92 protein-coding genes and 2 tRNA genes (2 of these 94 only partly in view) are annotated in these 115,343 nt (G+C 62.7%); 53 read left to right on the plus strand and 41 right to left on the minus strand.

What is annotated here, in order from left to right; all coding sequences use genetic code 11:
• The 4 genes in view from gspK to E1748_RS23730 are tightly spaced (at most 28 nt apart) and all read left to right on the plus strand, a layout consistent with a single transcriptional unit that may run on beyond the window.
• Positions 1-7, plus strand: the 3' portion of a protein-coding gene (gspK, locus tag E1748_RS23715) for a type II secretion system minor pseudopilin GspK (RefSeq protein ID WP_133649720.1). It extends 1,169 nt beyond the left edge of the window; the window shows 7 of its 1,176 coding nt (coding positions 1,170-1,176); its start codon lies beyond the left edge, outside the window; the stop codon is at positions 5-7.
• A gap of 28 nt (positions 8-35) precedes the next feature.
• The gene (gene gspL, locus E1748_RS23720; protein ID WP_133649721.1) at positions 36-1,403 is read left to right on the plus strand and encodes a type II secretion system protein GspL; all 1,368 of its coding nucleotides are present in this window, start codon (positions 36-38) and stop codon (positions 1,401-1,403) included.
• The gene (gspM, locus tag E1748_RS23725; protein WP_133649722.1) at positions 1,400-1,903 is read left to right on the plus strand and encodes a type II secretion system protein GspM; all 504 of its coding nucleotides are present in this window, start codon (positions 1,400-1,402) and stop codon (positions 1,901-1,903) included. Before gspL ends, gspM begins: the two co-directional genes overlap by 4 nt.
• A 23-nt stretch (positions 1,904-1,926) precedes the next feature.
• The gene (locus E1748_RS23730; RefSeq protein WP_133649723.1) at positions 1,927-2,706 is read left to right on the plus strand and encodes a type II secretion system protein N; all 780 of its coding nucleotides are present in this window, start codon (positions 1,927-1,929) and stop codon (positions 2,704-2,706) included.
• Positions 2,707-2,737: 31 nt separating this feature from the next.
• Here the strand turns inward: E1748_RS23730 and E1748_RS23735 are convergent, their stop codons facing one another.
• On the minus strand, positions 2,738-4,312 hold the full coding sequence (locus tag E1748_RS23735) for an efflux transporter outer membrane subunit (RefSeq protein ID WP_133649724.1): 1,575 nt from the start codon (positions 4,310-4,312) through the stop codon (positions 2,738-2,740).
• A gap of 343 nt (positions 4,313-4,655) precedes the next feature.
• On the minus strand, positions 4,656-5,036 hold the full coding sequence (locus tag E1748_RS23740) for a hypothetical protein (RefSeq protein ID WP_133649725.1): 381 nt from the start codon (positions 5,034-5,036) through the stop codon (positions 4,656-4,658).
• Positions 5,037-5,298: 262 nt separating this feature from the next.
• On the opposite strand from E1748_RS23740, the gene E1748_RS23745 reads away from it, so the two are divergent.
• Together E1748_RS23745 and E1748_RS23750 are read left to right on the plus strand one after the other, a co-directional pair.
• Positions 5,299-5,835 carry a MarR family winged helix-turn-helix transcriptional regulator gene (locus E1748_RS23745; protein WP_133649726.1) on the plus strand — a complete coding sequence of 179 codons (537 nt, stop codon included), beginning with the start codon at positions 5,299-5,301 and terminating at the stop codon, positions 5,833-5,835.
• Between the two features lie 138 nt (positions 5,836-5,973).
• Positions 5,974-7,536 (plus strand): DHA2 family efflux MFS transporter permease subunit, encoded by a 1,563-nt coding sequence (locus E1748_RS23750; RefSeq protein ID WP_133649727.1) that lies wholly within the window; start codon positions 5,974-5,976, stop codon positions 7,534-7,536.
• A 10-nt stretch (positions 7,537-7,546) separates the two neighbouring features.
• Here E1748_RS23750 and E1748_RS23755 read toward each other — a convergent pair whose 3' ends face one another.
• The 4 genes from E1748_RS23755 to ada form a co-directional block, all read right to left on the minus strand.
• Positions 7,547-8,050 carry a hypothetical protein gene (locus E1748_RS23755; protein ID WP_240766830.1) on the minus strand — a complete coding sequence of 168 codons (504 nt, stop codon included), beginning with the start codon at positions 8,048-8,050 and terminating at the stop codon, positions 7,547-7,549.
• Between the two features lie 278 nt (positions 8,051-8,328).
• Positions 8,329-9,942, minus strand: a complete 1,614-nt coding sequence (gene gshA / locus E1748_RS23760; RefSeq protein ID WP_133649728.1) for a glutamate--cysteine ligase — start codon at positions 9,940-9,942, stop codon at positions 8,329-8,331.
• A gap of 235 nt (positions 9,943-10,177) precedes the next feature.
• A complete protein-coding gene (locus E1748_RS23765) occupies positions 10,178-11,197 on the minus strand; it encodes a DNA-3-methyladenine glycosylase family protein (RefSeq protein WP_205965291.1) in 1,020 nt (339 codons plus the stop codon).
• Positions 11,095-12,195 (minus strand): bifunctional DNA-binding transcriptional regulator/O6-methylguanine-DNA methyltransferase Ada, encoded by a 1,101-nt coding sequence (gene ada, locus E1748_RS23770; RefSeq protein WP_133649730.1) that lies wholly within the window; start codon positions 12,193-12,195, stop codon positions 11,095-11,097. Before ada ends, E1748_RS23765 begins: the two co-directional genes overlap by 103 nt.
• A 370-nt stretch (positions 12,196-12,565) precedes the next feature.
• On the opposite strand from ada, the gene E1748_RS23775 reads away from it, so the two are divergent.
• A complete protein-coding gene (locus E1748_RS23775; RefSeq protein ID WP_133649731.1) occupies positions 12,566-12,973 on the plus strand; it encodes a VOC family protein in 408 nt (135 codons plus the stop codon).
• A 25-nt stretch (positions 12,974-12,998) separates the two neighbouring features.
• Here the strand turns inward: E1748_RS23775 and E1748_RS23780 are convergent, their stop codons facing one another.
• Together E1748_RS23780 and sap1 are read right to left on the minus strand one after the other, a co-directional pair.
• A complete protein-coding gene (locus tag E1748_RS23780) occupies positions 12,999-13,553 on the minus strand; it encodes a YaeQ family protein (RefSeq protein WP_133649732.1) in 555 nt (184 codons plus the stop codon).
• Between the two features lie 309 nt (positions 13,554-13,862).
• Positions 13,863-14,204, minus strand: coding sequence for a surface attachment protein Sap1 (gene sap1, locus E1748_RS23785; protein ID WP_133649733.1), 342 nt, complete (start codon positions 14,202-14,204; stop codon positions 13,863-13,865).
• A 475-nt stretch (positions 14,205-14,679) separates the two neighbouring features.
• Between sap1 and E1748_RS23790 the strand changes: the two genes are divergently transcribed.
• The gene (locus tag E1748_RS23790) at positions 14,680-15,306 is read left to right on the plus strand and encodes a LysE family translocator (RefSeq protein ID WP_133649734.1); all 627 of its coding nucleotides are present in this window, start codon (positions 14,680-14,682) and stop codon (positions 15,304-15,306) included.
• A 28-nt stretch (positions 15,307-15,334) separates the two neighbouring features.
• On the opposite strand, the gene speG is transcribed toward E1748_RS23790, so the two are convergent.
• The gene (gene speG, locus E1748_RS23795) at positions 15,335-15,874 is read right to left on the minus strand and encodes a spermidine N1-acetyltransferase (RefSeq protein ID WP_133649735.1); all 540 of its coding nucleotides are present in this window, start codon (positions 15,872-15,874) and stop codon (positions 15,335-15,337) included.
• 203 nt (positions 15,875-16,077) lie between these two features.
• Between speG and E1748_RS23800 the strand changes: the two genes are divergently transcribed.
• The 3 genes from E1748_RS23800 (at position 16,078) to E1748_RS23810 (ending at position 18,611) form a co-directional block, all read left to right on the plus strand.
• Positions 16,078-16,314: a hypothetical protein gene (locus tag E1748_RS23800; protein ID WP_133649736.1), complete on the plus strand. Its 237-nt coding sequence runs from the start codon at positions 16,078-16,080 to the stop codon at positions 16,312-16,314.
• A gap of 390 nt (positions 16,315-16,704) precedes the next feature.
• Positions 16,705-17,511 (plus strand): DUF1295 domain-containing protein, encoded by an 807-nt coding sequence (locus E1748_RS23805; protein WP_133649737.1) that lies wholly within the window; start codon positions 16,705-16,707, stop codon positions 17,509-17,511.
• A complete protein-coding gene (locus E1748_RS23810) occupies positions 17,508-18,611 on the plus strand; it encodes an SAM-dependent methyltransferase (RefSeq protein ID WP_133649738.1) in 1,104 nt (367 codons plus the stop codon). Before E1748_RS23805 ends, E1748_RS23810 begins: the two co-directional genes overlap by 4 nt.
• A gap of 10 nt (positions 18,612-18,621) precedes the next feature.
• On the opposite strand, the gene E1748_RS23815 is transcribed toward E1748_RS23810, so the two are convergent.
• The 7 genes from E1748_RS23815 to mnmE form a co-directional block, all read right to left on the minus strand.
• Positions 18,622-19,164, minus strand: coding sequence for a chalcone isomerase family protein (locus tag E1748_RS23815; protein WP_133649739.1), 543 nt, complete (start codon positions 19,162-19,164; stop codon positions 18,622-18,624).
• 1 nt (position 19,165) lies between these two features.
• Positions 19,166-20,377 carry an SAM-dependent methyltransferase gene (locus E1748_RS23820; protein ID WP_133649740.1) on the minus strand — a complete coding sequence of 404 codons (1,212 nt, stop codon included), beginning with the start codon at positions 20,375-20,377 and terminating at the stop codon, positions 19,166-19,168.
• Complete coding sequence (locus E1748_RS23825; protein ID WP_240766773.1) at positions 20,374-21,174, minus strand: DUF1365 domain-containing protein; 801 nt, start codon at positions 21,172-21,174, stop codon at positions 20,374-20,376. The genes E1748_RS23820 and E1748_RS23825 overlap by 4 nt, the downstream gene beginning before the upstream one ends.
• Positions 21,159-22,463 carry an NAD(P)/FAD-dependent oxidoreductase gene (locus E1748_RS23830; protein WP_240766774.1) on the minus strand — a complete coding sequence of 435 codons (1,305 nt, stop codon included), beginning with the start codon at positions 22,461-22,463 and terminating at the stop codon, positions 21,159-21,161. The genes E1748_RS23825 and E1748_RS23830 overlap by 16 nt, the downstream gene beginning before the upstream one ends.
• 143 nt (positions 22,464-22,606) lie before the next feature.
• Positions 22,607-23,350, minus strand: coding sequence for an anti-sigma factor (locus tag E1748_RS23835; protein WP_133649741.1), 744 nt, complete (start codon positions 23,348-23,350; stop codon positions 22,607-22,609).
• Entirely contained in the window at positions 23,350-23,919 is a 570-nt protein-coding gene (locus E1748_RS23840; protein ID WP_133649742.1) for an RNA polymerase sigma factor, read from the minus strand. The genes E1748_RS23835 and E1748_RS23840 overlap by 1 nt, the downstream gene beginning before the upstream one ends.
• A 19-nt stretch (positions 23,920-23,938) precedes the next feature.
• A complete protein-coding gene (mnmE, locus tag E1748_RS23845) occupies positions 23,939-25,336 on the minus strand; it encodes a tRNA uridine-5-carboxymethylaminomethyl(34) synthesis GTPase MnmE (protein WP_133649743.1) in 1,398 nt (465 codons plus the stop codon).
• A gap of 300 nt (positions 25,337-25,636) precedes the next feature.
• On the opposite strand from mnmE, the gene E1748_RS23850 reads away from it, so the two are divergent.
• Entirely contained in the window at positions 25,637-26,059 is a 423-nt protein-coding gene (locus E1748_RS23850; RefSeq protein ID WP_133649744.1) for a transcriptional regulator, read from the plus strand.
• Between the two features lie 80 nt (positions 26,060-26,139).
• Here E1748_RS23850 and yidC read toward each other — a convergent pair whose 3' ends face one another.
• The 4 genes from yidC to rpmH form a co-directional block, all read right to left on the minus strand.
• On the minus strand, positions 26,140-27,816 hold the full coding sequence (gene yidC / locus E1748_RS23855; protein WP_133649745.1) for a membrane protein insertase YidC: 1,677 nt from the start codon (positions 27,814-27,816) through the stop codon (positions 26,140-26,142).
• Between the two features lie 30 nt (positions 27,817-27,846).
• Entirely contained in the window at positions 27,847-28,077 is a 231-nt protein-coding gene (gene yidD / locus E1748_RS23860; RefSeq protein ID WP_133649746.1) for a membrane protein insertion efficiency factor YidD, read from the minus strand.
• 80 nt (positions 28,078-28,157) lie between these two features.
• Positions 28,158-28,637, minus strand: coding sequence for a ribonuclease P protein component (gene rnpA, locus E1748_RS23865; protein WP_133649747.1), 480 nt, complete (start codon positions 28,635-28,637; stop codon positions 28,158-28,160).
• Positions 28,638-28,662: 25 nt separating this feature from the next.
• Positions 28,663-28,797, minus strand: coding sequence for a 50S ribosomal protein L34 (gene rpmH, locus E1748_RS23870; protein ID WP_133649748.1), 135 nt, complete (start codon positions 28,795-28,797; stop codon positions 28,663-28,665).
• A gap of 374 nt (positions 28,798-29,171) precedes the next feature.
• Between rpmH and dnaA the strand changes: the two genes are divergently transcribed.
• The 3 genes from dnaA to gyrB all read left to right on the plus strand — a co-directional run bounded on the left by dnaA (position 29,172) and on the right by gyrB (position 34,738).
• Positions 29,172-30,740: a chromosomal replication initiator protein DnaA gene (gene dnaA / locus E1748_RS23875; RefSeq protein ID WP_240766775.1), complete on the plus strand. Its 1,569-nt coding sequence runs from the start codon at positions 29,172-29,174 to the stop codon at positions 30,738-30,740.
• Positions 30,741-31,049: 309 nt separating this feature from the next.
• Positions 31,050-32,153 (plus strand): DNA polymerase III subunit beta, encoded by a 1,104-nt coding sequence (gene dnaN, locus E1748_RS23880; protein ID WP_133649750.1) that lies wholly within the window; start codon positions 31,050-31,052, stop codon positions 32,151-32,153.
• Positions 32,154-32,266: 113 nt separating this feature from the next.
• Positions 32,267-34,738: a DNA topoisomerase (ATP-hydrolyzing) subunit B gene (gyrB, locus tag E1748_RS23890; protein ID WP_133649751.1), complete on the plus strand. Its 2,472-nt coding sequence runs from the start codon at positions 32,267-32,269 to the stop codon at positions 34,736-34,738.
• A gap of 2,491 nt (positions 34,739-37,229) precedes the next feature.
• On the opposite strand, the gene E1748_RS23910 is transcribed toward gyrB, so the two are convergent.
• The 3 genes from E1748_RS23910 to E1748_RS23920 form a co-directional block, all read right to left on the minus strand.
• Positions 37,230-41,906, minus strand: a complete 4,677-nt coding sequence (locus E1748_RS23910; RefSeq protein ID WP_133649752.1) for an RHS repeat-associated core domain-containing protein — start codon at positions 41,904-41,906, stop codon at positions 37,230-37,232.
• A gap of 51 nt (positions 41,907-41,957) precedes the next feature.
• Positions 41,958-42,398: a DUF1795 domain-containing protein gene (locus tag E1748_RS23915; RefSeq protein ID WP_133649753.1), complete on the minus strand. Its 441-nt coding sequence runs from the start codon at positions 42,396-42,398 to the stop codon at positions 41,958-41,960.
• A 95-nt stretch (positions 42,399-42,493) separates the two neighbouring features.
• Positions 42,494-44,401 (minus strand): type VI secretion system Vgr family protein, encoded by a 1,908-nt coding sequence (locus tag E1748_RS23920; RefSeq protein ID WP_133649754.1) that lies wholly within the window; start codon positions 44,399-44,401, stop codon positions 42,494-42,496.
• A 350-nt stretch (positions 44,402-44,751) separates the two neighbouring features.
• On the opposite strand from E1748_RS23920, the gene E1748_RS23925 reads away from it, so the two are divergent.
• The 3 genes from E1748_RS23925 (at position 44,752) to tssF (ending at position 48,344) form a co-directional block, all read left to right on the plus strand.
• Entirely contained in the window at positions 44,752-45,891 is a 1,140-nt protein-coding gene (locus E1748_RS23925) for a hypothetical protein (protein WP_133650503.1), read from the plus strand.
• Between the two features lie 119 nt (positions 45,892-46,010).
• The gene (locus E1748_RS31835) at positions 46,011-46,502 is read left to right on the plus strand and encodes a hypothetical protein (protein ID WP_240766776.1); all 492 of its coding nucleotides are present in this window, start codon (positions 46,011-46,013) and stop codon (positions 46,500-46,502) included.
• Between the two features lie 12 nt (positions 46,503-46,514).
• Entirely contained in the window at positions 46,515-48,344 is a 1,830-nt protein-coding gene (gene tssF / locus E1748_RS23935) for a type VI secretion system baseplate subunit TssF (protein WP_133649755.1), read from the plus strand.
• A 165-nt stretch (positions 48,345-48,509) separates the two neighbouring features.
• Here tssF and E1748_RS23940 read toward each other — a convergent pair whose 3' ends face one another.
• A complete protein-coding gene (locus tag E1748_RS23940) occupies positions 48,510-49,796 on the minus strand; it encodes a hypothetical protein (protein WP_133649756.1) in 1,287 nt (428 codons plus the stop codon).
• 295 nt (positions 49,797-50,091) lie between these two features.
• Here E1748_RS23940 and E1748_RS23945 point away from each other — a divergent pair, with 295 nt between their 5' ends.
• A complete protein-coding gene (locus E1748_RS23945) occupies positions 50,092-50,748 on the plus strand; it encodes an MFS transporter (RefSeq protein WP_240766777.1) in 657 nt (218 codons plus the stop codon).
• 159 nt (positions 50,749-50,907) lie between these two features.
• On the opposite strand, the gene E1748_RS23950 is transcribed toward E1748_RS23945, so the two are convergent.
• On the minus strand, positions 50,908-51,102 hold the full coding sequence (locus E1748_RS23950; protein WP_133649757.1) for a hypothetical protein: 195 nt from the start codon (positions 51,100-51,102) through the stop codon (positions 50,908-50,910).
• Between the two features lie 262 nt (positions 51,103-51,364).
• Between E1748_RS23950 and eat the strand changes: the two genes are divergently transcribed.
• Genes eat through eutC form a run of 3 tightly spaced genes read left to right on the plus strand, consistent with a single transcriptional unit; the run spans position 51,365 to position 55,005 of the window.
• Positions 51,365-52,768 carry an ethanolamine permease gene (gene eat / locus E1748_RS23955; protein WP_133649758.1) on the plus strand — a complete coding sequence of 468 codons (1,404 nt, stop codon included), beginning with the start codon at positions 51,365-51,367 and terminating at the stop codon, positions 52,766-52,768.
• 48 nt (positions 52,769-52,816) lie between these two features.
• Positions 52,817-54,214: an ethanolamine ammonia-lyase subunit EutB gene (locus E1748_RS23960; RefSeq protein ID WP_133649759.1), complete on the plus strand. Its 1,398-nt coding sequence runs from the start codon at positions 52,817-52,819 to the stop codon at positions 54,212-54,214.
• Positions 54,211-55,005 (plus strand): ethanolamine ammonia-lyase subunit EutC, encoded by a 795-nt coding sequence (gene eutC / locus E1748_RS23965; RefSeq protein ID WP_133649760.1) that lies wholly within the window; start codon positions 54,211-54,213, stop codon positions 55,003-55,005. Before E1748_RS23960 ends, eutC begins: the two co-directional genes overlap by 4 nt.
• A gap of 7 nt (positions 55,006-55,012) precedes the next feature.
• Here eutC and E1748_RS23970 read toward each other — a convergent pair whose 3' ends face one another.
• Both E1748_RS23970 and adh read right to left on the minus strand, forming a co-directional pair.
• Positions 55,013-55,405 (minus strand): DUF779 domain-containing protein, encoded by a 393-nt coding sequence (locus tag E1748_RS23970; RefSeq protein WP_133649761.1) that lies wholly within the window; start codon positions 55,403-55,405, stop codon positions 55,013-55,015.
• Positions 55,406-55,499: 94 nt separating this feature from the next.
• Complete coding sequence (adh, locus tag E1748_RS23975; RefSeq protein WP_133649762.1) at positions 55,500-57,020, minus strand: aldehyde dehydrogenase; 1,521 nt, start codon at positions 57,018-57,020, stop codon at positions 55,500-55,502.
• 356 nt (positions 57,021-57,376) lie between these two features.
• On the opposite strand from adh, the gene E1748_RS23980 reads away from it, so the two are divergent.
• Positions 57,377-58,450, plus strand: a complete 1,074-nt coding sequence (locus E1748_RS23980; protein WP_133649763.1) for a helix-turn-helix domain-containing protein — start codon at positions 57,377-57,379, stop codon at positions 58,448-58,450.
• Positions 58,451-58,490: 40 nt separating this feature from the next.
• On the opposite strand, the gene E1748_RS23985 is transcribed toward E1748_RS23980, so the two are convergent.
• Together E1748_RS23985 and E1748_RS23990 are read right to left on the minus strand one after the other, a co-directional pair.
• Positions 58,491-58,808 carry a double zinc ribbon domain-containing protein gene (locus E1748_RS23985; protein WP_133649764.1) on the minus strand — a complete coding sequence of 106 codons (318 nt, stop codon included), beginning with the start codon at positions 58,806-58,808 and terminating at the stop codon, positions 58,491-58,493.
• A gap of 39 nt (positions 58,809-58,847) precedes the next feature.
• Positions 58,848-61,178: a heavy metal translocating P-type ATPase gene (locus tag E1748_RS23990; protein ID WP_133649765.1), complete on the minus strand. Its 2,331-nt coding sequence runs from the start codon at positions 61,176-61,178 to the stop codon at positions 58,848-58,850.
• 80 nt (positions 61,179-61,258) lie between these two features.
• Here E1748_RS23990 and cadR point away from each other — a divergent pair, with 80 nt between their 5' ends.
• The 5 genes from cadR (at position 61,259) to E1748_RS24015 (ending at position 65,525) form a co-directional block, all read left to right on the plus strand.
• Positions 61,259-61,690, plus strand: a complete 432-nt coding sequence (cadR, locus tag E1748_RS23995; RefSeq protein WP_133649766.1) for a Cd(II)/Pb(II)-responsive transcriptional regulator — start codon at positions 61,259-61,261, stop codon at positions 61,688-61,690.
• A gap of 95 nt (positions 61,691-61,785) precedes the next feature.
• Positions 61,786-61,971 (plus strand): SIR2 family NAD-dependent protein deacylase, encoded by a 186-nt coding sequence (locus tag E1748_RS24000; RefSeq protein ID WP_133649767.1) that lies wholly within the window; start codon positions 61,786-61,788, stop codon positions 61,969-61,971.
• Positions 61,972-61,988: 17 nt separating this feature from the next.
• Positions 61,989-63,383, plus strand: a complete 1,395-nt coding sequence (dbpA, locus tag E1748_RS24005) for an ATP-dependent RNA helicase DbpA (protein WP_133649768.1) — start codon at positions 61,989-61,991, stop codon at positions 63,381-63,383.
• Between the two features lie 155 nt (positions 63,384-63,538).
• A complete protein-coding gene (locus E1748_RS24010; protein ID WP_133649769.1) occupies positions 63,539-64,693 on the plus strand; it encodes a pyridoxal phosphate-dependent aminotransferase in 1,155 nt (384 codons plus the stop codon).
• Between the two features lie 34 nt (positions 64,694-64,727).
• Entirely contained in the window at positions 64,728-65,525 is a 798-nt protein-coding gene (locus E1748_RS24015) for an ABC transporter substrate-binding protein (protein WP_133649770.1), read from the plus strand.
• Positions 65,526-65,540: 15 nt separating this feature from the next.
• Here E1748_RS24015 and E1748_RS24020 read toward each other — a convergent pair whose 3' ends face one another.
• From E1748_RS24020 to E1748_RS24040, 5 genes are all read right to left on the minus strand, one after another.
• A complete protein-coding gene (locus E1748_RS24020) occupies positions 65,541-67,106 on the minus strand; it encodes a methyl-accepting chemotaxis protein (protein WP_133649771.1) in 1,566 nt (521 codons plus the stop codon).
• Positions 67,107-67,304: 198 nt separating this feature from the next.
• The gene (locus tag E1748_RS24025) at positions 67,305-68,234 is read right to left on the minus strand and encodes an anti-sigma factor family protein (RefSeq protein ID WP_133649772.1); all 930 of its coding nucleotides are present in this window, start codon (positions 68,232-68,234) and stop codon (positions 67,305-67,307) included.
• Between the two features lie 150 nt (positions 68,235-68,384).
• A complete protein-coding gene (locus tag E1748_RS24030) occupies positions 68,385-69,332 on the minus strand; it encodes an anti-sigma factor family protein (RefSeq protein WP_133649773.1) in 948 nt (315 codons plus the stop codon).
• Positions 69,329-69,871, minus strand: coding sequence for an RNA polymerase sigma factor (locus E1748_RS24035; RefSeq protein WP_133649774.1), 543 nt, complete (start codon positions 69,869-69,871; stop codon positions 69,329-69,331). Before E1748_RS24035 ends, E1748_RS24030 begins: the two co-directional genes overlap by 4 nt.
• 370 nt (positions 69,872-70,241) lie before the next feature.
• Positions 70,242-71,342, minus strand: a complete 1,101-nt coding sequence (locus E1748_RS24040) for a TIGR03118 family protein (protein ID WP_133649775.1) — start codon at positions 71,340-71,342, stop codon at positions 70,242-70,244.
• A gap of 296 nt (positions 71,343-71,638) precedes the next feature.
• Here E1748_RS24040 and E1748_RS24045 point away from each other — a divergent pair, with 296 nt between their 5' ends.
• The 7 genes from E1748_RS24045 (at position 71,639) to E1748_RS32105 (ending at position 88,470) form a co-directional block, all read left to right on the plus strand.
• Complete coding sequence (locus E1748_RS24045) at positions 71,639-72,163, plus strand: DUF3455 domain-containing protein (protein ID WP_133649776.1); 525 nt, start codon at positions 71,639-71,641, stop codon at positions 72,161-72,163.
• Between the two features lie 495 nt (positions 72,164-72,658).
• Positions 72,659-74,449, plus strand: coding sequence for a ShlB/FhaC/HecB family hemolysin secretion/activation protein (locus E1748_RS24050; RefSeq protein WP_133649777.1), 1,791 nt, complete (start codon positions 72,659-72,661; stop codon positions 74,447-74,449).
• Entirely contained in the window at positions 74,446-86,181 is an 11,736-nt protein-coding gene (locus E1748_RS24055) for a hemagglutinin repeat-containing protein (RefSeq protein ID WP_133649778.1), read from the plus strand. Before E1748_RS24050 ends, E1748_RS24055 begins: the two co-directional genes overlap by 4 nt.
• A gap of 9 nt (positions 86,182-86,190) precedes the next feature.
• A complete protein-coding gene (locus E1748_RS24060) occupies positions 86,191-87,000 on the plus strand; it encodes an Imm49 family immunity protein (protein WP_133649779.1) in 810 nt (269 codons plus the stop codon).
• A gap of 56 nt (positions 87,001-87,056) precedes the next feature.
• Entirely contained in the window at positions 87,057-87,638 is a 582-nt protein-coding gene (locus tag E1748_RS24065) for a hypothetical protein (protein WP_133649780.1), read from the plus strand.
• Complete coding sequence (locus tag E1748_RS24070) at positions 87,635-87,877, plus strand: hypothetical protein (protein ID WP_133649781.1); 243 nt, start codon at positions 87,635-87,637, stop codon at positions 87,875-87,877. Before E1748_RS24065 ends, E1748_RS24070 begins: the two co-directional genes overlap by 4 nt.
• Positions 87,878-88,068: 191 nt before the next feature.
• On the plus strand, positions 88,069-88,470 hold the full coding sequence (locus tag E1748_RS32105) for a DUF6911 family protein (protein WP_420819350.1): 402 nt from the start codon (positions 88,069-88,071) through the stop codon (positions 88,468-88,470).
• 412 nt (positions 88,471-88,882) lie between these two features.
• Here E1748_RS32105 and E1748_RS24075 read toward each other — a convergent pair.
• A tRNA-Lys gene (locus tag E1748_RS24075) sits at positions 88,883-88,958 on the minus strand.
• A 200-nt stretch (positions 88,959-89,158) separates the two neighbouring features.
• On the opposite strand from E1748_RS24075, the gene E1748_RS24080 reads away from it, so the two are divergent.
• Positions 89,159-89,563, plus strand: coding sequence for a PaaI family thioesterase (locus E1748_RS24080; protein ID WP_133649782.1), 405 nt, complete (start codon positions 89,159-89,161; stop codon positions 89,561-89,563).
• A gap of 55 nt (positions 89,564-89,618) precedes the next feature.
• Positions 89,619-90,485: a patatin-like phospholipase family protein gene (locus E1748_RS24085; RefSeq protein WP_133649783.1), complete on the plus strand. Its 867-nt coding sequence runs from the start codon at positions 89,619-89,621 to the stop codon at positions 90,483-90,485.
• A gap of 13 nt (positions 90,486-90,498) precedes the next feature.
• Here E1748_RS24085 and E1748_RS24090 read toward each other — a convergent pair whose 3' ends face one another.
• The gene (locus E1748_RS24090; protein ID WP_133649784.1) at positions 90,499-91,512 is read right to left on the minus strand and encodes a D-2-hydroxyacid dehydrogenase family protein; all 1,014 of its coding nucleotides are present in this window, start codon (positions 91,510-91,512) and stop codon (positions 90,499-90,501) included.
• A 366-nt stretch (positions 91,513-91,878) separates the two neighbouring features.
• On the opposite strand from E1748_RS24090, the gene E1748_RS24095 reads away from it, so the two are divergent.
• Together E1748_RS24095 and E1748_RS24100 are read left to right on the plus strand one after the other, a co-directional pair.
• On the plus strand, positions 91,879-93,735 hold the full coding sequence (locus E1748_RS24095; protein ID WP_133649785.1) for a phosphoenolpyruvate carboxykinase (GTP): 1,857 nt from the start codon (positions 91,879-91,881) through the stop codon (positions 93,733-93,735).
• Positions 93,736-94,066: 331 nt separating this feature from the next.
• Positions 94,067-95,158: a LysR family transcriptional regulator gene (locus tag E1748_RS24100; protein WP_133649786.1), complete on the plus strand. Its 1,092-nt coding sequence runs from the start codon at positions 94,067-94,069 to the stop codon at positions 95,156-95,158.
• Between the two features lie 149 nt (positions 95,159-95,307).
• On the opposite strand, the gene E1748_RS24105 is transcribed toward E1748_RS24100, so the two are convergent.
• The 3 genes from E1748_RS24105 to dprA form a co-directional block, all read right to left on the minus strand.
• A complete protein-coding gene (locus E1748_RS24105) occupies positions 95,308-97,962 on the minus strand; it encodes a DNA topoisomerase III (RefSeq protein ID WP_133649787.1) in 2,655 nt (884 codons plus the stop codon).
• Positions 97,963-98,216: 254 nt separating this feature from the next.
• On the minus strand, positions 98,217-98,594 hold the full coding sequence (locus tag E1748_RS24110; protein ID WP_133649788.1) for a thioredoxin family protein: 378 nt from the start codon (positions 98,592-98,594) through the stop codon (positions 98,217-98,219).
• A gap of 56 nt (positions 98,595-98,650) precedes the next feature.
• Positions 98,651-99,817 (minus strand): DNA-processing protein DprA, encoded by a 1,167-nt coding sequence (gene dprA / locus E1748_RS24115; protein ID WP_476703868.1) that lies wholly within the window; start codon positions 99,815-99,817, stop codon positions 98,651-98,653.
• Between the two features lie 222 nt (positions 99,818-100,039).
• On the opposite strand from dprA, the gene def reads away from it, so the two are divergent.
• From def to E1748_RS24185, 14 genes are all read left to right on the plus strand, one after another.
• Positions 100,040-100,543, plus strand: a complete 504-nt coding sequence (gene def, locus E1748_RS24120) for a peptide deformylase (protein ID WP_240766778.1) — start codon at positions 100,040-100,042, stop codon at positions 100,541-100,543.
• A gap of 49 nt (positions 100,544-100,592) precedes the next feature.
• The gene (gene fmt / locus E1748_RS24125; RefSeq protein WP_133649791.1) at positions 100,593-101,588 is read left to right on the plus strand and encodes a methionyl-tRNA formyltransferase; all 996 of its coding nucleotides are present in this window, start codon (positions 100,593-100,595) and stop codon (positions 101,586-101,588) included.
• A 100-nt stretch (positions 101,589-101,688) separates the two neighbouring features.
• The gene (locus tag E1748_RS24130; RefSeq protein ID WP_133649792.1) at positions 101,689-102,330 is read left to right on the plus strand and encodes a LysE family translocator; all 642 of its coding nucleotides are present in this window, start codon (positions 101,689-101,691) and stop codon (positions 102,328-102,330) included.
• 104 nt (positions 102,331-102,434) lie between these two features.
• Positions 102,435-103,292 carry a zinc metalloprotease HtpX gene (gene htpX / locus E1748_RS24135; RefSeq protein WP_133649793.1) on the plus strand — a complete coding sequence of 286 codons (858 nt, stop codon included), beginning with the start codon at positions 102,435-102,437 and terminating at the stop codon, positions 103,290-103,292.
• Between the two features lie 192 nt (positions 103,293-103,484).
• Entirely contained in the window at positions 103,485-104,918 is a 1,434-nt protein-coding gene (rsmB, locus tag E1748_RS24140; RefSeq protein WP_133649794.1) for a 16S rRNA (cytosine(967)-C(5))-methyltransferase RsmB, read from the plus strand.
• A complete protein-coding gene (locus E1748_RS24145) occupies positions 104,915-105,505 on the plus strand; it encodes a DUF4390 domain-containing protein (RefSeq protein WP_133649795.1) in 591 nt (196 codons plus the stop codon). The genes rsmB and E1748_RS24145 overlap by 4 nt, the downstream gene beginning before the upstream one ends.
• Positions 105,495-107,909: a sensor histidine kinase gene (locus E1748_RS24150; protein ID WP_133649796.1), complete on the plus strand. Its 2,415-nt coding sequence runs from the start codon at positions 105,495-105,497 to the stop codon at positions 107,907-107,909. Before E1748_RS24145 ends, E1748_RS24150 begins: the two co-directional genes overlap by 11 nt.
• Complete coding sequence (gene esaR / locus E1748_RS24155) at positions 107,910-108,599, plus strand: response regulator transcription factor EsaR (RefSeq protein WP_133649797.1); 690 nt, start codon at positions 107,910-107,912, stop codon at positions 108,597-108,599.
• Between the two features lie 84 nt (positions 108,600-108,683).
• Positions 108,684-108,759, plus strand: a tRNA-Phe gene (locus tag E1748_RS24160).
• Between the two features lie 408 nt (positions 108,760-109,167).
• Positions 109,168-109,899, plus strand: a complete 732-nt coding sequence (gene queC, locus E1748_RS24165) for a 7-cyano-7-deazaguanine synthase QueC (RefSeq protein ID WP_133649798.1) — start codon at positions 109,168-109,170, stop codon at positions 109,897-109,899.
• A gap of 60 nt (positions 109,900-109,959) precedes the next feature.
• On the plus strand, positions 109,960-110,592 hold the full coding sequence (queE, locus tag E1748_RS24170) for a 7-carboxy-7-deazaguanine synthase (RefSeq protein ID WP_133649799.1): 633 nt from the start codon (positions 109,960-109,962) through the stop codon (positions 110,590-110,592).
• Between the two features lie 9 nt (positions 110,593-110,601).
• On the plus strand, positions 110,602-111,045 hold the full coding sequence (gene queD / locus E1748_RS24175) for a 6-carboxytetrahydropterin synthase QueD (RefSeq protein ID WP_133650505.1): 444 nt from the start codon (positions 110,602-110,604) through the stop codon (positions 111,043-111,045).
• Positions 111,046-111,222: 177 nt separating this feature from the next.
• Complete coding sequence (locus tag E1748_RS24180; protein ID WP_133649800.1) at positions 111,223-112,005, plus strand: HpcH/HpaI aldolase family protein; 783 nt, start codon at positions 111,223-111,225, stop codon at positions 112,003-112,005.
• Positions 112,002-112,697: a tetratricopeptide repeat protein gene (locus E1748_RS24185; RefSeq protein ID WP_133649801.1), complete on the plus strand. Its 696-nt coding sequence runs from the start codon at positions 112,002-112,004 to the stop codon at positions 112,695-112,697. Before E1748_RS24180 ends, E1748_RS24185 begins: the two co-directional genes overlap by 4 nt.
• Positions 112,698-112,768: 71 nt before the next feature.
• Here E1748_RS24185 and rodA read toward each other — a convergent pair whose 3' ends face one another.
• Positions 112,769-113,917, minus strand: a complete 1,149-nt coding sequence (gene rodA, locus E1748_RS24190) for a rod shape-determining protein RodA (RefSeq protein ID WP_133649802.1) — start codon at positions 113,915-113,917, stop codon at positions 112,769-112,771.
• Between the two features lie 10 nt (positions 113,918-113,927).
• On the minus strand, positions 113,928-115,343 hold the 3' portion of the coding sequence (gene mrdA, locus E1748_RS24195) for a penicillin-binding protein 2 (protein WP_133649803.1). It continues 876 nt past the right edge of the window; the window shows 1,416 of its 2,292 coding nt (coding positions 877-2,292); its start codon lies beyond the right edge, outside the window; the stop codon is at positions 113,928-113,930.

Here is a 115,343-nt window from a genome sequence, read left to right on the forward strand (position 1 = left end):
ACTATGACCTACGTCCTTTCCGAAGAGAGCGGCCTTTGAGCACACTGATCGTCCTATTGCCGCCGCGCGATCCGGCGGTGCCGTCGCAGGAATGGCAACTGCCGGATCTGCCGTTCCTGCTGCTCGACAAGTCGGGCCGCACGCAGCGCGCGGGCCGTTCGTCGCTGGCGTTACTGCCGCGCGCGTCGTCGACGGTGCTGATCGTTGCCGCACGCGACCTGCTGATGCTCGCCTCTCCCGTGCCGCCGTTGAAGGGCCCGCGACTGCGCCAAGCGTTGCCGAACGTCGTCGAGGATCAACTGATCCAGGATCCGCAGACCTGCCACATCGCGGTCGACCCGAAGCCTTTCGACGGCAAGCAGCACGTGCTGGCGATCGTCGATCGCGGCTGGTTCCGCTTCCTCGTCGAGGCGTTCACGGCGGCGGGGCATCGTGCGGTACGCGCGGTGCCGGTTACGCGCTGTCTGCCGGTGCCGCTGGTGGCTGCCGCCGCGCAAACCGACATCGATGCCGCAGTGGCCGTGGCCGAAGCCGAGCAGACCGCCGATGCGGCGATCGTACCGCCGACTATTGTCGCCGCTGTGCTCGGCACGGTTGTATCCACTGCGCCGATGCTGCTCGGCGAAACGGCGCCGCTCGAAACCGCCGCGCCGCGTCTCGAACTCGCGGTCGCGCGCGGGTCGCTCGGCGAAGGGCTCGCGGTGCCGGCCGGCGCGATCGCGGGCACGCTGACGGCGCTTGCCGGCACCGCGCCGGTCGTGCTGCATGTACTCACTGATCTGCCGGGCAACGAACCGCGCCTTGGCTCGAACGCGCAGACCGAACTGGCCGCGCAGGTCGGCGGCGCTCAGTCGTTGCCGTTCGAAACGCTCGCGCGTCGTGCGCTCGAATGCCGCTTCGATCTGTGCCAGTTCGAGTTTGCCTCGCAGCCCTGGCGACTCGACCGCGCGACGCTGCGTCGGCTGCGTCTGCCGCTGATGCTCGCGGTGGCGTCGCTCGTGATCGCGGTCATCGGCGCGAACGTGCAGTGGATGATGCTCGCGCGGCAACGCGACGCAGTGAACGCGCAGATGACCGAACTGCTGCTGAACGCGTTCCCGAAAACGACCGTCGTGCTCGATGCGCCTGACCAGATGTCGCGTCAGCTGCAGCAGTTGCGCGTCGCGGCAGGCGAACTGTCGCCGGACGATTTCCTCACGCTCGCCGACGGCCTCGCCCGTTCGCTCGGACCGGTGCCGGTCAACGCCATCGCCGGGCTCGACTATCACGACCGACGGCTCGACGTCACGTTCAAGCCGGAAACCCGCGTCGATCCGGATCTCGGCAAGCGGCTCGCGAGCAACGGCCTCACGGGTGAGATCGACAGCAACACCGGCAAGTGGACGATCAGGGGCGGACAATGAAAGCGCAGTTACTCGAAGTCTGGAGCACCTTCTGGGAAGCGCGCAACGCGCGCGAAAAGGCGCTGCTCACGTGGGGCGGTGCGGTGCTCGCCGTGGTGATCGGCTGGTCGGTGTTGTGGGCGCCGGCGCAGGAAGGCCGCACGCGTCTGCGTGACGATTTACCGGCGATGCAGCGCCGTCTCGCGCAGATGACCGCGCAGGCCAACGAGGCGCGCACGCTGTCGGGTGCAACGCAAGGCGTCGCGCCTACCGGCGGCGCGTTGAAGGACGCACTGTCGACGTCGCTGACCGATCACGGCCTCGCGGCGACTCAGGTGCAGGTGATCGGCAACGTCGTCCAGGTGCAGTTGAAGAATGCGTCGTTTCCGGCGTGGACCGCCTGGCTCGATGACGTGCGCCGGCAGTTGAAGGTGCAGGTCGCGGAGGCACACGTCTCGGCGCTGAAAACCGACGGGCAGGTCGATCTGACGGCATCGCTGCAGCCGTCGACGGCGAAATGACCGCCTACGCTTGAAGGGTTCGCATGATTTTCTGGATGCGGCGCCTGCGCGTCGCGCTACCGTGGGTGCTGGTCGGCGCGCTGTCGTGCGCCATCGTGCTGGTCGTATTGCTGCCTGCCGCGTGGATCACCCCGCAGTTCGCGAAGTCGACGAACGGGCACATCAATCTCGTCGATCCGGCGGGCTCGTTGTGGAACGGCTCGGCGTCGCTGGTGCTCGCTGCGGGTTCCGATACCACCGCCGCTACGCTGCTGCCTGGACGGATCGAATGGCATACGGCGTTCTGGCCGCTGTTCACCGGACGTGTGCGGATGCAGATGCGTCAGAGCGAAGCGATGCCTGATCCCGTGACCGTCGATGCGACCGCGCGCGGCGCAACGATGACGGCCGGTGCGATTGCCGTGCCGGCCGCGCTGCTGACCGGGCTCGGCGCGCCGTTCAACACACTCGATCTGCAAGGGGATGTGCGGCTGTCGTGGACCGAGTGGCGCACGTTTCGCAGCGACGCGTTTGGTCAGTTGATCGTGACGCTGAACGACATGAGTTCGCGCGTATCGCGCGTGAAGCCGCTGGGTTCGTATCGCGTGGTGTTTCAGGCGGAAGGCGCGACGTCCACGCTTAATCTGTCGACGCTGAAGGGCTCGTTGCTGTTGAACGGCCAGGGGACCATCGGCGGTCCCGGTGCGTCGTTTCAGGGTACGGCGAGCGCGACGCCCGAGGCGCGCGACAACCTCGCCGGGCTGCTGAACCTGCTTGGTCGTCCGGTCTCGCCGGGGACGGTTGCGTTGACGTTCATGCGTTGATTGCCTGCTTCGGCGGTGTGACGCCGGGCGCTCAGTTGCTGCGAGCTTGTTGAGTGTCGGCGACCGGAGTTTGCGCGGTCGATGCGCTTGATGCCGCCGCCGGCGCCGCCGCATCACCCGTTTCGCGATTCATCTGCGCGACATCCCAGCCGCCGCCGAGCGCCTTCACCAGTCCCACCGACGACACCATCCGCTGACCCGCAATACTCGCGAGCTTCTGCTCCGCGAGGAACGCGGTGGTCTGCGCATTCAGCACGCTCAGGTAATCGACGGTGCCGGACTTGTACTGGTTCGTGACGATGTCGAGCGCCTGCTGTGCCGAATCGACCGCCTGCTGCTGGACGCCGATTTCCTGCGCGAGGATGCGCTGCGATGCGAGGTTGTCCTCGACGTCCTGGAACGCGGTGAGCACCGTTTGTCGATAGGTCGCCACCTGCTGGTCGTAGGCAGCGCGCGCGGCGTCGGTCTGCGCACTGCGCAGTCCGGCATCGAACAGCGTCGCCGCGAGTTGCGGACCGACGGTCCAGAAGCGCGACGGTGCGGTCAGCAGATTCGAAAATACCGAGTTCTCGAAGCCGCCGCTCGCGGACAACGTCAGCGACGGGAAGAACGCCGCGATCGCGATGCCGATCTGCTCGTTGGCCGCGGCCGCCTTGCGTTCCGCCGATGCGATATCGGGTCGGCGTTCGAGCAGCGCCGACGGCATCTGCGACGGCACGTCGGGCGGCGTGGCATCGAGCGGCACGCGCGGCAGCGAGAATGTCGATGCCGGTTCGCCGACGAGCACGGCGATCGCGTGTTCGTCCTGCGCGCGCGCGACGCCGTTGTCGATCGCGGCCGCCTGCGCCGATTGCAGCTGCGTGCGCGCCTGGATCACGTCGGAGCGCGCGGCGATGCCCTGCGCGTAGCGATTCTGCGTGAGCTGCAGCGAGCGGTTGTAGGCGGCGACGGTGTCGTCGAGCAGCTTTTGCTGCGCGTCGAGTGAGCGAATCGAGTAATAGGTTTGCGCGAGCGTGGCTTGTGCGGACAGGCGGGCGTTCGCGAGATCGGCGGCGGCGCCCTGCTGCCCCGCTTCCTGCGCGTTCACCGAGCGGCTGACCTTGCCCCACAGGTCGGGCTCCCATGTTGCGTCGAGCGACAGGTTGAAGCTGTTGTTGATCGAGCTCGCATTCCCGAACGACGACGACGTACCGCCGCCGCCCGAGTTGCGCGGCGTGCGTGCACGCTGGCCCGATCCCGCGAGGCTCACGACCGGAAAGTAAGCTGCACGCGCTTCGCCGACCAGCGCACGCGCCTGCCGGTAGGCGGCCGCGAACTGCGCGACGGTCTGGTTCGATGCGTTGAGCTTGTCTTCGAGCGCGTTCAGCTGCAGGTCGTTGTAGACGGTCCACCACGCGCCGCGGTCGTGCTGGTCGGCCGGCTGCGCGGTTTTCCAGCCGTCGGCGGCTTCCTTGTACGCAGCAGGAACAGACACCTCCGGCCGATGGTAGTCGGGACCTACCGCGCAACCGGCCAGCAGGCTCGCGATCGCAGCCGCCACCATCATGGCGAGCGTCGAAGTGCGTGGTGCGAACGCTACCGGGCGCGAGATACGGTCAGACTGCATGCGATGGATTCCTGTCGATTCGGTCGGCGGCCGGTCGGATAACCGGGCGACATGTCATGGGCGAACAAAGCGTAACGATGCGTTGCGGCGGCACTGGAATGGTAGCTTACGCGACGCCTCCAGCGGGAGATGGCAACGGTCATCGGACGGGCAGCAAGCGCGATGGGACCGGAGCGCGAACGCCGGCCTGCACGGCTGGCTACCGTCGACACAGGAGAGTAATGCGGCGAGTGTGGCGGGTGTGTTACGGAGGGTTCCGGCTGGTTACGCGGCGTTACCGGACCTGGCCGGACGACAGATCCTGATGACGCGTGGAGCGTTGCGCAGGCCCGGCGGCCGAGCGTCAAACGCGTTCGGTCGGACCTTGCCTTGCGACCTTGCCGGCGGCCGCTCGGCAGACCGGCGCATTGCCGCGCGCCTGGCAGATCGTGGAGCCTGGCACGAGCGAGCCGGCAGACGTCGCATCCTTGCCGGCCGCCGATGCCGATGCCGGCAGCAACGGCAGTTGCCGCATACCGGCGCCGTGCCCGGACTGAGCGTCGCGGCGCCCGCGTCGATGATCGATCCACGCGAAAAACAGCACCCCAAGCGATCCCCCGGGCAGCACGAACATCACTGCGTACAGCGCCAGTCTCCACCAACGGTGCGGACCCCGGAAGGTGTGCAGCGCGGTATCGGTCAGGGAGCGGCCCCAGCCGCCAAGGGTGTTTTTCAGGTACAGCATCGCGGACATCCTATCGTGGCGCAGGGTTGCGGCACGCGGCAAATCGGTCAGAACATGGTCTCGGGTAGCGCCGGAGCGCGTAACTCGTTGCCTGTCATAATATTGACTATGCAATGAAATCTCAAGATACTTCGTTGCATGCCGCCTCCGTCTGTTGTTTTCCAGTGGTACGAAGGCAGCAGTGTGAAATCTGCCGTTCTGGCGATTGACTTCGCTGTCCAGGCAGATAAAATCCGGATCAATCCGCTGCCCCACCATTGCGATGACCGACGGTCCCTATCACGCCAGCGAGATCTCGCTCGAATCGAGTCTCGGCTACTACCTGTCGAAAGCGCGCAACGTGCTCGCGGAACGGATGGACCGTGCGGTAAAGCCGCTCGGACTGACGGCGCAGCAGATCGGCATCATGCTGCTGCTGTCGCACGGACGCGCGACGACGCCGTTCGAGCTGTCGCGCGCAATGTCCTACGACAGCGGCTCGATGACGCGGATGCTCGACCGGCTCGAGAAGAAGGGCTTTATCGTACGCACGCGTAGCGCGGTCGATCGGCGGATGGTCAAGCTGGAATTGACGCCGACTGGTCAGGAGGCCGCGAAGCAGTTGCCGGCGCTCTGTACCGCTGTGCTCGATGAGCAGCTGCGTGGATTTTCGCCGGACGAAGTGGGCACGCTGGTGAGTCTGCTGAGTCGCTTCATCGCCAACGGCGGTATGTCGGGCGACGACATTTGCGCCGTGCACGCGGCGCCGGCCGGGCAGCGCGAGAAGGTGCAAGGGTCGCCGGAAGAAGGCGACGAATAAATCAGGTGGCGTCTGCGGACGCCTTTATTTTCGGCGATTATCTGTCTGGGCAGAGGGTGTCAGGGCATGAAATATCTGCTTAATAGTTCACGCAGATCGGTGTCGCGACAACTGTCCGTCCGATAAGGAGAAACGACTATGGCTGCTACGGCTCCCGCTACCGCGCCGGTGCCCGCGGAACCCGTACCGTTCAGCGGCGGCAAGCTCGCGCTGCTGACCGTTGGTCTGGCGCTCGGCACGTTCATGGAAGTGCTCGACACGTCGATCGCGAACGTCGCCGTGCCGACCATTTCCGGTAGCCTCGGCGTATCGACCAGCGAAGGCACGTGGGTGATCTCGTCGTACTCGGTTGCATCGGCGATCGCCGTGCCGCTGACCGGCTGGCTCGCGCGCCGGGTCGGCGAGGTGCGGCTCTTCACGATATCGGTCGTGCTGTTCACGATCGCATCCGCGATGTGCGGCTTCGCGCACAACTTCGAATCGCTGATCGCATTCCGACTTCTGCAGGGTCTCGTCTCCGGACCAATGGTGCCGCTATCGCAGACCATCCTGATGCGCTCGTATCCACCGGAGAAGCGCGGCCTCGCGCTCGGTCTATGGGCGATGACGGTGATCGTCGCGCCGATCTTCGGCCCTGTGATGGGCGGCTGGATCACCGACAACTACACGTGGCCGTGGATCTTCTACATCAACCTGCCGATCGGTCTCTTCTCCGGCGCGTGCGCGTACCTGCTGCTGCGCGGCCGCGAGACGAAGACGACGAAGCAGCGCATCGACGCGATCGGGCTCGCGCTGCTCGTGATCGGCGTGTCGTGTCTGCAGATGGTGCTCGACCTCGGCAAGGATCGCGACTGGTTCAACTCGCATTTCATCGTCGCGCTTGCGATCATCGCGGTCATTTCGCTCGCGTTCATGCTGGTGTGGGAGGCGACCGAGAAAGAACCGGTGGTCGACCTCACGCTGTTCAAGGACCGCAACTTCGCACTCGGCGCGTTGATTATCTCGGGCGGCTTCATGGCGTTCTTCGGCTCGGTCGTGATTTTCCCGCTGTGGCTGCAGACCGTGATGGGCTACACGGCCGGACTCGCGGGACTTGCGACCGCGCCGGTCGGCCTGCTCGCACTCATCCTGTCGCCGCTGATCGGTCGCAATATGCACCGGCTCGATCTGCGGATGGTCGCGAGTTTCGCGTTCGTCGTGTTCGCGTTCGTGTCGTTCTGGAACTCGACGTTCACGCTCGACGTGCCGTTCAATCACGTGATCTGGCCACGGCTCGTGCAGGGCATCGGCGTCGCGTGCTTCTTCGTACCGATGACGACGATCACGCTGTCGAGTATCTCCGACGACCGTCTCGCGAGCGCGTCGGGGCTGTCGAATTTTCTGCGCACGCTATCGGGTGCGATCGGGACCGCCGTCAGCACGACGTACTGGGAAAACGACGCGATCTATCACCACGCGGTGCTGTCCGAATCGGTGAACGTGTATTCGCAGAACACCACAGCGTATAGCGATGCGTTGTCGTCGCTTGGCATCGCAGGTCAGAGTCTTACCGCGCAGTTGAATGCACTCGTCACGCAGCAGGGCTTCATGATGGCGACCAATGATTTCTTCCGCATCTCGTGCGTGGGCTTCGTCGTGCTCGCTGGGCTGGTGTGGATCACGAAGCCGAAGAAAGGCGTCGGCGCGGCGATGGGGCACTGATGCGACGCGCTCATTGCGACGGCGGCTCTCCCGTCTCCGATCGCACCGACTGCGCGGGCATCGCGTGAACTTCGGACGCATCCTGCGGCGTCGCTGCGCTATCCGATGTGTTGTCCGGCGCAGTCGCGGTGCCGTTTCTCACGAACTGCTTGAAGTCCGCGCCTGCTCGCCACGGATCGGGCTTGCAGCCGAGCGCGCTGTCGCAATGCGCGGCGAAGCCGATCGTCGACGTGCCGTCGTTGTTCGGCGCCTTCGTGATCTGATAGGCGAGCGCGCGTTTGCCGCCGTCGGGTCCGGTGGTCTGGATCAGTGAGTCGCTGGCCGTTTGCAGCGGATAGCGCGAGTGATCGGTGACCCAGGTTTTCGCGCGTTGCCACCACAGGGTGCACTGCGTGTCGCTCGTGCACGTAAGCGGCGCGGTGGCGATCTGCATGACGTCGGGTTCGACCTGACCGCGCGTCGTACAACCGGCAGCGAGCGTCCCGAGAATGACTATCGACAGGCATTGCTTGATCACGACGAACCTCCGTTGGCGAAGCGATATGTGTCGAGCCGATCGTGCAGCGAGCAGCTACCGACATGACGATATATGGGTTGGACCCTCGTAACGCAGGTGTGTTTCAACGGATCGACGGTTCCGGGAAAACTTGCCGTCGTCGCTGTATGTGGCGATCGAAGCCGTAGCGCTTACCGGTTCGTCGGTGCGTGCTGATGGAGAAACAAAAAAAGGCAGCCGTGCAGGCTGCCTTTCTCATGCGAATCTTCTTTTGAATCGCGCTTGCCGCGCGGCGCCTATACGCTGAAACGGTTCAACGTATAGGCACGATACGCAGCGACGAACGCATCGAACGACCCGATTTCTTCACGCTCCAGCTTCGCCTGCTCGCCGAGCGACTGCTCTGCGAGCGCCATGAATTCCTGCGTCTTTGCCGCATCGAGCGGACGACTGCGGAACAGCGCCGCATGCGCTTCGCTCTGTTCGAGTGCGAACGCGAGAAAGCTCTGCTGTTTGTCGCGCATCGTTTGCAGCACGCGTGCCGACGGCGTCAACGAAGAATCGGCGAGCTTCGCGCGTTGCACGGCGACCGCGCGCGCGTGGCTGTCGTTACCGTGCAGCGCATCGAGTTTCGCGGCGGCGACATCGATCTTCGCGAGCAGTTCTTCGGCCCACTCCGTCATCGCGATGGTTTCGCCGTCGCGCGTCAGCTCGAGACCGGGCTTGCGACCTTCCATCGTCACACTGCCGAAATTGCGGTTCGCTTCGCAATACGCGTCGGGCGGCAACGGTGCGCTGTCGTCGAGTGCGCAGACCAGCAGATACGCGTCGAGAAAACGCGACGTCTCGAGCGAAATGCCGACCGGTTCGAACGGATCGATGTCCATGCAGCGCACTTCGACGTATTGCACACCGCGCGCCGCGAGTGCATGCAGCGGACGCTCGCCGGGATACGTGACGCGCTTCGGCCGGATCGTCGAGTAGAACTCGTTTTCGATCTGCAGCACGTTGGTGTTGATCTGCACCCACTCGCCGTTGCGGTGCGTGCCGATCGCCTCGTATTGCGGATACGGCTGGCTCACGGCCTGCGCGAGCGCGTCGAGATAACCCTGCAGCGTGTCGTAGTCCGCATGCAGCGCCGCTTGCGCCGTGGTGTTCGAGTAGCCGAGATCGCTCATCCGCAGACTTGTCGCGTACGGGCGATACAGCGTGTCGGCGTCGAAGGTTTCGAGCGTGTTCGGACGGTCGCGCAGGAAGCGTCGATCGAGTGCGGGCGATGCGCCGAACAGGTACATCAACAGCCAGTTCGTGTGGCGGAAATTACGGATCAGCGCGAGGTAGCGTTCGGACTGGAAATCGACCGGGCTCGCGGTGGATTGCTGATCGGCGTGCAGCAGGCGCCACACTTCATCGTTCAGCGAGTAGTTGTAGTGAATGCCGGCGATGCATTGCATCGTGCGCCCGTAGCGCAACGCGAGACCCACGCGATACACGTACTTCAGCTTGCCGATGTTCGACGAGCCGTAGTGTGCGATCGGAATTTCATCGTCGGCCGGCAGCAAGCCGGGCATCGATTCGTTCCACAGGATCTCGTCGCCAAGCGACATGTAGACGAAACGATGCAGCGTGTCGAGTTGCTCCAGCGTGAGCGACACATCGCGCTCGGCGGGCGTGATGAGTTCGATCAACGCTTCCGAATAGTCGGTGGTCAGCGACGGATGCGTCAGTGCCGAGCCGAGCGCGCGCGGATGCGACGTCGTCGCGAGACGGCCGTCGCGAGTCACGCGCAGGCTCTCCTTTTCGATGCCGCGCAAGCCGGTGATGAGCGCGTCCGCTTGCGGACCGGCGCTCAGCACGGACAGACGATGAGAGAGCGCGTCGAGCGCGCGGGAAGCAGAAGTGTTTGACATCGATGCGATTGCAGGTCGGGCGTTGTCTGCCGCCAGGTGCCGCCTGTCGGCGGCCGACAACGTTCGGCGGATTCTTGGTAGCGGGCACTTTAACATCTCGCCGGAAGACCCGCTTGAGGCTGCTTCGGGGTCACTTTACGGCTGCTCGGCGCGTGCCGGCGCGCCTCTCGGCGACTCCCCGCTAGTTTGCCTGCACGTTCGCGAGCTGCGTCACTGTGATATCTGTCAGCCCCGCTCAACCGCCGCGCGCAGCTCCTGCCCGATCCGCGACTTCATTCCACAGATGCATCGCCGCGTACGCGCGCCACGGGCGCCAGTCGTCGGTGCGTGCGCGTTGCTGCGTCGCGCGAATCAACGCGGGGTCGCGTGCGGTGATCGACTGCATCAGCACGAGGTCCAGCGCGGGCCATGCGTCGGCGTCGCGCCATGCGCGCATCGCGACGTATTCGACGGTCCACGGTCCGATGCCCGGCAGCGCAAGCAATGCGGCGCGTAATGCGGTTGCGTCGTCGATGGCGCTGTCGAGCGGCACGTCGCCGCTTGCGACCGCGCGTGCGAATCCCTGGAGCGCCGCGACGCGTTTGCCCGGCATGCCGATCTTGTCGAGATCGACAGCGGCGAGCGCGGCCGGCGTCGGAAAGCGCCACGCCGTGTTCTCGTGCGGATGATCGACGATGCGCTCGCCGGCACGCTGCACGAGCCGGCCGATGATCGTCGTCGCAGCCTTCACGCTGACCTGCTGACCGACGATTGCGCGCACGACCAGCTCGAAACCCGACCACGCGCCGGGCACGCGCAGACCGGGTGCCGCGGCGAAGAGCGGCGCGAGCCACGGGTCGTTCGCGAAATGCGCAGCGATCTTTTTCGGGTCCGCGTGCAGATCGAACATGCGCGCGATCGGTGCGGCGAGCGCATCGGCGTGACGGCTCGCGGCGCCTTCGATCGTCGCGACGATGCAGCGTTTGCGCGGATGCAGACGGACGGTGAGTGTGCCGCCGTCGCCGGCCCAGTCGATTGCGCGGCGATACGCACCGTCCTCGACGGCTTCGACGCCGAGCGTCGCGCGCCCCGCGAAGAAGCGCAGGATGCGCGGCCAGTCGAAGGGTGCCTTGAACGGCAATTCCAGCGAGACAACGTCAGCGATGTCGGTGCTCAAGCGGCGTGATCCAGATCGGCGGTGATGGGTTGGGCGACCTGCGCGCCGGTGCGATGAGCTTCCGCATCGAGCAGCGCGGCCTTGCGCGGCAGGCCCCATCGATAGCCGGCCAGCGCACCGCCCTTCTGTATCACACGATGACACGGAATGGCCAGCGCGACCGGGTTCGACGCACAAGCGCTTGCGACCGCCCGCACCGCGCGCGGCGAACCGACTTCGGCAGCGATCTCCGAATAGCTGCGGGTCTCGCCGTACGGAATGCGCCGCAGCGCATCCCACACGCGCTGCTGGAACGCAGTGGCCGCGATGTCGAGCGGCAGATCGACGCGGCGACGCGTGCCTTCCAGATACGCGCCGATCTGCTCGACGAACGGCGCGAGCTGCGCGGCGTCTTCGATCAGTTCCGCGTTCGCGAACTCGCCGCGCAGTTCGTCGACGAGCGCATGCGTGTCGTCGCCGAATGCGATCTTGCAGATGCCCTTGTCGGTCGTCGCGACCAGCACGAGGCCGAGCGGTGTCGGCGCGCTCGCGTAATGCACGACGACGCCTGCGCCCTTGCGTCGATAGTCGGACGGCGCCATGCCGAGTTCGGCGGCAGCGGTGTCGTACATCCTCGACGGCGAACCGAAGCCCGCGTCGACGCTCGCCCGGGTCACGGCCGTGCCGCGCCCGAGCGCATCGCGCAGAGCCGCGCCCCGCTGCGCCGCCTGATACTGCCGCGGCGACACGCCGACCACGCGCTTGAAAAGCCGCTGCAGATGGAACGGGCTCACGTGGACGAGGTCGCTCAGTTGCGCGAGCGTCAGACGCTGCTGCGGATCGGCGTCGAGCGCCGCGCACGCGCGATTCACGATCTCGATTTCGCGCGGCAGCCGGCCAGGCTGACAGCGCTTGCAGTCGCGGAAACCGGCGGCGCGCGCATCGTCCAGCGAAGCGAAGAAATCGACGTTTTCACGGCGCGGCTGGCGCGACGCGCACGACGGTCGGCAGAACACGCCCGTCGTTTTGACGCCGTAGAAGAAGGTGCCGTCGGCGTCGGTATCGCGGCTCGTGACGGCGGCCCAGCGTTCGGCGGCGGTGGAATAGCCCGTTTTCATGGTGGGTTCCGGAGACAGTTTCGATGGTCACCAATGTAGTCCGCAGGTCGACACAGTACGCCCCGGATCTTGCTCTGTCATTGCACTGGATGCGGTGCGAACGGCTCTGCTTCGGGGGCGGAGCCTCCCTGGACGCGGCTCCCCGGCCCGGGAATGCTAGGGAATGTCAATTCCCGGGTTTTCCCTTAAAAAGTTATTGCGTCGCACCAACCCGTTGTGTATAGTGGTTCTTGTCTCCTCCATGTCTCCTCCTGATATGGATTAAGCCCGCTCCCAGTGAGCGGGCTTTTTTTCGTCTGCATTTTCCCTTCCCCCCATCCGCGTTCTTCTACACTTCCGGTAACCGGACAGCCTCGGCGAGGGAGTTTCCATGCAGATCCATATTCGCGAGATCGATCATGTCGTGATCCGGGCCGCCAGCCTCGACACGATGACGCGGTTTTATTGCGACGTGCTCGGGTGCAGTGTCGAAAAGGAGCAGCTTGAACTGGGTTTGATCCAGCTGCGCGCGGGCCGTTCGCTGATCGATCTGCTGCAGGTCGGCGCGAGAATCGACCGTGCCGATAGCGGCACACCGGGCGCGGGACGCAATATGGATCACCTGTGTCTGCGCGTCGAACCGTTCGACGCCGACGCGTTGCAGAAACATCTGACGGAATGCGGTGTGCGGCTCGGCGAGCGCGCGATGCGCTACGGCGCGGATGGCTTCGGTATGTCGGTGTACCTGTTCGATCCGGAAGGCAATATGGTCGAACTCAAGGGGCCGCCTGACGCCTGAAGGTACTGCCTTCCCTTTGCCTCGATCACGCGTTGGCCGGTTCTTTCAGCACCGTCCATTCGATCGGCACCGGATCGGCCTGCGACGAGCCGAGCCATGCGGCCCCGTCCTGCACCGTGCACTGCAGGCGCATCGTGCGTTCGGCGAGACTGCCGAGCGACGCGGCGACTTCATCGCCCAGCGACCAGACGGTCACATTGCGCAGCCGATCGACCTTGCCGCGCACGCCCTGCCACCAGATATCCGACGTCCGGCCGCCATACGCGATCACGATCACTTCGTTCGCACGGCCGCTCGCCTTCGCGATCCGGCGTTCGTCCGGCTGCCCGACGTCGATCCACGTCTCGATCGCACCGGTCAGGTCTTTTTGCCACAGGTCGGGTTCGTCGATATCGGACAGGCCTTTGCAGAACTCCAGGCGCTCCTGCGCAAACAACGCGAACGCGGCGACGCGAACCATCATCCGTTCGTCGGTTTCGGACGGATGACGGGCGATCGTCAACGCATGGTCGGCGTAGTAATGCCGGTCCATGTCGGCGATCTGCAGATCGGCTTTATAAATGGTCGATTTGAGAGCCATGCGACACCAGAAGCCCACGTAGGGCCGAAGAAAATAGGAAGATCGACAGCGCGCTGCCGTTGTCCGATCAGCATTTATCGTGCCGTCGACGGAGGGCAGGCGCGCGTGATGATACCCAATGTGACGCCCGCGTGGCGCGTGCGTGCAAAACGGTCACAGCGGCGGCGCTTCGTCCGGCATGCGCAAATAAAAAGCGGCCGGGGAAAATTCCCGGCCGCTTTTTACACGCATCCGTTCAAGCCGACCCGAAAAAGTCGGCTAATTCGCAGCCCGGTTTTATCGACTCGAGGCCGCAGGTATTTACCAGCGTTACGGCTTGATAAACCGGTCGTTGGTCCAGAGCCCTTGCGTATCGCTATTGCCGGAATTCACGAATTCGACTTCGTGACCAACGACACGCACGACGCGGAAATTCGCATTTTCAGGCGTCGAAAGACATTGGAAGCCGGAGAAGAACTCCTGCATTTTCTGCTGCTCGCCGGCTTGCGCATGCTGGTTGACCGCGTCCAGATTATCCTTGGACAGACAGCCGTATGCGTTCGGCTTGAACTGGATCGTCTGCTGCGGCTTGATGACGACGTCCTGTGCCTGCACCGCCGATGCAACCGCCAATCCCGCCACTGCAAAAAGAAGAGCAACGCGCTTGATCATGTTCAGCCTCCGTGCGGATGATTGCTCAGGTTAGCTATGTATTTAACTTCAATGGGGCATCCGCACCTTGCACTTTAGGAAACGCTGCGAGGAGCACAAGCACATCTTGTGTGCGACCGCAACAGCGGCGAATTGTCGCACCTGCGTCAATGAAGGTTTCGAGGCGGAGGGTGGGGCGAAAAGACGCAGTAACGTAATACGCGCACAGTCGAAACGCTTAAGTAGAGCCTTTAATGGCAATGGTCTGCGTCGTTGATTCGCGTAAACACGGAGACGCATTTAAGCGATTTAATAAAAATCCGTTAAAACGTGATGCGGCGCACACAAAGTCATTTAGCGAATTAAGCGTCTGGCCCGCTTTTGCAGATTAAAAAGAATGCCAGCTCCGTTTTCCGGACCGGAAGAGGGAGCGCGATTGGTGCTTGCAACGGGCTGAGGTTCGTGGATAAATCGACTCTCCTCAGGAGATAAAGCTATGACACTCGCCCACTGGCTTCCGTTCGCCATTGCTTCGGCCATTCTCGTGGCGATTCCCGGCCCGACCGTTCTGCTCGTGATTTCCTACGCGCTCGGTCACGGCCGCCGCTACGCACTGACGACGACGGCCGGCGTCGCGCTCGGCGACCTCACCGCGATGACCGCTTCGATGCTCGGGCTTGGCGTGCTGCTCGCGGCGTCGGCGGCGCTCTTTACCGCGGTTAAGTGGGTCGGTGCGGCGTATTTGATCTATCTCGGCATCAAGCTGTGGCGCGCACCCGTGATGGAGGCCGATGCGCCGGCCTCGGCGGAAACACGCACCGGCCGCATCTTCGCCCATGCGTATGCGGTCACCGCGCTGAACCCGAAAAGCATCATCTTTTTCGTCGCGTTCGTGCCGCAGTTCATCGATCCGCACGCGGCCGCGTTGCCGCAGATCGTCATCTTCGAGGCGACGTTCATCATTCTGGCGACGTCGAATGCACTGGCTTATGCGTTGATTGCGTCGGCGGCGCGGCGCGCGATTCGCAGCGCGCGCGTGCAGCGTACGATCAATCGCACCGGCGGCACGCTGCTGATCGGCGCGGGTATTTTCGCGGCTGCGTGGAAGAAAGCGGCGGCTTAAGCGTGGATGTCGCGGGCGCGGCGCTTGATTAAGGCGCCCGCCTGCCGGCGAAGAAGTCGCGCTGGAACATGCACATGCGCAGCGCGTTGTGATACGCGCCGTTGCCGAAGAATTCCTCGATCAACTCCGCTTCGTGTACGAAGCCGCATTTCTCGTACACGTGAATCGCGGCGGCATTCGATTTGTCGACGATCAGATAAATCTTGCGCAGATTCAGCACGGAAAACGCGTAATCGACGGCGAGCATCGTCGCGATCGACGCATACCCTCGACCTTGCGCACGCGGCGCGATGATGATCTGGAATTCGCCGCGTCGGTGGATGTAGTCCAGTTCGATCAATTCGACGAGACCGACGGTTTGGGCGGCGGCATCGATTGCGACGAAGCGCCGTTCGCGCTGATCGTGCACGTGCTGATCGTAGAGTTGCGACAACTCGGAGAACGTTTCGTACGGTTCCTCGAACCAGTAACGCATGATTTTCGCATCATTGTTGAGGCCGTGAACGAAGCGCAGATCATCGCGCTCGAGCGGTCGTAGCGTCAGTTCGATGTTGCGTTCTGTGGTCATGGATTTCCCCCGGCGATGATTGATTATGTGCGCCGCCTGTTCGGCGCGTCGAGGGTTAGGCGCGTCCATGTGCCCGAGGTTCGCCCGGCACCGCGTATGCGATGCAACACCGCTTCTCGCCGGGACTGCTGGGTGCGGTTCTCTGCGGATATCAGCGTCGTGTTGTCGCAGGCACCGGAATTGCGCCTCGCACGATGTGAGGGGTGGCGCACGCGGACTGCGCGCCGTCCGCCTACAATGAAATGACAGCTTGTGCAGATCGGGAGGCTATCGTGGTCGAGCACGTGATATTGGGTATATTTCTCGTGGTCCCGTTACTGATCGTCGCGTTTCTGTTTTCCGACGAGCTTTGGCAGGAACATCGGCAGCGCGGACAGCTGCCGCGTGAGCGGCGCATGGACTGGCGTCATCCGATCCGCAGTCTGCGGCATCCGCACTGAGTGCGCTTACATCGCCGCCTGCATAGAGGCGGGACGTTGATCGTACGAATAATCCGCTGAGGGAGCGCACGCCGCGCGTGACTGCGTGGTTGTGTAAAACACAAAATACACGCGCAAAAAAAAGCCGCAGCGTTCGTGAGACTGCGGCTTAACCACACACGTAACGCCCTGCATGCACGTCACCTGCACAGTCTGAAAGCGGCGTTCTTCTCAAGCAAGCCTTTAAGCTGAAGTTTGACCATCGTTGACGTTTCAGCCGGCGCTCGCCGGTCGCATCCGATCGGGGCTCGTCTGCGTATAAAGCGGTGAAGGGCGCATAACAGCGCCTCATCCGTTTTATGTTCGAGGACTGCTCCGCATGCCGCTCGATCCTGCCGACTCCTTTTGACCATGCCCTTGCTGCTAGTCGCGTCGATCGCGTTTGCAGGCCTGGCGGTGCTGTTCGTCATCGTCTGGCGATGGCAACTGCGCAGCCTCAACGCCGGGATGATCGATCCGGTTTGGGCGGCGTCGCTGGGCGGTGTCGCGTTGCTGTATGCGCTGGCCGGCACCGGCGATCCGTTGCGTCGAATCGCGGTCGGCATCGGCGGGGCATGCTGGGGTGCGCGCCTCGGGTTTCATCTGTGGAGGCGTAACGCCGGCAAGCCCGAGGATGCGCGATATCGACGGTTGCGCGAAGAGTGGGGCGTCGCAGCGCCACGGCGGATGCTGGGCTTTTTCCTCGCGCAGGCGGTTGCATCGTCGGTGCTCGCCGTATCGTTTGCCGTGCCCGCGTACACACGCGGCAGATTGTCGATGGGACTCGTCGCGCTGGGTGCTGCCATATGGATCATCGCAACCGTCGGCGAGGCCATGGCCGACAGGCAGCTCGCCGCCTTCGTCGCGCAGCCGGCGAATCGCGGCAAGGTTTGTCGCGAAGGGCTGTGGCGCTATTCGCGGCATCCCAACTATTTCTTCGAGTGTCTGCACTGGTTCGCGTACGTGCCAATCGCGGCGGGCAGCGCGTGGATCGCGTTGAGTGTCGTGCCTCCGCTGCTGATGGGCTGGCTGCTGCTGAGAGTGTCCGGCATTCCGGTGCTCGAAGCGCATCTCGCGACGAGTCGTCCTGGGTACGCCGACTATGTGCGCACGACGTCTGCGCTTATCCCCTGGCCTCCGCGCAACGCACGCGAACCACTACAAAAGAGTGAACCATGACCGCATCGACCGTCGATAACGAACAGATGTCGTCGTCCGCACGTGACGGCTGGTTGATCGAATGCTGCGAGCGGGGCTGGTTGCCCGATACGCTGATTCGCTTCGGTATGCGTTCGCTGATGCGACAGCGTCTGCGCGACGAAGGCGCCGGCGGTCCCGAGTCAGTCACGATGCGGTTGATGCAGCTGGTCGACGAACTGGGCGCAAGTCCAATCGCAATCGCTACCGACGCTGCGAATCGCCAGCACTACGAGTTGCCCGCTGCGTTCTTCGATGCGCACCTTGGGCCGCGTCTGAAGTATTCGTGTTGTCTCTATCCAACCGGCCGCGAAACGCTCGCGGAAGCCGAAGAAGCGATGCTCGAACTGTACGTGCAGCGCGCCGGCCTTGCGGACGGACAGTCGATCCTCGATCTCGGTTGCGGCTGGGGTTCGCTGTCGTTGTGGCTCGCTGCACGGTTTCCGTCGGCACGGATCACGGCGCTGTCGAATTCGCACGGACAACGCGCGTTCATCGAGGCGCGCGCGGCCGCGCTCGGATTGCACAACGTGACGGTACTAACCGGCAACATCGTCGACTTCGAATTCGCCGATATGCCGGCCGAGGGTCGCTTCGATCGCGTGATCTCGATCGAGATGTTCGAGCACATGAAGAACTACGCGCTGCTGCTCGAAAAAATCTCGCGCTGGATGCGCATCGACGGGAGGCTGTTCGTGCATGTCTTCGCGCACCGCACGCTCGCCTATCCATTTGAGGCGCGCGATCGCAGCGACTGGATGGCGAAGTATTTTTTCACGGGCGGCACGATGCCGTCCGAGTCGCTGCTGCTGCATTTTCAGACCCATCTGCGTGTGACGTGTCACTGGTGGATGAGCGGCACGCACTACGCGCGCACCGCAAACCATTGGCTGGATGCGCTCGATGCAGCACGCGATCGTCTGTTGCCGATATTCACGGCAACCTACGGCGAGCGCGACGCGGCGATCTGGCTGCAGCGCTGGCGAATGTTCTACATGGCGGTCGCTGAGTTGTTCGGCTATGCGCAGGGCAGCGAGTGGGGCGTCGCGCACTATCTGTTCGATCGGCTTGGACGCGGATAATCCTGTCGCGTCAGCGAAACGCGTCGTTCGCGGCGGCCGCGCCGAGCAGATGCCTGCGCAACTGCGGAGCACGTGTACGTGGATCGAGCCAGATCGCGAAGAACGCCCGCGCAAACGCGACGTCGTCGATCTGCGCGGTGAGCCGGTCGTTCGCATAGAAGCGCACGCCGCGTCCCGGCATGAAAGCGCCACAGAGCGTATCGCCGGACTGCACGTCGACGAATGCCGTGAGCATGTCGGCGCGCCAGCGGTCGCGGATCGATGCGGACAGCGGGGTCGCCGCGAGCCGTTCCATTTCCGCGAGGCCCGTGTCGGCGAGACGTGTCTTCGTGAAGCTGCGGCGATACTCGATAACGAGTGCAAACGGCGATTCACTGGACAGTGTCGCGGCGCTGCTCCACAACTGCGCGTTATACAGGCAGAAGCCGAGGACGCAGAACGAACCATCGCCCAGTTCATTTGCGGTCCCGAGATCGTCCTTGCAGCCGGCCCATGCCGACGAATAGCACCATCCGGTCAGCACGAACGCGAGCACGAGTGCAAGCGCACGCACGTCAATCGCCCTGCGTAATCAGGAAGTGCGTGACGCCGGTGCGTTTCTCCAGAAAGCCGGCCTCGCAGTACGCAAGATAGAGCCGCCATGTGCGGATGAAGATCTCGTCGAAGCCCTGCGCGCAAACCGCTTCGAGCTGCGCCTCGAATGCCGTGCGCCAGTGTCGCAGCGTGTACGCGTAGTCGTTGCCGAACGACAGCGACTCATGCGCTCGCAAGCCCCCACGACGTGCGGCACGGATGAAACGTTCGACGCTCGGCAGCATGCCGCCGGGGAAAATCGTTTCGCGAATGAAGTCGCTCGAACTGCGATATGCGGCGAAGCGCGCATCGTCGATCGTGATCGATTGCACGAGCGCGCTCGCACGCGGCGCGAGGCACTGCTTCACCTTCGAAAAGAACATCGGCCAGTAGCGCTCGCCGACCGCCTCGAACATCTCGATCGACACGATGGCATCGTACTGCCCATCCAGATCGCGATAGTCGGTCAGTTCGAGGTTCGCGTAACGCTCGAGACCTGCCGCCGCGATGCGCGCGCGTCCCAGTTCGAGTTGCTCGCGCGACAGCGTGACGCCATGCACGTGAATGCCGAGCCGAGCCGCATGCAGCGCGAAACCGCCCCAGCCGCAGCCGATTTCGAGCACGCGCATGCCGGGCCGCAGTAACAGCACGTCGACGATGCGCTGATACTTCGCGTGCTGCGCGGCTTCGAGCGTGCGCGCGAGATCGTCTTCGAACAATGCGCTCGAATAGGTGAACGTCGGGTCCAGCCACAGCGCGTAGAACGCGTTGCCGATGTCGTAATGCGCGTGGATGTTGCGGCGGCTGCCGTTGCGCGTATTCGCGCGCAGCCAGTGCCGCAACCCGTACCACGCGCGGGCGGCCAGGCTGCCGGTCACGGTGCGCGGCAGCGCGCTTTCGTTGGCGAGCGCAAGGCGCACCAGCGCGACGGCGTCCGGTGTGTCGAGCCAGTGCGCGCGATACGCGTCGGCGAAACCGATGTCGCCGGCTCTCAGGATCGCTGCGCACGCGCGCCAGTCGTGCAGCAGCAGATGCGCGCCGTCGGGCGAGTGCGGATCGCCGAACGTGCGTTGTGTGCCGTCCGGAAGCGTGACGAGCAGGCGGCCATGACGCATGCGTCCGAGCGTCGCGAGAAAGAGTCGGCCTGCCGCCGGTGTGTCGCTGGCCGGAAAGAAAGTGCGAAGGAACGTCATGGTCTCTTTGCTCCGGACGACGGAGGATGCTTGCCGTAAAACGGCACGCGCTTGATCGCGAGACGCAGCGCCTGCCAGTGAATGCGAACGACGACCGCGACCGTCATCCACGGCTGACGCAGCAGCGTGGCGAGCGCGGTCGTGCCGGTGAGCGGGTGTTTGCGCAGAGAGAGGCTCGTGCGGATCACGGCCGTTCCATCGACGTGGCCGTCGTAGTGGTCGATCGAGATCGACGTGTGTTGCGCGCTTTCGCGCACGCGGAACACGTAGTGGCCTCGCACGTCGCAGAACGGCGATACGTGCAGCACCTTCCGGCACGCGAGCGACGTATGCGCGTCGATCGCGCCGCCGTCCGCTGCTCCAAGCAGATAGCAATGACGCTCGCCGAACGTGTTGCGCACCTCGGCGACGAGCGCCCGCAACTGCGCGTCGTCGTCATAGCTGAACCAGAAGCTGACGGGATTGAACGCGTAACCGAACACGCGCGGGAAGGTCTGCAGCCACAGCGGTCCCTGCGCGTGCAGACCGGCCTGCGCGAGGCGCGCGCGGATCCACGTGCCGGGATCGCTGCCGTCGCATGCGCCATAGTCGGCGGCGCGTAGACTCAGCGGCGCGAAACGGCCGATGCCGAACCACCAGCGATCGAGTTCCGCGAGCCGCGACATGTCGCAACGCACGCAGAACACCGGGTAGACGAACCGGTGCTTAACCGGCCGCAGTCGCATGTGTACGACGTGGCCGAGCAGCAGCAGCGGTCCTTTGAGTCCGTTGATCGTCGCGTTCATGGCGTGGCCCATGCCGGCTGCACGCCGAAATCCGCGGCGACGCGCAGCGCGGACTTCAGGCCGTCCTCGTGAAAACCGTAGCCGGTCCATGCCCCTGCGAACCAGGTTTGCCGATGACCTTGCAGCGCGGGAAGACGCGTCTGCGCATCGATGGCTGGCTGATCGAGCAACGGGTGATCGTAGGTGAAACGTCGTAGCTCCGTGCCGGCGGCCGGCTGCGCGACGGGGTTCAACGTCAGCACGAGCGGTTGTCGAAACGGCAGCGGCTGCAGCCGGTTCAGCAGATAGCTGACGCACACGGGCCGTGCGTCGTCGATGGGACGGCCGTCGCGCGCGCTCACGTAATTCCACGCGGACCACACGCGCCGTCTGCGCGGCAGCAGCATCGTGTCGGTGTGCAGCACGGCGACGTTCGGTTGATAGCGAAACGGCCCGAGCGTGCGCTGTTCGAATGCGTCGGCATCGCCGAGCATCCGCAGACTGTCGGGGGCATGCGTCGCGAGCACGACGGCATCGAAGCGTTCGGTGCCGGCCGAGGTCGTCAGCGCGACACCGGATGCGTCGCGCCGCAGATCGACGACCGGCGACGCGGTACGCACGTCGTCGAGCGTGCTCACGATACGCCGCACGTAGTCGCGTCCGCCGCCGCTGACGGTTTTCCACGTCGGGCGTCCGGCGACCTGCAGCAGCGCGTGATTCAGGCAAAAGCGCAGGAACGTCGCGGCGGGAAAGCGCAACACATCGGCGGTCGCGCACGACCAGATTGCCGCCGCCATCGGCAGCAGATAGTGCTCGCGAAAGCGCGCGCCGTAACCGGCCGCGCCGAGCAGCTGGCCCACCGATCCCCCGCCTTGAACGGCTGTCGCCAGATAGGCGGGTGCCTGTGCGTTGAACCGGACGATGTCGCGCAGCATGCCGACGAACGCAGGCGACAGCAGATTGCGTCGCTGCGCGAACACCGTGTTCAGGTTCGTGCCGGCCCATTCGAGGTTGCCGCGATCGACCGACACCGAGAACGACATTTCGCTGTCGACCGCCGCGACGCCGAGCTCGTCGAACAGTGCGATCAGATTCGGATAGGTGCGATCGTTGAAGACGAGAAAGCCGGTATCGACTGGATGCACGACGCCGTCGAGTTCGACGTCGACGGTGTTCGTGTGACCACCGGCAGAGGTTGCCGCTTCGAACAACGTCACGCGATGACGACGCGCGAGCAGATACGCGCTCGCGAGTCCCGCGATGCCCGCACCGACGACCGCGACGCGGCGGCCGGGTTCGCGCATGTCCGGCGCGCGCGTCATGGCTGGCGCTCCGGCAGCGAGTCGGCGGCGCGGCGAGGGTACTGAGGACGGGACGAGTGGTTGCGCATCATGCGCTATATACGCGCCGCCTCCAGGACTGGATGCGGCGGTCTACAACGGCGATGCGGCGACTTCGGCGAGTGTCAGGTGGCAGGCACCAGCTTGCCGACGAACAGCACCGGACCGCTCGGTCCGGCAGGATTGGGAGAGCCGCCCGGCGGCTCGAGCGACACCGCGAGTTGGGCGTAGGCGTGCGGGTCGTGGCGCGTCGCGAGCGTACCGGTCACGCCGGCCGGTAGCAGACCAAGCGATACCGGATGTCCCTGCGCCGGCAAGCCCCATAGTTCCATCGCCTTGCCGGCTGGCGTTTCGACAGCCACAAGCGAATGCATCGCGACGGTTCCCCGCTGCGCGTTCCATGTGACGAGCAATGTGGCGTGTCCTTGCGTGTCGTTCAGCACCGCGACCTGCAACGGGCCGGCAGACGTCGCGGCCTCCTGCGGAGCGACGGGGACGCCGGGCTCAAGCAGATGTCGCACCGGCGGCACAACGAGCGCGACGGCGACGACGGCACATGCGGAAGCCGCGAGTGCCCAGCGGCGCCAGAACGTCGCACTACGGCCGGACGACTGCTGCGGTACTGCTTGCGTCGTTTCGCTACGCAGCCGCCGCGCGATCGCTGCCCACACAGACGGAGGCGGCGTGACCGGCCGTGCCAGTTCGGCCATCGCGTCGAGCCGGCGTTGCCAGCGTTCGAGCGCGATCCGGACGACTGGATCGCGCTCCGCGTAACTGCGCATGCGACGGCGTGCGCCGCCGCGCAGCGTACCGAGCGCGTATTCGCCCGCGAGCCGGTCCAGCAGATCGGGATAGCGTCGCAAGTCCATCAGAGCTCTCCCAGGCACGCGCGCAAACGCTCGAGCCCGCGCCTGATCCACGACTTCACGGTGCCGAGCGGAGCCTTGAGGTTGTCGGCGATTTCGCCGTGACTCTGATCTCGGTAATACGCGAGCGCGATAGCCTGGCGTTGCGTGGCGTCGAGCCGCTCGATGCAGCCGGCGAGACGTTGCGCTTCGCCGCTCAGTTGCGACCGGTCGGCGGGATCGGGCTCATTGCCCTGAACCAGTTCGTCGAGTTCGTCGATCCATCCGGTTTCGGCGGCATTCTGCCGGCGCAGGTAGTCGAGCGCGCGGTTGCGGACGATCGTCGCCATCCACGTCTGCGGAGCGGACAGGGTCTGCTGGTAGTCACCGGCGAAACGCCAGATGTTGATGTATGCGTCTTGTAACACTTCCTCGGCCCATTCGTGCTTACCGAGTATACGCAGCGCGACCCCAAACAGTTTCGACGACGTGACGTCGTAGAGCGTTTTGAGCGCCGCTGCGTCGTGACTTGCGACGCCTTCCAGCAGTGCGGCGAGGGTGTCGGCGGTTCGGGTGTCGGGGGAGATGGGCATGGGAGCGATTATGCCTGGGCTACTTCCCAATGCAAAACCGGCTAAAAATCACACCAAGCAAATCATCGGACGTGAACTCGCCCGTGATCGAATTAAGCTGTTCCTGCGCGAGCCGCAGTTCCTCCGCGAACAGATCGAGCGCCTGCGAGTTCTGATCCGCGTGCTGCGCCGCGAGCGCGAGATGCTCCTGCGCCGCGCGCAATGCAATCAGATGCCGCTCACGCGCGAGGTACAGACTCTCCTGCCCCGCTTGCCAGCCTGCGATCTGCAGCAACTGCTCGCGCAGCAGCCCGATGCCGTCGCCCTGTTTCGCCGACAGCCGCACTTCGCGCACGTCGTTGCCCGCGCTCTCAGTCAGCGTGACAGCGGCGGGTTGCCCCGTCAGATCCGTCTTGTTGACCACGCGCACGACCGGCACGCCCGCAGGAAAACGCATCGCGATGGCCACGTCCTCGGGCGTCAGCCCGCTGCGCGCATCGAGCAGATGCAGCACGACGTCCGCCCGCTCGATCTCGTTCCACGTGCGCGCAATGCCGATCTTCTCGACTTCGTCTTCGGTATCGCGCAGACCCGCTGTATCGATTACATGCAGCGGGATGCCCTCGATCTGGATGGTCTGCGCAACCTTGTCGCGCGTCGTGCCGGCGATCGGCGTGACGATCGCGAGCTCGGCGCCGGCCAGTGCATTCAGCAGCGACGACTTGCCGACGTTCGGCTGCCCCGCGAGCACCACTGACAACCCTTCGCGCAGCAGCGCGCCCTGCTTCGCATCGGCGAGCACGCGCGTGAGTTGCTCGCGGATACGCGTGAGCTTGCCGCGTGCATCCGCAGCTTCGAGAAAATCGATCTCTTCTTCGGGGAAGTCGAGCGTCGCCTCGACCAGCATGCGCAGCGTGATCGTCTCTTCGACGAGCGCGTGGATGTCGCGCGAGAACGCACCGTCGAGCGAACGTCCTGCAGAACGCGCGGCCGCTTCGGTGCTGGCCTCGATCAGATCGGCGACCGCTTCGGCCTGCGCGAGATCGAGCTTGTCGTTGAGAAACGCGCGGCGCGTGAATTCGCCCGGCTCCGCGAGACGCAAACCGAATGGCCGCCCCGCAGCGAGACAACGCTGCAGCACGAGCTGCAGCACGATCGGACCGCCGTGTCCCTGCAGCTCGAGCACGTATTCGCCGGTGTACGAATTCGGCGCGGGGAAATACAGCGCGATACCGCGATCGAGCGCCTCGCCGTTGCCGTCGAGAAACGGCACGTAGCTCGCATGTCGCGGCGCCAACGTCTGGCCGGTCAGCGCCTGCATCAACGGTTGCGCGGCAGCTTCGCCAGCGCGGCCGAACGAGATCCGTACGACGCCGATTCCGCCTCGACCCGGAGCGGTGGCAATGGCGACGATCGGATCGGAATCGGTGATGAGCATGGTGCGGGAAAGGAGAAAAAGCAGCGACGACGTGAAGCGACGCATTGTAACGCGCACGTCTTCGACACCTGGCCAGAAGAACTAGGAATTATCTTAATTGAGATAGCGACGCTGGAGTGTCGATTGAATAAAGCTGTGCGTCACAAGCTCGTCATCCACGCTGTGAAAGCCATTGCGCCGGGCGTGCGCTCATGCGTTAATGATTGGGCCGATGACGACATAAGCTAGATATCAACAATATGAGATAAAAATGTCGTAATCGGTTGTTGTCGCTGGGCAGTGGAAATGCACAATCGCGCCATGCCCACCGCTGAAGAAAAAGCAGCCTTCGCCGAGCGTTTGCTATTCGCGATGCGCCGCGTGACCGAGAACCCGCAGGGACCGACCGAGCTCGCCCTGCATTTCAATCTGCGCTATCGCGACGGTCAACCGATCTCGCCGCAGACCGCGCACAAATGGCTGAGCGGCCGCACGATTCCGACCGTCGACAAGCTGCAGACGCTCGCCGACTGGTTCGCCGTCGATCTGCACTGGCTGCACTACGGACCTCCGCCTGCCGACGCGAAGCGCACGGTGCCGAAGCCGCGTCCGCGTGGCGAGAAATATCCGGTGTCGCCGGAAACACTCGAACTCGCGACGAAGATCGAAGCGCTGACGCCGCATCACCGCTACCTCGTGCAGGAACTCGTTTCGCAGTTCTACGGCGACGCCGACAAGGAATAAAACCGACGCCCCATAAAAAAACCGCCCGGTTTGCGCCGGGCGGTTTTTTTACTTGTGAGGCGGAAAAGACGACCTCAGGTTCAGGCGGCCTTCTCTTTCTTCGCACCCATCATCCGCGTGATGTAGTACTGCTGCGCGATCGACAGCACGTTGTTCACGACGTAGTACAGCACGAGACCGGCCGGGAAGAAGAAGAACATCACCGAGAAAGCGATCGGCATGAACATCATCATCTTGGCCTGGATCGGGTCCGGCGGCGTCGGGTTCAGGCGCGTCTGCAGGAACATCGACACGGCCATCAACACCGGCAGGATGTAGAACGGATCCGGCTGCGACAGATCGTTGATCCACAGCATCCACGGCGCGCCGCGCATTTCCACCGACGACAGCAGCACCCAGTACAGCGAGATGAACACCGGGATCTGGATTACCACCGGCAGACAGCCGCCGAACGGATTCACCTTCTCGGTCTTGTACAGCTCCATCAGCGACGCATTCATCTTCTGCGGATCGCCCTTGAAGCGTTCGCGCAGCGCCTGCATGCGCGGCGTGATGGCCTTCATCCGCGCCATCGACTTGTAGCTCGCCGCCGACAGCGGGAAGAACACCGCCTTGATCAGCAGCGTGAGCAGGATGATCGCCCAGCCCCAGTTGCCGACGAAGCCATGAATCTTCTCGAGCAGCCAGAACAGCGGCTTCGCGATGATCGTCACCCAGCCGTAGTCCTTCACGAGCTCAAGGCCCGGCGCGATGCCTTCGAGCATCCGCTCTTCGTCCGGACCGGCGAAGAGGCGCGCCGACACATCGGCGGACTGGCCCGGCGCGATCGTGGCGACCGGTTCCTTCACGCCCACGCGATACAGCGACGAGTCGAACTTCTCGACGTAGATGTCGCGCTTCACGCCCTGCTGCGGAATCCACGCCGACGCGAAGTAATGCTGGACCATCGCGATCCAGCCGTTGTCGGCCGACGTCGCGTAATCCTGCTTGTTCTTGTCGACGTCGCTGAAGGACATCTTCTGGAAGTGGTGCTCCGACGTGTAGACCGCCGGTCCGATGAACGTGTGCGAGAAGCGCGGCGTTTCGACCGGCTGGCTGTCGCGCACGAGTTCCATGTAGACCGTCGGCGTGACCGGCACCGTGCCGACGTTGACGATCTTCGTGTCGACGCCGATCACATAGCTGCCGCGCGTGAACGTGTAGGTCTTCACGACCTTCACGCCGCCCTTCACCGGCGATTCGAAGCTCAACTGGAACGACTTCGCGTCGCCCGTCAGCGCGTGCACCTGGCCGGCAACCGGCGTGAAGATGTCCGTGTGGTTCGGGAAGTCGCCGCCGAGCAGGCCGGTGCGTGCGAGGTACGTGTGGTCGGCGGTGCGATCGAACAGCGTGATGACGAGGTCGGGCTGCTTGCCGTCGCCCTGCTTGACGAGCGACAGCTTCGACAGCGTGCCGCCGCGCGTATCGATCTCGCCGCTATACACATCGGTGCTGAACGGCACCAGTTGCGCCGGTGCGGCCGACGCCGCCGTGTTGCCGGGGGCGGCCGCAGTCGTGCCGGCGGCGCTGCTCGCCGGCAGATCCGCTGACGGGGTACCTGGGGTCGTCGTGCCCGGCGCGGCGCTAGCCGCGGTGTGCGTCTGCGTGGCGCTCGGGAAGAACATCGACGGGCGTCCGTGGTCGCGCTGCCAGTTGTCGAACAGCATGACCGCTGACATGAAGAAGATGACCCATAGGACGGTGCGTTTGATATCCATGCGTTGTCTCAGTGTCGAGGGAACGGCGCGTCAGCGCTTTTCAGAAGTGGGAGGCGGGACGAGATCGATGCCGCCCGCCGAAAACGGGTGACAGCGGCACAGGCGCCTGGCGGCGAGGTAAGTTCCGCGCGCGGCGCCATGATACTGGATTGCTTCGCGCGCATAGTCGGAACAGGAAGGATAAAAACGGCACCGGTTGCCGAGCAGCGGACTGACGGCAACCTTGTAAAAACGCAGCAATGCGAAGAGTACCGTTTGCATGGCTTGATCGACCGGGCGACGACGCGTCGGGCGGGGTAGCAGCGCCGGTTGTCCGGCGGCACGCGTGTGCCGGTTCCGCGTCATGGTGTCGCAGCCGGCGGTGAGTCGGGCGCTTCGCGCCGCGCGATCTCGCGTGCTGCCTTGTCGAGCAGCATGTCGATTTCTTCGCGGCACAAGGTTCGCAACGGCAGCGACGAGGCGCTCGGGAGCGCCTTCCTGTCGATGCGCGTATGCAGGCGCAGCAGCACGTCCCATCCTCCGAAGTCGGCGCGTCGCAGCCGGAACGCTTCGCGGGCGATGCGCTTCACGAGATTGCGGGTGACCGCGCGCGGCGCGTGCTTCTTGCCGACCACGAGCCCGAGGCGTGCTTCATTGCCTGTCGGGCGGCCATAGACGACGAAATGCGCGGAACGGCGCCATGGGCGCAAACGAAAAACGGATGAGAATTCATCCGTTTTCAGCAGCCTTGCGGCTTTGGGGAAGGCGGCTTGCGCTGGCAACGGAATCGAACCCTGTTGCGTCGCGTGAGCCGCTCCCGCTGAAGCGCGGGTGCCGGACACGGTGCGCAATCCGCTTGAAGCAGCCTTAGATCGCGAGGCGCTTGCGGCCCTTCGCGCGGCGTGCGTTGATCACTTTGCGACCACCGACGGTCTTCATGCGAACGCGGAAGCCATGGGTGCGCTTGCGGCGCGTCACGGAAGGTTGGTAAGTACGTTTCATGTTGCTCTCACTTGAGAATGGACCGCGCGAGCATCGCAGGGAGCGCGTGGTGCTGGAAATCGGGTTTTGCGGAACCCGCTATTTAAGCCGGTTTTCTCTTGGCCGTCAATAGTTTAGAAGCGTGTCCCACAGCGGCCGGGGCGCGGAACAGGTTGGTCGGTCCCTGTGGATAACTCTCCTTTCAGCGCCGATTTGGCGTTAGAATCTCGCCTTAATCCCAAGAATCCTGCACGACGCCCCGGCTCGCCTGCTTCCCGCAAACCCTTGTGGCGCAAGCGCCTGGGGCCGTTCCATCTGGCTGCTCCGGGCCTCGCCGCGCCGTGCGCGACAGGAAGCGGCAAGCGGACCGCCGTGCACATAAAGACAGCAACTCGATGAACGAATTCTGGCAACACTGTTCCGCATTGCTGGAGCGCGAATTGACGCCCCAGCAGTACGTGACGTGGATCAAACCGTTGGCTCCGGTCGCCTTCGACGCCGATGCACATACGCTGAGCATCGCCGCGCCGAACCGCTTCAAGCTCGACTGGGTCAAGAGCCAGTTTTCCGGCCGCATTACCGACCTCGCCCGCGATTTCTGGCAGGCTCCGGTCGATGTGCAGTTCGTTCTCGATCCCAAGGCAGGTCTGCGTGCGCCTGTTGCGTCGGCGCCCGCTCGTACTTCTCCGAACGCTTCTGCCGGTAACGGCAATGGCGGCTCCGCCGCAGTCAGCGCAGCGGTTGGCGCGGTGCAGGCGGCCCAGGCCGCGCGCTTCGGCAACGGTGCCGCGCGCGTGTCGAACGGTGCCGCGCATCACCACGCCGATGACGCAGCCGATCTCGACCTGCCCAGCCTCGACGCAAACGAAGCCGCCGCCGCACGTCGCACGTGGCGTCCCGGCTCGGGTCCGGCGTCGGGCGGCGAGAACGACTCGATGTACGAGCGCTCGAAGCTGAACCCGGTCCTCACGTTCGACAACTTCGTCACCGGCAAGGCCAACCAGCTCGCGCGCGCAGCCGCGATCCAGGTCGCCGACAACCCCGGCGTGTCGTACAACCCACTGTTCCTGTACGGCGGCGTCGGGCTCGGCAAGACCCACCTGATCCACGCAATCGGCAACCAGCTGCTGATGGACAAGGCCGGCGCGCGTATCCGCTACATCCACGCGGAGCAGTATGTATCGGACGTCGTGAAGGCGTACCAACGCAAAGCGTTCGACGACTTCAAGCGCTACTACCATTCGCTCGATCTGCTGCTGATCGACGATATCCAGTTCTTCTCCGGCAAATCGCGCACACAGGAAGAGTTTTTCTACGCGTTCGAGGCGCTCGTCGCGAACAAGGCGCAGGTCATCATCACGAGCGATACGTACCCGAAGGAAATCTCGGGCATCGACGATCGGCTGATCTCGCGCTTCGATTCCGGCCTGACGGTGGCGATCGAGCCGCCCGAACTCGAGATGCGCGTCGCGATCCTGATGCGCAAGGCGCAGTCCGAAGACGTGAGCCTTAACGAGGACGTCGCGTTTTTCGTCGCGAAGCATCTGCGTTCGAACGTGCGTGAACTCGAAGGCGCGCTGCGCAAGATCCTCGCGTACTCGAAATTCCACGGCCGCGAAATCTCGATCGAGCTGACGAAAGAAGCGCTGAAGGATCTGCTGACCGTGCAAAACCGGCAGATCTCCGTGGAAAACATCCAGAAAACAGTCGCCGACTTCTACAGCATCAAAGTTGCCGACATGTACTCGAAAAAGCGTCCGGCGAACATCGCGCGGCCACGGCAGATCGCGATGTATCTGGCCAAGGAGCTGACGCAGAAAAGCCTGCCGGAAATCGGCGAGCTGTTCGGCGGCCGCGATCACACCACCGTGCTGCACGCGGTCCGCAAGATCGCCGACGAGCGCGGCAAGGACGCGCAGTTGAATCACGAACTGCACGTGCTCGAGCAGACGCTGAAGGGGTAAGCGGTGTCCGCTCCGACGGAGCATGGCCACAGGTAACGAAACGCAAAACGGAAAGCTGAACGCGCCGGGACGGCGCGAACGAGGTGCCGCGGACGCAGGCAATAAAAGCGCCCTGTTTATTTCGCGGAACGTCCCCATTTTAGGGAAGCGGTTTCGTTTTCAGGCACAATACAGGTTTAACCGCCCGGCGGTCGCGGGCGGCTTTTGAAGCAGTGGGTGGCGCTGCATGGCGGCGCCGGCAGGGGGCCGCAGGCGCGCGGCGGTGAGCCGGGCGAGGCGCGCAGGCCGTCATATCAACGAAGGAAATCTATGCAACTGGTCAAGACCGAACGCGATAACCTCCTCAGGCCGCTGCAAACCGTGAGCGGCATCGTCGAACGCCGCCACACGTTGCCGATCCTCGCCAATCTGCTGATCACCAAGAGCGGTTCCGAAGTGTCTTTCCTGTCCACGGACCTCGAACTGCAGATCACCACGCGCGCCGATTTCGGCGTCGGTGGCGAGTCGATTGCGACGACCGTCGCTGCGCGCAAGCTGCTCGACATCCTGCGCGCGATGCCTGACGGTCAGGTAACCCTCACGCTGTCGGACAAACGTCTCACTGTCCAGTCGGGCAAGAGCCGCTTCGCGCTGCAGACGCTCGCCGCGGACGAATTCCCGACCGTCGCGCAGGCCAAAGATTTCGGCGCGAATCTGTCGGTGCCGCAAAAGACCTTTCGCCAGTTGCTCGGCATGGTCCACTTCGCGATGGCGCAGCAGGACATCCGCTATTACCTGAACGGGATGCTGCTTGTGGTCGACGGCGACCAGCTGATGGCGGTTGCGACCGACGGTCACCGCCTCGCGTATTCGTCGATGAAAATCGACGGATCGTTCCCGCGCCAGGAAGTGATCATCCCGCGCAAGACAATCCTCGAGCTGCAACGTCTGCTCGAAGACATCGACGACACGCTGAAGATCGACATTGCCGCGACCCAGGTGAAGTTCACGTTCGGTCAGGTCGAGCTGGTGTCGAAGCTCGTCGAAGGCAAGTTCCCCGACTTCCAGCGCGTGATCCCGAAGTCGCACAAGAACACTTTCCTGATCGGCCGCGAAGAACTGCAGCGTTCGCTGCAGCGCGCGGCGATTCTCACGTCGGACAAGTTCAAGGGCGTGCGCTGCATCATCGAGCCGGGCCAGTTGAAGATCATGTCCACCAACGCGGACCAGGAAGAAGCGCAGGAAGAACTGGAAATCGCGTACCAGGGCGATACGGTCGATATCGGTTTCAACGTCACGTATCTGCTCGACGTGCTCGCGAACCTGAAGATCGACATGCTGCAGATCAGCCTCGGCGACGCCAGTTCCAGTGCGCTCATCACGATTCCCGATAACGAGGAATTCAAGTACGTGGTGATGCCGATGCGCATCTGACGCGTCCGACAACCAGAACACACCAAGGGGCGCAGCGCCCCTTTGGCGTTTTTATGGTGTTTTGAAAGTCCTCTAGTAGCAACCAGGCAGCAACGCAGAACCGGAAAAAATCCATGACTGAAACGAACAATTCGCAACCCGATAACAGCTACGGCGCCTCGTCCATTCAGATCCTCGAAGGTCTGGAGGCGGTCCGGAAGCGACCGGGGATGTACATCGGCGATACCTCGGACGGCACCGGTCTGCACCACCTCGTATTCGAAGTGCTCGACAACTCGATCGACGAAGCGCTGGCGGGTCACTGCAACGACATTCAGGTCATCATCCACGCGGACAATTCGATCTCCGTCACCGATAACGGCCGGGGTATTCCCACGGACGTGAAGCTCGACGACAAGCACGATCCGAAGCGCAGCGCCGCCGAAATCGTGATGACCGAGCTGCACGCCGGCGGCAAGTTTGACCAGAACAGCTACAAGGTGTCGGGCGGTCTGCACGGCGTGGGCGTGTCGTGCGTGAACGGACTGTCGAGCTGGTTGCGGCTGATCGTGCGCCGCGGCGGCAAGAAGCACTTCATGGAGTTCCACCGCGGCGTACCGCAGAACCGCGTGGTCGAAACCGTGGACGGCGTGTCCGTGTCACCGATTCCTGTGATCGGCGACACCGAGAATCGCGGCACCGAAGTGCACTTCATGGCCGACGAAACCATCTTCAACAACATCGAATATCACTACGACATTCTCGCCAAGCGCATTCGCGAACTGTCGTTTCTGAATAACGGCGTGCGCATCCGCCTGACCGATCAACGCACCGGCAAGGAAGAGGATTTCGCGTTCGTTGGCGGTGTGAAGGGTTTTGTCGAGTACATCAACAAGACGAAGACTGTGCTGCATCCGGCCATTTTTCATATCTCCGGCGAGAAGGACAACGTCGGCGTCGAAGTGGCGATGCAGTGGAACGACAGCTATAACGAAAACGTGCTGTGCTTCACGAACAACATTCCGCAGCGCGACGGCGGCACCCACCTGACCGGTCTGCGCGCAGCGATGACGCGCGTGATCAACAAGTACATCGCCGACAACGAGATCGCGAAGAAGGCGAAGGTCGAGACGTCCGGCGACGACATGCGCGAAGGGTTGTCGTGCGTACTGTCAGTGAAGGTGCCCGAGCCGAAGTTCAGCTCGCAGACGAAGGACAAGCTGGTTTCGTCGGAAGTGCGTGCGCCGGTTGAAGAAGTGGTCGCGAAGGCGCTCGAGGAATTCCTGCTGGAAACGCCGATCGACGCGAAGATCATCTGCGGCAAGATCGTCGATGCCGCGCGGGCGCGTGACGCCGCGCGCAAGGCGCGCGAGATGACGCGACGCAAGGGCGTGCTCGACGGCGTCGGCCTGCCGGGCAAGCTCGCTGACTGCCAGGAGAAGGATCCGGCGAAGTCGGAGATCTATATCGTCGAGGGCGACTCGGCAGGCGGCTCTGCGAAGCAGGGCCGCGACCGCAAGTTCCAGGCGATCCTGCCGCTGCGCGGCAAGGTGCTGAACGTCGAGCGGGCGCGCTACGACAAGCTGCTTTCGTCGGAGCAGCTCGTCACGCTGATTACCGCGCTCGGTTGCGGCATCGGCAAGGAAGACTACAACCTGGACAAACTGCGCTACCACCGCATCATCATCATGACCGATGCGGACGTGGATGGCGCGCACATCCGCACGCTGCTGCTGACATTCTTCTATCGGCAGATGCCGGACATCATCGAGCGCGGCTACGTGTATATCGCACAGCCGCCGCTGTACAAGATCAAGGCGGGCAAGGACGAACGGTATCTGAAGGACGAACCCGAACGTAACGCGCATATGCTGCGCCTCGCGCTGCAGGGTTCGGATCTCGTGCCCACCGAGAACGCAGCGCCGATCGCCGGCGATGCGCTCGGCGAACTCGCTCGCTCGTATCTGCTTGCGCAGGCGGTGGTCAATCGCTTGAGCCGACTGTACGACGAGCAGTCGCTCGAGGCGATCATGGACGGCGTCGTGATCGATCTGTCGGATGAGGCTTCGACGGAGCACTCGGCGCGCTCGCTCGAGAGCCGGCTGCGCGACGATCCGCTGAAGCCCGAGGTGTCGGTGTACGCGATGTACGACCCGGTGCGCGAGTTGCGGTCGCTGCGCGTCGAGCGCAAGCGCCACGGTAACCTGAAGGTGTCGGTGATCGATGAGGATTTCCAGCTGACCGCCGATTACCAGCAGCTCGTGACCACAGCGAACACGTTCAAGGGATTGATCGGCGCAGGCGCGGTGATCCGCCGCGGCGAACGCAGCATGGCCGTCACGAACTTCAAGAACGCGATGCGGTGGTTGATCGCGGACGCTGAGCGCAACGTGTCGATGCAGCGCTATAAGGGGCTCGGCGAGATGAATCCCGGGCAGTTGTGGGAAACGACGATGGACCCGAGCGTGCGACGTCTGCTGCGTGTGCAGATCGAGGATGCGATTGCTGCCGATGGCATTTTCACTACGTTGATGGGTGATGATGTGGAGCCGCGGCGGGCGTTTATTGAGTCGAATGCGTTGAGGGCGGGGAATATTGATGTTTGAGGGGGGGGCCGGCCGTAGGGTGCCAGAGTAGATGCGACTGGCGCCACAGTTTTGCGACTGAGCGACTAAGTTGGTGCGACTGGCCTACATTGTTATGGGTGGTACCTCAGCACTTTGATTTACGGGCTCTTAATCCGTAGGTCGAGTGTTCGAGTCACTCACGCCCTACCAGAGAAATCAAGCATTTAGCCCAGTCCTCGTGACTGGGCTTTTTGTTTTCTTGGGTTTGTGTAATCGCCGTGTAACCGAATTAAGTCGGCACAAATCCAACCGTCCGGCGAAGGGATATCGATTGATTGACCGGCATTCGCCGGTTGTGTTTCCACGGACCTTCAGTCCGCGCGGTAGTGACTGAGTCACAAAGCAGGACGTGAGCCGTAAAGGACGTCCTACGCTCAACGCCAGTGCACACTTTGAGCGTAGCTCTCGTCGAGGAATTTGCGTGACAGTGGGCACCGGAGCAGCACCGGGGAGACGGCCGTTCACGTTCCCAAGGCTGTCGTCCCGAACACGCACGCGTCAATTGGCGCCCCCGACACATGCAAATCAGCCCTTCTGCGGCGTGCAGGGTGTCATCCGGTGTCCCTGCCTCTCCATCAGTACACATTTGACTGCTTTGCCCGTTCCGATGTTTTTGCCGTCACCCGAGATGCGAATCTCACCGCTATATCCGTGAATTGCGGGGATACCACGCCCGCGTGGCGACGACATCGAGTTATGAGACGCTGGCGTTTAGCGTTTTCTCCGTGATGAAGGGTGTCGACCGGGCTACCTTTTGAATGAGCAGCTGCGATTTTGGTGCAATTTCCAAACCGACCCCGAGTCTCAATATGTCGTCCTCGCTACGTTTGAGATATCGTAGGAGAAACAATCGCAACACCTGTGTTGTGACTGATATATGCGGCCTGCATAAGCACGGCGGATCAGTTACCAGGAAACGGAGCAGTGAAAGTTGTCAGCCGAGAAGCTCAAACATCTACGTCAGGCGCTCGTTCCTTATGGACTGAAGCTGCTCGAATCGCAGTGGCTCGGGTGAAACGCCCAGTACCGATTTCGCTGCAGAAGAGGACACGAGTCGAGCCGTTCCGGTTCGCACCTTCTGTACTACCTGGTTGCATGTCCGGCCTGCCGTGACGCTGACTCGCTTGGGCGGCTGCAGACTCGTGCCCAGCAGGCGGGTGGACGCTGCCTGAACCAAACGTATCTGGGGCGAACCATCCTCCATCAGTTCGAGTGCCGCGAGGGTCACGTCTTCGAAAAGACCCCGATCAATCTGCAGAAGGGAACGTGGTGTGTGCCATGTGCGCGCGCCCTACACTCAAAAAAGATGACTGACCCGGCGGGCCTGAAGGGGTTGCGTACCATCGCGAAAGAACGTGGCGGCCGATGCCTGTCGACCCAATTCACCAGGCTGGTCGACCGCTACCTCTTCCGATGCGCACAGGGGCATGAATGGACCACGTCGGGCCACGAGGTAAAGCGTGGTGCGTGGTGCCGGATATGCGCTGATCAAAGAAAGGTGCTCGCCTATCGGAGTAAAGACGGACTTGAGCGGTTGCGCGAATGTGCGCGTAGCCGCGGTGGTAGCTGTCTCGCATCACAGTACGAGGGTAGCAAAGCGTATTACGCGTTTCGTTGTCGCGAAGGACACAAATGGGAAACATTGGGTGCGCGGATTTTCCGCGGCACATGGTGTCCGCAATGTCAGCACGCCGCGCTGAGGTTCGGGATCGATGCCATGCGCAAGCTCGCGGGTGAGAAAGGTGGTGCCTGTTTGTCTCAGGAGTATCGAAATGCGGCGACCAGACTCCAGTGGGAGTGTGCGCTCGGACATCGCTGGCAGGCCACCGCTGCCAGTATTGTTGCGGGACACTGGTGTGCTGCGTGTCATCGTGAGTCACTCACGCTCGGCATCGATCTGATGCGTGGGATAGCTGCGGAGCATGATGGAAAGTGCGTGTCTGAGACTTACATAAACAGCTCGACGCGCCTCGAATGGGAGTGCGCTCGCGGCCATCGGTGGTTGGCGACGCCGAACACAATCCGTAACGGCCACTGGTGTGCACGATGTTATTTCATCCGCATCACGACCCGCCCAGAGACACAACGCAAGCGGCGACACGAACCGGTAGCGGTATGACACGAAACCGGGCTGTCCGTTTTTGCGTACATGGATTCGTGCACATACGCATGCGTCCGGTTCCTTCGCCCAGCACGATCGGATCAGGGGTGAGGTACTGCCCCGACTCCGGGTCGTACTAGCGGGTTCAGGTCGTAGTTCAGCCCGGACTCGTCGTCGTGCCCTTCACTATGGACGTTGCATAGATGCGCGCAGCGTCGCGGTCCTTGCGGAACGTCTCGTACTGGGCCTCAGTCAGAATTATTTCCTTTTCATACTGAGCGATCCCTCCCATCAGTACAGCCATAATTGGCAGATCTTCCCGGAAAAATACTCTATATAGCCAGGGCTCTTTGAACTCTTCCGCTGTAATCATTTCGAAGTACCCCCAACAGGACTTTCAATATAACTCCCGGCAGGAATTTGATTCGTGACTGCCTCCGGGACGCCACCAGACGTATACCCTCCAGGCATCCAAAATTCGTTCGCTCCGTTCTCAGTACCTGTTGCCATGCGAAGACCCAGCGACGAGGGATCTGGAATATCAATACGGCTAAGCGGCTTTCCTTGCCACGATCCGGATGGAATTCCAAGCGCCGTTTCAAGTTTGGCCGGATCCCCGCCCGTGGAATTCATGACATCATCCATATATGAGCTTGACGTGACAAATTGCCCATCGGGGCGTCCAATGGGATCGCGTCCGTAATCATCAAGTGCTTTTGTCGGAGTTATATAGGATGCGCCGTCTTTAAATTGAGCCAAATGAGAATCAACGCCGTCGGCTGTCTTAACGAAACGACCGGTTCCGCTATCGCGCCATCGACCCGTGCTGGCATCAAAGCAGGCTGCTAACCCCAAAGGATCAACCCACTGCACTGGGTCATGCACATACGCATGCGTCCTCAGTCCGCCGTCGAGTCCGATCGGGTCAACGCTCAGGTACTGCCCTGTCTGCGGATCGTAGTACCGTCGGAAGTTGTAGTGAAGCCCACTCTCCTCATCGGCCCACTGCCCCGGAAACCGCAACTCGCAGTCAGGCGGATCGTACTCGTCACTGTCCAGTTTACTTGTCCGCAACTGGTCTCGCACCGCGCGCCGAATAGAGTCCCGGGCACCATCTTGCGCCGTGTTTCCCCACAGCGTTCGCTGCGCGCTCCATAGTACGCGGCCGTCGCTGCTGTACAAAGTGTGCGGTGCTCCGTTGGGATCGCACGCCAGCGGAAAGCATTCGCTGGTGCGCAGATCGGGCTTGTCGTCGTAGCGCAACCGCTCCTGCGCCAGCACCGTGTGACTACCAGGACGATAGTGCCAACGCTGGATGTCGTGCCGCGCGCCATCCCTCTGGCCATAGGTCCGCCATGCCTCGATCATCCGGCTACCGCACCACAGGTAATCAAAACGGTGCGGACGATGCGTGTCCGAAACTTGCGCACATTCCTTGCTGATGCGCCGTCCGAATGCATCGTACCGGTACGTCCAGCGTCTACCCTCGGGTGTCAACACCTCGCGTAATCGATCGAAGTCATCCCAGCTGTAGCGCCATGCCCTGGGCCGAAAACCATTGAGCTGCTCGGTACGGATAATCAGTCGGCCGCGTGCATCGTATTGATAGTGGTTCGGTCCCGCACTGATCAGCTGGTCGCCCTGGTACGCGTGGACCTGTGTCGATTCGCCGTCGAGCTGTTGCTCTGTGATATGGCCCAGTGCGTCGTAAGCGTAGCGCTCGTAACCGCTCCGGCTTTCGGTGCGCTCATGACGGACCTCAAGAATCTGGTCGCGCGCATCGTAGCGCCAGTGATCGGCCGCTTGCGGCAATCCACCGCGCCCCTCCTGCATTCCAACACAACGGCCTGCCGCATCCCGTTCATAGTGACGGGTACGTTGCACATCGAAAGGCGCAGGCGAGGCGTCCGCCTGCCATGCCTGTACACCGGCGGTCTGGGTAACAGGATAGCGCCGTGGATCGTAGTCCTGCCGCTGGGCGTAGCCATACGGATACGTCGCGGCCCATTCCGGTTGCCACGTCTGTCGTTGCGTGGATGGATGGTAGCGACGGGACGTCTCCTGCCCGAGCGGGTCGTAGTCGAAGCCGAACTGATGGCCGTTGCTGTCCGCTGCTTCGAGCTGCCCGGCGACGTCGTATTGCCACAGCGTTCTACCGCTGGGTGTGCTCAGGGACGACGGGCGCCCCATCACATCGTATTCGTAGCGCAGGGACTGGCCATGCTGGGTTTCACCGACCAGCCGGAACATCTCGTCGTATTCGAGATGCACCTCGTTATCAGCTTTCCATGCACCGGACTCGTCCAGCTCCCAGACACGAGCCTGAAGCAACTGTCCCTGCTCGCCCCATACAAATGTGTGGCGCTGCTGGGGACCGGTCGCCGCGACGACCCGATCGAACCCGTCGCGCTCGAAGCGCAGGACAACTCCGTCGGGCAGGTGTTTCGCCGTCACCTGCCCGAGCAGGTCGCGTTCATATCGGGTGCGCCGGCCACTCCAGTCGATTTCCGCCACCACCCGACCGGCGATATCGCGCTCCAGCGTCCAGTGTTGGCCCGCCGCGTTCGTTACGCCGATCAGGCGCGCAGCACCATCACGGTGGTATTGCGTGACGGCCTGGGCGGGATCCGTCACGCTGGCGAGAAGGTCGAATGCGCCCCACGTATAGCGGGTACGTTGGCCCAACGGACTGACCGCCTCTTCCAGCAATCCTTCGCGGTCATAGTGAAACTGTGCGATAGCCTTGTCCGGATAGGTGACATGGCTGAGTGCCTCACGAGGATTGTCCGGCCCCGGTTCATAGCTATACGACGTACGGTGGCCGGCCGCGTCGGTGCAGCCAGTCAGTCTCCCATAACGATCATGACTGAAATGCGTTTGCCGACCGAGAGCGTCGGCCCAGCTATGCGACCGGCCCGCTTCGTCGTACTTCCATTCATTCGTTGCCCCATCGGGATCGGTTCGACTGACGAGCAATCCGCACGGATCGTAGCGAAACCGCGTCTCTCCAACAGGGGAACGGAACGCCACAAGGTTGCCTTCCGCGTTGTAATGCCACTGCGTCGCGGCACGTTCGTCCTGTCGTTCGATTAGTTGACCGGACGCATCCCACTGGTAACGCGTTACCCGGCCGTAGACGTCCGTAAGTTGCAGTAATCGGCCGCGTGCGTCGTGCCTGAAGCTGACAACACGCCCCAATGGATCTGTGCGCGTCTGTATCCAGCCATACTCGTCGTAAGTCGACTCCGTGACCCGCCCCAATGGGTCCTGCGAGCGGATCAGCCGGTTCTCGGCATCGAACCAGCGCAGATGCTGCTGTCCCAATGCATCGATATAGGTCGTTCGCCGTTCACCATCGTCGTACTCGAAACGGTCGTCGTACAGTGCGGTGTTCGTGCGCGTGGCAATCACCCGGCCACGTGCGTCATATTCCAGCGACACCTGGGTCGCACCGCTGTCGCGCCAGTGATTCAACCAGCCTTCACTGGTATAGCCAAAATGGAACTCTCCATGGAAGCGGCTATGCGCGTCGCTCAACCGCGCGCCATTGAAGCGGTAAGCCACCAGCTCATCTTTGCCGCCAGGCTGCTCTGATATGCTTTGCAACAAGCCTTGGGCATTACAGTTAACCCAGAGAGTCAAGCCCGCGCTATGCAACACCCGGCAAAGGCGTCCCAGCGTGTTGTACTCGAAATCGATCGCGTTGCCGTTTCGGTCTTCAATGCGGGTCAGGCGAGCGGCATCGGACTGCGGATCGGTACGCTGAAAAATGAGAGACTGCTGTGTCCGCTCGTCGAAAATAACTGCCCGCTCCCGCGTTCCATGCAGCGCGTAGTGCGGCGCCCACACATTGACCGCGTTGAACGGTTCCTGTGGAATGGGATAAACAAGCTGCTGACCGTTAGCATCAAAAAACGTGACGGTTGCGGGGCCGTCGTCGGGCGCCGCGTTGTACTGCAAGCGCTGCGACCAGTTGCAGATCCATCGGTCACCCAATAGGCCGGAAACCGGTTCGCGCCCCGCATAGACGCGGCTTAACGTCAGCGGTAACACGTGTGGCCACGTGAAGTCCGTGCGGTAGTCCGCGTAGTCGCCGGTTGCCATGTCGACTGGCTCACCGAGCAATGTGCGCAACAAACTATCGAATAAGCCACCTTCCTTTGTGGCCGAACGCATCATAATTACGTCCGCCGCCGTCAGAACCAGTTGCTGAAGCAGCGTTATATTGGCGTTGATCTTGCCGTAGGTACCCGTAGTCTGATCGGCGCTGATTGAATGACATCCTTCCTGAATGGTCGCGGAACACGTGATCTTGTGACCGATGCGGGCCAGCGGCAAGCCGTTCACCGAGATCGTCTTGCTTCCCTGCACGATCTGTGGCGGGGGCGTTCCCGGGTCCTTGCTGCATGTCACGGGATCGGTGACGCGAGCAACTGCCTTGCCCTCGAAAAACACATTCGGAGAACCCTTCGCGATTGCACCGGTTACCGAGCCGGTTTTGCTGACCCCGTTTGCGACCGCAGCGCCGACAAAGCCACCCACCGCGCCGGCTACAAACCCGACCACAAATGGCCCTGCAGCTGCAATTGCAACTGCCGCAGCCCCGCCAGTTGCCACGATTGCTGCTGCAGCAACGGCGATCGCAACCCCGACTGCAATGCCGGCGACAAGGCCCGCGAGAGCACCAGCAAATGCATTCTCGTGAACGATCTTATGCTCGACATGGGCCGGCGCTTTTCCCGGTTTCGCCACAGCCGGGAGACCCGCCTTCCCGAGCAACCAGGTCACCGGGCGATCGGCTCCAACAACGTTGGCCAGCATCCCACCCAGCATCGCACCGCCAAGCGGTGCAATCACGCGTCCAGCAAAACATGCGAACGTACCGGCTGACCATGCGCTGGTTCCTGCTGCAGCAACCTGGGCGGCATTGATGGCGAGGCCGGTGTTGGCTACGGCCTGGACGGCACCAGCGTTGCTGTCGCGCTGGTCCAATGCAGCGAGCTTCTGCTGGCTAGTTAACGTTGGACTGTCTTGCACATCGCCCATGGAGTCGGATCCGTTGCCAGAAATCTGAAGAGAAACATTTGATACGCAATGTTATTGCGCCGTGTCCGGCACCTTCGGATGGAACCTGAATCCAGCGAGTGCAGTGCCTACGTCCTGACGGACCTGGGAGGGAAGTTGCCCCGGACTGGTAAAGGTGAACGTGAGAACCAGTGGCGATTCCAGAACAATAGTGGCGAGTTGATGGATCGTCAGCCCATCATTGTTCCAGGTGAATTCGAGAAACAGACACGCTCTTCCATCAAGCGTACCCATCTCTTCCCGCTGCATCTGCAGATCGCTCAATTCCCTCTTGTACTTCGCCTGCTGCACCTTGAGATAATCAGAAAATTCCGTCCCGTAGGGCAGTTCATCCCGCGTCAACACGAGGTTGCTGCCAGTCACTTCAGCCAGCGCGGGAAGCAGCGCGTTGACGCTCCTATCCAGCCATTGCCCCGGCAACTCCAGGTACCCTTCATTCAACGAGTAACGCATGTTTTATCCTGCTTTGGTGTCTTGCGCGTCGCAGTGAAAATGAGCGATGAAAAGGCAGCTTGCCTTCATCGCAGCGAATGTCAGCCAGGCGGCGGTTAGCTATCAGGATTAAGGTTGATATGGGTTGGCCCACTAACCTTGATCGTGCCGTCCGCCTTCAGATAAATCACGCTCGACCCGACCTCAATGATGATTTCTGTCAGCGCCTTGATGTGTATCTTTCCCTTGCTGGATTCGATCTGGATATCGCCGGGGGTACCACCCAATCCAGTCGTCGTCAGGGTAGTGTTGCCGCCGATGGTCTGCGTTTGCGTCCCCTTGATCGTCTGGTCTTGCGCACCGCCGATCGTGACCGTTTCGTTGTGCTTGATAGTCTTGGTTCGATCGTTCAGTACTGTGTGGAATTCGTCGTGCTCGACTTCCGTGCGCATATCCCGTTCGGCCTGCAACCACAACTCTTCCTGCCCCTGCTTGTCTTCGAACCGGATCGCATTTGCGTTGCCGGCACTCCCCTTGGTCGAGCGTGAAAGGATCCCGCTTTGCGTCGCGTTATCCGGCAGCTTCCACGGAGGCATATTCTGGGCGTTATAGACGCGACCAATAATTAGGGGGCGATCAGGGTCGCCATCAAGAAATGATATGACCACCTCGTCCCCGATCCGTGGGACCTGGACCCCGCCGAATCCCCCACCCGCCCATGCCTGACCGACCCGCACCCAGCACGAGCTGGTCTGATTGCGTTGACCGAGTCTGTCCCAGTGAAACTGCACTTTCACCCGCCCGAGGGAGTCAGTGTAGATCTCCTCGCCCTTCGGGCCGACCACGATGGCAGTTTGTGTGCCTGGAATGACAGGACGCGGGCAGGTGAGCGGCGGGCGGAACGGGATTTTCTTGCGGATACACTGGAAGCTCGCCGAATAGGACGCCGAGCCTTTGGTCGACTGCTGGTAGTTGTTCATGCCGTGGTGGCGTACCGCGGTCAGGAGATACTGATTGTCTTCCTGACTACCGCTACCGGGATCGTAATGATCAGTGAGTTCGAAGTAGCGACCGGGAGTCAGCTCGCGACTGTTGGACGATCCCGAGAACGCCTTGCTACCCGCAGCCAGCGCTTCGAGCCTGAAACGCGCCAGTTCTTCGCCACGGTCGGTTGAATCGAAGCCATGAAGCCCGACGTAATCGTAGACTTCGTAGGGTGCCACATCGCCCTGGTTCGTCTTGGTGTCTCCCGATACGTAGCGCCGCGCCCCAGGTACCTTGTAATCGAAGGTCTTCATGCTCACAGTGCTGGAAGTGAGCACCCGATGAGAAGCGAACTGCGAGACGATACCCTCGTCATCCAGATTTTCGCCGTTGGCCGAGTAACGTAGCGATGCCTGTCCATCGATTGGCTTCGCGTGGGTGGAATCGTCGGTGACAATCAGCTTGTGAGCGTCCTTCGTATGCTCAAAATAGAAAATCAGGCCTTCCTGCTCCATCAGGCGGGATACAAAATTCAGATCGGTCTCGCGATACTGCGTGCAGTAGCTATATGCCTTCAGGGTGCGCGATAGGCGGAACTCGAAAGACGCCAGTTTTGAGTACTGCGAGAAAACCTCGCTGAGAATATCCTGCGCGCTCTTGTCCTGAAAAATACGGGAGTCGAAACGACGCGATAGCATCCAGACCCAGGGCTGGACCGTCGCGGTGTACGTCGCAAGACCGCCGTCCGTGCCAGAGTGACCGAACTGGGTTACATAGCCGTTGAAGTAGCGCGCCGAATCGCTACCCAGCGCGGCCGTCAACTGCAGCGAAACCGTAACTGGCTGTCCAATCAACTGCTTCAGCTCGATTGTCTCGTCGCGCGAAGCCAGCCCCAACCGGATGTCGAAGAGGGAGCATAACCCTTCGCTGCACTGGAAATCTGTGAGGACTAATTCGGACTGCCCCGAAAGGGGGGTCTTGATGCTCAGTAGACGGCTGTTTTGCAGGTTCATGAAACCCGCAATATCGGATAATTGCATTGTCACCCCCGGATACTCTCCGCTATTAACGGAAATAGCAGGTCGAAAATATAACTCATTATCAGAGTACGGCGCCCAGTTTTCGCGAAATTTGACGACCCTTGAGAGCCTGTTTCAATATCGTGAAGGTAATAGTTTCGCGAAATTTCTTTCGTCATGAAAGAGAGGTAATTGTTGCCAGTCAATCCTTATCTCATCAATGCGTAAAAGATGTCGTCCTCACCCAGATAACGCGTGAAACTCGCTTTACCCGAGGCGGCAGATTATATTGGCGGTTGCTGCATGGCGGCGAATCGCGTAACGGCAGGGTTGGCCTGCCGCTTCCCTTTTCCTTCATCCACGTCAATATCATGTCAACGTCACCCGCATCGTGGGAGCCTTACTGTCACCGACCGGAGGCGGAGTTCCATCTGTCCAGCTTCGCCGGGAGGGTGCTCGGCCCGCAGGCGGGGGTGATATTTTTTGATGGCATCGGCGCCTCCCGGTTGAAAACGGCAATGCCTGATGCAAAGGGCCGAGCAGTCGACCTGGTGGTTGCCGTATCCCGCCCTCCCTTCATGCCCGCCGATCGGCCCAGCTCGGCTAACACACAAAGCATTGATCAGCTGGCAAGGAGCCGGGCAGGTGGAGCGCCGCCAGGCGGCCCCGGGTTGAGTCAAACTTTCTCGAAAGCGCGTGATTTCATTGAAAGACACAAAACGGGGTTTGATACCGCTGCCGTCGCTGGCGATACGATCGGCGTAGTGACAGGCGCCATTTGTGTTGTGGCGCTGATTGCGGGCGGCATCGCGGTCCTCCCTGTGCTAGGGGCGATAGCCGGTGCTGCGTCGCTCGTGTTACTTGCGGAGGACGGCAGCATGCTTCATTACGAGCTCAAGGGAGACGAGGTCCGAAAGAAGCAACTCGAGAGTTCGTGGCACTACAAGCTAGCTGAAACTGTGGGCCCGATCCTTGTACTACCGGACCTGGTCGCCAGCGGTCCCCGGACGTTCGCCTCACTGCCCAAAGCCGCGCGTGAAGTCGGCGATCTTTCGCAAGAAGCAGCACAGGCAGCTAACCGATTGAGCGCACAACGGACCGCCATGGAGGCACTCAGCAAAGCCTCGCAGGACAACCCCAACAGGGTGCAGGTTCTGGGGCAAGTCCAGCAGATGCAGGAACAGGCGAGCGGATTTGCGAAGAACGTTCGCGAAGCACAGGAGAAACTGATGGCTGCCCGCCGCGAACTGCTCATGTTGCGAACAATCGAAGCGCCCGGCTACATCGCCACGATATACGGCACCGGCGTGTATGGTATCGATCCGCCAGAGGCAATTAGGCACGGCGTAGACTGGATGCAGCAGCACCTAGGAAGCAACTCGCGACAGGATCCCGAGCATCCCGCCCACCTTCTCGCGCCGAACCGGCCATTGACTCCCCTTCCGGGCGCGCCCGCGCCGATCGTGCAGCTTCGCGTTGGCGTCAGCCATAATCCCGGAGCCGCGCATTGACGGACTTCGAACATACGATCGACAATCTGCGCGAATAGTCAGGAGCCGGGCGTGATGACACCTGGGGCGAAGGCACGAATGAAAAGCGTCGATTAAGGCAACACGTGAGAGTTGAATCCATGGCAGAGCTAACAACCACCGAACGACCAGGCAATCGTCCACCCGGGGCACCAAAGCAGGCGGCGATAGCTGGAGGGGCGTTCTTTCTTGGGGTGGGCTTCACCTTCGTCGAAATCCTTTTCGCCACTGCCTCGCTAACGGGAACGAGTCAACCTTCGTTGATTTTGCCAGGCTGGATCGCACTCTCTGTCATCATTCTGACTGTTTCGATCGGCCTCGGTAAGGGCAAACTCTGGGCCGTGCAGTGGTTTCGCCGGCTGTCCTACGGCGCGATGGCGTGCTATCTGCCCATACTCGCGCTTGCCTTTTACCTGGATGCGGGACCCACGCCGATCGACGATGGGCAAGCCTTTATGATGTTTGTCTTCGCGATCGTCAAGCTGCCCTCCTTCATCATCATCTACCGCGCACTCAAACAGGTTCGCTGGCTCGATCCAGCCTCGTTACCGCACGAATGGGAACCGCCGTGGATCAACCGAACACCACGCTGATCACAGGCGTAGATGGACAATCTTCTTCCCTATTACGAGCGCGAGCTCGCGTTTCTTCGTGATTCATTGGGCCAGTTTGCGCCCCGTCATCCGAAGATTGCTGCGCGTCTCTCAATGTCAGGCGGCCAGACGGATGATCCGAATGTCGAGCGGCTGCTGCAGTCATCTGCGCTGCTTGGAGCGCGTATCAGTGAAAAGCTCGACGACGACTACCCTGAGTTCGCCGAAGCACTTCTCGAAACCATCTACCCTGAATATCTGCGCGCTTTCCCGTCATGTACGGTGGCAGAGTTCGACATCGGCAACGCGTTCAGCCAGCTGACGCAAGCGGTGGAGATCGCGCGCGGAACGGAACTGGAGAGTCGTGTCGGTGCCTGCCGGTTCCGCACCGCCTACGATGTTGTTCTCGCGCCGATCTCCATCACCGACGTGCGATTTGCTAAGGCCACGACGATACCATCTACGGCCCCACTGCCCGCAAACGTTACAGGCATCCTGTCGATCACATTTGCGTCTCTTACCGACGGCGACGCGTTCAGGTCAGTGGTGCCACCGACGCTGCGTGTTCATGTCGACAGCAACCCTCCATCAACGGCCGCGCTCACCGATGCGTTACTGATGCGCACGCCCGTGGCCTTTGTCGATGTTGAGCGCAGCGGCCGATGGAAAGCACTTTCGCGTGTTCCCATCGGAGCAGTCGGATTCGATGATCGGGACACGCTCCTTGACAAGCTCGTGGGCGCTCCCTCTGCCTTTCGGTTCATGGCAGAGTACTTTGCTTTCCCGGCCAAGTTCGATTTTCTCGATATCGACTTCGGGCGTTTGGCGCGCGCGGCCGGTCCATGCCGGCAGATCACACTTCATCTTCCCGTGGTCGATCTGCCGATGGAAAGCTCCGCATACCGCGCGCTCGAAGAACTGGTGACGGGTAATCTACGGCTCTTCTGTACGCCAGTGGTTAACCTGTTCGGTCTGGATGCAACGCCAATCACCATCAAAGATGGTCCTGGTGCCTATCCAGTGACGCCGCAGGCACTGAAGATGCCGGGAATCGAAGTCCATTCAGTGGAGTCGGTGCGGATGACCCGAGAAACGACGCCGAACAGGGAAGGCAAGGTTCCGATCCCTCCGTATCATGGGCTGAAGCATGGGCATTCACCATTCGAGCCTGGTTTCTATTGGGTTGCGCATCGCGAACAGCCATTCGGCGCTACACCGAGCCATAAGACGATCCTTACCTTGATCGACATTGTCGGGAACACGATTCGACCAAATACCAATCAGCTCGTGGTTGAAGTGACTTGTACCAATGGCAATTATCCTCAAACTCTTCCCGCTGGAAGCGCCGATGGTGACTTGCTGAACGAGAACGAAAACCTTGCCGGACGCATTTCGATGCTGCGGAGCCCGTCGCCCAGCCGTCACCGGATACGCGACCGTGGCGATCTCTGGAATCTGATTTCAGCGCTGAGCCCCCATGCGATCCTGCTGCAGCCGGCCGGTCTCCCGGCACTAAAAAAACTGCTGCGTCAACATGTCCCGGAAGCATCGCGAGCAACGCCTCAGATTGAGGCCATCACCAACCTCGATCACAAGCGCGTGATGCAATGGATGTCCATCCCTCCGATGCCATCGTTTGTACGCGGCATCGAGATAGCGCTGACGATCGATGAATCGGCTTTTAACGCTTGCAGCCTGCATACGTTTGCTAGTGTCATGGACCGTTTCTACGCTCCCTATGCTCCGGCGAGTGGATACATTCAGCTGACTGTTCGCGGAAGGGATTCAGACAAGGAATTGTGGCGCTGTCCGGCCCGCCTCGGGACGACACAGGTTGTCTGAAAGAGGATTGCTTGCGATCACGGGAGTTGCACTAAACCGCTGACGCGGGTGGTTGGCAGGTCGATGTCTACATTATGGCCGGCACCACCGGCATTCCTTCTGCGTGCGACGATGCAGTCAGCACCGGCTTGTGGCGTTCCACTGTTCATACCGGGACGCGCGTTTCTAACTCTTACCCCGCGCGAATTTCCAATCACGCGTGTCACAATACAATTTCCGATCATTCTGCGTGGCCAACTCATCCGGCGGCGACGCGTTCTTGAGTCTCTCCTGATAGTCCGCATCCAGATCCTCTGTCCGGTAGCCATGCTGAAGCATCGCCGCCACCAGCACCGGACTTTCAAATTGCACTACGGTCTTCAGTTCTTCCACAGCGTCTAACTTTGCATCTGGCGCGAAGGGGATCCGACTGCTTTCGGCAAGCCACTCCTCTGCACCCTTTGCCGCGAGTTCCGGCGGAGCATAGTCCGCCCATTCGGCGAGGCTACGCCACATATTCCTGACCGAGTCAGCCGTTTGTACCTTGACACCGGCTTCCACGAGCCACCGGACCGACCCCGCCGCCGCACCCGCGGCTGCGCTGGCATACGCATCATCGCCGGCCACGTCGACGTGCAGCGCGCGGGGATTGACGCCCTGTTTGACCAGCGTGTCCATCAGTTTGGTCGAACCGCCCATGGTGGCACCCAGAAACGCGTGATCGCGGTCTTCCGGTCCCCACAGCGGAGCAAACAACGCAGTGACGGCCGGACTGTTCCTGAACCCCACGAATCGGGCCAATGAATTTGAGGATTGGTACAGCACACCATCCTTGCAAATCATAGGAACGTAGTATTTGTCGATCTGTGAGTAGGTTTCACGGGTGACGCCTTTCAGCGTCACCGCGAGTATGCGGGGAGCGTTCGCAAGGATCGCCCGATGCATCCACGGGTCACGACAGCTTTCGCCACAGTCGGCGTAAGCGGGCGAAAAACTTGTTGCATCGTCATTCGCGATGGCTCGCTTCATGACGTCCTCGTCGGCCGCTATGCGGGCCTCGTGCTGGGTGCCGCGCACCTGTCGGGCCGCACTCCGACGCGCATCGAGTTCGAAGGCACCTATTCCGAGCAGTACGAGAAGCGCAAACGGGACCTGCAAGGCAAACGCGATCGACCCGCGACCAGCGTGCCACGGTTGCTGGATCACAGCGTAGAGCGCTAGCAGAACGACACCTCCTGCGGCGGCAGGCGCCGCGAACATGAACACAGTGGCTAGTTGGTTAATCGCAGCAAAGCCGCTGCCGCCGAAAAATATTGCTATCCCACCAGCGGCAGCCGAGCCCCAGAGACCAATCCCCGACAAAAACAACAATGTCGCGGCGACTGGGTTGCGGTAGCGTGAGACCGTCGGTTGCGTCGTCTCCGTTGGCGATGATGCATCAGTGTCGACCGGGTTTTTATCGTCCTGTTGCATTCTTCTATCTCTCGGATGTTTTGTTCTGTCTGAAAGAATAACCCGGCGCTTTCCTTTCGACATAGCGGCGGGAAACACCCGTGGCTCGCCTGTGTAGACAATAGAGCAATCGGTTGACACATCAGAGTTTTTCGGAACAACGACAAAAATTGTTTGGAAGTACGACTCGGGTGAAATAACGATGGATAGATAGTATTTGCGGGCCTCAGCTATTGCTGCGCACTTGGGCTGCGTTAGAGCGTTGCTGCGTCTCGAAGCGGCCTACCCGCTTCAAGACGCAGCAACGTGCCCGCGTGTGAAGGAGATCTTCCGTCAGCGCAATTTCTGGGGCATCGCGTTGCCGCGTTTCTTCGCCGATCCGGTGTGGGGGACGCTCGTGTTCTGGATGCCGCTCTACCTTCATCAGGCGCGCGGTTTCGACCTGAAGACGATCGCGATGACGGCATGGTTGCCGTTCCTCGCCGCCGACGTCGGCAGCATGATGGGCGGCACGATCTCGCTCTATCTGAACAAGCGCTTCAACGTGTCGATCATCAACGGCAAGCGGGCCGCCTTTACGCTCGGTGCGCTGCTGATGACGGCGATGGCCGGAGTCGGCTACGTGAAGGATCCGTACACGGCGGTCGCGCTGCTATGTCTCGGCGGCTTCGCGCATCAGACATTGTCGATCGCGGTTATCTCGATGTCCGCCGATCTGTTCCCTCGCCGCGAAGTGGCGACCGTGACGGGTCTCGCGGCGCTGCTGGCCGGCATCGGCAATCTCGGGTTCACGCTGCTGATCGGCGCGCTGGTCGCGACGGTCGGCTATACACCGTTCTTTGTCGCGCTTGGTTTCACCGATCTGATCGGCGTCGCGCTGCTGTGGACGCTGGTGGGTCCCGCGTTGATGCCGAGTGCCGACGTTGGGCATCGATTGACTCTGGCAAACGGTGCGGACGAACCAACGGCGTAAGACTTTTCTCCGTTCTGTCCAAAACGGGCTGGGCAAATTCCGGGAGCGAATGTCAGTCGACGGCTCGCCGCATCAGGGGAGCCGTGCGTTTTCTTGCGGATGAGCTTGGGAGAGAGATGCAACGCGGACCGCAATCCGCGTCAACAGACAGACCACGCGTTACTTTTTCTTGGCCGGCTCGCTGGATGCGGGAGTCTTCAACAACGTCGCCGTCCGCGAGATGCCTCCCACAGGAGGCGTCGGCTTCTTGGATTGCTTCGGCTTCTTCGCCTCTTTGTTGCTGCGCAGTTGACCCTTCGCCATCGTATTTCTCCAGTTTTTGCAGGCCGCAACCGCGACCGCCTCGCGGGTCATTTTCGGTGTATTCGTGGGGGCTGTCGCGATCTATTTGTTGATGGGGCGAAGAGCCGTCGCTCGTCGCTTCGTCTTGCATTCCGATTCCGCGTGCTGGGCATTCGCGCCCGCTTCTCTTTTTTTGCCAATTTTCGATAACGCCCCTCCTTTTCGGCCCCCTACCATCGCCCAAACCCCGCCCGCTTCGCTAACCGCTAGCCGATAACCAGCCAAAGCCCGCGGCCCAACCGGCAAAGGTAACCAGCCCAAAAGGGAGCCCCCGATGACCCAGGAATCCAAAACCCACCACATCGGCAAAGTAACCCATCACGAACTAAAACAGACCCTGGGCACCTGGCAACTCTGGGGCATAGCAGTAGGCCTGGTCATCTCGGGCGAATACTTCGGCTGGAGCTACGGCTGGGCCACAGCAGGCACATTAGGCTTCGTCGTCACAGCGGTCTTCATCGCCGCGATGTACACGACGTTCATCTTCAGCTTCACCGAACTCACAACCTCGATCCCGCACGCAGGCGGCCCGTTCGCCTACGCACGCCACGCATTCGGCCCGACGGGCGGCTTTCTAGCAGGCGCAGCAACGCTAGTCGAATTCGTCTTCGCCCCACCCGCAATTGCACTCGCGATCGGCGCATACCTGCACGTGCAATTCCCGGGTTTGGAACCGAAGCACGCAGCAATGGGCGCATACCTCGTATTCATGGCCCTCAACATCGTCGGCGTGCAGGTAGCCGCAGCCTTCGAACTCTGCGTGACGCTACTCGCGATCTTCGAGCTGCTGGTGTTCATGGGCGTCGTGTCCCCAGGCTTCCAGTGGGCGCACTTCACAAAAGGCGGCTGGTCCGGCTCCGACCAGTTCAGTCTCGGCTCCTTCCACGGCATGTTCGCGGCGATCCCCTTCGCGATCTGGTTCTTCCTCGCGATCGAAGGCGTCGCGATGGCCGCCGAAGAAGCGAAAAACCCGAAGCGCTCGATTCCCATCGCCTACGTGACGGGCATCCTCACGCTCGTCGCGCTCGCGATCGGCGTGATGGTGTTCGCGGGCGGCGCGGGCGACTGGACCAAGCTCGCGAACATCAACGATCCGCTGCCGCAAGCGATGAAATACATCGTCGGCGAAAACAGCGGCTGGATGCACATGCTGGTGTGGCTCGGGCTGTTCGGGCTGGTCGCGTCGTTTCACGGGATCATCCTCGGCTACTCGCGGCAGATTTTCGCGCTGGCGCGCGCGGGCTATCTGCCCGAATGGCTCGCGAAGGTGCACCCGCGCTTCAAGACGCCGCATCGCGCGATTCTCGCGGGCGGCGTGATCGGCATCGCGGCGATCTACAGCGACGAGTTGATCCAGTTCGGCGGCCAGACGCTGACGGCGAATATCGTGACGATGTCGGTATTTGGCGCTATCTTGATGTACGTGATCAGCATGCTCGCGCTGTTCAAGCTGCGCCGCTCCGAGCCGCAGATGGAGCGTCCGTTCCGCGCGCCGCTGTTCCCGATTTTTCCGGCGTTCGCGCTGGTCGCGGCGCTGATCTCGATGGCGGCGATGATCTACTTCAATCTGCTGGTGGCCGGTGTGTTCGCGATCTTCCTCGCGCTCGGCTATGTCTATTTCCTGCTGACGCGCCATCAGCGCGAGAGCGCACCGGCGGACATGCTGCTCGAAGAATGACGCTGGCGGGTCACGTTCTGACGACCCGCAGCGATGGAGGGACGCACAATGAGCTTCACCGAGACCATCGGCAGCCGCACGTACCGGTTCGCCGACCTGAAGACGCTGCTCGCAAAAGCGAGCCCGCTGCGCTCCGGCGATCAGCTCGCCGGTATCGCAGCGGCCAGTGAGGAGGAGCGTGTCGCCGCAAAAATGGCGCTCGCGCAGGTGCCGTTGCGCGCGTTCCTCAACGAGGCGCTGATTCCGTACGAAAGCGACGAGGTCACGCGGCTCGTCATCGATACGCATTCGTCCGACGCATTCGCTGAGATCACGCATCTCACGGTCGGCGATTTCCGCAACTGGCTGCTCGCCGATTCGACCGATACGGCCGCGCTCGTGCGCATCACCGCGGGCCTCACGCCGGAGATGGTCGCGGCTGTGTCGAAGCTGATGCGCAATCAGGATCTGATAACGGCGGCGCGCAAGCGGCCGGTCGTCACGCGTTTTCGCAACACGGTGGGGCTGCCGGGGCACATGTCAGTGCGTCTGCAGCCAAATCATCCGACCGACGACGTGAAGGGCATCGCCGCCTCGATGCTCGACGGTCTGATGTACGGTTGCGGCGACGCGATGATCGGCATCAACCCGGCCACGGACAGTCTCTCTGCGATCACGGTTTTGCTGCGGATGATCGACGACTTCCGCCAGCGCTATCAGGTGCCGACGCAGTCGTGCGTGCTCACGCACGTCACCAACACGATCAGCGCCATCGAAAAAGGCGCGCCCGTCGATCTGGTGTTCCAGTCGATCGCGGGCACGGAGAAAGCGAACGCGGGTTTCGGCATTTCACTCGCGCTGCTGCAGGAAGCGTATGAAGCGGGTCTGTCGCTGAAGCGCGGCACGGTCGGCGACAACCTGATGTACTTCGAAACCGGACAGGGCAGCGCGCTGTCGGCGAACGCGCATCACGGCGTCGATCAGCAGACCTGCGAGGTGCGCGCGTATGCGGTCGCGCGGCAGTTCAATCCGTTTCTCGTCAACACGGTGGTCGGTTTCATCGGGCCGGAGTATCTGTACGACGGCAAGCAGATCACGCGCGCGGGTCTCGAGGACCACTTCTGCGGCAAGCTGCTCGGCGTGCCGATGGGCTGCGACATCTGCTACACGAACCACGCGGAAGCGGATCAGGACGACATGGACAACCTGCTGACGCTGCTCGGCGTCGCGGGCATCAATTTCATCATGGGCATCCCGGGCGCCGACGATGTGATGCTGAACTATCAAAGCACGTCGTTCCACGATGCGCTGTACGTGCGCGACGTGCTCGGGCTGCGACGCGCACCGGAATTCGAGGAATGGCTGGAGTCGATGCAGATCGCCGACGCGCGCGGCGTGCTGCTGCACGCATCGGCGGCGCGTCAGCCGCTGCTCGAAGGCGCACGCGAATGGATGGGCATCGAATGAACGATCCCGTTGAAAAGAACGCGTGGGACGCGCTGCGCCGGTTCACGAACGCGCGCATCGCGCTCGGCCGCGCGGGCAACAGTCTGCCGACTGCACCGCTGCTCGCATTCAATCTGTCGCACGCGCAGGCACGCGATGCCGTGCATCATCCGCTCGACGCCGACGCGCTGCACGCGCAATTGCGCGCGAACGGTCACGCGACGCTCGATGTACACAGCGCGGCGCCCGATCGCCAGCATTATCTGCGTCGTCCGGATCTTGGGCGTCGGCTGTCGGACGAGAGCCGCGATGCGCTTGCGCAGATAAGCAACGAGGAGCCCGAGGTCGTATTCGTCATCGCCGATGGGCTATCTGCGTTCGCCGCTGCGAAGCAGTCGGTGCCGCTGTTGCAGGCGGTGTGCTTGCGGCTCGCAGCGGACTGGAAGATCGGCCCCGTCGTCGTCGCCCGGCAGGCGCGCGTCGCGCTCGGCGACGAGATCGGTGAACTGCTCGGTGCGCGGCTGGTCGTGATGTTGATCGGCGAGCGGCCTGGTCTCAGCTCGCCGGACAGTCTCGGCATCTATCTGACGTACGCGCCGAAAGTCGGATGCAGCGACGCGCAGCGTAACTGCATCTCGAACGTGCGTCCCGAAGGTCTCACGTACGATGCGGCCGCGCACAAGCTGCACTATCTGCTCACGCACGCGCGACGGCTCGGACTGACAGGTGTCGGGTTGAAAGACGACAGCGACGCATTGCTCGAAGCGTCGCCGCCTGTTGCTGCGATCGGTACGAATCGCTCGACCTCGTAGGCGGGCTTCAGGAAGACACGCGCTCGACCGGATGCGCGTCGAGCCACGCATTCTCCGCGTCTTCAAACAAGCGGGAGCGCGTGAGGAAACGCAACCCTGTCGGCCGTTCCAGCGAAAACATGCCGCCGTTGCCCGGCACCGCATCGATGATCAGCTGCGTATGCTGCCAGTACTCGAACTGCGATTCGCTCATATAGAACGGCACGCCCGCAATCGCGCCGAGCCGCACATCCGACGAGCCCACGATGAACTCGTTCGCCGGAAAGCACATCGGCGCACTGCCGTCGCAGCATCCGCCCGACTGATGAAAGATCATCGCCCCATGCTCCGCGCCGAGCTGCTGGATCAATGCGACGGCCGCCGGCGTCGCGATGACGCGTGCCACTTCCTGTTCTGTCATCTGGCATTGCCTCGTTTGAAAATCGCCATGAAGCCGCGAATGAACGAACACGAGCGAGCCGCGCAATGCGGCCCGCTCGCACGGAGTTGCAACGTCAGAAGAAGCCGAGCGGTTTCTGGCTATAGCTGACGAGCAGGTTCTTTGTCTGCTGATAGTGGTCGAGCATCATCTTGTGATTCTCGCGTCCGATGCCCGACTGCTTGTAGCCGCCGAATGCCGCATGTGCCGGGTACGCGTGATAGCAATTCGTCCACACGCGGCCTGCCTGGATCTGCCGGCCGAAGCGATACGCACGCGTGCCGTCGCGGGTCCATACGCCGGCGCCGAGTCCGTACAGCGTGTCGTTCGCGATCTCGAGCGCTTCGTCTTCGTTCTTGAACGTCGTCACCGACACCACCGGTCCGAAGATTTCTTCCTGGAAGATGCGCATCTTGTTCGTGCCGCGGAACACGGTCGGCTTCACGTAGTAGCCCTTGCTGAGTTCACCGCTGAGCGTATTGCGTTCGCCGCCCGTCAGGCACTGCGCGCCTTCCTGCTTGCCGAGGTCGATGTACGACAGGATTTTTTCCAGTTGCTCCTGCGATGCCTGCGCGCCGATCATCGTCGACGTGTCGAGCGGATGGCCCTGGCGGATCGCCTCAACACGTTTCAACGCGCGCTCAATAAAACGGTCGTAGATCTTCTCTTCGACCAGCACACGCGACGGACACGTACACACTTCGCCCTGATTCAGCGCGAACATCGCGAAGCCTTCGAGTGCCTTGTCGAAGTAGCTGTCGTCGGCGTCCATCACGTCGGCGAAGAAAATGTTCGGGCTCTTGCCGCCCAGTTCGAGCGTGACGGGAATGATGTTCTGGCTCGCGTACTGCATGATGAGGCGGCCCGTGGTGGTCTCGCCGGTGAACGCGATCTTCGCGATGCGCTTGTTCGATGCGAGCGGCTTGCCCGCTTCGAGACCGAAACCGTTGACCACGTTCAGCACACCGGCCGGCAGCAGATCGCCGATCAGTTCGAGCAGCACGAGAATCGACGCAGGCGTTTGCTCGGCCGGCTTCAGCACGACGCAGTTGCCGGCAGCGAGCGCGGGGGCGAGCTTCCACGTCGCCATCAGGATCGGGAAATTCCACGGGATGATCTGACCGACCACGCCGAGCGGTTCGTGAAAGTGATACGCGACGGTGTCTTCGTCGATCTCCGAGATCGAGCCTTCCTGCGCGCGTGCGCAACCCGCGAAGTAGCGGAAGTGGTCGATCGCGAGCGGGATGTCGGCGGCCATCGTCTCGCGCAGCGGCTTGCCGTTGTCGATTGCCTCAGCGACCGCGAGCCGCTGCAGGTTCGCTTCCATGCGATCGGCGATGCGGTTCAGGATGTTCGCGCGCTCGGTGGTCGAGGTCTTGCCCCATGCGGTTTTCGCGCGATGTGCTGCGTCGAGTGCGAGTTCGATGTCGGCTTCGCGCGAACGCGGAATCGATGTGAACGGCTCGCCGGTGATCGGCGAGATGTTGTCGAAATACTCGCCGCCTACGGGCTTCACCCATGCGCCGCCGATGAAGTTGTCGTACTGCTTCTTGTACGGAAACTCGGTCGTCAGGAATTGCATGTCCGCATGATTCATCTGTGTGCTCCTCACATGTGTCGAACGGTTGGTATGTGCAGTGTTCGCGTATTGGGCCGTGCAGGCCATGGACCGCCTGACGCATACGCCAGAAGCGTGCCAATGCGACGCGCGTGCGATACGCGACGGTGCAGCGGGCACAATCGCGAGGCATGGGTCCTGGATGTGTTCAACGGTGTTCATCGCGGGCGTACCGTTTCTGAACAGTGCGCACAGCGCTGTTCAGGAATTGAGCAGCGCGGCGTGTACGGTGCGGGTCTCGTGCGTGCTGTTTCTATCGGCATGGGACTTGCGTTCGTTCGGCATTCCTTTTGATTGCGGTGCACGTGCTGTGCAGCGCTTCCGGGCCGATCCGTATGACGAGCGATGCATCCTCCTTCGCCGGCGCCGCAGTCGCCGGGCCGTTGCCGTTCAGCGTGCAGACCTGCATCGCGCACGATGCCGACGAGCAGGCGCGCAACCTGCACGGCTGGCGTCAGACCTACGACCAGCTCACGGCTGGCCGCTTCGTCGGGACGATCACCGAGCTGTGCCTCGAGCACATGCAGGTGTTTCGCGAGACGACGAGCCATTCGCTGCGGCAGACCTGCGAAGTGCAGAAGGACGCGTACTGGTTTGGGATTCCTGTGCAGCGTGAGCGTGATGACGACGTCGCGGGCCGCATCGATACGCAGACCATCGACGACGACGCGCTCGCGTTTCGCCCCGGCGGCATCGAGTTCGAACTGCTGACGCCCGCGGGCTACGAGATTCTTGGTGTCGTCGTGAACGGCGCGGTGTTGCGTCGCTACGCGGCCGACGTCGAGCGTGTCGGCCTCGACGATCACGTGCCGCGCACGGCGGTCGTGCCGATCGGCGGCGCACGCAAGGCGCAGTTGTGCGCGTCGCTGCAGCAGATTCTCGATGCGGACCAGCTCGACGATAAGAATTCACGCGCACCGCTATCCGCATTCGCACGCAACGCGTTGCAGGCGTCGATTCTCGCGTCGCTGTTCGATCTCGGGCCGTGGCCTTCAACCGATGCGGCCGCGATGCCGACGCGGCGACGTCGTCAGTGGATCGTCTCCGAGGCGCGCGGTTATGTGCTCAAGCATCGCGAGCGGCCGATCGGTGTGCCGGAATTGTGCGAGCGACTGCATGTCAGCCGGCGCACGTTGCAGTACTGTTTCCATGACGTGCTTGGCATGGCGCCGGCCACCTATCTGCGCGCGCTTCGCCTGAACGGCGCGCGACGTGAACTCGGCGATGCGCAGCAGCGCGCACGGTCGGTGCAGGATGTCGCGGCGGCGTGGGGCTTCTGGCATCTGAGCCAGTTCGCCACCGATTACCGGAAGCTCTTCGGCATGCGTCCGTCGGACACGTTGAAGGCTGCGCTCGGCGGCCGCGACGATACGCAGATACCTGGTGTCAGCGCGATGTTCGCGCACTAGCGAATCAGCGGGCCTGTTGACGAACACTACGCACAACACCTCACGCAGCCGCCTTCCCACATTGCCCACAAAACTTCACCCCACCGGTCAGCGCATTACCGCAACCGCTGCAAGTCGCAGGCGCGAGCGCCGAACCGCATTGCGCGCAAAAGCTCGTACCGGACGCAGCGACTGCACGACACGACGGGCACGCAACCCCACCGCCACCCTCGGGCACCGGACGACGATACTCACCCCGTCCCCAGTCATCGCGATGCTTTCCCCCACCGTGGCCCCCGCCATGACCTCCCCGGTTGCCATGCCCGCCCCACTGGCCACCACCATGACCGCCGCTCAACATCCGTTCCCAGAATCCCATCGCCTTGCTCCCGTTATCGAAAGTTAAGGAGAACCGCGTTCAACGACGCAGCAACCGCAACCCATTCGCGACCACCAGCAGACTCGCGCCCGCATCGGCAAACACGGCCATCCACATCGTGCCGAGACCCATCGCGGTCAGCACGAGAAACACCGCCTTCACCCCGAGCGCCAGCGTGATGTTCTGCACCAGCACCGAATGTGTCGCGCGCGAGAGCTGGATGAACAGCGGAATCTTGCGCAGATCGTCGTCCATCAGCGCGACGTCGGCGGTTTCGATTGCAGTGCCGGTGCCCATCGCGCCCATCGCGAAGCCGATGTCGGCGCGAGCGAGCGCGGGCGCATCGTTGATGCCGTCGCCGGCCATGCCCGCGACCGCGCCTTCCGACGCACGCGCCGCGACCGCGTCGAGCTTGTCCTGCGGCAACTGGTTGCCGCGCGCCTCATCGATGCCGACCTGTTGCGCGATCGCATCGGCCGTGTGCGGGTTGTCGCCGGTGAGCATCGCGGTGCGCACGCCGAGACGGTTCAGATCGGCGATCGCTTCGCGGCTGCTGTCCTTCACCGTATCGGCGACTGCGAAGAGTGCGAGCACGCGCGCGTCGTCGATCAGCATCACCACCGTTTTGCCCTGCCGTTCGAGCGCATCGAGCCGCGCTTCGAGCGCTGCCGAACAGCGGCCAAGCTCTTCGACCAGTCGATGATTGCCAAGCGAATACGCGACACCGTCGATCGTGCCGCGCACGCCACGTCCCGGCAGCGCTTCGAAACCATCGACGTTCTGCAGCGCGACCCCCGCCACTTCCGTGTTGAACGCCGCAGCAATCGCCAGCGACACCGGATGATCCGACCGCCCCGCAAGACTCGCCGCCAGACGCCGGCACGCATCGAGCGGCAGATCCGCGAGCGCTTCGCTGTCGGTCTGCACCGGCTTGCCGTGCGTGATCGTGCCGGTCTTGTCGAGCGCGAGCCACGTGAGCTTGCGACCGAGTTCCAGATACGCACCACCCTTGATCAAAATGCCGTGCCGCGCGGCAGCCGCGAGCCCGCTGACGATCGTCACCGGCGTCGAGATCACCAGCGCGCACGGGCACGCGATCACCAGCATCACGAGCGCCTTGTAGACCCAGTCGTGCCACAGGCCGCCGAACAGCAGCGGCGGCACCACCGCGACCGCGACGGCGATCGCGAACACGATCGGCGTGTAGACGCGCGCGAACTGATCGACGAAGCGCTGCGTCGGCGCTTTCGCGCCTTGCGCTTCCTCGACCGCGTGAATGATCCGAGCGAGCGTCGTGTCGGATGCGGCGGCTGTCACGCGATAGTCGAACGAACCGGATTCGTTGATCGTGCCGGCGAAGACCGCATCGCCTTCGGCTTTGTCGACGGGCAGGCTCTCGCCGGTGATCGGCGCCTGGTTCACGCTCGACGCGCCCGCGACGATCGTGCCGTCGAGCGCGATGCGTTCGCCCGGCTTCACGCGGACGATGCGGTCCAATGCGATCGCAGTGACGTCGAGCGCGCGCCAGCTGCCGTCGTCCTGCTGCACGGTCGCCTGCGCGGGCGTGAGCGCCATCAAGCCCTTGATCGCGTTGCGCGCGCGGTCGAGCGACTTCGCCTCGATCAGCTCGGCGATCGTGAACAGCACCATCACCATCGCGGCTTCCGGCCACTGCCCGAGGATCAGCGCGCCGGTCACCGCGATGCTCATCAGCGCGTTGATGTTCAGGTTGCCGTTGCGAATCGCCAGCCAGCCTTTCCGATACGTGCCGAGTCCGCACACGGCGATCGCCGCGATCGCGAGCGCTGCTGCGAGCCACGTCGGCGCACCGAGCCAGCTCGCCGCTTCCGAGCCGATCGCCGCCGCACCGGCCAGCGCGAGCGGCCACCACGGCTTGTGCGGCACAGCGGCGGGTGTCGAGAGCGTCGCGCCTGCTTCGGGCAGCTCCGGCGAGAAATCGAGCGAACGCAGCGCGGCGACGATCGGCCCGAGCGCGTCGGGCGCGTGCTCGACGGTCAGCGTGCGCTGCATCAGGTTGAATTCCATCGCATGCACGGACGGCATGCCGCCGAGCCGCTTGCGGATCAGCGCTTCTTCGGTCGGGCAGTCCATCTGCAGGATGCGGATCGGCGTGCGCACTCGGTCGCCGGTGGTGACAGAGGCGGCGAGCGGCGCGGTAGGTACGGCGGCCTCGTCGGCGTGCACGGCGGCACAGCAGGCGCTGGCATGCACGTGTTCCTGCGCGTGCTCATGCTCATGTGCCTGCTCGTGCGCATGCCCAGAATGCCCATGAGCCTTCGTTTTCCCCGCCTGCCCGCAGGCTTCGCCGGGTGCGTGATGATGGTCGGTGTCGTGGTTCGCGTAACGCATGGAGGTGGCTTCCGAGGAGGATTTGTGGTCTAGTAAACACCTTGAAGCCACTACAAGGTCAAGGACGCCGGGAGGGCATCATGAAAATCGGCGAACTCGCGAAGATCGCGCACTGCACGACCGAAACCATCCGCTTCTACGAGAAGGAAGGGCTGTTGCCCGAAGCGGACCGCACCGAAGCGAATTACCGCAGCTACACCACACAGCACGTCGAGCGGCTGCGCTTCATCCGTAATTGCCGCGCGCTCGACATGACGCACGACGAAATCCGCGCACTGCTGCGTTTCACCGATACCCCGGCGGAACAGTGCGGCGCGGTCAATGCGCTGGTCGACGCGCACATCGAGCACGTCGACACGCGCATCGACGAACTGAAGCAGCTGAAAACGCAACTCACCGCGCTGCGCGAGCAGTGCCAGGTCGAGCGCGCGGTCGAGGACTGCGGGATCGTCCAGAGCCTCGCCGACATGCAGGTAGCGGCGCCACGGTCGCGGCATACGCATCTGGGCTGAGCAGCCGCCCGCACGCATTAAAAGCCTCAACGCCATGCCGCGCACGCCGCGCGGCAGACGGCGCAATCCATTACGGCATCGAGCTGGAGAATCAAGTGTTCACATGTAGAAATCAGTCCTGCGGCAACGAGTGGGAGCTGTCGGACGTCGTCATTCGCAACGAAGGTCAGGGGCTGCTGTTTCGCTGCCCGCTGTGCGGCGCGCGCAATTACGTCGACCGGCTCGAAGCGGAAGACGGCACCGTCGTCTACGAGCAGATCGAAGGCCGTCCGTTCCTGTGAGCCCTGCCAACACCGACATGAACGCTCCCGCCTCCGCTCCGTTCAGCCAGCTACCGCTGCCGCCCGCGACGCTCGCGAATCTCACCACGCTCGGCTACGTCGACATGACGCCGGTGCAGGCGGCCAGCCTGCCGATCGCGCTCGCGGGTCACGATCTGATCGCGCAGGCGAAGACCGGTAGCGGCAAGACCGCAGCGTTTTCGCTCGCGCTGCTCGCGCGGCTCGACGCGCGCAACTTCGCCGTGCAGTCGATGGTGCTGTGCCCGACGCGCGAACTCGCCGATCAGGTCACGCAGGAAATCCGCCGTCTCGCGCGTGCCGAAGAGAACATCAAGGTGCTGACGCTGTGCGGCGGCACGCCGATGCGTCCGCAGACCGCGAGCCTCGAGCACGGCGCACACATCGTCGTCGGCACGCCGGGCCGCATCATGGATCACCTCGAACGCGGTAGCCTCGTGCTGTCCGCGTTGAACACGCTGGTGCTCGACGAAGCGGACCGGATGCTCGACATGGGTTTCTTCGACGACATCGCGACCGTCGCGAAGCAATGCCCGAAGGAACGTCAGACGCTGCTGTTCTCGGCGACCTACCCCGACGGCATCGCGAAGCTGAGCCAGCAGTTCCTGCGCAATCCGAAGCAGGTAAAGCTCGAAGAGCGGCACGACGATTCGAAGATCCGTCAGCGCTTCTACGAAGTGTCGGACAACGAGCGGCTGCATGCGGTGGGTCAACTGCTCGATCACTATCGACCGGTCAGCACGCTCGCGTTCTGCAACACGAAGCAGCAATGCCGCGATCTGCTCGACGTGCTGCGCGCGCAGGGCTTTCATGCGCTCGCGCTGCACGGCGAACTCGATCAGCGCGAACGCGATCAGGTGCTGATCCAGTTCGCGAACCGCAGCTGTTCGGTGCTCGTCGCCACCGACGTCGCCGCGCGCGGCCTCGACATCGCGCAGCTCGAAGCGGTGATCAACGTCGACGTGACGCCGGACCCGGAAGTGCACACGCACCGCATCGGCCGCACCGGACGCGCGGATCAGGACGGCTGGGCGCTGAGTCTCGCGAGCATGGACGAGATGGGACGCGTCGGCGGAATCGAACAGGCGCAGGGACGCGAGGTGGAATGGCATCCGCTCGCCGAACTGAAGCCGGCCGGCGGCGGACCGCTGCTGCCGCCGATGGAAACGCTGCAGATTCTCGGTGGCCGCAAGGAAAAGATCCGTCCCGGCGACGTGCTCGGCGCGCTGACCGGTGACGCGGGCTTTAACGGCGCGCAGATCGGCAAGATCAACGTGACCGAGTTTTCGACTTACGTCGCGGTCGAGCGCGGTATCGCACGCGACGCGCTACGCAAGCTCAACGCGGGCAAGGTGAAGGGCAAGAAGGTCAAGGTCCGGCTGATGGACGAGTGACGCACGGCGTGCGATCCGCGCAGCGGCATGACGTAAACGCATGCCGCGCATGACAAAGATTCGATTGTGAGCATGCGCCGGTTGATGCTTAATCGGCAGACCGGACGGGACCGTCGCATGAAGGGCGGCCCGCACACATGCCAGGAGGAATGCTCATGCAGAGCGCGTTGCACGCCCGCTCGAAACTGCCCGACGTGGGCACGACGATCTTCACCGTGATCGGTCAGCTCGCGGCCGAACACGATGCGCTGAATCTCTCGCAAGGGGCGCCGAATTTCGCGCCCGATCCGCAACTGGTCGAAGGCGTCGCGCGCGCAATGCGCGCGGGGCACAACCAGTACGCGCCGATGGCGGGCATCGGCACGTTGCGCGAAGCGCTCGCGCAGAAAATGGCCACGCTGTACGGCGCGCACTACGATCCGGCCGACGAAGTCACCGTGATCGCAAGCGCTAGCGAAGGTCTGTATTCGACGATCAGCGCGCTCGTGCATCCCGGCGACGAAGTGATCTACTTCGAGCCGTCGTTCGACAGCTATGCACCGATCGTGCGTCTGCAGGGCGCGACGCCGGTGGCGATCAAGCTGTCGTCGGAGGGGTTTCGCGTGGACTGGGACGAGGTTGCCGCGAAGATCACGCCGAAGACGCGGATGATCATCATCAACACGCCGCACAACCCGACCGCCACCGTGTTCGACGCCGCCGATATCGAACGTCTAAACGCACTCACGCGCAACACCGACATCGTGATCCTGTCCGACGAGGTGTACGAGCACGTCGTGTTCGACGGCGCGCTGCATCAGAGCGTCGCGCGGCATCGCGAGCTCGTGCAGCGCAGCGTGATCGTGTCGTCGTTCGGCAAGTCGCATCACGTGACGGGCTGGCGCGTCGGTTACTGCGTCGCGCCCGCCGAACTGATGAACGAGATCCGCAAGGTGCATCAGTTCATGGTGTTCTCTGCCGATACGCCGATGCAGTATGCGTTCGTCGAAGCGCTCGCTCGGCCGGACAGCTACCTCGGCCTCGCCGCGTTCTATCAGAAGAAGCGCGATCTGCTCGCAGACGCGCTGCGCGAATCGCGCTTCGAACTGCTGCCGAGCGAAGGCAGCTTCTTCATGCTCGCGCGCTTCCGTCATTTCTCCGACGAGCGCGACAGCGACTTCGTGCTGCGACTGATCCGCGATGCGAAGGTCGCGACGATTCCGCTGTCCGCGTTCTATACCGACGGCACGGATGCCGGCGTGATCCGGCTGAGTTTTTCGAAAGACGACGCGACGCTGATCGAAGGCGCGCGCCGGTTGTGTTCGATCTGACAAGCGAAGGCAAACAAGGGAAAGGGGATCGGCAATGAAAACATTCAGGTACCTGCTGGCGGCATGCGCGTTCGCGTCGGCGTCGGTTGCGATGACGCTGCCGGCGCTCGCCGCCGATACGTCGGTGTTGCGCTTCGGACTCGAAGCGCAGTATCCGCCGTTCGAATCGAAGGGCGCGAACGGCGAATTGCAGGGCTTCGACATCGACGTCGGCAATGCAGTGTGCGCAACCGCGCATCTCACGTGCAAATGGGTGGAGACGTCGTTCGACGGTTTGATCCCCGCGTTGCAGGGCCGCAAGTTCGACGCGATCAATTCGGCGATGAACGCGACCGAGCAGCGTCGTCAGGCCATTGACTTCACGCGCGTGATCTATCGCGTGCCGACGCAACTGATCGCGCGCAGCAACAGCGGTCTGCGGCCGACCACTGCATCGTTGAAGGGCAAGCGGGTCGGCGTGCTGCAGGCGTCGATTCAGGAGACGTTCGCGAAGGCGCATTGGGAACCCGCCGGCGTGAACGTCGTGCCGTATCAGGATCAGAATCAGGTCTACGCGGATCTGATGGCGGGTCGTCTCGACGCGACGCTCGTGCTCGCACCCGCTGGACAGACCGGCTTCCTGTCGCGTCCCGACGGCAAGGACTTCGCGTTCGTCGGCGAGCCGGTGCGCGACGACAAGATCCTCGGCAGCGGCGTCGCGTTCGGTATCCGCAAGGGCGACACCGCGCTGCGCGAACGGCTGGATGCGGCGATCACGAAGCTGCAGAGCGACGGCACCGTGAAGACGCTCGCGCAGAAGTACTTCGGCAACATCGACGTATCGGCGAAGTAACGCATTGTTGCCCGTTCAGGCCGCTGCCGTGGCTGTTTCCTTCAGCCTGAATGCCGAGACCGCGCCGGTGAGGCGCACCGCCTGTTCGTCGAGCGACGCGGCCGCAGCGGCCGCCTCTTCGACGAGCGCGGCATTCTGCTGCGTGACGCCGTCGATCTGACCGATCGCCGCGTTCACCTGCTCGATCTCGCGGCCCTGATGATCCGATGCCGCCGCGATCTCGCCGACGATCTGCGCGACCCGCTGCGTCGCGCGCAATGCTTCGCTCGCGGTGCGGCCGACTTCATCGGTCTGACGCGAACCGGATTCGATCGTCGCGACCGAGTGCTGGATCAATTCCTTGATTTCCTTCGCCGCAGCCGACGAGCGCTGCGCGAGGCTGCGCACTTCCGTCGCGACGACGGCGAAGCCGCGGCCGCGTTCGCCTGCGCGTGCTGCTTCGACTGCAGCGTTCAACGCGAGCAGGTTCGTCTGGACCGCGATGTCCTCGATCAGTGCGGTGATGTCGGCGATCTGCGACGAGCGCGACGCGATCTCGTTCATCGTGCCGGCCATGCGTCGAACCGTTTCGCTTGCACTGTCCGACACGCGCGATGCTTCGAGTGCGAGCGCACTCGTTTCCTGTGCGCGGTCGGCGTTTTGCTGAACGACGATCGTCAGTTGACCGAGACTCGCGACCGTCCGCTGCAGCGATGCGGCCTGCCGTTCGGTGCGCACAGACAGATCGCCGTTGCCCGCTGCAATCTGCCGCGATGCGATGCCGACCGCGTCGCTCGACTGCCGCACTTCGGCGACCACATCCGCGACGCGCGCGAGTAGCGTGTTCAGCGCGACTGCGGTGTGGCCGATCTCGTCCATCCGCGCGACCTCCGCGCGATGCGACAGATCGAGATGCTGGCTGACCTGTTGCAGTGTCGACTGCAGACGGTCGAGTCCGTCGCGGATCACGCTGTACAACCGACCACCGAGCACACCGACCAGCAGCAGCGCCGCGCCGATCGTGGCCAGCATCAGCGCAAACGCCAGCCGGTACGCGGCTTCGTTTTCTTCGCGCACCGCGTTGCTGCGCGCGACGCTGTCGTTCAGGTGTTCGTGCAGTCCGTCGTTCAGCGCGAGCGCCGCGTTGTGTACCGCGCCGCCGTCATGCAGCATCGCGAGCGCGCCGTCGCGGTCGCCGCTGCGGATGCGTTCGAAGAACAGGCCGCGTGCGTCGCGATACGCGGCGATGTGCGCGCGATCGGCGTCGAGCAGTTTCTGGTCGGCGTCGCCGGAGACGGCGTGCGCCTGGTAGTCCGCGAGGTGTTCGTCGAAGCGGCGGTCGGCGATCGCGATCAGTTTTTCCATCGACGTGCGGCTCGCATCGTCGATGCCGTCGACCACATAGCGGTACACGTTCAACCGCATATCGGCGACGTCGTCGAGTGCCATCGAGATCGATTTCAAACCGGGAATCGTGTGCGATTCGATACCTTCGATACGAAAGTACGACTGATGCAATTGCGTAAGCCCGTAACCGCCGACGAACGACAGCGCGAGCAACGCCGCGCCGAGCGTGGCGATGAGCCGACGGACGATAGTCATGACAGCCTCTTTTCGATTTTGTGCCGGCGTGCTTGTGCGGCCGGATAGCGTGTGTGGTGACGCAGTCCGGCGATCCGCGCGGCAGTGCCGCTTGGGTCGGTCTGGTCGGGTTGACGCTCAACGATTGCCGCGTCGAGAACAGAACAGACGGGCGGTGGTATTTATTCCGTCCGGTGTTCGGCGTTCGCTGCCGCGAAGTTAGCCGGCGTGGATGGCGGAGGTGAGTGTCGTGACGTCGCTGAACAGCGAGTCGACGTGGTTACCGGAGATGCGCTTCGCGAGCGCGTCGAGATCGATATGCTCGCTGTCGCCTGGCTGGCCGATCAGCACGTAGCCCAGTTCGGCCTGACGCCATGTGACGACGTTCATGCTCGCGACGCGTGCTGTCGCGACGGCCGCATCGGGCTTCGCTTCCTTCATCACGCACAGCGCGACCGGCGCGCCTTGCTGCGGCAAATAGACGATCTGCACCAACGCCTTGTCGCCGAAACGCAGCCGCTGCACGCGCTTGAACGTGAGGCCGGCGTCGCGCAGATCGGGGATGCTCAGTGCGAGGCCGTCCTGGTCGCGAATCTGCTCGAGCGTTTTCTCCGACAGCTCGGCGTTCGCATCGACGTTTTCGAGGGTTTCGCGTGAATAGAGCTGCTGATAGCCGGCGGCGGCGGTGATCCACGGGCGCGTGTCGGCGGATGCGGTCGAGAAACCGCCGAGCCCTGACGCCGCGCCCGGCGCGAACCGCAGCACCGCACCGCACATGAACGCACCGGCGACGAACGCGACCGCGAGCCAGGCGGGTGCGACGCGCAGGCGTGAGCGGATCGGTGCTGTATTTGCGATGCCCGGTTCTGTCGGTATGACGGGATCGTTGACGCCCGGTTGAGCCGCGCTGCTGTTTTTCTGCGCCGCCTCGCGGGCCAGCGCCTCGATCTGTGCCGCGAGACGCGACGGCACCGGCGGCAGCTTCTGCTGCGCGAAGGCCTCGCGATACGGCAACCGCGACGCGCGCAGCAGTGCGACCTGCTCCGCGACGTCCGGCGACGTCTGCACCGCGCGCTCGACTTCTTCGCGCGCGTGCTCCGGCAATTCGCCGTTCACGTAGGCCAGCAGTTCGATATCGTCCGGTTTCATGGCTCTGCGCCGTTTCCCTGTGCAGATGGAATCAAGGCTTCTCTTTGTTCATCGACGGTCTGATCGATGTGTTGCCTGTTGCTGTTCGTTTCTGTTGCTTATGGACTGCTTGCGAGCGCGTCGGTTCGCCGGATTGCCTGATCTCTCAGTTCAGGCGTCCGGTGACAGCCGCGCAGCCGCATTCATGATACCGGCCAGCGCGCCCGCCGCGCCGTCCGCGATCTGCCTGCCGATCGATTCGAGATCGATCCCGTCCGGCTTGCCGATCAGCGCGTAACCCAGTTCCCCCTGCCGCCACGTGACGACGTGCATCGCGTCGACGGTGCGCGTCGCGACGCCCGCGTCGGGCTTCGGTTCGCGCAGCACACACAGCGCAACCGGTGGCCCCTTCTGCGGCAGATAGACAATCTGCACCAGCGGCTTGTTGTTGAAGTTCAGACGCTGCACGGCCTTCAGTTGCAGACCCATGCGGCTCAGGTCCGGCACGTGCAGCGAGAGATGATCTTTCGCACGGATGTCGTCGAGCGTCGCAGCGAGGTCTTTTGCATCGACCTGCGCGTACGCGACGGTGTCGCGCGTGTAGAGCTGCTGATAACCGACTGCGGCTGTGACCCACGGGGACATGCCTGTGTTACCCGCGCCTATCCTGTTCGTGCTGCTTTGCGCGAGCGTGCCGCCTGCCGAAGCGCCCGTGCCGACGAGCGGCCCGGTGCGCAGCAACAGCCCGACGCACAGCGCACCGGCGACACACGCGGCCGCAAGCCAGACGGGCATCGCGCGCGAAGCTGCACGCAGTTGTGCAGGCGTTGCCGCAGTCGTGCTTTGCGTGTGTTCAGTTGCCGCGTCGGCATTCGCAGCGGTCCCGCCCGCGCGATGCTTCGCGATCAGCGCATCTACGCCGCGTGCGAGGGATGCCGGCACCGGCGGCAGCGATTGCGCCGCGAAGGCCGCGCGATAGTCGACCCGCGACGCGCGCAGCACACCCACGAGTGCGGCAGCCTCCGCCGAACCGTCGACGAGCGCTTCCACCTCGGCGTGCTGCTGCGGTTGCAGCTCGCCGTCGACGTACGCCATCAGTAAGGTTTCGTCGACTGTCATGCGATCGAATCCTTGCGTCGTGCGGGCGTGCGCGGTTCACCGCGCTCGGCGAAGCGCGCGCCGATGGCCTGACGCGCACGCGACAGACGGCTCATGATCGTGCCGATCGGTACGTCGAGTGCGTCGGCGGCTTCCTGATAGCTGAGACCTTCGACGGCGACGAGCAGCATCACGACGCGCTGCGCTTCGGGCAGACGCTCGACGGCTTCGATGATCTGCCCGTTCATCAATTGGGTTTCCGGCGTTTCGCCGGTGGGATCGGGGACGTTCTCGAGGAAGTCGTCGTCCCAGTCCATGCTGGAGCGCTTGCGCACGCTGCGCGAGCGCAGTTCGTTGATCCACGTGGTGTGGACGATCGAAAACATCCAGCTGAGCGGCGCGGTGCCCGGCTGCAATTGATGCGCGCGTTCGAGCGCTCTGACACAGGCGCGCTGCACCAGGTCTTCCGCATCGTGCTGATCGCCGGCGATGCGCAGCGCGAACGCCCACAGCCGTGGCAGCATTTCTGGAAGCAGGCCCGGTAAGTCTGCAGCGGTCATCGGCGTCTCTCTCCTGTCGGCCAGAGTTGGCGTGTCGACCAGAGTCGGCGCTTTAGCGCTTACTCTGGTCCCATAGTGCTTGCTCTGGTCCCATGCAAGGCAATTGCTGGGGTTGGGTGCGTGTACAGCGCGGTCGCGCACACAAACAGGGTGTTGCCGGCACGACGCGGATGTCGGAGTGTACCGTGAGACAAACGTTTTCGCGCGCGGGGCAACGCGGCGTGCCGGGTCGTTCATCGGAGTGTCATGAAGCGGGAGGGCGTCCGTTTTCGGCGCGCGCTCCCGATGCGTTGCCTGAGCTTTCACGATGCAAACGACAGTCTGTCGAATGCCTGATTGCAGCGTGTCGCTACGAGCTTTGAAACGACGATCAAGGCGTCACGTCGATGCGGCCGTACACGCCCGTCGTCGGCGTCGGACCGGCGGCGAAAAACAGCGTGTTGAGCGGCTGGTTCGCGAAGTTGTTGCCGAACGACAGACCCCAGATGCCGGGCTGACGGAACGTCGAACCGTCGGTATTGGTCAGCGCGCCCTGGAACGCGCCGCTGTTCGGATCGAACACGTCGACCGTCCCGTCGCCGAAGTTGCCGACCAGCAGATCGTTGCTCGCTGCACCGAAGTTGGCCGGCGCGATCACCATACCCCACGGCGAATTCAGCGTGCCCGACGTGGCGATGCGCTTCACGAAATTGCCGGCCGTATCGAATGCATCGACGACACCGTTGCCCGCGCCGTTCACCTGCGTGTGTCCGTCGGGACCGAGCAGCGCGTAGCTGACGTACACCGTGTTGCCGATCGCCGCGATGCCGAACGGCGAGAGTCCTGAGGGCAACGCCGGGTCCGTGAACTTGCCGGCGAGCTGGATCTTCGTGAACGTGCGATCGAACACGTCGACTTTCTTGTTGTGGAAGTCGGCGGCGTAGAGCACGTTGGCGCCCGCGTTCGTGCCGATCGCGAGGCCCTTGTAGACCGCACCGCCGACGCCGTCGTCGAATGCGTTGACGGCTTGCGTCGGCAGCACCTTCGGCGACCACGCGGCGATCGTGCCTGCGTCGGTGGCCCACAGGAAGACCGCATTCGATGCGGCACCGCCGTTCGCGCTGATCTGGAAATCGGTGCTCTTGTTGAACACGATGCCGGTCGGACCCGCGGCCTGGCCGGTGGCGTTCGGCGGAATCGTCACGACGAGCGACTGCACGACACCGTTGCCGTCGTAGAGCGTCGACTTCTTCGTGTTGTTGTCCGACACCCACATCACGCCCGTCGGATTGAACGCGATGCCCCAGCCGTTCTTCAGATTCGGATCGATGTTCGGCGCCGTTGCACTGCCGTCGGACACGAGCGTCGTCGCCTTGAACTGCGGAGGAATGGTCGGCGTTGCGGTGACGTGGTTGCTGCCGCCGCACGCGGCGAGCGTCACGGCAGTGAGACCGAACATCGTGGCGAGCACGGCGTGGTGATGCAGTTTCATGATGGATTCCTGATTAATGGATGAGTTCGTCCACGCCTCGCGACGACATCGTCGGGAGGCGAATGCATGGAATGGGCTGCAACGGCGGCGCTGCCTGCGAGCGTTGTCTTGCACTGCCTGGCCGTCGTGATCAAAACGCGTGACGCCGGGGTTTATTCCGTAGAAATCTCGTGTTTATTTGTGGCTTATGGCGATGGAATAAGCGCTGTGCGTCAGGTGTTGTGTAGGGGCGATTTGTTTGGTTTTTCTTGTTTGTGCTTCTCGTGCCTCGTTACTACTTCCTGAAGGTGAGCGTCATGTCCACGAAATGCTTGTTGCGGTCGGGTGTTGCGGGTTTTGCCGTTGTGTCGATGTTGGGGGCGTGTGCGATGGCGCCTGGCGGCAGTGCGTCGACTGCTTCGATCGATCCGCCCGCGCAGACGACGCGCGTGTTGTCCGCGAATGCGTCGGGGGTGCAGATTTACTCATGCGAGTACGACGCGCAGCATCGCCTGGCATGGGTGTTCAGGAGTCCGCAGGCGACGCTGTACGACGCTAGCGGGCACGCGGTGATTCGTCACTTCGCGGGGCCGTCGTGGGAGGCGGAGGATGGGAGTCGTGTGGTTGGCCGGGTGGTGGCTCAACGGCCGGGTGCGACTAAAGCGAGTGTGCCGGAGCTGTTGCTCGAAACGCATGTTGTGGCGGGGAGCGGAGTGCTTTCCGATGTGCGTTATGTGCAGCGGGTGGGGACGGTTGGAGGGCTTGCGCCTCAGGCTCAGTGTGTGACGGAGCATCAGAGCGGGAGTACGCCTTATCTGGCGGAGTATGTGTTTTATCGGTGAGGGGGAGGTGGGAGACGCGGTGTCGATTCGATGCCGGTCGACGAAGACCCCTAGGCGTGGGGGCGCCAGCGCGACGAAGTTGGCCGGCTCCTGGAGGGGAATATCTAGCCAAAAGAATCGAGATTGCACCGCTATCGCCGACAGTAGAAATGCTCGTTCCGTGTTGCATCGGGAGTCGCAGTCTATGGAGGCCAGCCGACCCTCAATCTATGTTGTTTCAACTCATGCAAATAGCATAAATTGCTGGAATTAGTCATTCTTCGCAATTTTTCACAGTAAAAAGTTGCAAACTTTGATATGTTACCGTCGCTTACAAAATAAAACTGATGGTAACAAATGAGCTACGGGGAAATACGCACGGGGCGTCCGGCACTGTATCGGGCCGCCTCGCTGTTTGCTGAGCGTCATGGGGCGTTCTATATGCGGGCACGGCCAGTTGTACGGGCTGTAGCACACGCACAGATCGACACGACATCGGAAGGGCGCCTGCCGAAAATGCTGCGTGCACTCTGGGGAGTCGATCGCGCACGTGGACCTATATCGAGTCGGTTCCTGACGGTATGTGCTGCGTTGCTCGTCGTCGCGCATACGCATGTCGCGCACGCACAAACGATCGACCCGCTCGGTGAGCAAGAGCAACGACGCCGTGCGCAGGAGCAGGCGATCGAACGCGAGCGTGCGATCAACGCACCGAACGTCGCGCTACAGCCGACGGAGCGTCCAGCGGAAGACGACGGTAAGGTTCCTGTCGAAACACCCTGCTTCAAGCTCGACGAACTGACGCTGGAAGTGCCGCCCGGTTTGAGCAGTTCCGTCGAAGCGGCCGGTGCGCGCGCGTTGCTACCCAATCCTCTGTTTCCGGGCGAGCTGATGTTCGCCAATGAGTACCTGCAACGTCATCGTGGTCAGTGTGTCGGGCGCGAGGGACTCAATCTGATCGTGCATCGCCTGATGGCACGCATCATCGAGAAAGGTTATTCGACGACGCGTGTCGTCATCGCGCCACAGGATCTCTCGACCGGCAAGCTAAAGCTCCAACTGATCCCCGGCGTAATCAGCGCAATCCGCTTCGCCGATCCGTCGACGTACGGCACGTGGCGCAACGCGTTTCCGACCCGAGCGGGCGATCTGCTGAATCTGCGCAATCTCGAGCAAGGTCTCGAGCAGATGAAGCGCGTGCCGAATCAGGATGTCGACATGCAGATTGTGCCGGGACCGTCGACCGGTGAAAGCGATGTCGTGATCGCGGTCAAGCGAACGAAGCCGTGGTCGCTGGCCATAAGCGCCGACGACAGCGGGCTAGAGTCGACGGGGCAGCTCCAGGGCAACGTGAGCCTGACGCTCGACAATCCGCTCGGCCTGTCCGACCTCCTCAACATCAGCTACAGCCACGACATCAACGGCCATACGAGCCAGTACGGCACGCATGGCAGCAGCGCGTATTACTCGATCCCCTGGGGCAACTGGACATTTAGCGCCACGGCCAGCCAGTACGACTACCACCAGGAGATCGCAGGCGCATTCTCAAAGCTGGTATCGAGCGGGAAGTCCAGCACCTTCGACGTCAAGGCGGAGTACCAGTTTTATCGCAGCCAGGTACAGAAGAACATGATCGAGTTCCGCGTCGGCAAGCGTTTCAGCGAAGCGTTTATCGACGGCTCGGAAATCGATGTTCAACATCGCGACAACAGTTACGCGGAAGTCGGCTGGGAGCACAAGCACTACTTCGGAGCCGCGCAGCTCGACAGTACGCTTGCCTATCGGTGGGGCGTGCCGTGGTTCGGTGCACAGCGCGATCTGCCCAGCGGAATTGCGGGTGTTCCCACGTACTACTACCACATGGAAACGCTCGACGCGACGTTGAGCGTCCCGTTCACCGTCGCAGGTTTCCCGCTGCGCTATACGACAACGGTGCGTGCGCAGAACACCCCTAACGTGCTGTACCCCACGGAATATTTCTCGATCGGCAGTCGCTACACCGTGCGTGGTTTCGACGGCAATACGATGCTCGCCGCGGAGAAGGGTGTGTTCATCCGCAACGACCTGGAGATTCCCTTTCCGCGTTTCGGCCAGGCGATCTATATCGGCATCGACGGCGGTGAGGTCTTCGGTCCCGAAGCGAACAATCTGCTTGGCCGCCGTCTCGCGGGGGCTGTGATCGGCCTGCGCGGGAGTGTGCTCAAGCATGTCAGCTACGACGTTTTCATCGGCGGTCCGTTGTATCAGCCGACCCGTTTCCCGAACCACTGGCCTGTGGCGGGCTTCAGCGTGAGTTTTCTCCTATGAACAAGAACATCTATCGCGTCATTTTCAATGCAGCCCGTGGTCTCTGGACGGCTGTGCAGGAAACGGCAACGGGTTCGGGAAAGGGACGCTCGGCCGGCACGACGGCTCGCGCATCTTTGGGTCATGCGCAAGTAGGTTTCGTCGACATGCTGTCGATGCGGCACGTCGCATTCGCGGCGTTGTGTGCGCTTGGCATGCAACCGCAGTGGGTCGATGCGCAGGTGGTCGCGGCGCCCTCGACCGGTAGCAGACCGGCCGTAGGTGTCACTGCAAATGGGCTGCCGATCGTTCAGATTGCCACGCCGAATGCGGCCGGTGTGTCGAACAATCCGTACACGCAGTACAACGTCGGTCCGTCAGGTTTGATCCTGAACAATTCGCCCGGCAACGTGCAGACCCAGCTCGGCGGGTTGGTGACGGGCAACCCGAATCTGGGCGCCGGCAGCGCGCGCGTCATCGTGAACCAGGTCGTAGGCGGCAACGCGAGCCAGTTGCTGGGCTACACCGAAGTGGCGGGGCAGAGAGCGGAAGTGGTCATCGCCAATCCGGCGGGCATCTACTGTAACGGTTGCGGGTTTATCAACACGAGCCGCGGCGTCCTGACAACGGGCACGCCGGTCTTCGGCGGAACGGGCAGCCTGGATGCGTTTCACGTGACCGGTGGCCAGATTCAGGTCGGAGCGTCGGGGCTCAACGGCAGCAATGTCGACGAGGTGGATCTCATTGCACGCAGCGTCGCCGTCAACGGCAAGATCTGGGCGGGGCAGTCCCTCAACGTCGTGACGGGCAACAACGATGTGCGCCATAGCGATCTCAACGCGCAATCGCTCGGCGCAGACGGTAACAGTCCGGCTGTGGCGATCGACGTCGCGCAGCTCGGCGGGATGTACGCGGGCAAGATCATGCTCGTGGGTACGGAGAGAGGCGTGGGCGTCAACAGTGCCGGCACCATCTCGGCGCAATCGGGCGATGTCCAACTGAGCAATCAGGGCAAGGTGACGCTGTCAGGTGCGACGAACGCGAACGGCAACCTCGCGATCTCAGCAGTTGGCGATGTGTCCAACAGCGGTTCTAGCTATGCGACACAGAGTGTCGCGCTGAACAGTCAGGGGCAGGTCACCAACAGCGGAACGATCGCTGCACTGGGCAACACGAACGTCACGGGAGCGAGCGTTAGTTCGACCGGCTCACTCGGTGCGGGCATCGATGCGAACGGCAATGTCGCGGGGACGGGCAACCTCACGGTGGAGGGCACAGGCGGCGTGACTGCGACGGGGCGGCAGATGTCGGGCGGCAATCTCGCACTGTCGGGTAGCAGTTTGAACATGACGGGTGGGCAGACGCTGACCAAAGGCAATGCCTCCCTGACCACAACGGGCGCCGGTGGCGACTCGGGCAACATCGTCCATACCGGTGCTTCGCTGCAGGCGGGCGGCAGTCTGACGGCCAATGCCGCAGGAGTCTTCACGAACGATCAGGGGCAACTGAGTGCCGCGCAACTGAGCGTGACGGCAAGTGGCATCTCAAACCGCAGCGGTAAGCTGTCGCAAACTGGCGCGGGTGACACGACACTGGTTGCATCGGGTGCGCTCGACAATACCGGCGGCACGGTCACGACAAATGCGAACAACACGACGATCCGTTCGGGCAGTCTGACCAACGCCAACGGTACGATCAATCACGCGGGCATGGGGGCGCTGAATGTGCGGACCAGTGCGCTCGACAACAGTCACGGCAGTATTGCCACGAACGGCGTAGCGACGATTGCGGCGACTCGTCTCGGAAATGCATCCGGCTCGATCACGGCGGCGCAGGCACTCAACGTGACGTCGACCGGTGACATAGACAATACGGCGGGTCGGCTCGAAGCGGTTGGCGCGATAGATGTGTCGGGCGTGAATGTGCAGAACATCGCCGGGCGCATCGTGTCGGATGGCAGCAATGGCTTCACGCTCACGGCGAGCGGCCAGATCACGAACGCGGCGGGCACGACGGCGCAGGGCGCAACCGGTGGTGTGCTCGGAGGCAACGGCGATGCGACGATCGGTGCGGCTTCGTTGATCAACAGCGCGACGGTCACGGCTGCAAAGCACCTGGGGGTGACAACCTCCGGCGTGCTCGACAACAGCGGCGGATCGATGAGCGGCGCGACGCTCAAGGCGAATGCGGCATCGCTCGCGAATGCGAACGGGACGATCAGCGCCGACACGGTATCGCTTACAGTTCCACAGCTCGACAACAGCAATGGGAAAATCACAGCGAATCAGATCAACGTCAACGCGGCGAATCTGACGAACCGGAATGGCGCACTCACCCAGCTCGGATCGGGGGCGACAGCCGTGAGCGTCAGCGACATGCTCGACAATTCGAGCGGTGGTGTGATCCAGACCAACAGCACAGACTTCACGCTTGCGCCGACGACGCTGAACAACGATGGCGGGACGATCACGCATGCCGGCACCGGCACGCTGACGATCAATGCGGACCACGGCACGGGGTCGCTGACAAACGTCGGCGGCAAGATCGTGACGAACGGTCTGGCGAATGTGTCAGCGGGGAGCGTGGACGACTCGGGCGGCACGATCTCTGGACAGACCGGGCTGAACGCGACGATCGCCGGTGCGTTGAACAATACGAACGGCCGGATTGACTCGAACGGGGATCTGACTGTCACGAGTGGTTCGGCCATCACGAACGCCAACGGGACAATCTCTGCGGCGAATAATGCCTCCGTGCAGTCGACTTCGCTAACGAACGGCGGTAGCGTGACAGCGGGCCAGGATCTCGACGTTACCGTGACTGGCACGCTGGACAACAGCAGCGGCACGCTGAGCGCGCAGACGGTTGACGCCAAAGCTGCGTCGCTGAAAAACGCGAACGGGACGATCAGCGCCAATACCGTGTCGGTAACCGCCCCGCAACTCGACAACAGCGGCGGAAAGATTACGACGAACAAGCTAAATCTTGTCGCCACGAACCTGACGAACGAGCACGGGTCGATTACGCAGCTCGGAACCGGCGTAATGGGCCTGGGCGTGAGCGGCACGCTCGACAACTCCAACGGCGGTTTGATCCAGACGAAAAGCACGGATCTGACGTTTGCCTCCGCGAGCTTTAACAACGACGGCGGAACCATTACGCACGCCGGGACCGGGACGCTGTCGATCACTGCCGGCGACGGCGCGGGTACCGTCACCAACATCAATGGCTCGATTATCAGCAACGGGCAGGTAGTGCTGAATGCGGGCAGCGTGGACGACACCGGCGGCTCCGTCGGCGGGCAATCCGGACTGAGCGCGACCGTTGCCGGTGCCTTGAACAACACCCGGGGACAACTCGAATCGAACGGGGACCTGAGCGTCACAAGCGGCTCGTCCATCACGAACACCGGCGGAACAATTGCAGCGTCGGGCAATAACACGGTGCAGGCCGCATCACTGACGAACGGTGGCAGCATCACGGCCGGGCGGAGTCTCAACACCGTTGTTAGCGGCATGCTGGACAACAGTAACGGGACGCTGAGCGGGCAGACGGTGACGGCAAACGCCGCGTCGTTCAGGAACGCGAGCGGGGTCGTGAGCGGCGACGCGGTGTCGATGATGATTGCCCAGCTCGACAACAGTCGTGGACGAATCACCACGAACCAGTTCACGGTCACCGCGACGGACCTGACGAACGAAGGTGGATCGATCACGCAGCTTGGGACCGGTACGATCGGCTTCGGCGTGAGCGGTACGCTCGACAACGCGAACGGCGGCGTGATCCAGAGCAACAGCACGGATCTGACGTTGGCTTCTACATCGGTAAACAACAACGGCGGCACGATCACGCACGCCGGCACCGGAACGCTGACGATCGATCCACACAACGGCGCGGGGTCGTTGACGAACGTCGGCGGCAAGATCGTGACCAACGGTCAGGCGTCGCTGTCGGTCGGCAGTCTCGACAACACCGGCGGTTCGCTCGCTTCGCAAGGCATCATGTCCGCGACAGTCCAGGGGACGTTGAACAACACAAATGGACGACTGTCGTCGGGCACCGGACTGACCGCATCCAGCGGCGGTGCGCTGATCAATGCCGGAGGGGTGATAGGCGCGGGCGGCGTGGTGACGGGCAGCACGCTAAACGTCAGCGCATCGTCGATCAACAATGCGGGCGGCGCGATCACCAACGTCGGGAATGGCGCGACGACAATCAACGGCGGCAGTCAGATCACCAACAGCAATGCCGGTAACGTGTCGGGTATGGGTTCGGTCAGCGGTAACGGCAGCGTAACGCTGAGCGCGACGTCGATCTCCAACACACAGGGCGGCCAGTTGAGCGGCGCGAACCTGCAGATCAACGCCGGCAATCTGTCCAACACTGGCGGGCAGATCGGGAATGTCGCCAACACGACGGGCGACGTGGGGATCGCGACAGGCACGCTGACTGGCACAAGCGGCCGGATCAATGCATCCCGGAATCTGTCGATTACCGCAAACACGCTGGCGGGCGGTGGTTCGTACAGCGCGGTCAACGATCTATCGCTGAACCTGCAGGGCGATTTCACGACCGCGCCGAACTACGGCTTCAATGCCGGCCACAATCTGACCTTCACGCTGCCCGGCACATTCAGTAACGGTGGTGCCCTGTCGGCGGTGAGCGGACTCAACATCAACGCGGGCAATATCCTGAACTCGGGGGCGCTGGCGGCGGGAGGTCTACTGACCACGCACTCGAACACGCTGACCAATACCGGCACGATCGTGGGCGGCAGCGTGTCGCTGAATGCAGCTCAAACCCTGTCGAACCTCGGCACGACTGCGTTGATCGGCGCAACGGACAGCGCGGGCACGCTCGAACTGCTCGCATCGGATATCGAGAACCGCGACGACACGAGCGCAAGCGACACGCAGGCGACGACCGCGATTTACGGTCTTGGCAGAGTGGTACTCGCTGGCGGCAAGGATGCGAGCGGCAATTACACCAACGCGAATTTGATCCGGAATCAGTCCGGGCTGATCCAGTCGAGCGGCGACATGCTGATCGCCGCGAATCAGGTGACGAACACGCGGCGCGTGATGAGTACGTCCGGTTTCACGTCGTCGGTCGATCCGGCGCTGCTGCAAAGCCTCGGCATTAGTCTGTCCGGCCGGACCGGCCAGGTGGGTGTGAAGGATCCGAACAGCATTGGCGGTGTCTATACCGATCCGCCGCACGGCGGTCAGTGGAACAGCACTTACGAGTTCACGACATATACAGGCGTGGCGGTCGCGAGTTCGGTTACGTCAGTCAGCGCGGAATCGCAGATTATCGCCGGTGGCAACCTGAACGCGGCGTCGGTCGGAACGTTCCAGAACTACTGGAGCCAGGTGGCCGCTGCAGGCAATATCGCCGCACCTGTTCACCTCGACCAGAACAGCTGGCAGGGTCAGGCGGCGCCGCAGGTGCAGGTTACGTATTCGGGCGAGTACCACTACAACAATTACGATAACAGCGAGCACGACTGGCAGCTGCCGTTCGGCAATGCTCCATTCGTCGGCTCCCGTCCCGGTGGCTACAGCCAGGCGGCGCCGGCCGACGTTCACACCTACGCCCTGCCGGCGTACGAATCGTCCTTCACGGCGGGCGGTACGCTGAGTGGTACGGGTGTGACCATCAACAACACGGCAGGCAACGCAGGCGTGACCCCGCTCGGGCTCCTGCCGGGGCAGACGGTATCGGGCGTCGGGGCTGGCTCTGTGAGCGGATCGATCGGTGCTCATGGCGTGGGCGCGATCGGCGCCGGTGCGGTGGGCGGATCCGTTCTCACGGGCGGCGGTACGCACGCGGTCCAAGTGGCGGTTCAGGGTGGCCATATCACCAACAGTGGTCTCACGAACTTCAACAACCCGATCGTTGCGGCTGCGACGGCGGTCAACGTCCTCAACAACATCACAGTGCCGCAAGGTGGCCTGTTCAGCCCGGACAAAGCGCCGAACGCACCGTATCTGATCGAGACCAACCCTGCTTTCACGAACCAGCAGCAGTGGTTATCGAGCGACTACTACTTCCAGCAGATGGGCATGAACCCCGGCCAGATGCAGATGCGTCTGGGCGACGGGTTCTACGAGCAGAAGCTCGTACAGGATCAGATCCTGTCGATGACCGGGAAGTCTGTGCTGACAAATTATGCGAGCACGCAGGACGAATTCCAGGCACTGATGACATCGGGCGCCGCACTCGCGAAGTCGCTCGATCTGGCTCCCGGCACGGGGCTGTCGCCCGAGCAGGTGGCGCAGTTGACAGGTAACGTCGTCATCATGCAGACGCAGATCGTCGACGGGGAGCGCGTGCTTGTGCCGACGGTCTATCTGGCGAAAGCGAGCCAGGAGAACATGGGCAACGGTCCGGTCATCGCCGCGACGGACATCAATCTGCAGAACGCGCAGTCGGTTACCAACAGCGGAATGATCAAGGCGGCGAACAGCTTTGCGGTTAGCGGACAGAGCATCGACAGCTCGTTCGGGACGTTGCAAAGCGGTGGGCAGATGTCGCTCGTGACGACGGGCAACGTGAACCTGACGTCCGCAACGCTCAATGCCGGCAGCCTGGCGCTGCAGACGGGCGGCGATCTAATCCTGGACACGGCGGCAAAGACGCTCAATCAGGTTAGCGATAGTGGTGCGACCCGCGTTACGACGACACTTGGGCCGACTGCGAGCATCAACGTGGCGGGCGCCGCGGCGATCGTGACGGGTGGGAACTTCGAGCAGAACGCGGGGGTGTTGAATGTCGGCGGTGCGCTTGGAATGAGTATCGGCGGCAACTGGAATCTCGGCGTACAGGAGACGGGCGAGACGAAGGTGGTCGCGCGGGCGAACGGTATATCCGACACGCACATCGTGAGCGACACGGGCAGTAGCGTGAAGGTGGGTGGCATGTCTTCGATCGCGGTTGGTGGCGATCTGACCGCGACCGGCGCGAACATCCAGCTGGGTGGAGGTGGAACAGTCGCTGCAGCCGGAAACGTGACGCTGCAGGCCGCAACCGCGACGTCGACCGTGGACAGCAACAGTTCCGGTAGCGACCATCACGGCAGCTACGCAGAGACGCTCCACACCTCAGACGACGCGGTGACGGGCACGACGCTCAAGAGCGGCGATAGTCTCGCCATCGTGTCGGGTAAGGATCTGAACATTACGGGCAGCACGGTCTCGCTCGACAAGGGCAATGCGCTGCTGATGGCGTCAGGTAATGTGAACGTCGGCGCCACGGCGGAGACGCACGTCTCGGACACCTACCAGACCGGCAGCCACAGTGGCGTCGCAAGCCACACGAGCTCGGTCGATCAGGTCGACCGGAGCGCGACGTATGCCGACGGCAGCACGATCTCGGCGGATGGCGTGTCGGTCATCAGCGGCAAAGACATTAATGTGACCGGCAGCAACATCGTCGGTACCAACCAGGTCTCGCTGGCCGCGCTGGGTAACGTGAACGTTATGGCCGCGACGGACACGTCGCAGGACAGCGAATACCACCAGGTGAAGCACTCCGGGCTCTCGGGCTCGGGTGGCCTCGGGGTGACCATTGGATCGAGCGAACAGAGCGACCGGTACAACGGCAGCTCGGTGACGCAGAGCCAGTCGCGCAGCACGGTCGGTAGCGTGGCGGGCAACGTGTCGATTACCGCTGGCCAGAACGTCCATATCGGCGGTAGCGACGTTGTCGCAGGGAAAGCCGCGGGCGACGTCACGGGTGCAACCGGCAACATCAGCGTGACGGGCCAGAACGTCACGATCGACCCGAGCCAGGACAATACACAATCGCACGATCAGCAGGAGGCGCATTCGAGCGGTCTGACGGTTGCGGTGACGGGAACACCGCTCGACACGGTCCGCAACCTGCGGGACGACGCGTCGTCGGGGAATGGTTTTCATCGCGCGCAGGGCGTCCTGAACGAGCTTGGCGCGAGCGCGGCCGATACCCCATCGATTTCCGTGTCCTACGGCCGCAGTGAGAGTTCGAGTACGACCGACACGTCGAGCCTGGCCAATGCGGGCAGCACGATCCGGGGAGGCGGCAATGTGTCGGTCACGGCGACGGGCGGTGCGGCCAGAGTGCGCGGCGCACCGGTCGACGGTGACATCACGGTGACGGGCTCCACGATCAGTGCGGGCGGTACGACGACGCTCGCCGCGAACCGCAACGTGATCCTTCAGGCGTCAACGGATCAGTTCGCGCAAGGTACGCAGTCGAGCAGTTCCAGCACGGGCATCTCGCTCGCATCACCGAGCCTTGGCGATCTGGGCCGCTGGATCGGCGGTACGGCGAATAACGGTGGCACAAGCCCTTCGCCGTACAACGCGAGCCGCAGCAATTCAAACGGGGCGCAGACGCAGACCACGCAGACTGCGACGGTGGTGTCGGGCAACAGCGTGGTGGTGAAGAGCACGACCGGCGACATCGACGTGATCGGATCGGGGATCAGCGGGACGCAAGGTGTCGATCTGATCGCGAGCCAGGGTGCGATCAACGTGCTGGCTGGGCTCGATACGAGCACGAACCACCAGGAGTCGAGCGCTCACCAGATCGGCAGCCTTGGCAGCAACGGCACGGCCACGGGTTTCAGCGTTGGCGTGGCTAACAGTCACAGTGTGCAGGACACAGCCGCGCAGACGCAGAGCACGATGCGCAGCCAGATCGTGAGCGGCAACGGCAACGTGACGCTCGATGCGAAGCAGGACGTGACGGTGGCCGGCGCCGATCTGGGTGCAGGCAAAGATCTGACGCTGATCGGCAAGAACGTGAACCTTGATCCGGGCACGGATGCGACGCAAAGCAGTGAGAGCCAGAGTTCCAGCCAGTTCGGCGTGACGCTTGCGCTGGGTGGAGCAGTGGGCAATGCGGTCGCGACGGTCAACCAGAGCATGAACAGTGCGAGCCATGCAGGGGATTCGCGTCTGGCCGCGCTCGATACGGCGCAGGCAGGGCTCGCGGTCTATAACGCGTATCAGGTCGCGAGTGCAAAGGGGCCGACGGGGCAGCCGCTGATCAAGGCGACTGTGAGCGTAGGCGGTGGCTCAAGTCACAGCGATTCGCAAAGCAGTGCGGTGGCGAACGACGGCAGCACGCTGCATGCAGGAGGCACGGTCAACGTGATCGCAGCGGGAAGCGGCGCGAAGGATGCGAACGGTGTTGCGACGGACGGCGACATCAACGCGCGCGGCACGCAGATTTCGGGGCAGGACGTCGTGCTGAATGCGGCACACGACATCAACCTGCAAAGCGCACAGGACACCAGCCAGCAGTCTGGTCATAACAGCAGCAGCGGCGGCAGTATTGGGGTTGGCCTTGGGCTGGGCGGACAGCAGAACGGCTTCACGCTGGAGCTGGCGGCGAATACGTCACATGGCAACTCGAACGGCCAGAGCGTGACTAATCGCGATACGCAGATCGCAGCGAGCCATACGCTCTCCATCACGAGTGGGCGCGATACGAACCTGCAGGGGGCCGAGGTATCGGGTCAGACAATCGACGCGAACGTAGGACGCAACCTGACGATCCAGAGCCCGCAGGATACGAGCACATACGACAGCAAACAATCGAGTGCCGGATTCCAGGCAAGCATCTGCGTGCCGCCGTTCTGCTTCGGTCAGACGGTGAGCGGCAGCGCTAGCGTCAGCCAGCAGAAGATCGATTCGAACTTCCAGTCGGTGAACCAGCAGAGCGGGATGTATGCGGGCGATGGCGGCTTCAATGTCAACGTCGGCAATCATACGCAGCTGGATGGCGGGGTGATTGCGAGCACGGCGGGCGCGGATAAAAACACCCTGTCGACGCAGACCCTCGGGTATACGGATCTGCAGAATCACGCGGACTACTCGGGCTCGACCCTAGGCTTCAGCGCGAGCGGCGGGGCCGGCAAAAGCACGGCCAACGGAGTGGGCTTTACGACACCGGTGCAGACCGGCAGCAGCGCGCCGGGGCCGCTGAATTCGCAGGGACTGGGGCCGACAGGTTTCGGGGCAGCGGGTACGAGCAGTAGCGCATCGGGGACGACGTATGCGGCGGTGAGTCCTGGCACGATCACGGTGCGCGGTGACGCGGGAACCAGTCACGACAGCACGGCGGGGCTGAGCCGCGACACGGCAAACGCGAACGGCTCGGTGCAGAACACGTTCGATGCACAGAAGGTATCGAACGACATGGCGGTCCAGCAGGGTGCGGTCCAGGTCGGGATGCAGGTGGTGGGGGATGTGGCCACTGCGCTGAAGGACAAGGCTGACACAGCTCTGGACAAGGCCTCGAAGGCGTATGACACGGCGAAGGCGAATGGCGACACGGCTGGCATGGCGCGGGCGCAGGCCGATATCACGGCGGCTAGTCAGCAGCAGACGCTGTGGAGCAACGATGGGGCTGCACGGGTTGGCTTGCATGCTGCAGTCGCGGCGCTCGGAGCCGCACTGGGCGGAGGCAATGTTGCGGGGGCGGTGGGTGGAACGGTTGCGGGTGACCTGGCCGGAAGTGCGGCCAGTGATGCGCTGGGTAACACGCTCGGCGGCAACTTGTTGTCGAATGTCGTGGCTGGCGCGGCGGGCGCTGTAGCGGGCGGAGCGCTGGGTGGTTCGTCTGGTGCGATGAGTGGTGCAAACGGGGCGTTGGGTGCGGATCTCTTCAATCGTCAGCTTCATCCTGAGGAAGTGGACGTGGTGAAGAAGCTCGCCGAGCAGAAGGCGCAGGAGATGTGCCGTGGGGACGCAGGATGCGTTGCGAGTGCGACGACCTATTGGACCGACATGCTGGAGCGTGCAGCGAAGGGTATGGTCGACGACACAGCCAGCAAGGAGAACGGGGCCTATCTTCAGGGGTTGATTCAGGCGTCGAACAATCCGGGTAGTGAAGGTGCAATGGGTGCACTGGGATCGTATCTGGCGAACCTTCAGACAGCCGAAGACATGTTGTCGCAATACATGGGTAAGCCCATTCTGGTACGCGGCTCGCCTATCATTTCCGACGGTGCTACCCAGACATATTTCAGTGCGACGCCCGCGCAGCGTTCAGACCAGTATCTGAACTCCGGATTTGGCTCGCTGCCCGACCCGATGATACCTGGCGTGAGCCAGCGTGATCAGGATCGCCTGAATTCCTTCGCCACGCCCAACGGCTCTGCGAATCCCGACTACTCGATCGAGGAAACGGTCATCGGCGGGATGCTCACTAGCAAGATTGCGTCGACGGTTGCGCGTATTGTTGGATCTCTCGACGTTAGCCTTGCAGGTCCGGTGGTTGCCTCCAAGGGGGGGAACATCAGTGCCAGCCAGATTACGACCGAGGGAATGACTGTCGGTCTGAATGCGACGGAAAAAGGCATGCTGTCGCAGATTGACGGCTCGATGAGTACAACGCTGCAAGGTGATGTACGCGAGTACGTGGCGAACAACTATTTCGTACGTAATGGCTTTACGGCGCTCGATGGGAAATGCGGAGTCAATTGCTTCGACGGTGTCTATGTCAAGGGCGATACCGTATATATCAACGAAGTAAAACCGTTGAACGCTGATGGATCGATCAAGCTTAATGGTCCATCCGACACCTTGCCAGCACAAATGAACGATAAATGGGTTGATAGCGCGGTTAGCCGTCTTCGAAATGGCGATGCTAGTCAAATAGCCACTGCCGACCTGATTCAGAAGGCAATCGACAGTAATAAACTTGTTAAGCTGGTTACGGGAGTTAATTCTGACAGCGCAACACTTGTGAGATTGAAATAGGATGGCGAAATGGACATCGAAGAAATGAGAAGGAAAAAATTAGGATTTGATGCAGCAATGCATCATATTCCAGAGGTGTCGAACAAGATTCGTAATCGAATTAAACCCATTAATTTAAAGCGTTGTTATGATGGTTTGGCAAGGGATCATGTTGTAGTCGGTTTATACAATTATTTTATTGATGAAAATCTGTCGCTGCTTAAAAATAATTTATATACGTCATGCACTGTGGAGTTGGCTTCTTTGGCTATAAGTGAAGATAGATTTGAACTTCAAACGCCAGATTTTTTGTTATATTCTATGCTCTCTGATTCGGAGGAAATGGTTCAGAAATTTTCGACTGCTTCTTCACAAGGATTTGTGAGTGCAAGAGAAGATCCATTAAACAGTCAATTCTACGTTCATATGCTTCAACTAGCAATGATGGGCGATGATGTTTCTTTGTCTGGAAAAATTCGTCGAATGGCTAAAAATGGACGAAAGCCCTTACGTACGCTGTGTGAGAAAGGTGATGATTTCTTCTCAAAATTGATTCGTAGCGATAAAAATGGACTTGAGAAGAGTATATATTCCGATGCTACTCGTAAATTGGAACATGTATATACGGAAGATTATTTTTCGTTCACAGCAGTATTAGAGGCAAAACTGTGCTGGCGCCGCGGCATTCCGGTTGAAATCGATCATCCGTTAGTGCCGATGGAACTGATGCCAGTCCAACCACTTGATCACTATAACGACGTGTACGATTTCCTGAAACCTGATTGGGTTCCCCCTTCGCAGGGGCTGATCGGTCGCGTTTCCCGATGGTTCAAGACGTGATTTGTGACCGGCGTCAACAATGACGGATTAACGATTGTCAAATTGCCTGGAAAACAATGACTACGTCCGCATCCCGTGAGCAAGGCCTGGAGAATCTTTTGTGCTTTTATCAAAAGAGCCTCCCGGAAACGCTCAAAAATATCCATCACCGTCGCAACAACGTCCGACTTGGCGCGGTATTGTGTCAGCTAGCAAGGCATGCTCATGTCAAAGCCATGCACGCGTATTTCGTTGAACACGATGTCGACCAATGCAAGCAGAATTTTTATCTTGCTACGCGGCTCACACTCGAAAGTGTTGGACAGGACGGAGGCGCTTCGTTCGAGGTCGGCGGAGATATCCAGATTGCGCTTCTGTCGGATAGCCCTGTAATCATTGATGTCATTGCGCGAGTCGAGATCCCTGAACTGATCAGCCAGCGTAACGATCCGTTGGCCAGTCGGTTCTATGTCTACATGCTGCAGCTTGCGATCCGCGGTGAAGACGATGCCGTGCGCGTGATGATCGAGAAGGTCGCGAAGCACGGGAAAAAGCCTTGGCGTACCGAATGTGCTGAAGGGCGCGATTTTTTTCACTCCTCATTAAGCGTGACAAAGCTGGGCTCGAAGATCGTATCCGGAAGAAGTGTTCGAGTATGAAAAGTCAAGACTCGATCGACGATGAGTTCATGTCGTATACCGGTACTTTGGAAGCCAAGCTAAGCTGGTATCGGGGTATCCAGGTTGAAATCGATCATCCGTTAGTGCCGATGGAACTGATGCCGGTCCAGTTTCTTGATCACTACGACGACGTGTACGATTTCCTGAAGCCGGGCTGGGTGCCACCTCCACAGGGATTGGTCGGCAGGGTCTCGCGATGGTTTAAGGCTAAGAGATAAGCTTTGACCAGTAAAACGCCAGAGGATTCTCTGGGTAATTGGCTTAAGCAGGACGAAGCCGATCTTCCACGAATTCTTGAGGCTATATACCACTGCTGCAACCAATTGGCTTACACAAATTAAAGGGCCAAAATTTTGAAAAAATAATATTATTACGTGCGATCAGCGGAAATTATCCGGATATTTCTTCGATGAGTAACGAGGAGCCCGGTTGGGATGATGTCAATCAGTGTATCCAGCACGCCTTCCAGAGAGGCGGGAAGGTTACGTTGACAGCAGCCACGCGTGAAGATATTGACAAGCTAAATTTGGGGAGCGTACTAGCAATGGATTCGCATCCCGGTAAGTACAGACTTGTCTACGATCCTTTGACTCTTCCGAACGAAAAGACGAAGCGAAGAGAATGGTGGGAGTCGGGAGATGAACCATTTCGAGGCACAGCGAATTTTCATGATCACGAGTGGGACGATCGGACGGTGTGTCGAGAAATAAAGGTGGCCCTACACATATTTCGCGATTTCTTTGATCACGGCGATCTTACTGAATCTAGCACAGCGCAAACACGCTCTGTTTGGGATCGGAAATCACGTTAAGCGGAATCCGGATCCATGTGTGGAATCAGTGCATAGAAAGCGATCCCTTGATTCTGTTGATCGCGCTGCAGTCATTCGTCGGCAATAGCGCAATGCGCATTGTGTGGTCGGTTGGAAATCGTGTCAGCCAAATAACTCACGATATAGCGATGCGCGAGCAACTCTGGGCCGACTACTCATCATCGAATTCACATAGCTCGAACTGCTGCGGGGGTAGGCCGTCGAGCAACTGAGTACGATCGGCTTCGGGTGAGCGGACGCTATTTCCTAGCCAAACTGCAGGGAATGGATTCAGAGCAAGCATCCGTAAGGGAGTGGATCGACATTGATTGATGCAGGCGCAAAATGCTTGCACGAAATCCAGAAAACAAAAAGCCCAGTCACAAGGACTGGGCTTTTTGCCTGATTTCTTTGGTGGGGCGTGACAGATTCGAACTGTCGACCTACGGATTAAGAGTCCGCTGCTCTACCAGCTGAGCTAACGCCCCAACAGACTGCAGATTATGCGGTATTTCCCACCTTCTGCCAAGCCCCCCGGCGGCTTTTACTGAAAAAATCTGCCGACGAATTCGTCCAGCCTACTGAGGCCGCGACCCGAGGCCGCCACTAATCCGGATTCTGCACCATCCCGGTATCATGTCGCGACACACGCCGCGCGAAGCGTCGCACGGCTCGAACGGGGCTTACGATGGACGAAACCGCAATCCGTGAACTGCTCGACCGGGTGCTCGCACCGTGGGTCAAGTCACTCGGCCTCACGTCCGTGGCCGTCGACGAACAAAGTGCCACGATGCGCCTGCCGTTTTCCGGCGAACTGCGCCATTCAGGCGGCGTCATCTGCGGGCAGGTCTTCATGGCGGCCGCCGATACGGCGATGATCGTCGCGATCTCCGCCGCGCTCGGCGGCTTCAAACCGATGACCACTGTGTCGCTGAACATCAGCTTCATGCGCGCGGTTCGCAAGGGCGACGTGCTGATCACCGCGCGCGTGCTGCGGCTGGGTCGCAACCTGGTCTTCGGCGAGGTCGAGCTGTTCGACGAAGACGGCAAGATGGCCGTCCATGCGACGACCACCTACGCATTGCTCGACTGACCTCTACTAACACGCGAACGTCGCGTCACGCTCTACCCTCAAGGACTATCACCGGATGTTCGATCAGGTCGTATTCGCAGGCGGCGGCAATCGCTGCTGGTGGCAGGCAGGTTTCTGGGACGTCGTGCAGCCGGAGCTGCACATCAAGCCGCGCGTCATCACGGGCATCTCGGCCGGCGCGGCCACCGCGTGCATGCTGTACACGCGAGACGCGGACTGGGTGATGCGCTATTACGAAGAAGCACTGCGCCACAACACGCGCAACGCGTACTGGGGCAATCTGCTGCGCGGTCAGTCGGTGTTTCCTCACTATCGTATCTATCGACAGGCACTGCTCGACATCTACGGCGAAAAATTCAGCACGCTCGCCGACGCGCCGGAGATCCGCATCGGCGTTTCGCATCTGCCTCGCTGGCTCGGTGCGCGTAGCGCGGTCGCGGCAGGACTGATCGCGTACAACATCGAAAAATACGTCCGCAAGACGTTGCATCCGACGCTCGGTCAGACGCTCGGCTTTCATCCGGAGTTCGTGCGCGCACAAGACTGCGCGACCGTCGAAGATCTCGCCGATCTGATCCTGCAATCGTCGAGCACGCCGCCGTTCACGCCGGTTCTACGGCGCAACGGTCGTCCAGTGCTTGATGGCGGGATGGTCGACAACGTGCCGGTCGGCGCGCTCGACCAAACGCCCGGCAACGTGCTCGTGATGGTCACGCGGCTATATCCGCGACCGCAGATGTTCGTCGTTCCGCACGGGACGCAGCAGCGTCTGTACGTGCAGCCGTCGCGCAAGGTGCCGATCTCGAGCTGGGACTATACGAGCCCAGGGCAGATGCAGCACGCGTACAACCTCGGGCGAGTCGACGGCGAGTCGTTCCTGCAGCGCGTCCCTGATCTGATGGCTGCAGGCGCGCGCGACTGACCTCGCGCGCAACTCAGCGTCGCCGCCCACCCTGCAATGCATCCGGATTCGCGACACTCGACATATCCCCGCCGTCGAACGCCAGAATATTCTTGAACGCCGCGCTGAAATACAGCTCGTAGCTCTCGCGCTCGACATAGCCGATGTGCGGCGTGCAGATCACGTTTTCCATCCGCAGCAGGCTGTAGCCCTGCAGGATCGGCTCGCTTTCGTAGACGTCGATAGCGACCATGCCCGGCCGATTACGCGACAGCGCGTTGACGAGCGCATTCTCTTCCAGCAACTCCGCGCGACTGGTGTTGACGAGCAGCGCGGTGGGCTTCATCCGCAGCAGGTCGTCCTGTTTGACGATGCCGCGCGTGTCGTCGTGCAGCCGCAGATGCAGCGACAGCACATCGCTCTGTTCGAACAACGCCTCGCGGCTCTCGGCGGCCTGGTAGCCGTCGGCGTGCGCCGCTTCGAGCGTATGCTCGCGGCCCCACACCAGCACGTTCATCCCGAACGCCTTGCCGTAACCGGCGACGAGCCGGCCGATCTTCCCGTACCCCCAGATGCCGAGCGTCTGCCCACGCAGCACTTGCCCCAGTCCGAAGTTCGGCGGCAATGCGGACGTCTTCAGGCCCGACTGCTGCCAGGCGCCCTGCTTGAGGTTCGCGACGTACTGCGGAATGCGCCGTTGCGCGGCCATGATGAGCGCCCACGTCAGTTCGGCGGGCGCGATCGGCGAGCCGCTTCCTTCGAGGACGGCAATGCCGCGCTCGGTACAGGCGGCGAGATCGATGTGGCTCGACACCTTGCCGGTCTGGCTGATCATCCGCAGATGCGGAAGCTTGTCGAGCAGCTGCGAGTTGATGCGGGTCCGCTCGCGGATCAGCACGAGCGCGTCGACCTCCGTGAGGCGGCTGGCGAGTTGCCCCAACCCGCGTACGGAGTTGTTGAAGACCTTGACCTCATGGTCGGCCAGCAAATGAAAGCAATCGAGCTTGCGGACGGCGTCCTGGTAGTCGTCGAGGATGGCAATCTTCATGGCGTTGTGTTTTGCGGCGCACCACGGCGGTGCTGAACGGAGTGTTATTCTGGCTGTCCCACCATGTGATCTGGACCACATGCGGGACGGGTTGGATGCCTTAGCGTGTAAGAGGTGCTGCCACGACGGCACCGTTTAGCCAGACAGATTCAAACAGGTTTTATCAGCTTGTTGCTTGTCGACGCAAGCCGCTTTACATAAGGTTTCAGACCGGCGCGACGCAACAGGCTGTGCGGCCCATCACGACATGCCATGGCCGCGGCGGCACGAATCGTCGGTGCCGCCGGGTCGAACGCCTCTCGCAAGCAGCGTGTCTGCTGGGCTTGTACCGTTTTTTTATCGCTTTTATAAAACGGAGACAGCTCGATGAATCATCCCGCTTTTGCAGGACCCACCGCCATTGAGGCGCCCGCCTGGGTCAGGCACCGAAAATTGATCGACTGGGTGCGACGCATTGCCGCACAGACCCAACCGTCGCGGATCGTGTGGTGCGACGGTTCCCAGGAAGAATACGACCGGCTGTGCGCACAGATGGTCGACGCCGGCACGATGACGCGGCTCAACCCGGCCAAACGGCCGAACTCCTATCTCGCGTGTTCCGATCCGTCCGACGTAGCACGCGTCGAAGACCGGACCTTCATCTGCTCGGCGCGTCGCGAAGACGCAGGCCCGACCAACAACTGGATGGAACCGGCCGACATGCGCGCGACGCTGAACGGTCTGTTCGAGGGCTCGATGCGCGGCCGCACGATGTACGTCGTGCCGTTCTCGATGGGGCCGCTCGGCTCGCCGATCGCGCACATTGGTATCGAGCTGTCCGATAGTCCCTACGTCGCGACCAACATGCGGATCATGACGCGCATGGGCCGTCGGGTGTACGACGTGCTCGGCGAGGACGGCGAGTTCGTCCCGTGCGTGCATTCGGTCGGCGCGCCGCTCGAGGCGGGTGCGCAGGACGTGAGCTGGCCCTGCAACGACACGAAGTACATCGTCCACTTTCCCGAAACCCGCGAGATCTGGAGCTATGGCTCGGGCTACGGCGGCAACGCGCTGCTCGGCAAGAAATGCTTCGCGCTGCGCATCGCATCGACAATGGGCCGCGACGAAGGCTGGCTCGCCGAACACATGCTGATTCTCGGCGTGACGTCGCCGGAAGGGCGCAAGCATCACGTGGCGGCGGCGTTCCCGTCGGCGTGCGGCAAGACCAACTTCGCGATGCTGATTCCGCCCGAGGGCATGAACGGCTGGAAGATCTCGACGATCGGCGATGACATCGCGTGGATCAAGCCGGGCAAGGACGGTCGTCTGTACGCGATCAATCCGGAGGCGGGCTACTTCGGCGTCGCGCCCGGCACGAGCGAGAAGACGAACCTCAACGCGATGGCGACGCTGAAGGAAAACGTGATCTTCACGAACGTCGCGCTCACCGACGACGGCGACGTCTGGTGGGAGGGCATGACCGACGAACCGCCTGCGCATCTGATCGACTGGCAGGGCAAGGACTGGACACCCGCCACCGCGAAGGAAACCGGCCGCAAGGCGGCGCATCCGAACGCGCGCTTCACGGCGCCGGCCGCACAGTGCCCGTCTATCGACGCGGACTGGGAGAATCCGGCCGGCGTGCCGCTCGACGCGTTCATCTTCGGTGGCCGTCGCTCGACCACGGTGCCGCTCGTCACGGAGGCCCGCAACTGGACCGAAGGCGTCTATATGGCCGCGACGATGGGCTCGGAGACGACTGCGGCCGCGGCGGGCAAGCAGGGTGTCGTGCGTCGCGATCCGTTCGCGATGCTGCCGTTCTGCGGCTACAACATGAGCGACTACTTCGGCCACTGGCTGAAAACCGGCGAGCGTCTGCAGCAACTGGGCTCGAAGCTGCCGCGGATCTTCTGCGTCAACTGGTTCCGCAAGGGCGCGGACGGCAAGTTCGTGTGGCCGGGCTTCGGCGAGAACATGCGGGTGCTGCGCTGGATGGTGAGCCGGATCGACGGAACGGGACGCGGCGAAGAACACGCGTTCGGCGTGTCGCCGCGCTACGAGGACATCGACTGGAGCGGCCTCGACTTCACCCGCGAGCAGTTCGACGAAGTGATCTCGGTCGACGACGCGGCGTGGCGCGCGGAGCTCGAACTGCATACCGAGCTCTTTGACACGCTGCAGCAAGGGCTTCCGCCTGCGCTGCAGTCGACCCGAACCACGCTTGAGAACCGTCTCGCCGCCTGAGTATGTGAGTATCCACTTCGCATAAAAGCCGCCCTCGGGCGGCTTTTTTTGTTCGTGACGTAGTATCTCGCCACCTTCTTGCACGTTTCCTCTGTGGGGACAGAGACTTCGGCTGTTCTGCAACGCACGTAATGCTAGCTGCGATGCAGCAGATTGTTTCTATTGAAGGAACAATCTGCGCCGGCGCACTGCACCGGTGAATACAGTGGCACGAATTTCGATCAAAAATGCCGCAACTTAGGCAACTTCTGCAGGAATTTGGGAGTCGTAGGAGAATTACGAACTCGCTTCAGAGTTGTCAAAAGAAGCTGTAATACGGCAGGAGTAGTCCATGGATCATTTGCAGTCGATGAGGGTATTCGTCCGCGTGGCGGATCTCGGTAGTTTCGCCCGCGCTGCCAGCGCGATGGATATTTCCAACGCAGTCGCGACCCGCCACGTTGCCGATCTCGAAGGTCGGCTCGGCACCCGGTTGCTTAACCGCACCACCCGCAGCCTTTCTTTGACCGAGTCCGGTCAGGTTTATCTCGAGCGTGCACGCCAGATTCTCGACGAGCTCGAAGACGTCGAGCAGATGGTGGTCGCGCGCAATCACGAGCCGGTCGGCACGCTGCGTATCGTGGCGCCGGTCGTGTTCGGACTGCACAACCTCGCGCCCGTGCTGCAGACCTACGCGGAGCGCTATCCGAAAGTCATTCCTGATGTGACGCTGGTCGATCGCCAGGTCGATCTGGTCGAAGAAGGTTTCGATGTCGGCGTGGTGATCGCGCGGCAGATGCGCAGCGCGAGTATCGTCACGCGCCGCCTGACTACGGGCTGCATGATCGTCTGCGCGACGCCTGCTTATCTGGAAAAGCACGGCACGCCGACGCGCCCCGAGCATCTGCTTGAGCATCCGTGTCTGTCGTTGCCGTCGGAATACTGGGGCGACGAGCGCGTGTTCACCGGTCCGGACGGCGAAGTCCGCGTGCGTCCGACCAACGTGATCGTCGCGAACAACACGGAAATGCTGCGGCAGTTCGCGCTGCTCGGCATGGGCGTTGCCATCCTGCCGAGCTATCTGATCGGCCGCGACAACACGCGGGGGCGCCTCGTGCGTCTGCTCAGCGACTACCGGCTGCCGCAGGTCGAGATCAACATCGCCTACCCGAGCCGGCGCCATCTGCCGGCCAAGGTCCGTACGTTCATCGATCACCTGGTCGAGCATTTCAACCAGACGCCGAACGGTCTGCTGGGCGAGCAGTGGCTCAGAGGGGACGGCAGCGTGGGACGTACCGTCGGTGGTGTGCGTGAACCGAGCATGCTGGCACCGGAAGCGTTCGATGGCGCTGAGCCGTTGTCGAGCCTGCTTGACAGCGAGATTTCGCCGGCCAGCGCGTCGAAGCCTCTGCCGCGTCGTTCGGCGGTATCGCCGACGTTTTAGTTTGGTGTTTGACCGCTAGCTGGGTTGCTGCACGCGATCCGGCCAGCACATGAAAAAGGGCGCAGCCACGGTGAGTGGCTGCGCCCTTTTTCGTTTCCGGCGCGAGGTTGTTCGACGCGCGCGAAGATCGGCTATGCGCGCATCGTCCTTCAGGAGCCGGTCTTGCGTGCGGCCGTTTTCTTCGCCGGTGCTTTCCGTGCTGCTGCTGTCTTCGCGGGCACTTTCTTGGCAGCGGTCTTTGCCGCGGTCTTCGTAGCCGGTGCTGCGCTCTCCTCCGCGTCGCCATCGCTGTCGCCATCGCCGGCTGCGACCTTCGCGGCAGTCTTTGCCGCTGTCTTCGCCGACGGTTCCTTCTTCTCGAACTCGAAGCCGATCTTGCCGTCGCTCTGCTTGACGAGGAACGCCTTGAAGTTGCGTCCGGTACGCGACGACTTGAAGTTCGTCAGCAGATCGGTGCGTCCTTCTTCGAGCAGCTTCGCCATCTGTTCGCGCGTGATCTCCTGCTGGAGAATCACCTTGCCCGAACGGAAATCGCAGGTCTTCGGGTTCGCGACCGAGTTCTCGCAGACATAGCTCATGCCGTGCTCGTAGACGCGCGACTTGCACTTCGGGCACGCGCCGACCGGTTGTTGCTCCGAGAAGTCAGGTGCTTCGCCGTCTTCGCCGCCCGAGTCCTGTCCGAAGTCGAACTCGAGCTTGTAGTTCTTCGTGTCTTCGTCGAACGAGAGCTTCAGGATCGCCGAGAACGGCCGGCCCATCTTGCTGCGGAAACCCGATAGCGGACCGATCTGCTTCTTCTGCAGCAGCTCCTCGACTTCCGGGATCTCGAACTGCCGGCTGCCCGGAATCTTCGACATCGAGAACTCGCACTTGGTACACGCGAAGCGCCGGTAGTTCTCCTTCATCTGACCGCCGCAATTCGGACACGGCGTCTGGAGTGTCGCGTAGTCGCCGGGGATCGTGTCGGAGTCGTACTCTTTCGCACGCTTGACGATGGTCTGCGTCATGCGCGCGATTTCCTGCATGAACGCATCGCGCGGCAGGTTGCCTCGCTCCATCTGCGACAGCTTGTATTCCCATTCGCCGGTCAGTTCGGGCGCGGTCAATTCCTTGACGCCGAGTCCACGCAGCAGCGTCATCAGCTGGAACGCCTTCGCGGTCGGGATCATGTCGCGACCTTCGCGGATCAGATACTTCTCGCCTAGCAGACCTTCGATGATCGCCGCGCGCGTAGCCGGCGTGCCGAGGCCCTTCGCGGCCATCGCCTCGCGCAGCTCGTCGTCCTCGACGAGCTTGCCCGCGCCTTCCATCGCCGACAGCAGCGTCGCTTCGTTGTAGCGTGCCGGCGGCTTCGTGACGAGCGCCTGGGCGGCGATCTTGTCGGTTTTCACCTTCTCGTCCTTCTGGACCGGCACGAGGTTCGCATCTTCGCCGCTGATTTCGCGGCCGTACACCTGCAGCCAGCCCGGCTCGACCAGCACCTTGCCTTCGGTCTTGAAGTGATGCCCGACCACTTCGGTGATCCGCGTCGTAACGCGGAATTCGGCTGCCGGGAAGAACACCGCGAGGAAGCGCTTGACGACCAGGTCGTACAGCTTCTGCTCCGGCTCGGAGAGCGCCTTCGGTGCCTGCAGCGTCGGGATGATGGCGAAGTGATCGCTGATCTTCGAGTTGTCGAAGATGCGCTTGTTCGGCTTCACCCAGCCCTTGTCGAGCACCTGCTTCGCGAACGGCAGATAGTTGTTGCTCTCCTTGAGCATGCCGAGCGTGTCTTTGACCGTGTCGATGTAGTCTTCCGGCAGCGCGCGCGCATCGGTACGCGGGTAGGTCAGCACCTTGTGCTTTTCGTACAGCGCCTGCGCGAGGCCGAGCGTGTTCTTCGCGGAGAAGCCGAAGCGGCCGTTCGCTTCACGCTGCAGGCTCGTGAGGTCGAACAGCGCTGGCGACAGTTGCGTCGACGGCTTCGATTCCTCGCTGACGATGCCGAGCTGGCCACGACACGCGGCCACGATGGTTTCGGCGGCCGGCAAACTCCACAGACGCGAATCGCGTTTCTCTGGATCGAACTCGTCGCGCTTGAACTTCGGGTCGTACCAGCGGCCCTCGTAGAAGCCGCCCGCGCAGACGAACTCTGCTTTCACTTCCCAATAGTCGCGCGGCACGAAGCGGCGAATCTTTTCTTCGCGTTCGACGACGATCGACAGCGTCGGCGTCTGTACGCGTCCGACGGTCGTCAGGAAGAAGCCGCCGCCCTTGCTGTTGAACGCGGTCATCGCGCGCGTGCCGTTGATACCGACCAGCCAGTCGGCTTCCGAACGGCAGCGTGCGGCGTCGGCGAGCGGTTGCATGTCGTGATCGCTGCGCAGATGCGCGAAGCCGTCGCGGATCGACGCGGGTGTCATCGATTGCAGCCACAGACGCTGGACCGGCTGCTTCGCTTTCGCGTGCTGGGCGATCAGGCGGAAAATCAGCTCGCCCTCGCGCCCCGCGTCGCATGCGTTGATCAGACGATCGACGTCCTTGCGCTTCATCAGCTTCATCAGCACCTTCAGGCGCGACTCGCTTTTGGCGATCGGATTGACGTCGAAGTGCGGCGGAATGACGGGCAGGTTCGCGAAGCTCCACTTGCCGCGCTTGACCTCGTAGTCTTCCGGCGCGGCGATCTCCAGCAAGTGGCCGACCGCCGACGACAGGACGAAGTCGTCGTTCTCGAAATACTCGTCATGCTTGGTAAACCCGCCCAAAGCGCGCGCGATGTCGTTCGCGACGGAAGGCTTTTCGGCGATGATCAGTGCTTTGGACATGACTGGATGTGAGTTGGTGTATTCGGGTTTTGACCCTGGGGCCGGCCACCTCGGGTTGGCGACCCATTAACGACCGCTTTATAGCACACGGTGACGCCAACGCGATTCCGTGGCCGAAAAAAGCGAGCCATCATAATTGCGTGTCTACATATTGAGCAAGCTGTTGAACCCGCGCCGGCCACTTCGATGTCGGCGGCGCGCAATGCACGTGCCGGACCGATGCCTGCCGCCCGATGCGCTGCCTGGAAAGCCCGTCAGACGGCAGCGAGCGTGGGCCTCAGCTTCGGGGCGCCGGTCACGCCAGGTAGCGCGGTCAGATCGGCAAGCATCCGCTCGACGATTGCAACCTGCGGCAGCACGGTGCCAAAAAAACGGGTGGTCGCGGCATCCTCGATCAGGATGGTCGGAAAGTTTTCGACATCGAGATCGTCGAAGCGATCCGCATGATTCTCGATGTCGATCCACGCAAAGCAGATGTCGGGATGCCGGTCGGCGAGCGCATCGAACGCCGGCCGGTACTCCCGGCATGTACCGCACCAGTCAGCGCACAGGCACGCGACGAACAGCGTCCCCGGACGATTGACGCACTCGGCGATCCGGTCCTGGTCGGTGTCGAGGTTCAGCGCGGGCATGTCGATTCCTTGGGTGCTTTGAGCGGGAGCTTTTGGCGCGAATGTAGCATGACGGATCAGGAATCGTTGTTTGCACGCGAAAACCGGCCGCCGGGCAGAACCGTCAGATGCCCGGCCAGCTCGAGCTGCAGCAGCATGCTTTGCAGCGCGGTGTCGTCCATGTCGGTACGCGTAGCGAGAATTTCAAGCGTCGCTGGCGCGTGACCGAGCGCATCCAGTAATCGACGGGCCTCCGGCGCCAGTCCCGATGCCGCAGCCGGAGGCTTCGCACGACTCGCGGGCGCTGCGGCGCCGAGTTCTTCCAGCACCTCTTCCGGCGTTTCGACGAGCTTCGCGCCCTGCTTGATCATCCGGTGACAGCCGCGCGACAGCGGCGCGTGAATCGAGCCCGGCAGCGCGAACACGTCGCGTCCCATCTCGTTCGCAAGGCGCGCGGTGATCAGCGAGCCGGAGCGCATCGCCGCCTCGACGATCAGCACGCCGCCGACGAGCCCCGCGATCAACCGGTTGCGCTGCGGAAAGTGCGACGACCGCGCCGGTGTGCCGAGCGGCCATTCGGTCACGATCGCGCCGGCTGCCGCGATCTCATGCGCGAGTGCATGATGAGCCGCCGGATAGACGAGGTCGGCGCCCGTGCCCGTTACCGCAACCGTGCTGCCGGGACCCTTGAGCGCGCCGCGATGCGCGGCCCCGTCGATGCCGAGCGCGAGCCCTGAGACCACGGTAATGCCGGCATTGGAAAACGCGCGCGCAAACCGGGCCGCGTCCTCGGTACCCTGCGGCGTCGCGCTGCGGCTGCCGACTACCGCGACACTCCGTGCATGCAGCAGCTCGATTTTCCCCTTTACATATAGCAGCGGCGGCGGATCGGGCATCGTCAGCAGCGCTGGCGGATAGGCCGGGTCGCCCAGCGTGAGCACTGCGTTGGCCTCTGCTTCGCGCCACGCGCGGACTGTATCGAGATAGCCTGCAAAGCCGGTGTCTGGCGCGGCGAGCGCCGCCTGCGCGGTGGCTTCGTCGGTGACGGCGGCGAGCGATGCGAACGGTTGCCCGAGCACGGCATCCGGCAGTCCGAACCGTTCGAGCAGCGTGCGCAGCGCGGCAGGGCGCAAGCCTCTTGCTGAAGCGAGCCGAAGCCAGCCCGTCAGCTCGTCGTCGGTTATCGGCAGCGTGTGCATCGAGGCTCCGGGTACGGCAACGCGCAACGGGTGGGCAACGGCCATGTTAAAATTTTCATCATCCGAAATAATCTCCGGCAAAGTATTTCCAGTGCGGCACGTGGAATGGCGTGCAGTGCATTGCGTTGAATCGAGCAGGTTCGTTCGCATATCCTCTGCGTGTCGCGCCCGGCTAACAAGCCGGCCGAACGGCCAGGGCCCATGGTTCCAGGCCACGCGCTGCGTACGCAGACTGCCGCACATCGCCGGATCACCGACTTTACGAACATGGCTTTACTCAACATCCTCAATTACCCGGACAAGCGTCTCAACAAGATCGCGAAGCCCGTCGAAACCGTGAACGACCGCATCCGCCGCCTCGTCGCGGATATGGCCGAAACGATGTATGCCGCGCCCGGCGTCGGCCTTGCGGCCAGCCAGGTCGACGTGCACGAGCGCGTGGTCGTCATCGACGTCTCGGATGCGCACGACGAACTGCGCGTCTTCATCAACCCCGAGATCGTCTGGTCGAGCGACGAACAGAAGCTCTCCGAAGAAGGCTGTCTGTCGGTGCCCGGCATCTACGACAACGTCGAGCGGGCTGAAAAAGTGCGCGTGCGTGCGCTGAACGAAAAGGGCGAGACGTTCGAACTGGATTGCGAAGGGCTGCTCGCCGTCTGCATCCAGCACGAGATGGATCACCTGATGGGCCACGTGTTCGTCGAGTACCTGTCGCCGCTGAAGCAGACGCGTATCAAGACCCGGATGAAGAAGCTCGCCCACGCGATGTAACGGGGCGCCGCCCCGCTTTCAGTTCCTGCTGTAGCTGCCGCTTTTGCCCATGAGCCATTCGTTGCGCGTTGTCTTCGCCGGTACCCCCGAGTTCGCCGCGGCGGCGCTCGCCGCCATTCATGCTGCCGGCTTTCCGGTGCCGCTCGTGCTGACGCAACCCGACCGGCCTGCGGGCCGTGGGATGAAGCTGCAGGCGAGTCCCGTCAAGCGCTTCGCCGTCGAGCATGGGCTCACGGTCGCACAGCCGCCGTCGCTGCGCCGCGACGGCAAATATCCTGCAGAAGCCACCGCCGCGATCGAGCAGCTTCGCGCGACGCCGCACGACGTGATGGTGGTCGCCGCGTACGGCCTTCTGCTACCGCAGGAAGTGCTCGACATCGCGCCGCACGGCTGCATCAATATTCACGCATCGCTGTTGCCCCGCTGGCGCGGCGCCGCGCCGATCCACCGTGCGATCGAAGCAGGCGACGCCGAAACCGGCATCACGCTGATGCAGATGGACGCGGGCCTCGACACCGGCGCGATGATCTCCGAAATACGCACGCCGATTTATCCCGACGACACCACCGCACTGCTGCACGACCGGCTGGCCGCAGGCGGCGCGACGCTGATCGTCGATGCGCTTGTCGAACTCGAGCGTTCGGGCAAGCTGCACGCGGAGCCGCAACCTGCAGAAGGTGCGACCTACGCGGCAAAGATCGGCAAGCACGAAGCCGCGCTTGACTGGCATCGTCCGGCCGTGGAGCTTGCGCGCCAGGTGCGCGCGTTCGATCCGTTTCCCGGCGGCGCCGCGAGGCTGGATGGCGCGACGCTCAAGATCTGGGCTGCGGTGCCCGTAGATGATGCCGAAGCTCCAGACAGACCCGGCACGATCCTCGACGTATCGCCCGAAGGCGTGACAGTCGCATGCGGCGTGGGCGCATTGCGCATCACGCAACTGCAAAAGCCGGGCGGCAAGCGGCTCTCCGCACGCGAATTCCTGGCGGGCTCATCGCTCGCGGCCGGTCAGCGTTTTCAGCCTGTCGACACACCAGACACACCATAACCGTCGCGATCCGCGTCGCCCATCGTCCGTTCGGCCAGGTCGCACGAGCGCTCGACGGCGCGTAGAATTTCCGTCGTAAGTCCCCGCTTCCGAGGTCCCCATGTTCGGCATCACCCATTTCGGTCTCTTCGTCGTCGCCGTGTTTCTGTTGAACGTCACGCCGGGGCCGGACACCGCTTACATCGTCGGGCGCAGCGTCGCGCAGGGACGCGTCGCCGGTCTCGTGTCTGCGCTCGGCATTTCGGCGGGCTGCTGCGTGCATACGCTGGCCTGCGCGTTCGGGCTGACCGCGCTGCTCGCGGCATCGGCGACCGCGTTCACGATCATCAAGTTCGTCGGCGCGATGTATCTGATCTACCTCGGCGTGCGCCTGATCTTCACGCGGCAGCAGGCAGCCCCCGTACAAGGCGGCGAGCGCACAGCCGGTGCACCGAAGTCGCTGCGTCAGCTGTTCCTGCAGGGTTTCTGGACCAACGTGCTGAATCCGAAGGTCGTGTTGTTTTTCGTGTCGTTCTTTCCGCAGTTCGTTGTGGCAGATACCGCACACAAGGCTTGGGCGTTTCTCGCGCTCGGCGTCGTGTTCCTCGCGATGAGCACGGTCTGGAACAGCTTCGTCGCGTGGGTCGCGGGTAGCGTCACGCAACGCTTCGCGGGCAAGCCGGGCGTGAAGCGGTGGCTGGACCGTACAGTCGGCAGCGCGTTCGTCGGTCTCGGCGTCCGGCTCGCCACTGCAACTCGCTAATTGAATTTTCCTCGCGCGCCCCTATCTAACAGATCGCTTACAATGAATCGTCGCCGATCCTCGGCGCGAGATAGGTACCGGCGTTCGGGCAAGGAGTGGTGAACATGTTCAATTGGGTCAAAACCACGGTGTTGATGGCCGCGATTACGGCCCTTTTCATCGTCATCGGCGGGATGATCGGCGGTCAGCGCGGCATGATGCTCGCGCTGCTGATCGCGCTCGGGATGAATTTCTTTTCGTACTGGTTCTCGGACAAGATGGTCCTGCGCATGTACAACGCGCAGGAGGTCGACGAGGCGAGCGCGCCGCAGTTCTACCGGATGGTGCGCGAACTCGCGACGCGAGCCAATCTGCCGATGCCGCGCGTCTACCTGATCAACGAGGACGCGCCGAATGCGTTCGCGACGGGCCGCAATCCGGAGCACGCGGCGGTGGCCGCGACCACCGGCATCCTGCGCGTGCTGTCCGAGCGTGAAATGCGTGGCGTGATGGCGCACGAACTGGCGCACGTCAAACACCGCGACATCCTGATCTCGACGATTTCCGCGACGATGGCCGGCGCAATTTCGGCGCTCGCGAACTTCGCGATGTTCTTCGGTGGCCGCGACGAGAACGGTCGTCCGTCGAATCCGATCGCGAGCATTGCAGTCGCGCTGCTTGCGCCGATCGCGGGTGCGCTGATCCAGATGGCGATCTCGCGTGCGCGTGAGTTCGAAGCAGACCGCGGCGGCGCGCAGATTTCGGGCGATCCGCAGTCGCTTGCTACCGCGCTCGACAAGATTCATCGCTACGCGAGCGGCATCCCGTTCCCGACGGCCGAGGCGCACCCGGCCACCGCGCAGATGATGATCATGAATCCGCTGAGTGGCGGCGGGATTGCAAGTCTGTTTAGCACCCACCCGGCCACCGAGGAACGCGTTGCACGCCTGATGGAAATGGCGCGCACCGGGCGCTTCGAATAACGCATCCGGCACGGCTGTACCCAACCCCTCGAACCCGGGCGCAACCCCGGGTTCTTTTTTACAGCGCGACATCGCGTGACTTCCAATAGTCCCGCGCAAACGTATTCCCTCATGTCAGGCGCCGCCGCGCGTCACGCTACAATGTGGGCCGTTTGTGTCGCGCGGCCTGCGCGGCCCGTCTGTCCGTTCTCCATGACCCGAAAGCCTGCGCAGCATCGTTCCCGCCCGTCTCCTGCGGCACCCGTTAGCGAACCCCGTCTGTCGGCGCTGCATCTCGCTCCCGACTCTCTGGGCTTCGCGCTCGACTGCGCCGCACAGGCCGTCGGCGCAGTGCGCACGGGCGCGGCGCTGCCGGCTGCGTTGCAAAGCATCTTTTCGTCGGTGAAGAGCGGCGGTGTCGAGTTGCTGTCGCGCGGGGCCATACAGGACATCGCGTACACGACGATGCGCCGGCTCGCCGCCGCCGACTGGCTGATCGCGCAGCGCGTCAACAAGGCGCCGCCGCCGCACGTCGGCAACCTGCTCGCGTGCTCGTTCGCGTTGCTGCTGACCCGCGACGACGAAACGCCGCCGTACACGCCGTTCACCGTCGTCGATCAGGCGGTCGAGGCGATCGGCGCGCGGCGCGAATTCGGGTTTGCCAAAGGACTCGTCAATGCCGTGCTGCGCGGTTTCCTGCGCGAGCGCGACACGCTCGTCGCGCAGTTACAGACGAATGAAGTCGCGCGCTGGAATTATCCGCACTGGTGGCTCGATGCGGTGAAGCGCGCGTCGCCCGATGCATGGCAGGCGGTACTCGCCGCCGGCAACGTGCAGGGACCGCTGACACTGCGCGTGAACGCGCGCCGCACGAACGTCGACGCGTATCTGCAACTGCTGCGCGAGCATGACATCGGCGCCGTGCGGGCAGGCGAGCACGCGGTGCGGCTCGATGCGCCGGTGCCGGTCGATCGCGTGCCAGGCTTTGCCGACGGTGTCGTGTCGGTGCAGGATGCGGGCGCGCAGCTCGCGGCACAACTGCTCGGTGCACGGGACGGCATGCGCGTCCTCGACGCGTGCGCAGCGCCCGGCGGCAAGACCGGGCATCTGCTGGAGCTCGCGGGCGTCGACGTCGTCGCACTCGAAAGCGACGCCTCGCGCGCGGCCCGTATCGGCGAGAACCTGGAGCGTCTGCAACTCACGGCCGAAGTGCGCATCGGCGACGCGGGCGACCCCGCCGCATGGCACGACGGCACACCGTTCGACCGCATTCTCGCCGACGTGCCGTGCTCGGCATCGGGCATCGTGCGGCGTCATCCGGACATCCGCTGGCTGCGGCGCTCGTCCGACATCCCCGCGCTCGTCGATGACCAGCGGCGCATTCTCGGCGCATTGTGGCCGCTGCTGAAGTCCGGTGGCGAATTGCTCTACGTTACGTGCTCGATCTTTCCCGAAGAAGGCGAGTTGCAGGCACAGTGGTTTGGAAACCAATACCAGGATGCGGTACGATTGGACGCGCCGGGGCAACTGCTGCCGACGGCCGCCCGCGTGCCCGCCGACGCATCGGCCGGTTCCCTGGCCGGGCACGACACCGGCCAGCACGCTGACCACGACGGATTCTTCTACGCGCGCTTTCAGAAACGGTGACGATCAAACGCCTCTTCCCGCTTCGGCTTGCGGCCGTGCTCTGGATCGCGCTGGCTGTGTGGCTGACCGCGCCCGGTCAGGCGCGCGCCGATTCGATCGCCGTGCAGCGCGCGTCGCTGCAGTCGGACAACAACGGCTGGAGCCTCGACGCGCGTTTCGATTTCGAGCTGAACAGCAGCCTCGAGGACGCGGTCAACCGTGGCATCCCGCTTTACTTCACGACCGATTTCGAACTGAGCCGCCCGCGCTGGTACTGGTTCGACGAGCAGCCGGTCAACGTCTCGCAGAGCATCCGTCTGTCGTTCCAGCCGCTGACGCGCGAATACCGCGTGTCGAGCGGCGGTCTGCAGCTCGGCTTCCCGACGCTCAAGGACGCGCTCGCGGTGATCAAGCACGTCACGTCGTGGCATGTGATCGACCGCAACGACGTCCACACCGGCGAGACCTACAACGCGTCGGTGCGCATGCAGCTCGACGTCGCGCTGATGCCCAAGCCGTTCCAGATCGACGCGGTGAACAACCGCGACTGGAACCTCTCTTCCGACTGGAAGCGCTTTGTCTTTACGGTGACCGAACGTGCTAAATAGAGTGCGCCGCGTCACCAGTGTCAGCAGCATCGTCGCGCGCGTGCTGGTGTCGACGGTCGGCGTGACGGCCGTGCTGCTGCTCGTGCTGCTGGCGGCCGCGAGCGCCAACACCGAATTCTTCGACCGCTACTACGGCTGGCTCTACGCGGCCAATATCGCGGTCGCGCTGATCTTCATGCTGATCGTTGCGGTGCTGGTCGGCATCATCGCGCTGCGGCTGCGGCGCGGGAAGTTCGGCACGCGGCTGCTCGCGAAGCTCGCATTCTTCTTTGCGCTGGTCGGCGTAGTGCCGGGCGGCATCATCTACGTCGTGTCGTATCAGTTCGTGTCGCGCAGTATCGAGTCGTGGTTCGACGTGAACGTCGAGACCGCGCTGACGTCGGGTCTGAACCTCGGACGCGGGATGCTCGACGCGTCGCTATCCGATCTGCAGACCAAGGGCCGCTTGATGGCCGAGCAGATCGCGAGCGCCGATTCCGCCGGCACGACGCTGACGCTGCTGCGGCTGCGCGATCAGTTCGGCGTGCAGGATGCGACCATCGTCGAGCCGGTGCGCAGCATGTCGGGCGCGACACCGGACATGCACGTCGTCGCGCAGGCATCGAGCAACTTCTCGTCGCTGGTGCCGAACGATCTGCCGACGCCGCTGATGATCGATCAGGCACGCGGCCGCGGGTTCGCGGCGATCGAAGGCGAGGTGGACGGCGATCCGCAGGAGCACGGCGCGAAGGGCGCGTTGCGGCTGCGCATCGTGCAGCGCATTCCCGATTCGAACGCGTCGCTACTGCAGCCGACCGAGCGCTTCCTGCAACTCACGCAGCCCGTGTCGCCGACGCTCGCGCGCAACGCCGATGCGGTGCAGCGCGCGTATCGCGAGTATCAGGAGAAATCGCTCGGCCGCACGGGGCTGCGCAAGATGTACATCGGCACGCTGACGCTCGCGCTGTTCCTCGCCACGTTTATCGCAATGATGATTGCGCTCGCGCTCGGCAACCAGCTCGCGCGGCCGCTGTTCCTGCTCGCGCAGGGCACGAAGGAAGTGACCGAAGGCGACTACACGCCGAAGCGCGAAATCAAATCGCGTGACGAACTCGGCTTCCTGACGCAGTCGTTCAACGCGATGACGCGGCAGCTTTCCGAAGCGCGCGCGCTGGTCGAGAACAACCGTATCGCGCTCGAACATTCGAAGGCGTATCTCGAGAGCATTCTCGCGAACCTCACGGCCGGCGTGTTCGTGTTCGATCGCCAGTTCCGGCTGACCACCGCGAACCGCGGTGCCGAGCGGATTTTCCGGCAGCCGTTCCAGGCGCTGCTCGGCGCGTCGCTCGACCGCATTGGCGTGCTGACCGACTTCGGCGCGATGGTCCGCAAGGCGTTTGCCGATCGCGACGCGGCGAGCCGCGACGGTGACGCCGGCGGACACTGGCAGCAGCAGTTCTCGGTTGAGGTGCCGGGCGAAACCGATCCGCTCACGCTGCTCGTGCGTGGCGCTCGTCTGGTGTCGGCGGTCGAGGGCAGCGTCGCCGATCCGCAGACGTCGGGCTACGTGGTCGTGTTCGACGACATCTCCGACGTGATCTCCGCGCAGCGTTCGATCGCGTGGGGCGAAGTCGCGCGGCGTCTCGCACACGAAATCAAGAATCCGCTGACGCCGATCCAGCTGTCGGCCGAACGCTTGCAGATGAAGCTCGCGGACAAGCTCACGCCGTCGGATGCCGACGTGCTGAAACGTGGCGCGACGACAATCGTGAATCAGGTCGCCGCGATGAAGCAGATGGTCGACAATTTCCGCGACTACGCGCGCACGCCACCCGCAGTGCTCGCGAACCTGCAACTGAACGAACTGGTCAGCGAAGTGCTAACGCTCTACGGCATCGAGGAAGGCAAGAGCGCGATCGCGGTCGAGCTCGCGGAACTGCCGGTGATTCGCGGCGACGCGACGCAGTTGCGTCAGGTGATCCACAACCTGCTGCAGAATGCGCAGGACGCAGTGGCCGATACGTTGGAGCCTCGTGTGTTGCTCGAGACGAGGACAGTAGAATACGGAGACCCCGACGCGGAAGGGAAGGTGCGCGTCGCGGTGCGGCTCACGGTCACGGACAACGGACCAGGGTTTCCCGCGCGCATTCTGACGCGCGCATTCGAACCTTACGTGACGACCAAGGCCAAAGGAACAGGGCTTGGTCTGGCGATGGTCAAGAAGATTGTCGATGAACACGGTGCACGCATCGACATACGCAACCGGATGAGAGCCGGCGACGTGGTCGAGGGCGCGCAGATTTCGATTCTCTTTCTTCAACTCGCAGACGATGCTGCGGCGCCCGGCGCAGGGCCGCATGCGACGCAAGGTGGTGGTGCGTCGCAGGGAACGACAAAAGCAACAGTGCAGACAAGGGCAGCGTAAATGGCAACCATCCTGGTGGTAGACGACGAAATGGGCATCCGGGAATTGCTCTCGGAGATCCTGAGCGACGAAGGGCATCTCGTGGAGGTGGCGGAGAACGCGCAGGAAGCGCGCGAACTCCGGCAACGCCAGGCGCCCGATCTGGTGCTGCTCGATATCTGGATGCCCGATACCGACGGCGTCACGTTGCTGAAAGAGTGGGCCGCGCAGGGGCAGCTCACGATGCCCGTCATCATGATGTCCGGCCACGCAACCATCGACACCGCCGTCGAAGCGACGAAGATCGGCGCGCTCAATTTTCTTGAGAAGCCGATCGCGTTGCAGAAGCTGCTGAAGGCAGTCGAACAGGGACTCGCGCGCGGCAATGCGGCGCCGGCACCTGGCGGCACTGCTGCGAAGCCGGCGTTGCCGGCGGGTAGCGCATCGGTTGCATCGGCGGCCGCACTGCCGATGCTGTCGAGCGACGGTATCGGCGGCGGCACGTTGCCGAGCCAGACTGCGGCGATCTCGTTCGACATTCCGCTGCGCGATGCACGCGACGCATTCGAGCGCGCATACTTCGAATACCATCTCGCGCGCGAAAACGGCAGCATGACGCGCGTCGCGGAGAAGACTGGGCTCGAGCGTACGCACCTGTATCGCAAGCTCAAGCAGCTGGGTGTCGATCTCGGCAAGAACAAGGGCGAGTGAACGTCGGCTTGCCCCTCCGGCAGGAATTTTTCCGCAGGGGCTTGAGCGAGGCTTGTCGCTTTGCTATACTCTCGCTTCTTCGTTGGCCCGGTAGCTCAGTTGGTAGAGCAGCGGATTGAAAATCCGCGTGTCGGTGGTTCGATTCCGCCCCAGGCCACCAGAATTCAGCCCCAGGAGATCGCAAGATTCCTGGGGCTTTTCTTATGTTGGATCCGAAGCGTCGCACGCGATGCGGCGCCTCCGGTACGCGAGAAGAAGGCGGCCCGCCAGCGGCGCTTTCGGTGCGATGATAAAATCGCACGTTTTCAAGGACTTGCTGGCGTTGCCGTGAGCGTGCCCGCAGGTCCTTTATGTTTGGGTGCGCGACGTTCGGGTGAGTGCCGCCAATCCATGGATACGCGGCCCGGCGATCAGCGGTATAAGCGTGCAGCGCGTTGCGTGCAAAACGCGCGACCTATACTGCACGAGCCGGCATCGTGCCGGCTCGCATCGCGCGATGGCGTCGGGCATGGCACGACGACCACACGATCACGCGACGTACGGCACTCATCATTCACGGAGCTTCACGGTGATCCGCAAAGACGCTAAGAACAGCGCGCTGGTGCTGTTTTCGGGCGGCCAGGACTCGGCCACCTGCCTCGCCTGGGCACTCGATCGATATGAAACGGTCGAAACGCTCGGCTTCGATTACGGCCAGCGACATCGCGTCGAACTCGAATGCCGCGACGGTTTCCGCCAGGCGATGGTGCAGGGGTTTCCCGCGTGGGCCGAACGGCTCGGCGACGATCACACGATCGATCTGTCGGTACTCGGCGCGATCAGCGAAACCGCGATGACGCGCGAGATCCAGATCGAAGCCACCGCGAACGGTCTGCCGAATACGTTTGTGCCCGGCCGCAACCTGATGTTCATGACGATCGCCGCGGCGATCGCTTACCGGCGCGGCTTGAAGGTCATCGTCGGCGGGATGTGCGAGACCGATTTTTCGGGCTACCCCGATTGCCGCGACGACACGATGAAAGCGCTGCAGGTCGCGCTTAATCTCGGCATGGACACGCGACTGCTGCTCGAAACGCCGTTGATGTGGCTCGACAAGGCCGACACATGGCGTCTCGCGCACGAGCTGGGCGGCGACGAGCTGGTCGAGCTGGTTCGCGTCGAGACGCACACGTGCTATCTCGGCGAGCGGTCCGAATTGCACGCATGGGGTTTCGGTTGCGGCGAGTGTCCGGCGTGCCGTCTGCGCAAGCGCGGCTACGACGCGTATCTCGCCGGCGAGCAGGTCACGGCGCCGGCGTGAAGCACCGGCATCAACGCCAACTAGCTTGAGTTTCACCAGGAAGGAATCAGGAAGCAAAGCATGACGTACGCGGTCAAGGAAATCTTCTACACGTTGCAGGGCGAGGGCGCGAATGCCGGGCGTCCGGCCGTGTTCTGCCGGTTCGCCGGCTGCAACCTGTGGTCCGGTCGCGAAGAAGATCGGGCGAGCGCCGTGTGCCGCTTCTGCGATACCGATTTCGTCGGTACCGATGGTGAGAACGGCGGCAAGTACCGCACCGCCGACGAACTCGTCGCGATGATCGCGTCGCTGTGGCCGCAGGGCGAAGACAACCGCTTCGTCGTATGCACGGGCGGCGAGCCGATGCTGCAGATCGACGCGCCGTTCGCCGACGCATTGCATGCAGCCGGCTTCGAAATCGCGATCGAAACCAACGGTTCGCTGCCGGTGCTCGACACGATCGACTGGATCTGCGTGAGCCCGAAAGCCGACGCGCCGCTCGTCGTGACCCAAGGCAACGAATTGAAGGTGGTGGTGCCGCAGGACAACCAGCGCCTCGCCGACTACGCGAAGCTCGACTTCGATTATTTCCTCGTTCAGCCGATGGACGGCCCGTCGCGCGACTTCAACACGAAGCTCGCGATCGACTGGTGCAAGCGCCATCCGCAGTGGCGCCTGTCGATGCAGACTCACAAGTACCTGAACATTCCCTGATTGACCGTGCTGACCATTACCCGAAAACTCGAATTCGATGCGGGCCACCGCATTCCCGATCACCGCAGCCAGTGCCGCAATCTGCACGGGCATCGTTACGTGCTCGAAATCACGCTGCAAGGCGATCTGGTCGAAACGGAAGGCGCGCCGGATCGCGGCATGGTGATGGACTTCGCCGACGTGAAGTCGCTCGCGATGGAGCATCTCGTCAACCTGTGGGACCACGCGTTTCTCGTCTATGAAGGCGACTCGCGTGTGCGCGAGTTTCTCGACTCGATGCCCGGTCACAAGACCGTCGTGCTCGACCGCATCCCGACCGTCGAAAACCTCGCCGCGGTCGCGTTCGAAATCCTCGCCGACATCTACGACGCCCACTACGGCGTGAACCTGCGCCTGCAGCACGTACGTTTGTACGAAACACCGAACTGCTGGGCGGACGTCGTTCGCGACTAACGCGTTATTGTCACGGTATGATCGCCCCGACAACCACACGGAGCGAGACATGCCGGTTACCACGCTACGCGGCGCACGTCGTTCGACCCCGGTCCTTGCCGGGCTGACCCAGCGCCGCTCCTCTCCGCTCGCCCGCCTTCGCGGCGGCGCAGTGCCCACCTGCACAAGGGGCACGCGATGAGCACCTTCACGAATCCGCTGAAGCAACGTCTGCGCGAACCCGATCCGCTGTATGGGTTGTGGCTGTCGCTCGGCAGCGACGCCGCCGCCGAAGCGCTCGCGCATGCCGGTTTCGACTGGCTGCTGATCGACATGGAACACGCGCCGAACGACAGCGGCGACGTCACGTCGCAGTTGCGCGCGATCGCCGCCGCGCATCTGCCGAGCGAGCCGGTCGTGCGCGTGCCGGCCACCGACGGCTGGCTCGTCAAACGCGTGCTCGATGCGGGCGCGCGCACGCTGATGTTCCCGAACATCGAATCCGCCGACGAAGCCGCGCACGCCGTGCGCCTCACCCGCTATCCGGACGCGCATATGCCGGACGGCCAGCGCGGCGTCGCGGGCGCGGTGCGCGCGGCGGCGTACGGCATGCGGCGCGACTACGTGCAGAACGCCAACGCGCAGATCGCGACGATCGTGCAGATCGAGTCGGCGCGCGCGGTCGATGCGGTCGACGAAATCGCGGCGACGCCGGGCGTCGACTGCCTGTTCGTCGGTCCCGCCGATCTCGCGGCGAGCCTCGGCCATCTCGGCGATTCGAAGCATCCGGAAGTGCAGGCGGCGATCACGCGCATCTCGGAAGCGGCGCACCGCGCCGGCATCGCGACCGGCATCTTCGCGCTCGACGTGGCGGGCGCACGGCAGTATCGCGACGCGGGTTTCCGTTTCATTGCACTCGCGGCGGACGTGATGTGGCTGTTGCGCTCGACCCGTCAGGCGCTGCAGGAGGCACGGTCATGATTCGAAGTTTCACGCGCGTCGCGAGCGTGACCGTGGCTGCTGCTGTGCTGCTCGCGGCCGGCCCCGCGTTCGCGCAGACGAAAAGCCCAAAGCACGACATCGCCACCGACACAGCCGTCGCCGACTACAACGCCGGCAACCTGAGTGCCGCGCTGGTCGAGTTCCGCAAGGCCGCCGAACACGGCAGCCGGCTCGCGGAATTCAACTACGCGATGATGCTGCTCAACGGCGAAGGCACGGCGGTGGACGCCGACGAAGGCAAGAAGTGGCTGCGCAAGGCCGCCGACGCGAACATGTCGCATGCTCAATACGTGTACGGCAAGATGTACGACGATGGCGAGTTCGTCGGACGCGATCCGGTCGAAGCGCATCGATGGTTTCTGAAGGCCGCGCAGCAGGGTCACGTGCTGGCCGAGCTCGCGCTGGCGAACCAGTTCCTCGACGGTCGCGGTACGACGCGCGACAACCATCAGGCGTTCGTCTGGTACAAGAAGGCGGCCGAGGGCGGCGACATGACCGCGCAGTATGTGGCGGGCTCGTTCTACGAGCGCGGCGGCGATGGGGTGGAGCGCAACCTGAACGTCGCGCGTGCGTACTATGCGGCGGCGGCGGCGCAGGGCGATCCGGCCGCGCGTCTGAAGTATCAGCAACTGTCAACGCAGTTGATGAACGAAGCACCGAAGAAGCCGTGATGTCGTGATGTGAACGCAGCGTGCGGCTGTTTTATGGACATGCCGCACGCAGTCAGTTCGAGAGACTAGCGCTAACTCTGCATCAACCGCTTCTGCCGCGCGACGCTCATGATCAAACCGATCGCGACGCCGAGCGTAGTCAGCGCAGTGCCCCCGTAACTCATGAACGGCAACGGCACGCCGACCACCGGCAGGATGCCGCTCACCATCCCGATGTTGACGAACGCGTAGGTGAAGAACGCCATCGTCAGCGAGCCGGCCAGCAGCCGGCCGAACAGCGTCGCACCGTTCGCCGCGATGTACAGCCCGCGCGCGATCAGCGCCATGTACAGCACCAGCAGCACGATCCCACCCGCCAGCCCGAACTCCTCGGAGAACACCGCGAAGATGAAGTCGGTGTGCTTTTCGGGGATGAACTCGAGGTGCGCCTGCGTGCCCTTCAACCAGCCTTTGCCGAGCGCACCGCCGGAGCCGATCGCGATCACCGCCTGAATCGTGTGGAAGCCCTTGCCGAGCGGATCGGAGGTCGGGTCGAGCAGCGTGCAGATGCGGTGCTTCTGGTAATCGTGCATCAGCGGCCACGTGACTTCGGGCTGACAGATCCGGTCCTGGAACGCGGCGATCGAACCGACCGCGATCACGCACGCGATCAGCACCGGCACGATCAGTTTGAAGCTCAAGCCTGCGAAGTAGATCACGAAGAGCCCGGACGCGAACACCAGCACGGCGGTGCCGAGGTCCGGCTGCTTCGCGATCAGTGCGACCGGCAGCATCAGAATGATGATCCCGACCAGATAGTCGTACCAGCGCATCACGCCTTCGCGTCGCTGGTAGTACCACGCGAGCATCAGCGGCGTGGCGATCTTCAGAATCTCAGACGGCTGGATCACGACGCCGACGTTGATCCACCGCTTCGCGCCCTTGCGCGTGAGCCCGAACGCCGCGACAGCAACGAGCAGCGCGATACCGAACGTATAGAGCGGTACCGCGAAGCGCATCAGCGTGGTCGGCGGCACGTTCGCGAGGCCCCACATCAACACGAAGGTCAGCAGGATGTTGCGCAGCTGGTCCTCGACGCGACCCGGCACGTCGAGACTCGCGCTGTACAGCGTGACGATGCCGACACACAGCAGCAGGAACACCGTCAGCGCGAGCGGGCGGTCGAAGCCCGCGAACATCCGCTTGAGGTGGTCGATCGAGGCGCGCTTGTCGAATTGCATGCCTTTCTCCTTACTCGTCGATGCCGCCGGCGGCGGGCTGGCGCGGCGGCGCGGGCTCGACACCGTCGTCGCGCGACGGCGCCGCAGCGGCGGGAGCCGGCGCGCTCGCCGGACGCGGTTTGTGAGGGCCGGACTGACGCGGCACCGGAATCTTCGGACGCGCGACCGATGCAGGCACGGCAGCCGATGCTGCGGCAGCCGACGTCGCCATCGCCGCCGCTTCCGCTGCGCTAGCCGCCGATGCCGCAGCAGCAGCCGACGCCGCACCCGGTTCCGGCAGCGCCGTATAGCCTGCCGCGACCGCCACCGGCAGCGCGATCTTTGCCGGAGTCGCCGCATTGCCGATTACCGGCGCGGATGCGTCTTCGGTCGCCGAAGCGGCCGCTGCAACCGCAGCCGCTTCGGCACCGGGCTTCTGCCGGTCGACCAGATAGAAGTCGAGCACGCGACGCGCGATCGGCCCCGCCGCTTCCGCCCCCCAGCCGCCGTTTTCGACGATCACGGCGACCGCGATCTTCGGATGATCGGCCGGTGCGAACGCGGTGAAGAGCGCGTGGTCGCGTAGACGTTCCGGCAGCGTATGGCCTTTGTAGTTCGCGCCCTGCAGCGAATACACCTGTGCGGTGCCGGTCTTGCCGGCCGCCTGATACGGCGCGCCGATAAACAGCTTCGACGCGGTGCCGTTGGTCACCACGCCGACCATCGCACGCTTCACGACGTCGATGTCCGCCTGCGGTATGTTGATGCGCCCATCGTCCTTCGGCACGGTCAGGTGCGTGTCGCGGGTGATCGGATTCTCGATTTCCTTCACGAGGTGAGGCTTCATCACGACGCCGTTGTTCGCGAGTGTGGCGACCGCATGCGCGAGCTGCAGGATCGTGAACGAGTTGTAGCCCTGGCCGATGCCGAGGCTGATCGTTTCGCCTTCGTACCAGCGCTGCTGTTCGGGCTTGCGGTACGCCTTGCGCTTCCATTCGGTGGACGGCAGGATGCCGCGCGCCTCGCCGTTGATGTCGATGCCGGTGATCTGCCCGAAGCCCCACGGCTTCATGAAGTTCGCGATCGCGTTGACGCCGAGGTCGTGCGCGAGCATGTAGAAGTAGGTGTCGTTCGACACGACGATCGCGCGATTCATGTCGACCCAACCCTGACCCGAGCGCACGTCGTTGCGGAACGTATGGCCGCCGAACGTGTAGTAGCCCGGATCCTGGAAGCCCCAGCCCGGCGTGCGCTTGTGCAGCGCCAGCGCGGCGAGCGCCATGAACGGCTTGTACGTCGAACCCGGCGGATACGTGCCGTGCAGCGGACGGTTCAGCAGCGGGTGGTCCGGCGAGTTGTTCAGTTCGTCCCAGGTCTGCTGGTCGATGCCGTCGACGAACGAGTTCGGATCGAAGCTCGGCGCGGACACGAACGCGAGCACGTCGCC

The organism is Paraburkholderia flava (assembly GCF_004359985.1).
Taxonomy (GTDB): domain Bacteria; phylum Pseudomonadota; class Gammaproteobacteria; order Burkholderiales; family Burkholderiaceae; genus Paraburkholderia; species Paraburkholderia flava.

What these genes read in the sequence shown, in the direction of transcription:
- E1748_RS23925 (WP_133650503.1), top strand. Translation starts at nt 44,752, where the DNA reads ATGTCAACGTCACCCGCATCGTGGGAGCCTTACTGTCACCGACCGGAG.
- dprA (WP_476703868.1), bottom strand. Translation starts at nt 99,817, where the DNA reads ATGGCCGTTGCCCACCCGTTGCGCGTTGCCGTACCCGGAGCCTCGATG.
- E1748_RS23940 (WP_133649756.1), bottom strand. Translation starts at nt 49,796, where the DNA reads ATGCAACAGGACGATAAAAACCCGGTCGACACTGATGCATCATCGCCA.
- E1748_RS32105 (WP_420819350.1), top strand. Translation starts at nt 88,069, where the DNA reads ATGAGTAACGAGGAGCCCGGTTGGGATGATGTCAATCAGTGTATCCAG.
- E1748_RS24105 (WP_133649787.1), bottom strand. Translation starts at nt 97,962, where the DNA reads ATGTCCAAAGCACTGATCATCGCCGAAAAGCCTTCCGTCGCGAACGAC.
- E1748_RS24080 (WP_133649782.1), top strand. Translation starts at nt 89,159, where the DNA reads ATGGACGAAACCGCAATCCGTGAACTGCTCGACCGGGTGCTCGCACCG.
- E1748_RS24055 (WP_133649778.1), top strand. Translation starts at nt 74,446, where the DNA reads ATGAACAAGAACATCTATCGCGTCATTTTCAATGCAGCCCGTGGTCTC.
- gyrB (WP_133649751.1), top strand. Translation starts at nt 32,267, where the DNA reads ATGACTGAAACGAACAATTCGCAACCCGATAACAGCTACGGCGCCTCG.
- def (WP_240766778.1), top strand. Translation starts at nt 100,040, where the DNA reads ATGGCTTTACTCAACATCCTCAATTACCCGGACAAGCGTCTCAACAAG.
- E1748_RS23730 (WP_133649723.1), top strand. Translation starts at nt 1,927, where the DNA reads ATGATTTTCTGGATGCGGCGCCTGCGCGTCGCGCTACCGTGGGTGCTG.
- E1748_RS23910 (WP_133649752.1), bottom strand. Translation starts at nt 41,906, where the DNA reads ATGGGCGATGTGCAAGACAGTCCAACGTTAACTAGCCAGCAGAAGCTC.
- adh (WP_133649762.1), bottom strand. Translation starts at nt 57,020, where the DNA reads ATGAATCATGCGGACATGCAATTCCTGACGACCGAGTTTCCGTACAAG.
- E1748_RS24025 (WP_133649772.1), bottom strand. Translation starts at nt 68,234, where the DNA reads ATGAAACCGGACGATATCGAACTGCTGGCCTACGTGAACGGCGAATTG.
- tssF (WP_133649755.1), top strand. Translation starts at nt 46,515, where the DNA reads ATGGACAATCTTCTTCCCTATTACGAGCGCGAGCTCGCGTTTCTTCGT.
- rodA (WP_133649802.1), bottom strand. Translation starts at nt 113,917, where the DNA reads ATGCAATTCGACAAGCGCGCCTCGATCGACCACCTCAAGCGGATGTTC.
- E1748_RS24185 (WP_133649801.1), top strand. Translation starts at nt 112,002, where the DNA reads ATGATTCGAAGTTTCACGCGCGTCGCGAGCGTGACCGTGGCTGCTGCT.
- E1748_RS24110 (WP_133649788.1), bottom strand. Translation starts at nt 98,594, where the DNA reads ATGCCCGCGCTGAACCTCGACACCGACCAGGACCGGATCGCCGAGTGC.
- E1748_RS23810 (WP_133649738.1), top strand. Translation starts at nt 17,508, where the DNA reads ATGACCGCATCGACCGTCGATAACGAACAGATGTCGTCGTCCGCACGT.
- E1748_RS23920 (WP_133649754.1), bottom strand. Translation starts at nt 44,401, where the DNA reads ATGCAATTATCCGATATTGCGGGTTTCATGAACCTGCAAAACAGCCGT.
- E1748_RS24130 (WP_133649792.1), top strand. Translation starts at nt 101,689, where the DNA reads ATGTTCGGCATCACCCATTTCGGTCTCTTCGTCGTCGCCGTGTTTCTG.
- gspM (WP_133649722.1), top strand. Translation starts at nt 1,400, where the DNA reads ATGAAAGCGCAGTTACTCGAAGTCTGGAGCACCTTCTGGGAAGCGCGC.
- E1748_RS23740 (WP_133649725.1), bottom strand. Translation starts at nt 5,036, where the DNA reads ATGCTGTACCTGAAAAACACCCTTGGCGGCTGGGGCCGCTCCCTGACC.
- cadR (WP_133649766.1), top strand. Translation starts at nt 61,259, where the DNA reads ATGAAAATCGGCGAACTCGCGAAGATCGCGCACTGCACGACCGAAACC.
- E1748_RS23765 (WP_205965291.1), bottom strand. Translation starts at nt 11,197, where the DNA reads ATGGGGCCTGCCGCGCAAGGCCGCGCTGCTCGATGCGGAAGCTCATCG.
- fmt (WP_133649791.1), top strand. Translation starts at nt 100,593, where the DNA reads ATGAGCCATTCGTTGCGCGTTGTCTTCGCCGGTACCCCCGAGTTCGCC.
- E1748_RS23830 (WP_240766774.1), bottom strand. Translation starts at nt 22,463, where the DNA reads ATGACGCGCGCGCCGGACATGCGCGAACCCGGCCGCCGCGTCGCGGTC.
- E1748_RS23950 (WP_133649757.1), bottom strand. Translation starts at nt 51,102, where the DNA reads ATGACCCGCGAGGCGGTCGCGGTTGCGGCCTGCAAAAACTGGAGAAAT.
- E1748_RS23985 (WP_133649764.1), bottom strand. Translation starts at nt 58,808, where the DNA reads ATGGGATTCTGGGAACGGATGTTGAGCGGCGGTCATGGTGGTGGCCAG.
- E1748_RS24045 (WP_133649776.1), top strand. Translation starts at nt 71,639, where the DNA reads ATGTCCACGAAATGCTTGTTGCGGTCGGGTGTTGCGGGTTTTGCCGTT.
- queE (WP_133649799.1), top strand. Translation starts at nt 109,960, where the DNA reads ATGACGTACGCGGTCAAGGAAATCTTCTACACGTTGCAGGGCGAGGGC.
- E1748_RS23970 (WP_133649761.1), bottom strand. Translation starts at nt 55,405, where the DNA reads ATGACAGAACAGGAAGTGGCACGCGTCATCGCGACGCCGGCGGCCGTC.
- E1748_RS23850 (WP_133649744.1), top strand. Translation starts at nt 25,637, where the DNA reads ATGCCCACCGCTGAAGAAAAAGCAGCCTTCGCCGAGCGTTTGCTATTC.
- rpmH (WP_133649748.1), bottom strand. Translation starts at nt 28,797, where the DNA reads ATGAAACGTACTTACCAACCTTCCGTGACGCGCCGCAAGCGCACCCAT.
- E1748_RS23745 (WP_133649726.1), top strand. Translation starts at nt 5,299, where the DNA reads ATGACCGACGGTCCCTATCACGCCAGCGAGATCTCGCTCGAATCGAGT.
- yidD (WP_133649746.1), bottom strand. Translation starts at nt 28,077, where the DNA reads ATGCAAACGGTACTCTTCGCATTGCTGCGTTTTTACAAGGTTGCCGTC.
- ada (WP_133649730.1), bottom strand. Translation starts at nt 12,195, where the DNA reads ATGAAAACGGGCTATTCCACCGCCGCCGAACGCTGGGCCGCCGTCACG.
- speG (WP_133649735.1), bottom strand. Translation starts at nt 15,874, where the DNA reads ATGACCACAGAACGCAACATCGAACTGACGCTACGACCGCTCGAGCGC.
- E1748_RS23780 (WP_133649732.1), bottom strand. Translation starts at nt 13,553, where the DNA reads ATGGCTCTCAAATCGACCATTTATAAAGCCGATCTGCAGATCGCCGAC.
- esaR (WP_133649797.1), top strand. Translation starts at nt 107,910, where the DNA reads ATGGCAACCATCCTGGTGGTAGACGACGAAATGGGCATCCGGGAATTG.
- E1748_RS23820 (WP_133649740.1), bottom strand. Translation starts at nt 20,377, where the DNA reads ATGACGTTCCTTCGCACTTTCTTTCCGGCCAGCGACACACCGGCGGCA.
- E1748_RS31835 (WP_240766776.1), top strand. Translation starts at nt 46,011, where the DNA reads ATGGCAGAGCTAACAACCACCGAACGACCAGGCAATCGTCCACCCGGG.
- E1748_RS23775 (WP_133649731.1), top strand. Translation starts at nt 12,566, where the DNA reads ATGCAGATCCATATTCGCGAGATCGATCATGTCGTGATCCGGGCCGCC.
- E1748_RS24060 (WP_133649779.1), top strand. Translation starts at nt 86,191, where the DNA reads ATGGACATCGAAGAAATGAGAAGGAAAAAATTAGGATTTGATGCAGCA.
- E1748_RS24015 (WP_133649770.1), top strand. Translation starts at nt 64,728, where the DNA reads ATGAAAACATTCAGGTACCTGCTGGCGGCATGCGCGTTCGCGTCGGCG.
- E1748_RS24095 (WP_133649785.1), top strand. Translation starts at nt 91,879, where the DNA reads ATGAATCATCCCGCTTTTGCAGGACCCACCGCCATTGAGGCGCCCGCC.
- E1748_RS23825 (WP_240766773.1), bottom strand. Translation starts at nt 21,174, where the DNA reads ATGGGCCACGCCATGAACGCGACGATCAACGGACTCAAAGGACCGCTG.
- E1748_RS23835 (WP_133649741.1), bottom strand. Translation starts at nt 23,350, where the DNA reads ATGGACTTGCGACGCTATCCCGATCTGCTGGACCGGCTCGCGGGCGAA.
- E1748_RS24065 (WP_133649780.1), top strand. Translation starts at nt 87,057, where the DNA reads ATGACTACGTCCGCATCCCGTGAGCAAGGCCTGGAGAATCTTTTGTGC.
- E1748_RS23840 (WP_133649742.1), bottom strand. Translation starts at nt 23,919, where the DNA reads ATGCCCATCTCCCCCGACACCCGAACCGCCGACACCCTCGCCGCACTG.
- E1748_RS23790 (WP_133649734.1), top strand. Translation starts at nt 14,680, where the DNA reads ATGACACTCGCCCACTGGCTTCCGTTCGCCATTGCTTCGGCCATTCTC.
- eutC (WP_133649760.1), top strand. Translation starts at nt 54,211, where the DNA reads ATGAACGATCCCGTTGAAAAGAACGCGTGGGACGCGCTGCGCCGGTTC.
- mnmE (WP_133649743.1), bottom strand. Translation starts at nt 25,336, where the DNA reads ATGCTCATCACCGATTCCGATCCGATCGTCGCCATTGCCACCGCTCCG.
- E1748_RS23915 (WP_133649753.1), bottom strand. Translation starts at nt 42,398, where the DNA reads ATGCGTTACTCGTTGAATGAAGGGTACCTGGAGTTGCCGGGGCAATGG.
- E1748_RS24035 (WP_133649774.1), bottom strand. Translation starts at nt 69,871, where the DNA reads ATGACCGCTGCAGACTTACCGGGCCTGCTTCCAGAAATGCTGCCACGG.
- E1748_RS23750 (WP_133649727.1), top strand. Translation starts at nt 5,974, where the DNA reads ATGGCTGCTACGGCTCCCGCTACCGCGCCGGTGCCCGCGGAACCCGTA.
- E1748_RS24090 (WP_133649784.1), bottom strand. Translation starts at nt 91,512, where the DNA reads ATGAAGATTGCCATCCTCGACGACTACCAGGACGCCGTCCGCAAGCTC.
- E1748_RS24020 (WP_133649771.1), bottom strand. Translation starts at nt 67,106, where the DNA reads ATGACTATCGTCCGTCGGCTCATCGCCACGCTCGGCGCGGCGTTGCTC.
- E1748_RS24180 (WP_133649800.1), top strand. Translation starts at nt 111,223, where the DNA reads ATGAGCACCTTCACGAATCCGCTGAAGCAACGTCTGCGCGAACCCGAT.
- E1748_RS24050 (WP_133649777.1), top strand. Translation starts at nt 72,659, where the DNA reads ATGCTGCGTGCACTCTGGGGAGTCGATCGCGCACGTGGACCTATATCG.
- E1748_RS23735 (WP_133649724.1), bottom strand. Translation starts at nt 4,312, where the DNA reads ATGCAGTCTGACCGTATCTCGCGCCCGGTAGCGTTCGCACCACGCACT.
- E1748_RS24040 (WP_133649775.1), bottom strand. Translation starts at nt 71,342, where the DNA reads ATGAAACTGCATCACCACGCCGTGCTCGCCACGATGTTCGGTCTCACT.
- sap1 (WP_133649733.1), bottom strand. Translation starts at nt 14,204, where the DNA reads ATGATCAAGCGCGTTGCTCTTCTTTTTGCAGTGGCGGGATTGGCGGTT.
- yidC (WP_133649745.1), bottom strand. Translation starts at nt 27,816, where the DNA reads ATGGATATCAAACGCACCGTCCTATGGGTCATCTTCTTCATGTCAGCG.
- rsmB (WP_133649794.1), top strand. Translation starts at nt 103,485, where the DNA reads ATGACCCGAAAGCCTGCGCAGCATCGTTCCCGCCCGTCTCCTGCGGCA.
- E1748_RS24010 (WP_133649769.1), top strand. Translation starts at nt 63,539, where the DNA reads ATGCAGAGCGCGTTGCACGCCCGCTCGAAACTGCCCGACGTGGGCACG.
- eat (WP_133649758.1), top strand. Translation starts at nt 51,365, where the DNA reads ATGACCCAGGAATCCAAAACCCACCACATCGGCAAAGTAACCCATCAC.
- E1748_RS24085 (WP_133649783.1), top strand. Translation starts at nt 89,619, where the DNA reads ATGTTCGATCAGGTCGTATTCGCAGGCGGCGGCAATCGCTGCTGGTGG.
- dbpA (WP_133649768.1), top strand. Translation starts at nt 61,989, where the DNA reads ATGAACGCTCCCGCCTCCGCTCCGTTCAGCCAGCTACCGCTGCCGCCC.
- E1748_RS23805 (WP_133649737.1), top strand. Translation starts at nt 16,705, where the DNA reads ATGCCCTTGCTGCTAGTCGCGTCGATCGCGTTTGCAGGCCTGGCGGTG.
- E1748_RS24100 (WP_133649786.1), top strand. Translation starts at nt 94,067, where the DNA reads ATGGATCATTTGCAGTCGATGAGGGTATTCGTCCGCGTGGCGGATCTC.
- dnaN (WP_133649750.1), top strand. Translation starts at nt 31,050, where the DNA reads ATGCAACTGGTCAAGACCGAACGCGATAACCTCCTCAGGCCGCTGCAA.
- htpX (WP_133649793.1), top strand. Translation starts at nt 102,435, where the DNA reads ATGTTCAATTGGGTCAAAACCACGGTGTTGATGGCCGCGATTACGGCC.
- dnaA (WP_240766775.1), top strand. Translation starts at nt 29,172, where the DNA reads ATGAACGAATTCTGGCAACACTGTTCCGCATTGCTGGAGCGCGAATTG.
- E1748_RS23990 (WP_133649765.1), bottom strand. Translation starts at nt 61,178, where the DNA reads ATGCGTTACGCGAACCACGACACCGACCATCATCACGCACCCGGCGAA.
- E1748_RS23960 (WP_133649759.1), top strand. Translation starts at nt 52,817, where the DNA reads ATGAGCTTCACCGAGACCATCGGCAGCCGCACGTACCGGTTCGCCGAC.
- E1748_RS24070 (WP_133649781.1), top strand. Translation starts at nt 87,635, where the DNA reads ATGAAAAGTCAAGACTCGATCGACGATGAGTTCATGTCGTATACCGGT.
- gshA (WP_133649728.1), bottom strand. Translation starts at nt 9,942, where the DNA reads ATGTCAAACACTTCTGCTTCCCGCGCGCTCGACGCGCTCTCTCATCGT.
- E1748_RS23980 (WP_133649763.1), top strand. Translation starts at nt 57,377, where the DNA reads ATGACGAGCGATGCATCCTCCTTCGCCGGCGCCGCAGTCGCCGGGCCG.
- E1748_RS24030 (WP_133649773.1), bottom strand. Translation starts at nt 69,332, where the DNA reads ATGACAGTCGACGAAACCTTACTGATGGCGTACGTCGACGGCGAGCTG.